Genomic DNA, 113,236 nt, shown 5'->3' with positions numbered 1-113,236 from the left:
AATGGTTTCACCGTGGTACATTCTCCATCCATCCTTGCCTGCAAAGTCTTGACCGATTTGTCTTCCTTGTAAGGAAGCGTCGGGCCCAAACTTTCCATTCCCTTTGGGATAAAAATCTTCATGGTGGACACAAAACAAAAACGGATCCGATGTAGGCCATTGGAAGTCGAGTTTTTGGGCATATAATATTGATTTGTGTTTCATCTAAAAACCTGTCTTTGCGATATGAGTCGCTATCTATAAGACAGGAAATTCGTATCAAAAGTTTTTCACAATAGAAACATTAGCACCGAATGAACCAAATTCTTTAGAACTTTAACGATTGAAAGGGTCCTTTGGATGATAACTCAGAATAAGAAAAACTAAATTCATTGGAACTTGTACTGGTTAAGTAGTTTAATGGGCCTACTCCAATTTTGAATCCTATTTCATTGACCCCTGAGCGAACCCGGTCATTTAGATAAAGACCATTCGTACTAAAACTGGTTCGTGTGTCGTTATAGTGTTCTCCTTTTGTATAAACTCACCAGCCACTTTTAATACCTTAAGCCTCGAACCCAATGAGGTAGGTGATTTTTTTGGTTTATCAGTATTTGTCTCTGTTTCGTTCTCTACCGTTTGCGCAGAAAGAGAGAAGGAAAACACGACTAGATAAATAAGTATTTTTTTATAGAAGCTTCGCATCTAAAAATAAATACGAATTATATAAAAATGATTTAGAAAAAAAATTACAAAGGAATTGCGTTTTGTCCTAATTGAAAAAAGAAAGTTGAACCTTTACGGGATGTGCTCTGCACCCAAATTTTACCGTTATGTTTTTCTAAAAATTCCTTACATAGAATGAGTCCAAGTCCCGTTCCAGATTCTTGTCCAGTTCCTAGGGTTGAATTTTTTTTATCCAATCGAAATAGGTTCTCAATTTGTCCCTTTTCCATTCCCACTCCCTCATCTTTAACAAAGAATACAGTGGAACTTGGATGAGTTTGGTTTTTTTGTGAAACTATACCGATCATAATTTCATGGTTGGGGTTACTATATTTGATTGCGTTGGAAATTAAATTTCGCATCACAGTTTCAATCATAAACAAATCAGCAAAAATCTGTAGGTCTTTCGGAATTTGATTTGAGATAGTCACTTTCTTTTTGTTAGCTGAAAGATTTAAAAGTCCGATAACCCTTTGGACAAGATCATAAAAAAGAATAGGGATTGGTTGGAAGGCGATATTTCCGCTTTGAGAACGGGCCCAGTCCAATAGGTTTTCCAATAAGGAATAAACCAAATCAGAGGATTCCTCTAACATCTTTAAATAATGTATCCTTTCGGATTCTGAAAAATGGGAATCTTTTTCACTCAAAATTTTGGTAAATTCGCGCTGGGTTCCTAAGGGGCCACGTAAGTCATGGGCGATGATAGAAAAAAATTTATCTTTAGTTGCATTGAGCTCTGCTAATCGGATCGCCGATTGTTTCAGTTTGTCCTCTGACAGTTTTTGTTCTGTGATGTCGCGAATGATCGCACAATTGTATTGTTTTCCGTCGTATTCTACTAAGTTTACGGTAACTTCTATTGGAATAGGAGTTCCATCTTTTGTTTTATTGATTGTTTCGATAGTGAAGGATTTACGATCTAATATTTCCTGCCAATGAGCGTTCCAACGATCCACACTAAATAGCGGATCTACTTGGAACATTTTCATTGAAAGTAATTCTTCTTTTGTATATCCATAATTTTTGCAAGCGGCATCATTTACAAAAACATAGTTTCCCTCTTCATCTAACCAAACAATAGCTTCTGAAATTGTATCAATGGAAAACTGTGTGAATTGGAGAGCATGGATGAGATTTGAATGTTTCGATGTAGTATCGTCGCAAGTCTGTTTCAAAATTTGGTTCTCTTCTTCCAAACGTTTTAGATCAGCCAAGAGGGCTTCGTATGTTTTGGGTTGTAGAGACATGGATTAATGGTAAAATCCAATGTTTGAAATAAATTGCCAAGAACTAAGTGAACGTATGCGTTTATTTCGTTCGGTTAGAATCGGACTTGACTTACGGAGTTTTCCTAGATAGATCTAGACTCCCTGAAACTATATGTCGTGTTTATTTTGTCAGAAAGGATCCTCCAGTTTTTCCCGATTAGAGCCGGTGCAGGACGAACGTCAAACCCACTCGTTTCCTATCGATGATATCGTAGGAAACTCCCTGAATCTGTTTCAGGAAATCTATGAATGTAAAGATTGCCATAGTCTTTGGTGGATCAAAACCCGAGGTACTGGTGATCCTAGATCCACCTATCCAGAGTTTTACGAACAAACTGCCGAGCGATTTGATGATCAGCGTTCAGAATTGATTCGGCATCCTTCTGTTCCGGGAATCATCACCCATAAAAATTCTCTATTTCCTTATACATTCTTTGAGGAAATTTTAGAAGTTTTATCCCAAACGGAAACAGAGGCATTAAAAACTCTATATTTCCAACGTGATCCTAGTTTGCCCTCTACAATCAAGAGATGGCTTCTCCAATCGTTTCAAAAACATTATCCAAACGAATTCCAAGAAATCCAAAAAAAAGGATTCCCCACTTCTGCGGGCCCACTCTTTTCTTTGGCAGAAAATGAAACCGCCATTGTTTCTGAATTTATTGCAAGGGACCAATTTGCTTTCATCACTTCTTTTGGGGAGAAATACTTTTTACAAACCTACGATTTAACCAAAAAGGGAATCCTTTGGAAAGTCCCAATAAGTAAGCCTTTTTTAGAAGGTTTAGAAATTCCGATTCTCTTTTACCAATCAGGTTATCTTTGTTCTTACCAAGGATTTCAAAAAGGATCGGAATACTTTTCAAAACTAAACAGACCCGATACGCTTTGTATTTATGATCTCTCCGGCAAACTCATTGTATCTATACCACTTGCATATAAGTGTTATGAAATCCTTTCGACAGAAGAACGTGATGTCTCAGAGAATCGAATTTCGCATAATTTTTGTTTTACGATACTAGGTGATACATTGTATCTTCCCCACAAATCCCAAATCCAAGTTTATGATTTGAAATCTGGAAAATTAATCCGAAGCATTTCATTACCAAAATTTGAAATTTTTTCGGGTAAGGTTTTTGAAACAGAATCAGGAAATCTCCTCTTCCATACACTCAAAGGAATTCTGGGAATCAATTCTTCTGATGAAATTATTTTTCAATACTTATCTCCTTACCATCCCGTGTTCATCGATTCGCAGTACCAATTTTACTATTATTATGCCATCGTAGAATCAGCAAATACAGGAGAGAAAAGGGAATTCAAACAAACTCACGATTCGGGGATCTCTTTGGTTCGAGAGTTGGCTTCCACACCAATCGAATTTCCTGGAGGAATTTATTTGCCATTTTCACTAGATGGATCCCTGCTTTTGGATTCCCAATTGGAAACCATTAAAAAATTTCCCTTCAGTGCAACGGATACTCTTGGGCCTCATTCCTTTGGAATGGCAAAAACACCTGTCATTGTAACCGAAGATCGAATCGTCATCACAAGTGATTTTTCCGGTATCTATATGATTGATTTTTCGGGAAATCTTTTGTTAGAGAAGCCAATCGAATCGGAGGTATTATCTGTCTTTACGTTTGATGGAAAACATACAATCGTCCTTCTTAGCTTCCATGATGACTATAGTGATGATAAAGAGACTTCGCTTCTTTTACTTTCCCCAAAAGGAGAGGTAATCACAGAGAAATTACTTCCTGGTCCCCAAGGGCTGTCGGTGAGTTTTGATGGAATTTGTATTTTTGCAAAAAACAACCAAATGTTTTCTCTCGATTTATTTGCTACGGAAAATTCCAGATGAAATGGATTCTAAACCATAGGTTTTATCTTTCGATTTATTTATTATTGAGTGTCTTTCCAATTTCTGCGGAGGTTCCAATCATTGATATTCGAGAAAGTGATAAATTCCCAATTTATCTTGCTAAATCAATGTTAGTTTTGGAAGATCCGACAAGTGATTTGGATTTTGAATCCATTCGCTCCCCAATCTATGAATCAAAATTTATAAACGTTCCTTCCTCAGATGAGGCTTTCAATTTTTCCTATTCAAAATCAACGTATTGGCTAAAAATCCAATTAAAAAATTCAAACCAAACCTCAAAAGAAATCACTATTGTCATTTCTTATCCGCGATTACAAACACTGGATTTGTACTTTCAAAACCCAAAAGAAATGAAAAAAATTCCATCTGGATACTCTGTTCCGATGGCAGAACGTCCCTACCAAAGTAGGTTTTTTGTATTTCCCATTTCATTTCCAGAAAATACGAATGCTACGGTTTTTTTGAAAGTAAAGTCACCTAACTCAATCAATCTTCCCATCCAATTGTGGAATCGAGATTTATATGATCGTCACGAGATCAATGACCATGTCATTCAAGCCATGTACTTTGGAATCGCATTCGCCATGGTTCTTTTCAATTTGTTTCTATTTTTTATCTTAAAGGATTCTAATTACTTTCTATATGTTTTAGTCGTTTCTAGTACAGCATTTACTATCGCTTCACATAATGGAATTGCTTCGGAATACCTATGGCCGCACTCACCGTGGATGGATCAATATTCGGTGAATCTATTTATCTCTATAGTTTTGATTCTCTTTTTAGTATTTATGAGAAGTTTATTAAATACGAAGCAGTTGATTCCTAAATTGGATCGAATGAGTATCGGTTTGATCGTCCTACAGATCCTCTTGCCAATTTTTTATATTTATTCTTTTGACTCGATGATTAAAATCATAGTTTTAAGCCATGCGTTCACAGCATTTTGGATTTTATTTGTTGGAACCATTTGTTCTTTGAAAAAAGAAAGAATTGCCTATTTCTTTCTATTAGCTTTTGCATTTTTATTTTTAGCTCTTATTGTTTCTACACTGAGGGCATTAGGACTCCTTCCAACTAATTCCTTTACCATCGATGGACCACAATATGGTTCCGCTGCTGAAATGATGTTACTTGCCTTTGCTCTGGCGGATCGTTACAACACCATCATCAAAGAAAAAGAAATGGCGGAAACACTTGTAAAATTTAATTTGGAAAAGTCCAATTCTGACTTAGAAGAAAAAGTCAGAGAACGCACGCAAACTTTAAATCGTACCCTCAGTGCCATGAAACGAGATCTCTTTGTGGCAAAAAAAATCCAAGAGAATTCTCTCGTCACCGATACACAATTGATTAAAGAATTAAATCTTGTGTATCGTTATCTTCCTGTATCGGAAGTGGGTGGAGATTTTTTTGATATTTGCCAATTAAACGAATCCAAATATAGAATTCTCATTGCTGATGCAACGGGCCATGGAGTGCATGCAGCGATGATTACAATGGCAATCAAAGGGTTGTATGACAATATCAAAAACTTCGAATTATCGCCATCGAAGGTGATGGAAATTTTTAATGAAGAGTTTATGGATAACTTTGTCTCACTCAATAGCCTCTTAACTGCTTTGATTTTAGATATAGACTTAATCGAAAAAAAGATTCAGTTTGCTTCCGCAGGCCATCCGGCAGCAGTGCTTTTACAAAATGACCAACTTTTGCTGTTAACAAAAACAGGTAGGATGATCGGGCTAAAAAAACAAATCCATTATGAACAATCGGAACTATCCTTTGGGCCGATGGATCGGCTCTTTGTATTTACCGATGGGGTGTTTGAGGCGTTTAATTCTAAAGATGAGGAGTTTGGAGAGGAGTCCCTCTACCATCTTTTCCAATCCACTCGTCACTTAACCCTTACGGATGTCGAAGACCACCTCCTAAAAACACTACAAATATTTCTCAATGGTCAGGACCGCCAGGACGACCTAACCATTCTCGGGATCGATTTTTGATTTTTTTTCGAAAATTAGTTTAATATTAAATAATTATAACATCAAATCACTTCATGTTATAGTCTATTTTTTAATAACAAATACAATTGGAGAACCTTGTGAAATCATTATTTTCAGAAGCGAAGTTAGGAAATCTTTCCTTAAAAAATAAAGTGGTGATGGCACCCATGACCCGTTCGCGTTCCCTCGGAAACGTACCTGGTGACCTCGTAGCCACGTATTATGAACAAAGAGCTGAGGCTGGACTCATCATCACAGAAGGAACCTCACCTTCCCCGAATGGTCTAGGTTATGCGAGAATTCCTGGAATTTTTTCAGAAGAACAAACCAAAGCATGGAAAAAAGTAACAGATAAAGTTCATGCCAAAGGGAGTAAAATTTTTGTCCAACTGATGCATACGGGTCGTATTGGACACGAATTGAATTTACCAAAAGGGGCAAAAGTTCTTGGACCTTCTGCGATTCTTGCCAAAGGACAAATGTGGACAGATGCGGACGGAATGAAAGACCATCCCACTCCACAAGAGATGAGCAAATCAGAATTAAAATCTACCTTAGAAGAATTTGTGAATGCATCGAAAAATGCAGTCCAAGCAGGATTTGATGGGGTGGAGTTACATGCAGCGAACGGATATTTACTAGAACAATTTTTACATCCTTCCTCAAACCAAAGAACAGACGAATACGGTGGTTCTATTGAAAACCGAATTCGATTTGTTGTAGAAGTTGCGAGCGCGGTGAGTGTCGCTATCGGAAAAGAAAAAACTGCAATTCGTTTGTCACCGTACGGCGCTTTTAATGATCTTTTTCCTTTTCCAGAAACTCATGACGAGTATTCGTTGTTAGCTGAAAAGTTGAATGAAATCGGAATTGTATACATCCATTTGGTAGACCATTCTTCCATGGGGGCACCAACTGTAGAACCAGAAACAGTTCAAAACATTCGTAAGGCTTTTAAGGGAACTCTCATCTTAAGTGGCGGGTATGACGTGGAACGTGCTGAAAAAGATCTCTCTTCTGGACTTGCTGACCTTGTCGCTTTTGGCAAACCATTCCTTGCCAATCCCGACCTAGTCACTCGGTTCCAAAAGAACATCCCTCTTGTTTCCTTTGACGAAACCACTCTTTATACACCTGGTGAAAAAGGGTATAGCGATTATGCTTTTGCAAGCTAACAACGATTAACAAAAAAGATCTTATATCTTTTTTAGTTTTTTTAGCGCCTCAAATTTCACTAAAATTAGGATTCTTTGGTAACCTTGACCGGGCTACTTCAGGGTCCGCTTTCGCTCCCGTCTCCTTCCATCTAACGATGGCAGGCGACCAAGCCTTCCGTATCCCTGGCGCAGAAATTTCATCCTAAGAAGAACCTCCAATCCCTTGAGCATTTGCCAAATCCACTGTGCAGATCTGATTAAAAAATCCTTCCCTAGAAAAATGTTTTCTTTTCTGTTCCGTTATTGCGAGCAATGATGCGATTCGTTCCCTTGTGATTTCTTATAAACTCCTAGGAACTAAAGAATTTTTTGTCATCCATCACTCCGATTGTGGGATGCAATTGTTTACGGACCCGATCATTCGTAACCTACTTTCAAAAAGTTTGAAAACGGCCACTATTGATTCCAACGGATGGCGCAATTTGGAAGAGTCTGGTGGTTCAGACGAAGCTAAGTTCATTCCTTTTTTAATCCCTTCTAACAAACGTTGGTTGGGATTTTTCGATTTCCTAGAATCCTCTAAAATTCTATTTTTCTGTTTCTATCTGAATGAATGCTTTCGGTTGATTTGCAGTAGGTAACAACATTTTAAAACATGAACTTATTCGAAATAATTTCCGAGTGTTTTGGATTTGGATTTCTGAAATCCGGGGATTATGATACAAGGAACGCATTGGGAGGCGGGTTCAGTTCCCCACCCTCAAATCGGGCGGGGATACTCATATTCAGCCAGTACACCTGAGTTCAGCCACAATCTAACGAAATCCCGTTGACAGAATTTGGTTACCCTTCCAATTTAGCCAAAAGGTTAATTAGCTAAATGGTTAAATTAAAAGAATCTGAAGAAGCACTGAATGCCACATTCCAGGCGTTGGCAGATCCAACACGCCGGCAGATTTTGATGCAATTAGTTTCTGGTGAAGCGACTGTCCTTCAATTGGCAGAACCTTTCGAAATGAGCCTACCCGGAATTTCCAAACACCTAAAAGTTTTGGAAAAGGCTGGGCTCATCGAAAAAGGCAAAGCGGCACAATTTAGACCCTGTCGTTTGAAGGTTGAAGCACTGCAAGAAGCCAATCAATGGTTGGAACAATACAAACGGTTATGGGAAGAACGATTGGATCGTTTGGATGTATACCTGCTAGAGTTACAAAAATCAAAAGGAAAAAATTAATATGTTTAAATCAGATGTAGTTCTCACATTAGAAGAAAAAATAGTTCGCATCGAACGATTGTTTGATGCACCCATCCAACTTGTTTGGGAAGTTTGGACAAACCCGGTACATATTGAAAAATGGTGGGGTCCAAAAGGATTTACAAACCCAACAGTGGAATTTGATTTTAAAGTCGGTGGATCATATCGAATCGTTATGCGATCTCCGGAAGGAGTGGATTATCCAGTCAAAGGAAAGTTTTTAGAAATCACTCCATTTCAAAGTTTTGTGATCAGTGATTTAGTTGATGAACATCCGGACGAATGGGTACAGGAAGTTCAAAAAATGGCAGGCGTCACTGGCGATCGAGACATTTTAAATTCAAAATTAAGAGTACTCTTCGAAGAGGCAGAGGGAAAAACAAAAGTGACTCTCTTTACCGAATTTGCGAGCAATCAAATTCGGGATGGATTTGCTAATTCAGGAATGAAAGAAGGTTGGTCAGATAGTTTCGAAAAATTAGAAACGAATGCATTACCTAACCCGAATCAAATCAGCTTAGAAAAGAAATTAAACCATCCCCAAGAGTTGGTTTTTAATGCACTTTCAAATCCACTGACAATTGATTCTTGGTGGGGTCCGAGTGGATTCAAAACTACGACCCAGTCTATGGACTTTAAAGTCGGTGGGAAATGGATTTTTACTATGCTTGGACCAGATGGAAAAGTTTGGCCAAACACCATCTTATATAAAGAGATTAGAAAATTCGACTACTTAGAATACCTACATGGATCTGGCGAAGAAAATAAAAATGATGATTTTTTAGTAAACGTATATCTAATTGCCCTCGATAAGAATCAAACATTAGTAAAGATGCAAATGACTTTTCCTGATACAAACGTTCGAAATGCGGTGATTGGCTTTGGAGCTATTGAAAGCGGGCAACAAACACTTTCGAAACTCAATCAATATTTGGAGAAATAAAATGAATCTTCATAAAGTTACGTCATTTCTAGGGTTCAAAAAAAAATCATTATAGCTCATCTAGAGAAAGCAGCCAAAGGAAATTAATACACATGTTAAAAAGCGTCATTGCCATCTTCGTTGGGTTAATATCCAACGTAATTCTTTCCATCTTATTTGATACAATCCTCAAAGTTATGAATATACTTCCTTATGATCATATGTTTGTAGCGACACCTATTGTACTATTTGTGTTAGGTTATAGAATCATATTCAGTATTTTCGGATGTTATTTGACCGCAAGATTAGCCCCTCAAAACCCCATGAAACATGCATATATTTTAGGTGGAATTGGTTTGGTGCTTGGAATTACAGGGGCCATCCTCGCAGGACATTTAGGTCCGTGGTGGTATTCTTGGTCTTTAGTGATACTTACCCCACCGATCGCCTATTTAGGTGGTAAACTCTATGTATCTACGGGAAAATCCAAATGACAGGCGCTAGTTTATGGGAAGATTTAAAAAAGGCTCTCGCGGGCTCCGAAGCAGATTATACCGAAGTTAGCATTCGAAAAGCAGTGTTTCTACTATCTGTTCCGATGGTTTTGGAACTCGTATTAGAATCAGTATTTGCGGTTGTAGATATTTATTTTGTTGGTGCCTTGGGAGCTTCTGCCATTGCAACAGTGGGTCTTACGGAAACCTATTTATTTCTTCTGTATTCTGTTGCCATGGGTCTATCTTTTTCTGTGACAGCCATTGTTGCTAGAAGGATTGGAGAAAAAGAAAAAGATAAGGCAGGTGTAGCAGCAATTCAATCCATTTGGATTGCGATCATCGCATCCATTCCTTTTGCTATCGCTGGAATATTTTTTTCAAAAGAACTTCTGCTCCTTATGGGCGGAGATGAGTGGGTCCTAACAGAAGGATACCATTATATGCAGTGGATGTTAGGTGGTAATATTGTCATCATCCTACTTTTTCTTATCAATGCAGTTTTTCGCGGTGCAGGAGATGCGGCAATATCCATGAAAGTTTTGTGGGTTTCCAATGGACTTAATATTATTTTGGATCCCATTTTTATTTTTGGTTTAGGACCGATTCCTGCCTTTGGAATTACGGGTGCAGCTATTGCAACAAACTTGGGTCGAGGAATTGGAGTTCTCTTTCAGTTATGGTTGTTATTTCAAGGTGGTAAACATATAAAAATCCTTCGAACACATCTGAAAATAGAATGGGAAACCATTTTAGGCATCTTAAAAACATCACTCGGTGGAATTGGCCAAATGATTGTGGGAATGACCTCTTGGATTTTTATTATGAGGATACTTTCCGAATTTGGAAGTCAAACGGTTGCCGGAGCCACCATTGCCCTCAGGACTATGATGTTTACCCTTATGCCTTCTTGGGGAATGTCCAATGCAGTGGCAACCTTAGTGGGTCAAAACCTGGGGGCTGGAAAACCAGAACGAGCAGAACAATCCGTATGGTATACTGGATTCTGTAACATGGGTTATTTGATTTTTGTTTCCATCATCTATTATTTTTGGAGCGAAAATTTAATTTCGATTTTTACGGAAGATCCAGAAGTCATTAAAATTGGTGGGAAATGGTTACAGATTGTATCCTATTCCTATTTCATTTATGCTTGGTGGATGGCCGCAGGACAGGCATTTAATGGTGCTGGGGATACTATCACACCAACAAAAATCAATGTAGTTTTCTTCTGGTTAATCCAAATCCCACTCGCCTATATTTTGGGAAAACATTTAGCTTATGGACCAACGGGAGTGTTTTGGGCTATTATGCTTTCGGAATCGTCTGTCGGTGTTTTTACTCTTTGGTTATTCACTAAAGGATATTGGAAACAAACAAAGGTATAAAAAATATTTAGCTATGAAGTCAAAGATTCCAAAATCAATCGATGAATATATAGAAAACTTTCCGAAAGAAGTACAACAAATCCTTCAAAAGATTCGAAGTACAATTCAAAAGGAAGTGCCAGAGGCAAGGGAAGCCATTAGTTATGCCATGCCAACATTTGTTTTAAACAAAACCTTAGTACATTTTGCGGCGTATGCAAAACATATTGGATTTTATGCGCTTCCCTCTGGAAACCTTGCCTTTCAGAAAGAGATTTCAAAATATAAATTTGGTAAAGGATCCATTCAATTTCCTTTGAATGAACCAATTCCCTATGGTTTGATCAAAAAAATTGTAAAGTTTCGAGTTACCGAAAATTTGGAAAAAACAAAGAAAAAGGTTCAAAAAAAAAATCAAAAGCCTCCCAAAAGAAATCTAAAACAAATCATGAGTGAAGAATTAATATTTTTTCGATGTTATTACTTTCTGTTTTAACTATGAACATTTTCTATATATTTGAGAAAGGATCATAGATGGAGTTTGAAAGCAAAAGTATACTTTATTTATGGAATAGTCGAGTGATGTTTGCAACTAACAGTATGCAAACCGATTTTCACTCGCATTATGCAGCAACTCTCGCCATCTCATTAGAAAAAAACATCACAATCGAAACTGATTTAGGCAAAGAAGAATACAGGGTAGCTTTGGTTGGTCCAAATACATACCATAGAACCATTTCACCTGGGGTGGAAATGGTTGCTTTACTCATTGATCCAGAAACCTATGAGTTTGGATCCATATCTGAATCAATCTCTTCTGGTGAAGTTAAAAAATTAGAGATTCAAAAATTTTTACCTTTAATCGATTCCCTTTGGTCATTGTATTACGGCGACTTAAGCGATGATGAAGCAACCCAATTGCAATTTAATTTACTTCGAACTGTATATCCATTTGATGCATTAAAGACTACTGTAGATCCAAGAATTCAAAAGATTGCAAAAAGAATCCGAATGGAGATTCCAAGTAGCATTCGAATGAAAGAAATTGGTAAAGATTTTTCTATTTCGGAAGATAGATTGATTCGCCTATTTAAAGAAAATCTTGGAATTCCCCTGCGAAGGTATTTGTTATGGGTACGAATTTTACGTGCGGTGAAAGAGCTGAAAGCTGGTAATAATCTTACAGACGCTGCGCACGCTGCTGGTTTTTCTGATTCGGCTCACTTTTCCCGAACGTTTAAAGAAAACTTTGGATTTATACCTTCATTATTTTTTGGTCATCTCAAAACCGCAGAAGTTAGATTCTGCGAACCTGATGAAAAACTGCGATAAATCTTAAAAATACCGGAATCATTCAAGCACAGATTTTTATAATTTGTTACTCTCTTTCTCTACCAAGGAAAAGAGAAGCCATGCCCTTAACAAAAGAAAGAGGATTATTATCTAAATTATCCTCGAAGTTTTCGAAATTTAAATCTGAATCGATCAAAATTCCTTCTCTAGAAGAGAAAGCAGGTTTTTTAAAAGCACAAAGACTGGCATATGATTGTGTTACAACGATTGAAAAAGAAATGAAACCTGGTTGGACAGAGAAACAAACTGCCAAACGTATGGATGAGTATCTACGTGATCATGGAGTGAAAGTTTTTTTACATAGACCCTTTGCTTGGTTCGGTGAACATGCAAGGTTTGATGGATACAAACGTTTCACTCAATTTCATCCTGGTAAAAAGAAATTAATCGAAGAGGAATCATTTATCTTGGATGTATCTCCCGTTGTAGAAGGTTACATTGGTGACATTGGTTATTCTTCTTCATTAATTAAAAATTCAGAACTCGATAAAGGAATGGATTACCTATTAAAACTTCGAGAAGAAATTCCAAAATACTTTAGTTCTGCGATGACATCATCCGAGATTTGGTGGAAAATCGATTCGGATGCAAAAAAATCCGGCTTCGACAATGTCCATGCATTGTATCCATTTGCTGTACTTGGTCATCGAGTGTATAAAGTAAATCTTCCAAATATTTCCTTTCCTTTATTACCGATTAGTTTTGCCAGTTGGTTTAGCTTACAAGGGTCGTATGAATTTTTATCACATAAAGTTTTGCCTGAACTATTAACACCAGATCACGAAGGCAACAAAGTTGGATTGTGGGCGATCGAACCACATTTAGGTAGAGGAAAAACTGGATTTAAATTCGAAGAGATATTGGTTGTGGAAGAAAACAAAGCCTATTGGTTAGACGATGATGTTCCTCAAGTAAGAAAATACCAAACAACGAAGGAATCAAAATGAAAATAAAAAAATATCAATATATCACTTTAATCTCTTTATTATCTATATTGTCCATTGGATGTAACACTGGTAATATTAAAATTGGAACCGCCTATAAACTGGGTAAAGTTCCGGATTCTATTTTAGAAGCAAGTAAACCAGATCCATTTTTAGGCAATTTAACTGTCAGCATACAGGAGTTACCTGGTCATGATGATCTCATTTTTGATAATCAAAATCAAATAGCGTTTGCTTCTGGAATGGATGGTTGGATTTGGAAATTGGATTTGAAATCGAATACGGCAACTGCTTGGGTCAAACCTCCGGTAAATCCTGCAGGTTTACAATTTGCAAATAAAAATAATGAATCCATATTAGTTTGCGCATCAAAACTTGGAGGTGTAACCTACGATGAAACACAACGAGTTGGATTGTATGAGGTAAACATAAAATCAAAATCTGTTGTACCTCTTGTATTAACATTACCTAAAATCGAAAATTCCGACTTTGAAATTGTATATCCAGAGTCCAAACGACCCACCTTTGCCTTAAAAAGCCTAAACGAAACAAATTCTAGATCCTTTTCCTTATGTAACGATCTCGCTGTATCTAACGATGGTAATAGAATTTATATTTCTGAACCATTTGAAAGGTCTGATGCCGCGATGGGAAGTGGTGCTGTACCGGAAGCCATCGGACTCTATCCTCATGGTAAACTTTGGATGTTTGACAGAAAACAAAATACAATCTCTCTTGTTATGAATGGATTTACTTTTGTAGATGGAATCATCATTGCAGACCATTCTGAGTCCAAAGAAGAATCTGTAATCATTACAGAGACAACAAAGTTTAGAATCATCAAAGCAAACATTAGCGGAAAAAAAGAAGGAACTTCAGAAGTTTTATTTGAAAACCTTCCGGGTCTTGCCGATGGATTGGAAAGAGATTCGAAAGGAAGAATTTGGGTTGGTATCATCAAACCACGCTCTGGTCTTGTGAACTTTATCCATAACAATCCATGGCTAAAACCATTTCTTTTATCGCTTCCGCAACGAATCTTACCGATTGCTAAAAAAACGGGAATCCTTGTTCTCGATTCATCCGGTAAAAAAGCACTCTACTACTCAATGCATGATGGATCAAAAATTAAAGATATATCTGTGGCAGTTCCTAATTTAGAGTCTATCTACTTTCCTTCCTTTAATACCTCATCTAGAGGTTTATATTCGATATCAATCGACAATTTAAAGTTAGGCGAATAATTCAATGAAAACAAATTTCAGCCAACAATCCGTACCGATTCATAGGAATTTCTTTTCACTTCCGGCCATCAGTTTAATTTTGATCTTAATTTCTTGTCGGACACCAGAAGAATACTTCAAAAACCAAATCAAAGGGCCAGTAGAACTCCCTTACCATCCAACGATAAATTCTATTAAGTCCGAAGGTGATCCAATCAAACAAACAGTAACGATTAGCGGATCAACTCTACCTGCCCAAGATGAAATTCTTTTGCAAGAAGATTTAGGTAGAGCTTTCGTTGCTTCGATTGATGGTTGGATTTGGAAAGTAGATTTAACCAATAATACTTCGGAACCTTTTGTCAAAACTCCATTATTGCCGGGAGGAATGGTATTCCATCCCAAAAACAATGATATCATCTATATGTGTTTATCTCGCGGAAAACAACATGATACAAATCTAACAGATGGACCTGGGATTTATGAATTAACAATATCAACTAAACAACTACGTAAAATTGGCACTCGTGTGCCCATAACAGATAAAACAAAAGAACCGTTAGGTGATCAAATTGGAATCTTTTTCACAGCAGAGAAAGAAACTAAAATTCCGATTTCACAACTAGATGATACCAACAGTCGCAATGTTGAAAAAGCAGATGATTTGACGATTAGTAAAGATGGGGAACGAATCTATTTTACGGAACCATATAATCATCCAAATTCCATCCTTGGAGTGAGTTCTCAATCCAAACACGAAGTCTTGACTTTAGGACGGAACGGACATCTTTGGAAATATGATTTGAAAGATAATACTGCAAGTTTAATCGCCCATCAATACACATATTTAGATGGAATCTTATTGGAATACGCACAAGGAGATATCGAATCTTCTATTCTTTTAAACGAATTATCTAAATCAAGGCTCATTCGTTTACACCTAACTGGCGATAAAAAAGGGAAAGATGAAATTGTCATCGAAGGGCTTCCTGGATTTCCGGATGGAATGGATAGAGATGCGAGTGGACGGATTTGGATCGCAATCCCAGTAGAAAGATCCAAACTAATTACTTGGTTGCATAAACATCCATCTTTGAAACGACTCGTACTTTACATACCGGAAATTTTACTTCCCGTTTCCAAAAAAACGGGTATCTTGGCACTTTCACCTAACGGAAGTAAACCTCTATATTTCAGTATGCATGATGGTAGTTTGTTTTCGCATATCATTGTCGTTGTACCAGGAAAAAATAAATTGTATTTGGCAGTATATCAAGACGGGTTCAAAGGATTTGTAACTATGCCATACCCAAACAATCTTTAGCTGGAAATGTGGGCGCCTCGCAATCGACCCAAAATTCAACTGACATACATAAGGCGATCCCGCTCTCCGTTCCAATCTTTCCCTTCGGGAAAGGATTTCCACTTCGATCGGTGGCGTGAAGAAAACCTATCCCGAAATCAGAATCCATTTGGAAGATGGAAGGAAATATGAACTTTCGGGAACTAATTTTTTTAAGATTTCGAAAAGGAATATTCTCATCGGGAGGATTATGATATTGAGAAGCCATTGGGAGGCGGGTTCAGTTCCCCACCCTCTGATCGGGCGGGGATACTAATATCCAATCCTGTACCGCGGGCGAAGGGCCTAAGCCCTCACCGCTGTTCGGACCTCCTGTCCGCACAATGCTCCGAGTCACGGCGCTGCTCTTGATTCGCCATCGTGGCTTTCTTACTGTAACAGTCGTTTCCTATGGGTCACTTCTGTTCCAGCTCGCATCACTGTTCGATCCCTTCGGATTGGTTCTTAAAGAATAATTGGATTTTGGGAAAAAATGAGTCTGTCTTTTGCGGGCGAAGGGGCTCGAACCCTCGCCAGAAGCTTGGAAGGCTGCTGTGCTACCGTTACACCACACCCGCGACAGTAAATACATAGTTTTGGCTGGGGGTAACGGGTCAACGATTTTTGGTTCCAGAAAGTGTGGGACAAAGAAAATGAGTCTATGGCTCTGCCCCAAGCACTCGAAAATTACCGAAAACAATATCGTAAAATCAAATTATTCCAAGATGTCGCATCCGTCCTCCATTGGGATTCCGAAGTGATGATGCCGGAAGAGGGTCGGGAATACCGATCTGCCCAGATTGCGGCCGTAGCAGAACTCACCCACGATTGGATGACAGACAAATCTTTCTTAAACCAAATCCAAACGGCAAAACAATCTATCAGTGAACTGCCAGAATCAGAGCGCTCTTTATGGAACCGAGAGTTGGAAGTCCTTATGGAAGAAAAGGAAAAAGCTGATAAATTACCTTCGGAATTTGTTTCTGAATTTGCAAAGGTAACAAACCTTGCCCATGCAGAATGGGCGGAGGCAAAAAAAGCAAAAGATTTCCAATCATTTTCGAAACGATTAGAGGAGCTCGTTCAGTTATCTAAAAAACAAGCAGATTACTTTGGTTATACGACAGAACCTTATGATGCATTGCTCGACAGTTATGAAAAAGGTGCCAAAGCAAACCAAATTCAAATTTTATTTTCTGATTTGAAAGAATCTTTGGTTCCCATTGTTGCCACCGCCCCAAAATTCAAAAATCCTTTTCCTAGGTCTATATCTGTAGAGAAACAAAAGAAATTTTGTAATCGTTTGCCTGCACTCCTGGGTCTCACAACAAAAGAATCTAGATTGGATACAAGTAACCATCCGTTTTCGACAAGTTTAGGAAAGGGAGATAAACGAATCACAACAAGATACTCTGAAACTGATCCCTTATCCTCCATCTTTGGTGTGTTACACGAAACTGGCCATTCCCTGTATGAATCTGGACTTTCGGCAATGCCCGATTGGCCGACTCCCATTACGGAATTCCTAAGTTTAGGAATTCATGAATCCCAAAGTCGATTGTGGGAAAACCAAGTAGGACGTTCGTTACCATTTTGGGAGTTTGTTTATCCCATTTTGTTATCTGATTTTGGTCTGATCGAAAAAGATCTTCCATTTAAGGAACTTTACCAATTTATCAATAGTACAGAAAAAACAAAAGTGAGAGTCGAAGCTGATCAAGTCACTTACAACCTTCATATCATATTACGATTTGAAATTGAAAGAGATCTGATCAATGGAAATATCCAAGTCAAAGATTTACCTGAGATTTGGAATACAAAAATGAAGGAAAGTTTTGGACTCAAAATTGAGAATGATGCAGAAGGTGTTTTACAAGACATCCATTGGTCGATGGGAGCTTTTGGTTACTTTCCGACTTATACTCTCGGAAATATTTTTAGTTCTCAGTTATTTAAAAAGTTTTCAGAAGAATTCCCAAATTCGCATAACAAGTTTTCTGCGAATGGTGATTTTTCCGATTTATTAAATTGGTTGCGTAAAAATATCCACTCCAAAGGAAAAATCTATGATGTGGATACTCTAATGCAACAAGCTACCGGCGAATCTCCGAATGCCAAACATTTGATTTCCTATTTGAATGGAAAAATCAAAGAAATCACAACGTAACCATTCTTCGGATTAGGATTATTAAATTACAAAAAAGGAATTATATGTCAGGATCAGAACCCGCACTCGAAAAACTAAGCCAATTGTCATACTTTGATAATCTCGCCTTATATTATTTATGTATAGAAACACCCCCACAAACACTTGCTTTGGCATTTATGCAAATGGATGAAAAAATTGCAGGTTCTATGCTCGGAGTTTTGGATGTACAAAAAAGAAAATATGTCCACGAGCTCATGGCTCTACAAAAAGACAGTCCGGATGAAGCAAAAAAAGCCGCCGCCGAAGGGTTGTTACTCATCGCCGACGGATTGATATCTAGAAATTTAATTAGTAAACAAGGCCATTATTTTTTTGGAACAAAGAAATAATAAGATCCAACACCCAAACTAATCCAGCCAATTAGAAAACTCACTCCGCCTATGGGAGTGATGGCTCCAAGAATTCGGTTTCCCGTAATGGCTAGAGCATACAAACTAAAAGAAAAAATCAGAATTCCCAAAAGGAACATCCAAATTGCCACTTTTAAATAAGTTTTACTTTTGTTTGGAGATTCTAGAATCAGCGATTGTTGTAACATTAGAAATGCTGCTAGTGCTACCAGTGTGTGATAAAAATGATATCGGTTTCCCGTTTCAAAAATTACCATAAGTTCGGGACTTACAATTTTTTTTAGTCCATGGGCACCGAAGGCTCCGATGGCAACAGCTAAAAAACCAGAAAGGCAAATCAATAGGACTAAAACCGAAGAGGATTGCTTCTTGACAAGATTCATAAACGATACTTCCTATTGCCTATGACTTCAGATACATCCGGAAAGAATACTAAATTTGTTAGAGTTTGGCGACAACTCAATGTGGAGGATGTAAAAAAACAATTACTCTATATCGATGATCTCTATGGCACATGTGGAAATTGTAAAAAATTGGGGCTTAACTATCTAAAAGATAAAAAATGCCCCGATTGCGGAGTTACATTCAAATATTTGGCAACTAAATTGAGTAAGGTGGCAGATATTGCAAAGATTCTAAGCCGAATTGATAAAGAAGGATTGGATTTAACCTTAATCGAAAGAGAAGATTTTGAAAGATCCAGTGCTTCGGATGCGGCAAGGGACCTATTCAAATCATAGACAAGGGCTTTCGATGTGGTTGGTAGCTTAGAATTTAAACGACCAACCGAATTGTGCCGTTTTGTTATGCGCTGACGTATCTTCCCAAGCATCAAAGGCGCGAATCGCACGAGAAACAGCTAACGCAGCAAATACGCCAACCGCATTGGGTGATTCCCAAACATTCCCTGGGCCTTTCACATTGGCCATATTATCCCATATATTCTTTTTCGGAAGATTTTCTTGGGCATACATATAGGCCCCACCTGCCAGAATCAAATCATATAACAGATAAATACTCATACTGACAAATGTGTCTCGATTGGTAAACAGAGGAGAATTCCACGAGTTGTAACCAACAGAGGCCATCGGAGTGATTAAATTCAAACCTTGCGAAATTAGATGGTATTTTTCAGATAAGGGAACTGCTGATTCATGGGGAGGTTTTTGAAGGAATTCCTGTTCCATGATTTGTTTCCACATTTTTTCTTGGCCTCTCCTGGGAGACTCAATACGAATAATGGAATCGGGTGAAGTTTTCCCAACTTTTCCCACATAGATATTAAAATCATAAGGATTTTTCCAACGATGTTTGTATCTGTAAACAAACCCTTGTGTTTTATCGTCCGCATAAAAATCAGGATCTAGTTTGTTTAAGAGTGCCACCAAGCGAAGGTTAACGTCTTCTGGCCCACCTAAAATTTCCACTGTTTCACCAGCAAAGAGAGAACCTGCCATACTCGTTGAAAATATTAGAACAAAACATAAATAAATTACGAATGATCGCAATCCCTTAATCAATTTCATGATTGGACTCCCGGAAGTTGAAGGTATGCATTAATTAAACCTAACGAATTGTATGTTGCATGACAGGCCATAGCGATCCAAATATTTCCAGTTTTAATATAGATATATCCAAAGAACATTCCCACTCCACAAATAATAAACGGAATGGCGATGGATGTTCCTTCACCATAGTGGAGCCAACCAAAAAGTAAGGAAACTATGAATAAACCTTCATGGGCAAGATTTTTATCAATAAATGCTTTTAGTAAAAAACCTCTAAAAAAGATTTCTTCTAGGATTCCTGTAATGATTCCCACAACATAAATTCCCCAGGCCAGTAAATATCCATTTCCATGAAGAGCTTCATAGAGTTTTTTTGCAAACACTCCTGATTCAACTGGAACGGATAATTTTTCTAGTAACAAACCAAAGAGAACAACTACAATGAAACAGATAAAACCATTGGCTATCCCGCGCAGTAAAATAGGAATAGATAGTTCATCCTGAAGGTTAGTTACGGGAATTTGTAATACTTTTTTATAAAGTAGATATCCTAATCCCACATAACATAAAAACCACGGTATAGAATGTCCCAAAAGATAGTGAGGTTTTTCAGAAAACACCTTATCGTAAAACTGAGACAAGAGTAAACTTGGATTCTCAGTTATTTCTTTCTGGAATTGTTCTTTGATTGGTGTCACAATTTTTTCGTATTCAGTAAGCATGGTTGCAAAGTCCATTTTACCATCCCAATATTCTTCATAGAGGGGGAGTAACTGGTCTTCAGGAATCCTGTCACCAAGTACCGAATTGTTTACGAACGCTAAAAATATAACGGAATAGAAGAAGGAACATACATAAACGAGACCCAACGAATAGGCGGTGAGCCGAAAGATCTCAAAAAAACGATTCTGCATCTGCCTTACAGTTCCTCAATTTCGGCAAGAATCGTCATCGTTTTTTTGGGAAATGGCCGATATTCAAATCAGAAGATTATGTCTAAAACCGTCGATTTTCTGAAATGGACCCTGTTTCTTTGCTGCAGCAGCGGATTCTCATCACTCCTTTCTGGGCCTATTAGTTTGGCGAATTTGGAATATTCCAATCCCTCCCTCAAAAATCTTCGTTCTGAAATCAAAGAAAACTTACGAATCTCTAAATCGGGAGCAAGAAGAGAAGAACTCATCCCCCTCAAATACTATCAATACAAAGTTCGCAAAGAGGATAATTTTTTCAAAATTATGGCTCGAACGGGAATGGATTTGGAGACTCTTTCCTCTGTCAATGAGCTCAGCTCTCCTCATGATTTATCACCAGGTATGATTTTAGAAATCCCCAATATGCGTGGAACCTTTCATCCTGAAGAAACTCCAGGGGATGAAAAGACCAAACTAACATTAGTTGAAAAATATAATATTGATCCCAATAAATTACAATACGACTCGGAACGAGAAAAATGGTTTTTACCAGGGATATCTATGGGGAAATCTGAAAAGTCTTTCTTCTATGGATTTGGATTTCAGTTTCCATTAACGGAAGCTAGGATCTCATCTGGTTTTGGTAAACGATTAGATCCATTCACTAAAAAGGATACCTTTCATGGCGGAATCGATTTGGCCGCCGAACAAGGATCAGACGTATTTGCTTCTATGGATGGTGAAGTTATATTTAAAGGCAAACAAGGTGGTTATGGAAATTTAATCATTATAAAACATAGTTTGGGTTATGAAACTCGTTATGGACATCTTTTTGATTTTAATACAAACATAGGTCAGAAAGTAAAAAAGGGACAAAAAATTGGAGAAGTAGGACAAACAGGTAGAGCGACCGGTCCACATTTGCATTTTGAAATTAGAAGAAATTCAAAACGAGAAAGACCTATTTTTCGATCTCATTAAAAAAAGATTTTACGACTCGTATTGATTCCTTTAATTCTGGGAATCAATGGACTTTGAAATTCCCCAAGAAGTGGAAACACTTCGCAAAAACATCCAAAACTTCATCACAAATGAAATCATTCCTCTGGAAAAACATTACGATTATGAAAAAGGTCGAATGCCAGAAGATATCAACCAACAAGCACGTACTAAAGTAAAGGCATTGGGTTATTGGACTCCGCACCTTCCTAAATCAGAGGGCGGACTGGGTTTAGATTTAATTGGAACTTGTATTATATTTAGTGAACTGGGTCGTTCACCCATTGCGCCTTATATATTTAATTGTGATGCGCCGGACGAAGGGAACATGCATTTGCTTTCCCTTGCTGCAACGGAAAAACAGAAAGAACTCATCTTACATCCGTTAATCAAAGGGGATTTACGAACTGGTTTTGCTATGACAGAACCTGCCCCAGGTGCTGGTTCTGATCCGACCTCCCTACACACCAATGCGGAAAAACAAGGAGACAAATACATTATCAACGGTCGCAAATGGTACTGCACTGGAGCCAATGGCGCAAAGTATTTGATTGTGATGGCAAAGGTAAACGGAAGTTTTCGAAAAACTACCATGTTTCTCGTACCAACAGATGCCAAAGGATATACTATGGTTCGAGAAATTGAACTCATGGGTTCTCATGGACCTGGGGGACACTGTGAACTTAATTTTGAAAATGTCGAAGTTCCGGAAGATATGATCCTCGGTCGTATTGGAGAGGGGTTTCGGCTTTCGCAAGAGAGACTTGGCCCTGCTCGATTGACTCATTGTATGCGTTGGACGGGGATGGCAAGGCGAGCACTATCGATTGCACGAAGTTATGCGAAAGAAAGGCAAGTCTTTAGCTCTCGTATTGCGGACCACCAAGGGATCCAATGGATGTTTGCGGAACGTGCGACCGAAATTGAAATGGCATTCCTTCTTACTTTAAAAGCGGCTTGGTTGTTAAAAACAGGGAAAGATGCGCGCCAAGAGACCTCAATGGCAAAATGGAAGGTGAGTGAATCTTTGTGTAACACCATAGATATGGCGATCCAAATCTGCGGCGGAAAAGGATATTCTCGTGACCTACCTCTTGAGTTATTTTATCGTGATGCTCGGGCTGCAAGGATTGCGGATGGACCATCAGAAGTACATAAAATGGTGATTGGTCGTAACTATGTATCCGAAAAATGGGATTTTTAAGGAGTATGGAGATTAAGGAATTACAGGAAAAAGTTGAACTCCACTTATCAGCCGTTTGGAAGGAGAACGTAAATGTCTCGCATATCCATCATTTAAGTGGAGGTGCTTGTCAAGACAACTATGCATTAGACTTGGCAACTAAATCCGGTAAACAATCGTTAGTTTTGCGTACGGACAAGGGAGGAAGTTTACTTTCTTCTTTATCCAAACGAGATGAGTTCAAAGTGGCCGAACTTGTTTATAAAGCAGGTGTCAAAACTCCTACACCTGTTTTTCTCGAAGAAACTCCAGAGGTGATTGGTTCTCCCTTCTATCTAATGGAAAAAATTGATGGTAAAGCGACTGGTCGTTACATCACAAAAGACAAGGAATTGGATTCCTATCGAAAGACTAAGATGGTTTCTGATTTGGCTGAGAACTTAGCCAAACTCCACACAGTAAAACCAAGTATAGTTTTGGATGAAGAACTAAAACAAAAATTAAAGTTAGTAACTACAGACAATTATATTGCGATAGCCATCGCTGATCTAAGACAATCGTTAGACGAGCTTCCAGAAGCACACCCTGCCATCGAACTCTGTCTCTCTTGGTTAGAAACCCATTCTCCCTCAATTGATGAGATTGTTCTTGTTCATGGGGATTTTCGAACCGGAAATTTTATGATGAATGCTGAGGGCCTCCAAGGAATTTTAGATTATGAATTTGCACACTTTGGAGATCGCCACGAAGACATAGCTTGGTTGTGTATGCGTGATTGGAGATTTGGGCGACTCAACAAAGAAGTCGGTGGTTTTGGAGATCGCAAAGATTTTTACGAGGCCTACCAAAAAACTTCTGGTATTCCTGTGGATCCATTTAAGGTAACTTATTGGGAGATTATGGGTAACGTTCGCTGGGCCATTGGAAGTGCACAACAAACGGAAAGACATTTATCAGGTAAAGACAAAGGGATTGAGCTTGCGGCCATTGGTCGGCGCACAGCAGAAATGGAATGGGAAGCCATGCGACTCATTGAGGAATTAGAACATGCAGTATAGACCAGAAACAAAAGAACTCATTTCAGCCATTCAGGATTTTTTAATGAAAGACCTACTTCCTAAACTAGAAGGTGATGATCTGTTATCCTATAAAACATTAGTATCCTGGAATATGTTAGGTGTGATTGCAAGAGAAACGGAATCATCTGAATTAGAATCTGATTGGAATCGTATCCTAAATTTAAATTTAAAAATCTCTAAATCAGAAGAGGATTACAATCGAGACCAGTTTTTAAATTTAAGCCGTAAGGAAAAATATAACCTTCTTCTTGATTGGAACAAAACCTTTGCCAAAAAAATTCGGAACGAAACAAAAGAAAACACTGGTTTAGATTTAAAACCAGGTGGAAAGGTTTGGAATTTTACAAAAAACCAACTGAAAGAAGCACTCGCTGTTTCCAATCCGAGGTTCCAAACCTAAATGTCTTTATTGTATTTGGTCCGTCATGGACAAGCAGATCGTCTTGGAAAAAATTACGACCAGTTGACAGAACATGGTTGGAAACAAGCTAAACTTCTTGGTGACTATTTCAAAAGCCAACGTATCGAATTTGATTCCGTTTATACAGGGACACTCAAAAGGCAAAAACAAACTGCTCAAGGAATCATCGAAAGTTTTGCTAATGATAGGTTCTGTATTCCAGAACCCATGGAAAATTCTGCTTGGGACGAATTTGATTCAAAAATGTGGCTCGGTCTTGCAGCTAAGATTCGTCATGCGAATGTTAATTTTGCAAAAATATATGAATCGTATAAAAAAGCTTGGGAAGAAGGAAAAGAGGAAACAAGGGATTACTTCCAAGAACTCATTCAAATTGTTTTAAATGATTGGGTCCATGGGGTTTGGGATCCTGTGGAACCGTACACATTCAAAGAATATGTGGATAAGGTTTCTTCTGGCCCTAAGGAAATTCCTGAAAATGTGAAAAGTACTCTTGTGATTTCTTCTAGCACTCCCATTGCTATCATGATGGGTCTTTCTTGTAAAATGGAACCTGTTGAATTTCCAGTTTTTATGAAGTCAATCACCAACTCTTCTCTCAGTATCTTTCGTAGAGAAAAAGACCATTGGGAACCTGTGAGTTGGAATAATACCCCTCATTTACAAGATCCGGATTTGGTGACTTTAGTTTAGAAATTTTACAAGGGCTCGTTACAAATCAATTCGAAGTTGAGTGTATCGACGTCAATTGGATTGTTCCCAGTTATATGGGAACAAACTAATTAGTTCTGTTATTGGGCAAAAGAGGAAAGAAGTTTGATTCTATTTTTTGCCTTTTGACCCCAACCGGTTCTTGGAAAATTTTTATATAAATGTTCCATAGCGGCTAGCTCTTCTTCGTTGGATTTACTATGACGGATTGTAATTTTTGGCTCTTCTTGGAATTTAAAATCAACGGCTACATGAAAACTCCCTAAAAAAACAACGGTTCCCGGTTGTAGGTCCACTCGTGATTTTTCAATGTCTTTTCGATCAAAGTCGATATCTATTTTATTCGGTTGTTTTGTACTTCCGAAAGCAAAATCAGAAGCTCCGCGGTTTAGTAAATGAACTGCATCATGAATTTCATACTGACCTTCCTTTAAATTTTGGAAGTAATAGTAGTGTTCGGAACTTTCGCTGTATTCAAAAGTTTTTTCACCTTTTTTAAGTGTTACCTTTTGGAACCTCGGATCAATCAATTCATCCAAAATCATTTCATCTTTAACTATTGTCATGTGAACAATGATAAGACTACTTTGTGCATTTTTAGGTCCAAAACTTGAACATTCTGGGAATAAATATGTGATTAAAAATAAAATCAAAAACTTTCGAAAGATTCCAGAAGTAACCTTTTCGAACTTCGATATTTTTTTCTCTGAAGGAGACGAATCCCCCTCAGGTTGTTTTTCTAAATAGTTGTCTTGTGGATTGGAACTCATTGGTTTGTATTACCTTAACCCATCGGGTATTGAATCTTTTTGGAAACAAAATTGATTTCAGTTAGAATTTCGTCTGACAAAATCACATCTGTTGCCTTTAAAGATTCTTCTAGTTGGGCGACTGTGTTGGCTCCAATGATGGTAGAAGCAACATAATCATGTTGTTTACTCCAAGCAACGGAAAGGACGGTGGAACTCATTCCGTATTTTTCGGCAATGGCCATTAGTTCTACCGTGGAAGCTAAAGTGTTTTCATTTAGGAAACGAATTGCCATTCGTTTTTGCCTTTCCCCTTCCGCCATATAACGAACAAACCGAGTCCCTTCTGGCGGAACAGGTCCGTTGTATTTTCCTGTGAGAACTCCTCCCGCGAGAGGAGAATAAGGAAGTAGGGAGACTCCTTCCTTTCGGCAAACTTGTGCTAACTCATCTTCAAAACGACGATTGAGAATCGAAAAATTATTTTGAATCGAATCATAACGAATGAGATTGTGTTTGTCTGAAGTCCAAAGACTTTTCATAAGACCGAAAGAGGTTTCATTAGAACAACCTGCGTATCTAATTTTCCCTTCGTCTTTTAATTCCGTAAGGGCTTCCATGGTTTCATCATAAGCTACATCATGATCTGGCCAATGGGTTTGGTATAAATCAATGGTTTCTACGCCTAATCTCTGTAAGGAGCCTTCAATCGCACGACGGATATGATATTTATCTAAAGCTGTTTTTCCTTCACGAAGGGGAGGACTAAACCAACCATGACCGGGGCCTGCAACTTTAGTTGCTATGATGATTCCGTCACGAGGCTTAGTTTTTAACCATTTACCAAAAATTTCTTCGGTTCTGTGAACCCAAGACTTTTGCGGAGGGACTGGGTAAATTTCGGCAGTGTCATAAAAATCGATTCCGGCATCAAAAGCACGATCCAAAATTCGAAACGCCTCATCTTCGTTACACGAGGAGCCAAAAGTCATGGTACCCATACAAATTTCGGATACCACCATTCCTGTTTTGCCAAGTCTTCGTTTTTTCATGTTATTTTTTAATTAAAAATGTTCTGAATTGGTTTTTCGGATCACTCCATTCGATGACATGATCTTTTACCTTTGCTTTGGTTGGGCCTCGTTGCATGGCTCTATACAAATCTTCGATAAAAAGTTTGTCACCTTCTGCAACGGCTTCTACTTCTCCATTGGGTAAGTTCTGTGTATAACCCTTAAGTCTCATCTCTTGGGCTTTCTGGAGGATGTAATAACGAAATCCGACCCCTTGCACCGTTCCCCGTATTACAATTCGCGCTCTTGCTTCTTCTGATTTTGCCAAAGATTGTCTCCTTTCTTGAACTTACTTGGATTTTGATTTCTCTGCAATGTAATTTTGGATGGCCGATTTAAAAAGAGGAACAAACTTTTTATAAACATCTCGTTTGAACTCGACAACCGATTGGATGGTTTCTTCAATTTCCATAAATTGTATGGTCAAAAACTCTTGTTCGTGATGGACCAAATCACATTCTTCCAAAGTCCCGTCCCAATGGAAAAGGATCCATCTTTGTAATTGGCCACGAAATTTTTGCAAATGTGAATTGAGGCCAAGCGAATTGGGAAAGTCGTAGGGAATCCAATCAGGATATTCCGTTATATAAGTTGCCTTTTTGATACCAAGTTCCTCATATAATTCTCGTTTAGCGGCATCCAAATAATCTTCGTCTTCATCGATGCCACCTTGAGGGAACTGCCAAGAACCTGGGAATTGTACTCGTTCCCCCACGATCACTTTTCCTAAAGAATTAAAAACCACCATGCCTACGTTTTTGCGGTAGGGTTTGTCTGTCATATTCCTTAGAATGTCTCTATCATTCATTTTCGCAAGAAATTCCTTAATTTTTTGTTTCTCCGTAAGTCCGTGGTTCCAATCTTGGGATTAGGAGAGACTATGAAGATCATTTTAGTTCGTCACGGTGAGGCTGAAAATGCAACTCCTACTATTTCCGATACCCAACGAGAACTAACAGACAAAGGCGTCAGTGATATTCATAAAATCGGAAGGTTCATTAAAAACTCCGCCTTAGCCGTAAAACAAGTTTATTACAGTCCTTATCTTAGAACCAAACACACTGCAGAAATTCTTTCTGATGAATTGAATTACAATGGAGAAATGTTAGCATCCGATGATCTGGCTGCTGGAAAAGGTTGTTCCGATATTATTTCTTGTTTAGTAAATTTTACCAATTCCGATACAGTATTGTTAGTTGGTCACAATCCAGACATTACCTATTTTGCGGCAAGACTCCTCGGAAATGCAACCGTAGCCGAAAATTTAATTTTCCAACCTGGTTCCACCATCGCCATCAATGTAGCACGGGAAAAGTTTGCGCATGGCCAAATTATCTGGGCGATTTCTCCAGACAATTTAGGTATTTGAATTCCTATTTCTAGTAAGGCTTGACCCGTTTTGGATCGTAAGGTTTTTGGATTTCAGAACACGGGGTGTAGCGCAGCGGTAGCGCACTTGTCTGGGGGGCAAGGGGTCGCCGGTTCAAATCCGGTCACTCCGAAGTTCAATTCCTAAAAAACCCAGCAGGCCTTGCGAACAAAACCTGCCGGAAGAAAATTCAGGATGATGATTTACAAAATAAAACTTAAGAAGATTTGCTTTCGTTTCCTTCTTTGACTTTGTCTAAATACTTAACTACGTTGTCTTTGAGTTCGTCAAAACGAACGATTCCCCAAGCAATACCCATTTTTACTTTTAAAGCATTGTCACTAGTATCACTTTCGCCTTGTTCTTTTAACTTTTGAAAGTTGGTTTCGAATTTGCTTTTTTTCTCGTTTAGGTCCACTACGAGTTTCTCCCAAACTTCTTTGGAAGTCTTTACGGCACCAATTCCAGCATTTACGATATCTTGAAGCTTGTTTTCCACATTGCTCATCGGATGTTACTCCTTATGGTTCCATTATTTTGCAGTGCACAATAATGTCCAGAAAGAATTTTCTGGAGGAATCTGAAATCCTGAACCAAAATGGTCGGATGCGCGTAAAAACCCTATGGACTCTCCTTTCCATTTCCACCCTCGTTTTCCTGATTTTGGATTGCGGTGGCCAAATCCAGGAAAAGCCGATCGCTGGCTGTGAACGAATTTCTGGAACTCCTGGCCCCGAAGATTTAGATCTCATCAGAGATACATCTACTGTCATTGTGTCTTCCCATGAACGTCGCAATGGTCTGAAAGACATTGGAGCTTTATTCGAAGTTTCGCTCCAAGATACCAATCAGAAATTAGAATCCAAAAAAATAGAAACCAATTATCCTGAAAACTTTCGTCCGCATGGAATTAGTTATGCGAAAGTGAATGGAGTGGATACTTTAGCTGTCATCTCACATACATTAGCAGATGAAAATCCACATACGATCGAAATTTTTGAACGTTCTAAAGTAGGCAAATGGTCCCATATAAAAACTTTGAGTGATCCAACGCTCACAAGTCCCAATGATATCTTTATGAATGATTCTGGTGAAATTTTTGCATCCAATGACAATGGAACAAGCAATGCCTTTCGTAAGTATTGGGATATGATCATTCGCAGTGCTCGTGCCGACATCGCTTATTATGATGGAAAATCTTTCCAAGCACTGGAAGTTCCCGTCCTCCTCGGAAATGGAATCTATATTCGTAAAAAAGGAAACGAGGAAGTATTGTATCGATCTGTGTTTGCAGAAAAAGCTATCCGCGTCTACCAAGTGGATCGCACTGCGGGTAAGATTAACTTAAAGTATTTGGAATCCATCGCCATCGGTGCGGGACCTGACAACATTATGGAAGATGAGAAGGGAATGCTTTGGCTTGCGGCCCATGATTCTACTTATAAATTCATTCGTCATGTTATGAACAAAACCAACTTAGCACCCACTCGCATTTTCAAAATCAATCCAGAAAACAAAGAAGTAACAGAAGTTTATGCCAATGAAGGTGCGGAAATTTCTGCCGGAAGTACAGGACTTGTATTTAAAAATAAACTTTTGATTTCCCAAGTGTTTGAAGATTTTCTTTTGGTCTGCCCAAGGCCATAAGGAAACGCTCTATTCAAATTTTTGGATCAGATGGTTTCGAGAGACGCCATCTGATTGATAGCAAATTAAGGACTACAATTTATTTATAATCAGTTTTAAAAAAATTGACATTTGCACAAATACTGTGCAAAATAGAAATCTATGAAAAATGTTACATTTAGAGTAGAGGATGACAGGCTTGTCGAAAAAGCAAAATTAAAAGCGATCTCCATTAATCGGTCATTAAATGATTTGTTTGTTGAGTGGTTAAAAAACTTTTCGAATGATAATAATGATGATTTTGATTATAAAAAATATCTCGCCAAGTTCAAACACATCAAAATTGAAAAAAAATTCTCACGTGACGAAATGAATGAAAGATAAAGTTTTTTTAGATACCAATATCATTCTTTACCAGTTTAGCAATGATACATCCAAAAAAAATAGAGCCATTGATATCCTAGACGAGGCCACAAAGTCTAGTAAATATACGATCAGTTATCAAGTGATTCAGGAATTTTCGAACGTTGCTCTTAACAAAAACAAAGGATATTTTTCAACCAACGAATTAAAAACCTATATCAAAGATATCCTTATGCCTTTGTGTAAATTTTATCCAGGACCTAGTTTCTATATTGATTCCCTTAAACTTAAAGAGAAATACAGGTATGCTTATTATGATACATTAATTATTGCTGCAGCTCTCGATTTAAAATGTACAATATTATTTTCTGACGACCTTCAAGGGAATCAGAAAATCGAAAGTTTAGAGATTATAAATCCTTTCAAAAAATAAATTTATCCGGCAATAGCCTACTTCGCATAACATTAACTTTTCGTTTGAAGACTGAATTCTCAGCATCTATTTAAAGGATAAAACTCAATATGAAATACATCGCATTGTTTAGAGGAATCAATGTAGGCGGGAACCGAAAAGTGGAGATGAAAAAACTAAAGGTTCTTTTTGAGTCTTTAGGGTTCACTGAGGTTTCCACTTATATCAATTCTGGGAATGTTATTTTTGAATCAAACCAAGATCCAAAAACGGTTTTTTTAGCAATAACAACCGGTTTAGAAAAGAATTTCGATTTTGAAATTCCAACTCTCGTTAAGACAGAAAAGGAAATGAAAAAAATTGCAGATGCTATCCCAAGTGATTGGCAAAATGATCCAACACAAAGAACGGACATTGCTTACTTATTTCCTGATGTAGATTCCAAAAAGACAATTGAGGAATTACCTTTCAAAAAAGATTTCGTAGATGTTCGTTATGTCAAAGGTGCCATCTTTTGGAATATTAAAAAAGAAGATGTGAACAAAAGCCAACTAGCTAAATTAATCAGTCATAAATTGTACAAGTCCATGACGATTCGAAATATAAACACAGCTAGGTTTTTAGCAGGAGAAAAAAAGTAGGAAAAAAATCGATGATACCGAGCCTAACGAGTCACCGTTTCATAATTACTTTGTAGAAGTGTTTCTATATTGATAATCCCCTCAAACCAATCCTTTCAATACCGCTTCTATCGTCTGCACTAACAATGGTTCGCGATTCTCTTCGCAGTATTGGGCCACAAGTTTTGGATGAGTGAAAGCCGTTCCTGCAGTAATCAAGATTTCTGTGACCATGTTAACTTCTTTCTTTTTTAACTTTTTTTGTTCCATGGCTTCTGTGACTAATTTCGACATCTGCTTACGCATGTTTAACAAATGAGTTTGGATGAATGGTTTTGACTCGGCTGCAGCCATATCAAAGGCCTTATACAATTCGGGATCCAGTTTTACTTTCTCCAACTTCAGCCGGTGTAAATTTAAAAACCAAGTGAGAATTTTCTGCAAAGGATCTCGTTTTTCCAGAACCAACAAATCTTGTTTCTTGTCCAGATTCACTAGCCATCGCTCTGATACCGCATCGAAAAGGGCCGTTTTGTCTTGAAAATGGGAGTAAAGTGCCGCATGACTAATTCCCATTTCTTTAGCCACATCCACCAGGCGAACCTTTTCAAATCCTTTGGCCCGCATTTGGTCGATGGCAATTTCTACCGCTTTATCTTGAATTTCCGAAGGGGTGAGACCAGTCCGAGGCATAGGGAAATTCTCGTATTTCCGACTTTCTGGTCAATTTAAAATTACAAAATGAAAAAAACGTTAGTTTTGAAACTTACGGACTTGACAATTTGTAACTTACATAATATTGTAAATGTAAGTTACAAATACGGAAGGTAATCAGATGTTATGGAATGGAAATACAATACTCATCACGGGCGGAACAAGTGGGATCGGGCTAACTTTAGCCAAACGACTCGCAGGTCTCGGAAACCGAATTTTAGTTTGCGGAACCAATGAAAAGAAACTGGAGGAGATTCGGAAATCATACCCTGATTGGGGAACGTATCTTTGTGATGTTTCTCGTCCCGAGGAAAGGGAACGATTGTTTTTGGAAACAACAAAGGATTATCCGGAGCTGAATGTGTTATTCAATAATGCTGGAATCCAACGGTATCCTAAATTAAACGAAGTGGAACCTTGGTCGGAGATGGGAAAAGAAATCGATATCAATTTGGGGGCTCCCATTCACCTCTCTACGTTATTCGCTAAACACCTGTTTGCAAAAGAGAATGCAGCGATTTTAAATACCACTTCTGGTTTGTCCCACATACCTTTGGCTTATGCCCCTGTTTATAGTGCCACCAAGGCAGCATTACACTCTTTCACAATGACACTTAGGTTTCAATTTCGCAATGAACCAATCCAAATCATCGAGGTTTCTCCTCCTATGGTGGATACAGATTTAGGTATCCCTAACACGCATACGGCGGGACTGAATTTAGATGAATATGCGGATACTGTGATCAGTGGATTAGAAAAGGGAGATCTGGAAATCACAACAGGTTTTTCGACAATCTCAGCCAATGCTAGTCGAGAGAAGAAGGATGAAATGTTTTTGTCTATGAACCAGGCTCGGAGTGGATCAAACTAAAGACCGACCCACAAAGGCACAAGCGATGGCATCCCAAGAGTCATCGTGGCCTCCCAGATCCTTAAATCCTAAAATCATTTGGATCGCTGCCCGAACTTCTTTTTTGGTAGCGTTTCCTTTTGTGGAGATTCCCTTTTTGATTTGGGTGGCTGTTAAAGATACTGCGGGAATTTGTTTTTCCCCCAGAGAAAGAAGGATGACCCCGCGGGATTCCGCGACCTTCATTCCTGTTGTGGTATTTTGAACAAAAAACAATTCTTCTACGGCCGCCGCATCCGGTTGGAATGCAGTCAGGATGTCCATAAGTTCCGACCGAATTTGGAGCAAATTGTCGGGAGATGGGGTTTTCGGAGCCACCTCAATCGTTCCGTAAGTTAAGAGAGTTGGATTGCGACGAAGGCCTTCGGGAAAGGACAAAATGGCATATCCGACGCGGTGGGACCCAGGATCAATTCCTATGACTTTCAATAATTTCTTTCCTAGCTTTCGTACTTTTGCCCAGTTTCGACCTCCCTGACCCAAAACCTAGTCTAAAAATGAAAATGACAGGGTACTTTCCTTCCGTATAGTGGAAGAAAACCACCCGCAGGAACGTTAAACACATGACCGCAACGGCAGTGAAACTCGAAAAATCCCAGGCGGAGAAGGCTCTTAGTGCTCAAGCCGCCCTCCTCAATGATATAACCAAACGACTCGCTCTGAAAAATTCCGACAACGGCAAAGTTTCTGTAAGCAAAATGGACAAAACGCAACATGTGTTTTACCAATTGGCTTGGATGACCGCTCAACAACGTGTTGCTGAGAACTTTATCGTTTATGCTTGGGATGCTTCCAAGGGAACGGGCGAAATGGAACAGAAAATGGCCCTTACGTTTGCGGCTGAAACTGTTTCTAACATTCGTTCTGAACTCGCAGCTCGCCCTGCAGAATATGAACTAACTTACCAAGAACTATTCTCCAAACTTTTTTCTGATGAGATCAACACTTTCGTTGAAGCAGCTTCCAAAATGGAAAACTACGAAGCCATCGTTGATAAAATCGTAGACCTGGGACACTTCGGTGCTTATGGCCTTTCGGAAGACCATGAAAACTTCCGCGGAATCTTCAAAGACTTTGCAGAAAACGTAGTTGTTCCTCATGCAGAACATGTCCACAGACATGACGACCTCATCCCACAAGAAATCATCAATGGATTAAAAGATATGGGTTGTTTTGGACTTTGTATTCCAGAACAGTTTGGTGGAATCCAACCAGATGACCGTCCAGACAACATTTCCATGTTAGTGGTAACTGAAGAACTTTCTCGTGGATCACTCGGTGCTGCGGGATCTCTCATCACAAGACCAGAAATTATGTCCAAGGCTCTCCTCAAAGGGGGAACCGAAGAACAAAAAAACAAATGGTTACCACTACTTGCTTCCGGTGAAAAATTTGCAGGAATCATGGTAACAGAACCTAACTACGGTTCGGACGTTGCAGGAGTTTCTGTTACGGCAAAAGAAGTGGACGGCGGATTTGTCATCAACGGTGTCAAAACTTGGTGTACATTTGCAGGTTATGCGAACCTTCTTCTCATCCTTTGTAGAACAGAATCGGATCCAAGTCTCAAACACAGAGGCCTTTCCATCCTACTTGCCGAGAAACCTTCATTTGACGGACACGAGTTCAACTACAAACAAGACGGTGGCGGAACCATCCAAGGAAAAGCAATCGGAACCATTGGTTACCGAGGAATGCACTCTTACGAAGTCTCTTTTGAAGATTACTTTGTTCCGAAAGAAAACCTTCTTGGGGGAGATGCGGGACGTGGCAAAGGATTCTATTTCCAAATGGAAGGATTTGCTGGTGGACGGATCCAAACTGCTGCTCGTGCCAATGGTGTGATGCAAGCGGCTCTTGAAGCAGCACTTCGTTATTCCCAAGAACGTAAAGTATTCGCAAAACCAATTTACGATTACACCTTGACAAAGTTTAAAATTGCGAAGATGGCAATGATTGTCCAAGCAACTCGCCAATACACAAACTATGTAGCAACTCTACTCGATAACCACAAAGGCCAAATGGAAGCAACACTTGTGAAATTGTATGCATCCAAAATTGCTGAGTGGGTGACACGTGAAGCAATGCAAATTCATGGTGGTATGGGTTATGCGGAAGAGTATCCGGTATCACGATATTTCGTTGATGCTCGTGTATTCTCTATCTTTGAAGGTGCAGAGGAAGTGATGGCTCTTCGCGTTGTTGCGAAGGACCTACTTGACCAAGCACTCGCTTCTTAAGTAGAAAGAAAATTTTATCTTTGTCGGAAGTGTTTAGGCGCAAGACGGCAAAGGAAGAATCGAAAAAGGCTCGGGAATCCCCGGGCTTTTTTTATATCGGAAAGGGAATTTCTTTCCGTTTGATGTTTTTACTTTGAAAACTTACGTTTGCATTGATTGGAATTTAATTTCTTCTAGAATTTGATGTATCTGGTGCAGGTTTACATTCTTCGGGAACTTCACAGAATGCCTGGATCATAAATAAATATCCATCAAAGTTTGTGCAGATACTAATCCCTAATCTTCGATATCGTTCCGCTTCGGGAGTTCTTTCGCAAGCCAAAACTGAGGAAAGAAAACATTGATTGGAATTTTTCTTTTCTTTGTCACATTTTCCCGTTACGTTTGCTATTTCCCGATCACAATTTGTGAATGAAATAAGTGTTAAGAAAAGAAAAACGAATTTAATTTTCTGCATGTTTTGACCTATTGACTTTATAAAATCTCAAGTAATATTGATTTGATTTTAGCGGATGACTTTTGTTTTACGATAGTTTCATGATCCATTGAATCTAGTCTACTTAAAATCACACTTTCAAAGGAAACCATTTGGATTCTGACTTTACATCTGAAAGATATTTTCTGAATCTAAATAGGCCTGACCTAGATCAATAAGTTGGAGATACCGACTTTAATAGGACTTGCGGGAAAAACAAAAAAATCGAATATTTATATGATCAAAAAATCAATCCCACAATTACCATCTTTGGATCTTTTTCGATCAAAGGATTTTTATGAAAACAATCTGGGATTTAAAACTCTAAAACAATATGATGATATTCTTCTATTGGAAAAGGATGGGATTGAACTTCATTTATGGTTATGCGATGATCCGTCCATTCCGCAAAACTCCAGTGTCTATTACCAAGTCGATAGTATTGATTCCATGTATTTGGATTACAAAAACAAAGGAATTGTCCATAAAAATGCTGAATTGATGGATAAACCTTGGGGGATGAGGGAATTCTATGTCTAGATTCGGATGGAAATTTATTGAAGTTTGGACAGGTTATAGAAAAATAACTAGATAGATTTTTAAAAATCGAATGTCTAATTCGAGTAATGGAAACTTATTTGTGTTAAATGTAAGTTTGTTTTTGTAATACAATGGATGCATCATTCAAACGGAATAGGATGATTTACTAAACAAGAGAATGAAACTTAAGTGAATATAAATCGAATCCTATTTTTCCATTCCATACGAGTGGCCGCCTTGGCTTTTTTTGTTTTCCATCTCTCTTGCAAAACTCCCATGCCTGAGTTAAGTTCAGAGGCAAAATTATCCAAAGGAAAAATGATTTCCATTCGATGGACAACAACTGACCCCGTTTTGGCAAAAGTATTTAATGAAGTTTTCCCCGTTCCGCCGGCAATTCTTTTAGATGAAAATGCAAATTTAGTCGACCTAACGACCGTTCCCCTGCCTGAACCAAATCCTGACCATGCACCGAAACCAAAAAAAGAAAAACCGATGAATCCTAACGAATTACCTAGATGGGACCGCGGCTTTGAATTATCGAATATAGATAATCTAACGCTAGTCATTCGGAAAGAAAGCCAAAGACCATTTTATAGTGTCGGTATGAGCCTTCTTGCATTGACCATGTTGTATTACGGAACAATGGAAACAGAAGCGGAACTTGTATGGACTTCGGGAGAAACCAATCTCCATAGAATTTCATTTTTATCGACGTATGAAACTATCTGGGCTCCTATGCCATTTTATATTGGAACTGGTTCTACGATTGTGGCGCCTGCTTTCAATTCGAATCGTTATCCATCCAGTTTACAAAAATACTGTACGTTAGAAAAACCAAGTAAACTACGTGAGTCCTTGGAACAATCTCACACAGAAAATTGCAAAGAATATGAAACATTCTTAAGGCGTTTGTTCTTACAAAATTATGATACCATCCATTCTCAACTGAAAGAATGGGAAAAACGAAACCAAGATTGGTTTCAACCGTAACAAAGGAACGATTCCATTTGATTCAAAATCAAAAACTAATACATCGATTTCCTCGTAAATTCGTTGTTATTGTTTCTTTTGTATTTTTTTCGGCGGTAATTCCACTAAAGGATCTAAACTCGATTTCTATCCCAAAAGAAAATTGGAATTTAGTGATGTATGGCGGAATTTTTACAACGACTGACCTCATACCTATCGTGTTTCGACAAAAAACGGATTATAAAGAATCTTATATTGGAAGTTTGGGACTGACAAGACCTCTTGATTATCGAATTCGCTGGTTTGATTTTTTATGGGAAGGAAATGTTACCAAACATTTTGGTGAAATGAATCATTGGGAAGTAAACGGTTTTTACATTGTCAAAATTGACAGAATGTATGGTTCCCCAATTAGTTTGTCGTTAGGTGAAGGATTGTCGCTGGCATCCGAAAACCCAAAGTTAGAAAATAAGGCCAAGGGATACTATTTAGATGGGTTACAAAAAGATGCCATAGAATCGCGGGCACTTCTTAACTATATGATGGTGGAGATTAGTTCTTATTTACCTTTCGAAAGAAAAACTGAACTTTTTTTACGAGTCCATCACAGGTCCGGAATTTTTGGACTGTATTGCCCGCCCGATCCCAATTGCGGATCCAATTTTGTGAGTTATGGATTTCGCACGTCTTTCTGATTCTACAGCACAATGGACAAACATTGGACCATAGAATCAATTCCTTAAACTTATGACGGATAGTTAATTTGAATTTGTTTTAGTTGGCTCTTTGATCCAATCAAATTTTGTATCTTTATGTTTTCCCTCTTCAACTAACTTGTGTATATTGAGAAGCGATTCATAAGGAGTATCTGTTAAAACCAAATTGATTACGGATTGTGGTACTGACCCACCTGGCTCAAAATGTGCTTGGTATTCAATTTTTAGTTTTCCATTTGCAAGTGGAATGATTCGCCAAACACCTTCGAAGTTTTCCATACGAGTGACACCGGAAGGAACTGGGCGAGCATTAGAATCTAAACGTTTAATTTTCATTACAGTAGCCAATGTTTTTTCATTTTGTTCAAAACCTCGGTCCATAATCAAATCACGATCATTCACAGGCCAAGGAGCACCATTTCTGAGATACATAACTGATTTTTTTTCTGTTCCTGAAAGGAGCGTTAGTTCCTTACATTGGTGGTAAAGATTTTTACAGGATGCAGAATCAGTGAGTAGAGCAACAATTTGAGAGATGGAGGCATCTACTTCCGTTCGGCCTAAAAATTCATCAAGGTTAGAACCGGCAAAAGGGCGTGTCAAAACTTGTATTCCTTTTTTTCGTTTGGATTCCGACCATTCAGGTGTTTGGGCAATGAGTGTAGATAGACTCGATAGAATGGAAACTCCTACCAAGGTTAGTGTGAGGATTTGTTTTTTTGTCATGGGTTACCTGCCTATTTGTAAATGAATGAGTGGTCTCACTGTCTCTGCAAAGAATAATGAGGTTGATGAAGCTGGTAACAAACTCAATCCATTTTTTCTTCCTATATTATTTACAGCAAGGATCGCCATGTAATTCCGATTTTTATCTAACCATGGAAAGAATCCATTGATTCCAATGCTATGAGAAATGAGGTCACGATCGCATTCAGCCGGTATATCTGTCGTAGTACAAAACCGCCAGTTGCCTAGTCCGTATTGCCATCGGTAACCAAAAGCAGAGAATTGTGAGTATCCAATCTTTGCTCCATTGTATTGGTCAGCTAAAATTTCCGTTACCGATGTTGTGGAGAGAAAATTAGCGATATTGGCGCCCGAGGAATTTTTCGCAGTTCCATTGGTCAAGAGGGCATTTAGCATTCGAGCATAATGTTCAGGTGAGATCGAAAGTCCAAAGGCACCTGACAAACTTCCATCCGTAACCTCAGCAGTTCTATAATTGCCTCGCCAAACAGCTTGGCTTGCGTCCCAACCTAAAGGATTTACAATCAGTTGAGTAAAGATTGTGTCCCAAGTTTTTCCACAGGAGACCTCTAACATACGTTGTGCGACTGCCATATGGTTGGAATTGTATTGGTATAGGGCACCAGGTGTTCCTGTCGATTGGTCTCGGATTTCATTGACACAACTGTCTTTTTGTGTGCCGGTGGCACCCACTGGTAATGTGGAAATACAACTCACTTGCCCCGATCCATTCCCACCACCTGCATTCAGACCCGAAGTGAAAGATAACAATTGACGAAGAGTGATCGTTCCTTTGGTACCTGTCCATCCGAGGATGTCTCCAGTCGTTCGGCTAAGTGAGAGAGCTCCACCGGTAACACAAGTGTTTGTCGTTACTGTTCCACAATTAGCAAAGGTAACACTACTGGTATTACAATCTATTGCCCGCATGGCAGTAATTGCAGTCACCCATTTGGATCCAGATGCAATCGGACGGTAAGTATTATAATCTAATACGGATTGTCTCGCATAAATTTTGTTACCCGATTGGTCATAAACTTGAAAACTGGCACCTTCATCGGTAGTTTTTACATATTGATCAAAACAGGAATCAATGGTAAAACAAGAACCTGCGATACCCGCCAAAAGTAATGATTGTGCATTCTTATCTTTTGAAACAGATTTGTTGCAATTGGAAAATACAACAAAGGAAGAAAGTGATATTAATAATATATAAAAAGCAGATTTCATAACATTCCTCATTTAAAAACGGATAGGTTCTATAGTAATGATCTTTCCTGTATTTTCTAAGTCGCAGGAGGCAAATTCGGGAAGTAACGATGCATCCCTGGCAACTCCCCCAACAGTTGTTAAACTGTCATAAACAGATCCTAAAACCAAAGCACCTTTGGTGCGTATATCTGACTCGCATTTTAAAACAGAAGTTTCCATATAAGAATCATTATCATTAACCTCAGAAACATAGGAATAAAGGATTTGGGTCAGAAATCCATTGATAATGAGGAGGGGTGAGATGGGACCTTGCCCGCCCTTCATTCCTGACTGGGAAAGCCAGAATGCGGAAGCTGTTGTTTCTGCCTCAAATATTGCTTCGGAAATTCTTTTTTTTGCCTCAGAGCCCCTGATAGCTCCATAAGTAGGAATTCCAATTCCTTCTGTAAGCATACAATTTGTCAAAAAGACAAAGAAAAGAATGGCTAGAAACACTTGTTTCATGAGATTTTTATCCTTAATAGAGAATGAAACGATCTGTAAACTTTTCCTTTCACCACATGATTCGGATTCCTGAGCCAGAACTTATGGAAGACCTTATCCAAGTAGAGTCTTATGCTAAAGCTGACTTTGAAACTGCACATTCCTTTCTCATTCGTAAATTTCAAGATAGACTTCCTCAAAGGTTTGCACCAGAATCCATTTTGGATTTAGGTTGTGGCCCTGGGGATATGTCTTCTCGGTTGTATTCACAATTTCCTATGGCGAATTTTACATTTCTGGATGGTTCCGAATTCATGATAGATCTTTGTAAGAAACGTATCGAGACAATGGTTCCTAAAAAAAGAAACAATAAAATTGATTTTAAAAAAGAACTCATTCAGGACTTTGTTCCCGAATCACCATACGATTTAGTATTTTCAAATTCTTTATTACATCATCTACAGGATCCATTTGAATTTTGGGCTGCTGTGCAAAGGTCTATCCATCAAGATAGTTTTATCTTTATCTCAGATTTAATGAGACCGGATTCTTTCTTTAGTGCAAACCAGCTAACCAAACATTATGCGAATGAAGAATTTGAAATTCTTAAAAAAGATTTTTACAATAGTTTACTCGCAGCTTATCGAATTGAAGAAGTGAAAGAAATGTTAGAGATTGTTCGATTGGATACAAAAATGAATTTAGAACCAATCTCTGACAGACATTGGATCTGTTATTCTAAGCAAAGAAATTGAATGTGAGTAAGGGTCGGTATTTTTAGGTTTACCAATAACCGATATCTTACATTAGATTTTGAGTTTCGAAACAGGAATTCAGAGGGACGAAATACCTTAAGTAAGGTATTTCTTTTCGACTCTGACTTTATCCATATGGCTGATTCTTAATTCTGTGGCTAGGTCTTCCAAAAATAGGATTTCTTCCTGGTTAAGAGAACCATCAGATGCAACAATACAAACGGCATCTTCAAAGAAATTCAGCGCATACTCGTCGTTATCCAAAACAACTTTAGTAATGGTTTTCATCGGGAGAGGATTTTCAAAAGTCTTTGAAAGAATTTCTAAAACTGGTTTTTTCTGGGCTTGGAATCCACTGAGAAGGCAATCGGGTTCAAATAGTACGTTGACTAGTTCCCCTACGATATCCCCTTCTTTCTTTCTAAATTGACCATCTGCATTACAAGCATACGACCACAAACTAAGAAGGACTTTGGCATATTCAATGTGAAGGTCACTTTCTATGTCCAGAGTCGACTGGATCGATTCTGGATGTTTGTTTTTGTTACCCTTGACTTGTTTCAAATTTTGAACGATTTTCTTTGCCATAACAAACAGGAATTTTATTGCCTTGGATTCTCTGTTCAACTTCATTTTTTTACTCTTTTCTTGATTTTTCCCAAAAATGGGCTGAATTGGAACTTCGAATCAGGAAACTGGAATTAATCTATGTCGAAAAACATACTAGTTACGAGTGCTCTTCCCTATGCCAACGGTTCCATCCACTTAGGACATGTTTTGGAAGCAGTCCAAACAGATATCTGGGTACGTTTCCAAAAGTTAGTAGGAAACAATTGTTATTTTTTCTGTGCCGATGACACACATGGAACTCCGATCATGATTGCCGCAAAAAAAGCTGGCAAAACTCCAGAGTCCATGATTGAAGAGGTACAGAAGGAACACTATAAAGATCTAACTGCTTTTGGAGTTTCGTATGATAACTATTATACGACAAATTCAGAAGAAAATAAAAAATTCTCAGAATCCATATATCTCATCTTAAAGAAAAAGGGTCATATCGTTGCACGCAACATTGAACAGTCATATTGCGAACATGATCAAATGTTTCTTCCTGATAGGTTTATCAAAGGGACTTGTCCAAAATGCGGTGCGAAAGACCAATACGGCGATTCTTGTGAAGTTTGCGGAACAAGTTACTCTCCCAAAGATTTAAAAGATTCCTATTGTTCTATCTGTGGAACAACACCAGTACTCAAAGAATCCAAACATTTATTTTTCAAACTCCAAGACTTCCAATCCCAATTGCAGACTTGGATTGAAGGAGAAAGTAGATTGAATGAAGGAGCCCAGAAAAAACTAAAGGAATGGTTTACCTCTGGCTTACAAGAATGGGACATCAGTCGGGATGGCCCTTATTTTGGATTTCCAATTCCCGAAGAAGAAAACAAATATTTTTATGTTTGGTTGGATGCACCTATCGGGTATATGGCTTCAGCTTTAAACTTCTTAAAAGATGAAAAGAAGTTCAACGAAATCTGGAAAGAAGGAAAGGGCGAAATAGTCCACTTCATAGGAAAAGACATTCTATACTTTCATGGCCTTTTTTGGCCTGCAATGCTTATGGGATCCGATTACCAAACCCCATCCCAACTAAACGTTCACGGATTTTTAACTGTCAACGGCGAGAAGATGTCCAAATCAAGAGGGACATTTATTAATGCCTCTACCTTCGCAAAGTATTTGGATGTTGAACATTTTCGGTTTTATCTTGCCTGTCGATTGGGTTCTGGAATGGAAGATGTCGATATTTCTTTTGATGATTTTGTATCCAGAGTCAATTCCGACCTGATTGGAAATCTAGTGAATTTAGTATCTCGAGTTTCCACGTCTATCTTGGACAAAATGGATCGAAAGTTAGGTGCTCTTTCTCTGGAAGGAAAATTGCTCGTCCAGGAACTTCTTTCGAAAGATTCAGAAATTCGAGAAGCTTTTAGTTCGCGTAACTATTCTAAGGTGATGCGAGAAATTACAGGACTCGGCGATAAAGTCAATAAATATGTAAATGATTATGCTCCTTGGAACCTAATCAAAACGGATGTCGAAAAAGCAAGAGAGGTGGTGACCACGTCTCTAAACTGTGCTAAAATTTTGTTTACGTATATGGCTCCGGTAACGCCAAACATCGTGAGTTCTTTGGCATCTCTATTTCAAGTTCCGACTTTGAGTTTTTTAAATCTTACCGAGACTTTGGAGAACAAAGTCCTTGGGCCATACCAAATGTTATCAAAACGCGTTGAGGAAAAAAATATTTCACTTATGATAGAAGAAACGAAAGAAGCTTTTGAAAAAGCAAATCCTGAAAAATCTAAACCTGAACAGAGTAAAACCTCTGGTTCCGATTCTAATACTGCAACTGTATCGGAAGACGGATATATCACTATTGATGAACTTTCCAAGGTCGAACTTCGAGTGGGTCACATTGTCGAAGCAAATCCCGTCGAAGGGGCCGACAAACTCTTGTTTGTGAGAGTAAACTTGGGAGAAAAGGGAATCAAAAATGTATTTGCTGGGATCAAAGCCAGTTATACAGCCGAAGAGTTGGTCGGAAAAAAAGTGGTGGTGGTTGCCAACTTAAAACCACGCCAAATGAAATTCGGCCTATCGGAAGCGATGTTACTGGCATCAGGAAAAGATAAAACATTGTCTTTATTTGTTCCTGATCGCGATGCAAATCCCGGTGATCTTTTAAAATAAATTTATGCCAACAAAGTCGGAACAAATCTTACGGGAAAAGGAGATTGAAGGGATTAAGTTTAGCCTATATGGAAAAATTATAATCTTTTCGCTCCTCACCATTGCCACCTTCTTTGTTGCTCAAACTTTATTTGAAATATTAACCATCACTTCTATTTCCTTAGCTTTAAATGTAGTTCTTTATATTCTGTCTAAGTTTTTGAAACAAGGGAAGTTTGTCTCTTTTGTTGGATTGTTTTGTGTTGTGATTGATTTATTCATCATCACTATCCTCCCATTCATTTGGTACAATGCTGTGGGAGGAGAGTCGCAAGTTCCTAGAACCTATTTAATCAAAACATACTTACATTTTATCATTGCTGGAACTTTGGTAATGAATGCGTTTAGCATCCAGCCCATTTACCCGATGATTTATGCATTGGGGGTGGTCATTAGCCAGGCAGGACTTCTAGTTTATGCGCAACAAGACCCTCGTTTCGTTAGCACAGAGAGTTTTAAAGAAGCTTTCCTTGGTCCTGCAGCCCATGTAAATAATTACATAATGTCTATGGGGATCATTGGGGTTCTCGGATTTTTTTTAGCCTACCTCACATACCGTGTTAGGCGAATTGTATTCACTGCAGTCACTAACGAAATAAAAATGACTCAACTTTCTAGGTACTTTTCGCCTAATGTTGCTAACCAAATGGGCCAAGCTGGGGATGATTTTTTTAAACCAGGGGGAAAAGAATCAACCGTCGCAGTATTATTCTGTGATATAGCAAATTTTACAAACATTTCTGAAACTCTGGGACCCGAAAAGACCATGTCTTTACTTTCTGAATACCATAGTTTTATGTTAGATGTGGTCTTCAATCATGGGGGGACACTTGATAAGTTTATCGGTGATGGAATGATGGTTACTTTTGGAACTCCCCTTCCTACCAAAGAAGATGCAACGAATGCGACCAAGGCAGGTGTTGCCATGTTACAAGCCTTATCTCTCTGGAACCAGAATCGTGAAAAAATTGGAGAAAAACCAATTTCCATTCGGATTGGAATTCATTATGGGCCAGTGATTGTCGGCAATGTCGGTGTGGAGAAACGACTAGAATACACAGTCATCGGAGATACAGTCAATGCTGCGAGTAGACTGGAATCTTTGGGAAAGGATTTAAAGAAAAACTTTCTTATATCAAAAGAACTGTATGATCAGATTTTTTTTGAATTTCGACAAAATCTAAAAATTAAATCCATGGGGACTTTATCCCTTCGTGGAAAAACTAAAACTACAGAAATTTTATCTGTGGAGACAAGTGTATGATCCAACTTCCGACAGGAAAAGAAATTACAATCATTTCCAAACCTTCTATGGATTCGAAAGAAGTCAATTTACGCGTTGTTGGTTCCAAACTAGCACAAGATTTTGTGGACGGTTTTGATTTTAGCAATAAACGACTGTTTGTTGATTGTGATGAAGATGCTTTATTAGAAATTGATCCTAGTTTCAATTCGGAAAACAAACTCTTGTTATGGGAATCTGGGAAATTGAGATTTTCGGATGAAGACTGGAAGTCCTTTTTAGAAACCATTCCGCCACTTTCTCCGTTTCTCGCCCAAGATTTATCTGGGAAGGATCTGATGTTGGCTTGGGGGAAAAAAGAAAGTCTTTTGTCAGCAGTGGAATCAGGTCTTGGTACTTACTATAGTCGGTCTCGGAATGGGAAGTGGGTGAAGGGGGAAGAGTCAGGTCACTTGCAGAATTTATCTGCGATCTATGTACATTCCAATCCATTTTTTATTCAATATGTTGCAGGCCAAATTGGAGCTGCTTGCCACACGGGGTATTATTCTTGTTTTTTTCGTGAGCTTGGGCCGAATGATTCCATTTCATTCGTCTATCTTAATAAAGTAGGAGTTTAGTTTTGAATCGAATCGTTCTAATCGTTTTAGTTCTCGTTTGTGTTGTCTTTATTGTTTATAAATTGAAAACTTCGTTAGGTGCAAACCAGTCCCAACTGAAAGAGAAAATTGATGCTGGGGCTCTCGTGGTGGACGTTCGAACTACCGCTGAATTTCAATCAGGGCATTTTCCTGGAGCCATAAATATCCCTGTAGACCAAGTTTCCAAACGTCTGGATGCATTTGGTGATAAAAACCGTTCCATCGTAGTCTATTGTGCTTCCGGTGGTCGCAGTGGAAGTGCCAAATCTTTTTTACAGTCCGTTGGTTACACTGATGTCATCAATGCGGGTGGACTCTCCAATATGCCGAACCCGTAAGTGAATCCTTTGTATTAGGAAGGTTTCGAAATATTTTATAGGGAAGAGATCTTCCCTATAAAAACAAACCTACATTCTTTTTCGTTTCATATATAGTTGTAATCCAGTCAATGCTTCTTTCTTTACTTTGTTTCCGAGAGCCGGCCACCAACCGAGTAGATAACCAACAGGGCCCATCGCCATTCCCAACCACTTCCACATAGAAAAGTGATCTTTATGTGAGAGGATCTTTCCTTCCTTAAAGGTAAATTTCGCCTGGATTTTATTTTGGACCGTTCTACCAGTTTTACTAAAACTATAGTCCGCTTCCCAATCAGCAGAACCTCTCGAGTCATCCGCTTTGATATTAGAAAAACGAATGGTTAGATTTTGGCTTCGTTCGATTAACATAAGCCACATAGCCCCCGCTTCCTTTCCTTTGAGGGAACCAAAAGCAGGATCTTGGAATTCAATATCTGGATGGTAACAACCCACCATGGTTTGTCCGTCTTTGTTTTGGAAGGCTGTGTAAAACTTTTGAATCAACTCTTCATTTGCATGCATTGTGGGAAAGATTATGATTGATTTATCCCGGTCTTAGCAAGAAAAAAAGTTATGAAACGGATTCTTCTCTTCTCCTTTGGAACTAGTTTTTTGCTGATTGGGCTCGTTGTTCTTTTTTTAGCGGTCGGTTACTTCCAAGAACCCAAATTCCACTCGGAAACCAGTGAATGGCTGAAGGCAGAACCAGAAGACATCTGGAACTATATTACCGATATCCAAGACCTTCCCAATCGACGAAAGGAAGTGGTATCTATCAAAGTTTTAGAAACCAAACCGGATGGAACACCGACGAAGTGGGAAGAAACACCCGATATGGGCGGGTATATGATCTTTGAACTTCGCGAGTCCATTCCCAACAAACGTTGGAAAATTGAACTAACAGATGCGAGTTTTAAAATGCGAGGGTCTTGGACGTACAGTTTGGAACCAAAGATTCCAGGAACTGTTGTGACTATCACGGAAGATTCCGAGATCACAAGCATTCCCGTCAGAGGAGCCTATTTCCTTGCCGGTCGTGATGCCACCCTCCAAAAAGAGATGGAACTCATTCACAACCGGTTTAGCGGGCGTTAGGGGAATAGCGAAACTATTTTAATCCTTGGATCCACTCATCGATCCCTTTACAAATTTTTCTAACCGTTTCTCCGTGAAAGATAATTCCAAGGTGGCCTTGTTCATAATAAGTGATCACCTTGTTTTCTGATTTGAGGTCTTTCAGTTCTGTAAGACTTTCTTCGGGTACAATTTTATCTACCGTTCCCACCACACTATAAATGGGCATATTAAAATTATTTAGAAAGTTTTCGGTATAATTGATGCGACCATCGTTTGACCAGAAACTCCTTTCATTGGAGATTTGGCTTTGGAAAAATTGCATAATCACTGATACCGATTCTTCGCAAAACACATCTTCCATGAGAAAATACCATTCTGGCGGTGTGATTTCTTTATAACCCACAAAGTCTTTGATCGTTAGAACTTTGGTTCCAATATTATAACTAAAACTTCGCAAACTAGAATGAAGGTTTAAAATCAATTTAAAGAACTTCTTTAGGTCAATGGTTTGGATTGTGGCTTGCATAGAAAAACTAGCCATACTCAAAATCATATCGGAAATCATTTTATGGGGAAGCAAACTGAAACCTCGTTTCAATGTATCAAGACCAATGAAGTTGGATTTTAAGCTGATGTAGTTTGGCGAAGTGATCGAAACAATTCCTGCAATGTATTCTTCTGGTTGCGGTAAATTGAATTCTTCTTTTAGTTCTTTGATTTTTTCATACGAAGATACATAAAAACGAGGAATCATTCCCCCCATACTGTGACCGAGTACAACGGTCCTTTCACTCGGATAGTGCCAACGAATCCAACGCAAAATTTCCGGAAAATCGTCTTGGATGTAATTATCAACAGTCCAGCCTTCTTTTCGACCATGTTTCGGCATGGTTTGTCTAGACCTACCACGCATATCCATAAGGAAAACGCGATATCCATATTTTAATGCGAGTTCTTTTGCCAGTTTGTCCATGACAGAACGCCGGCAGAAAAAACCAGGGATCAGCAAAAGATTTTTACCTGTATTGTTTAGTTTCTCTGGAGTAAAACTTTTAAGTGAAACCGCATAACCATCAGTAGTTGGTATGATAAAAGATGCATCCATTCTATATTCAATGTTATACTGATGGGATTTGAAGATAATAGATGTGACCGGTTCCTTTTGGTCTTTGGTTGTAGTATAAAATAAGTTTCTAGAATTAGAAACGGTATCGGCCTTTTCGATATTTTTTTGGGCAATGTAATGGTCGTTGCCCGATTCCATTTCTTTTGCGACAACGAACTCAATCACATCAAACAAAGAATAAAGTTGGAGAGTGAGTGGACGAATTTTATCTTCCGGAATTGGATCTTTAGTAATCCCCCACAAAATTCCAATGGGGTTTTCGTTCACAAAGAGAGGAATTCCAATCGCATGGTTCATTGTTTCTGAGAGTAAAACTTTTTTCTCAGGATGAACTTCTTCTTCTTTCAAATTCACAAAAATGACTTCAGGTCTTAGGCCTTTGTTAAAATCAATGATGGACTTACGAATGAATCCAGCAGACTCGTTCCGAGGATCTCCCAAGTGGATGGGGCGCGATTTTTTGATGTATTCTTCAATGCCAGGAATTCGGCGGCGTTCCGCAATTTCCTTTAATTTGAAGTGAGTGGCTGTAGCCACAATTTTCATTTCATCTTGGTCGATAACTTCAAAAATCGAAAAGTTGAAAATGGGATCATCGTTGAAGTCAACTAAAGAAACCATTTTATTTGTGAAGGATTGCCAAATATTTTCCAAAAATTGAAACGTTGTTTTTGGAACCGGAAAAATATAGATTTTGTCCGGACTCACCATGAGACTTTTATTACTGTCCCTGGTGGAAATTTTGATCAAACGATCTTCCAGCGAATTTTCTTCAAGAGCCATTTAGCATCCTTTCTATTTATGATGGCGATACGGTACGCCATAACTCTATTTTCGACTTTTCATATGCCTGTGAACTAAAAAATAAAGCTAATATGCAACAATCTGATTTCGAATCCATTTCAAGAGTATCCGTTCCCGAATTAGACTCCATTCTGGGAAAACCATTCCCGATTTTGGACGATGGATTTGTCAGACTCGTTGATTACATGGGATCTGATGAATCGATCGTTCAGGCTGCACGCGTTTCGTACGGAAAAGGAACAAAAAAGGTAAATGAAGACCGAGGCCTCATTCGTTATTTAATGCGCCACCGTCATAGCACTCCTTTCGAAATGTGCGAACTAAAGCTACATGTTCGCGTTCCTATGGACACATGGCGTCAGTGGATTCGCCACCGTATGGCAAATGTCAACGAATACTCTACGCGTTACTCCGTAGCCATTGATTCTGCTCAAACCACTCTCCCGGGCGAATGGCGAGTCCAATCCGTTGGAAACAAACAAGGCAGTGACGGATATTTAGAATTATCCAAAGGTGACCACCTAACAAAAAAAGAAACAGAGTTTCAAAAGTTTGCTACTGATATTTATAATGAAAGATTAGAGATGGGTGTGGCCAGGGAACAAGCAAGGAAGGATTTACCTCTGGCTACCTATACAGAAGCATATTGGAAAGTCGACCTTCACAATTTACTTCATTTTTTGGCACTCCGAATGGATGACCATGCACAATTAGAAATACGACTTTTTGCAAAAACCATCGGAGAACAAATTGTACAAAAATGGGTTCCCAATGCTTGGGAGGCATTTGTCGACTACCGTTTGAATGCCGTAAACTTAACCAAATATGATACCGAAATCATTCATGCACTCAATACCTCAGGAAAAGATGGGGCAAAGAAAAAAGCCATAGAACTAGGGTTACTGGATGAGCAAGGATCAACCGCTAAAAAAAGTCGAGAACGTGAGGAATTGGAATCTAAATTAAAAGATATGGGATTTTCTATTCCTTGGTAATTTAAGCTACAACCGAATTTATAAATTCGGTTGATAATTTTTTTCCTTATGTTTGTTAGAGGGATTATGAGCCTCAGAATCCTTCTAACCCTTTCTTCCTTAATCCTGATCAGTGTTTCCCTTTCTGCGGAAGAATTTGCCGTAGCAACTTTTACTCGCGGAAAGGTGAGTTTTCTCTCCGTTTCCGATTCTTCCAAACTCTGGAAGACACTCAAAGTAAACGACATCCTAAAACCTGGAGACAGAATCAAAACAGGAAACGGATCCAAAGTAGATTTTCTTTACCAAGAAACTGAAATCCGAATCCAACCTAACACGGATTTTACTTTGAAAGAATGGAATTCTGACAAAAAGGTTGCAAAGGCCTATGTGGAAAAAGGTGCAGCCTGGTTTCGAGTCAGTAACTTTAAAAAAGGAAGTTTTGAAGTATCCACTCCTACGACAACTGCCGGTGTCCGCGGGACAGCCTTTGGTGTGTTCTTCGAAGAGAAGGAAAAAAAAGGTTACACTTGCGTTTGTGAAGGTCTTGTGAATATCAATGGTTCCGATTTTGCTAAAGGAAGTGGTGGAGCTTTGAAAATGGGAGCCACAGATTTAGAAAAAAATGATTACAAAGATATAATCACCAAAGAAGGTGCTACCATCAAGTTTAGAGAAAAACGAAAAGAGATGCCGATGTTATCTCGATGCCTTCCTTGCCACAAACCAGTAGGTTGGGAAGATACAAGTTTTACTCCGGATGAAACTTACGGTAAAAAGTGAAAATAAATTTCCGATTCATTATACTTTTCTGCTTCTTCACCTATCCAATCTTTGGTGAAGAAGTTGTTACAACTAAAAAAGACGAACCTGATGGTTATTATGGACTCAAACTAGGTGCCATCTTAACACCCACTGCATCCTACCGCATTCGAGACAAAGCCTCCGGAACCACAGATTTATCCCCCTCTGACAAAGCTGGATTTTCACTTCCCTGGACGATGGTTTCTATTTCTAAAGAATGGGAAAACACAGGCATAAAAGCAGAATTTTGGGGTGAAATTCTTCGTAACGATGCTCTTACCAACGACACGTTGGCCGGTACTGGCAATAAATCCAATCCATATGTATTTCTAGTTAGGCGAGCAAATCTTGCAAAGACCTTTGAACTAGGAAATACAAAACACCAAATTCAATTTGGGATGTTTGAACTACCTCATATGTTTTCCGTTTGGTCAGGAAACTATGATTGGCGTTACTTTGATAAATCGCCATTAGAGTCCATGGGTTTTGCAAAAGATCCGGTGGATCTCGGAATTAATTATATACTTCGTTGGAATTCCTTCTCTGTCCAAACAGCAGTTGTGAACGGAGAAGGTTATCGTAATACCCAGAACACTACCAACACAGGATACGATGTCATTGGAAAACTAGGATGGGAACCTACTTGGTCAGAAAATCTAAAAACAGGAATCCATCTTTTAGGTAGAGCGTCGAATGCATTTGGTTATGCGAGTGACGAATGTAGGGAAGGAAAAACAAGTTGCCTACGAAGTGATGGAAATCCAACCACCAGAAAACAGGGGAGTGTTTCTCTCAACCAGGAACAAGTCATTGCAGTCGAATCCCATTTGGTTTGGAAAGAAACTCTCAATTTAGGATTGGGAGGAATGGTAAAAAAACAACTCGGCGGTCGGATTGTGGATCGTCTAGCGCCTTACCAACCAGCCGCTATGGTGCCCGAATCGGTTGGGCGAGGGGCTTATGTTTGGGCTGGTCTCGGTAATGGAACCCTTCGCCTTGTCGTTCGTGGAGAAATTGCCACAGGAGGACCGGCACCGGGTCTAAGAGCCACAGAAACAGTGGAAAGGGAACCTTGGCTCCGATTCAAACCAGGCACTACAGATCCTCTCTATTCCAATCAATCCTATTATATTACCCGCCAAATCTTTGGAGAATGGTTCTTTACTCCATCAGCTCGGCTGGCTTTGGGATACACTGAAGTGCGCTCTTTTGATTCGAGAGGAGAGCCAAATAAATGGTATGTAGACAGTACCGGAGAGGCATCAAATCGTGTCGAATATATAGAACAGTTTTCAAAACCGGTTTCGCATCCGATCTCCGAATATGGAAGACTGGACCGAAGTATTGTTTTGAAAGCCACAGCTACGTTCTAAGACAGAGTATATGGTATCAGAAATCCAAGCCTTTATTGAGTCCCAGTTGTCTTCTGGTTCTTTTTCTATCGTAAGTTTTTTCTTTTTAGCCTTAGGGGGACTTCTGGCGGGGCTTTTGCCCTGTGTTTATCCGTTGTATCCTATCACCGCAGGAATTTTAAAATCTCGTGTTTCTAAACACAAATGGTCTCATCCACTAGTTTATTATATTGGTCTTGCATCCATGTATGCAGTATTTGGGCTGATCGCAGGTCTTAGCGGAGGGGCATTCAATTCCTTTTTACGTTACCCAGAAACCCAAGTGGTCCTTTCTATTTTACTTTTTATTTTGGGACTCAGTGTAGCGGAGTTTTTATACTTTCCTTTTTTCTCTGGAGATTTGAGAAACCCGGCAAATGTTAGTTATGCGAATACTTTCTTTCTTGGTGTTGGTGCTGGACTTCTTTCCTCACCTTGTGTCGGGCCTGTGGTTGTTTCTATTCTTGTTCAACTCATTACCTATCAAACCGAAGGGATTCGTATCGTGCCGATCCTTTTCACCGCATTAAAAATGTTTGTTTTTGGTTTGGGACTAGGAATTCCTTTTTTGCTGATTGGAGTTTTTGGATTTGCCCTACCTAAGTCCGGTAAGTGGATGAAATCGGTCCAGTGGGTTCTTTCTCTACTCATTTTATATTTTTCCTATACTTATCTAGAAAAGGCATTTGCCCTTTGGGGTTTGGATTCGGGTTTGTCAGCCAAAGTATTTCTTATTTGGACTTTGGCGCTGACCTTTCTCTACTTACAAAAAAAAGAGGGTCTTCCTTGCGAAAGAATGAAACTCTCACTACTCCAATTGGGTGCCTATACCTCGCTTCTTGTTCTCGTTCTACTTTTACAATCTGCGATTTTTAAATTTCAGCCATCACAAGGGGAATCGGGTGCAGGATTGAACTCGGTTCCAGCAGAAATTCATGGGAATCTGGAATGGCACCGATCGAAAGAGGAAGTGTATCGGATTGCTAAAGAAATAGGAAAACCGATATTTATCGATTTTTATGCAGACTGGTGTACGAACTGTAAAGAGTTTCAAAAACTAACATTAAGCCACAAAGATTGGAATGAAACATTCAAAAATAAAGCTGTTCTTTGGAAGGTTTATGATACGGATCCTATCTTTGAAGAATTTGCAAATAATCCGAACTATCCTGAACTCAAAATCGGCTTACCTTTTTTTCTGATCCTCAACACAGAGGGAAAGATGGTTTATAAATCGAATGATTATTTAGATACGAAAGGAATGATCGGAGCGATTTCCAAATTTTAAGTATTTTTGTTGGAAATCGGAATAGATTTAGAAGGATACGCTGATAATAATCTCTGCTTTTATATAACACGAATCGGTCGAAATAACCGATTCGCATTATCTTTGTTTAGCGAGGGAGGTTGTTGACTGTTGCGAGGTATTCGCTTGCGATTTCTTTTACGATCTCACCGGCCGGTTTTACTTCATGGATTTGAGCCACACCTTGTCCGGCAGACCATATATCTCGCCATCTTTTGTATTCTTGTTCGATGGCTTTTTCTCCACCAGCATGACCAGCGGCAATTTTTTTAGGGCCGTCTTCTAAAATCTCTGGAGAACGTTCTACAGATTTTGCTAACCAGTTGGCTGGAATTCCTGAAATTTTTTCTGTATAAACAATCTCATCTGGACTTGAATCGATTAACATTTGTTTGTATTCGTTTTGCGCCCTTGACTCTGGTGTGGCGATAAAACGAGTTCCTATGTAAACCGCATCTGCCCCTAAAGACAAAGCTGCTGCCATTTGGGATCCAGTAGAAATGGCTCCTGCCGCAATGACTGGCAAACCAACTTCTTTTTTTAGATAAGGAATTAAGGCAAAAGGAGTGATGGCTCCCGCATGTCCACCGGCCCCTTGGGAAACGGCAATGAGTGCATCCGCCCCTGACTTTGCCACAATGTTTGCATGTTTTAAGGTGGTCACATCACAAAACAAAATTGAGCCGTTGGCTTTGATTTCTTTTGCAATCGTTCGAGGTGTCCCCAAACTTGTAATGATAAGTTCTACTTTTAAATCCATAACCACTTCAAACTGCTTTGCCCAATTGGGGTTATGTTCTTTGTGTAGGATTAAATTGACACCGATTGGTTTTTTTGTTTTGGAACGAATTTCTAGGATTCCTTCGCGTAACTGTTCTGGCGTTCTATAATTTAATGAGGGAAAACATCCAATTCCCCCTGCTTCCGAAACCGCCACCACTAACTCGGGATAGGAGACGAGGAACATCGGGGCTGCGATGATCGGAAGGTCAATTTTCAACATTTCACTGATTTTTGTTTTGATTTTCATAAATCTCCTGTTATACGATTATGGTTGAGTGGGTTTTGGAATTAGATTAGGTAATTCAGCGGAATATTTTCCCGATCGAGGAATACAACTCATCGCAAAACCTTGGATAATGTAACAGATGGAATCTTGAGAGATGCACTTTAGTGATTTCTGGTATTCTTGTCCGTCAATTTCCGTGGCGATGGAATAACATTCCATTTTGTCTTCCACGAATCGTTCTTGGGCGGTTTTCTCTTCTTGGGCCATAAGCGCAGTAAGAGACAATAATAGGAGGGGGAGTAGGTAAAAAAATGATAGGAATCGATTGCGATTCATTGAACTTAATCCTGCTTATCCTATAGGAATAAAAATTTGAAAGAAGTCAAATCATATAAATCGATCCATACTCTCTTACCGTTTGTTCTTTATTTAGGGTTTGTGATTTTATTCTGCGGGTGTTTGGACTTACATTCTGAAGTAACACCTGACCGGCAATTCCAACAGTCCGTTTACCTTTTGGATCGACATTACTATTGGTCGAGTGAGGAAATAAAAGACCCCCATTCGATTCCAGACAATATTTGGAAACAAATGGAACCCAATCGGTTGGGATTTGAATCATTAGAAAGCCAGTATTTATATGTTAAATTTAGTGATCAATTTGTAAGGCAACTCAAAAGTCCTGTTCTCTATGCAGAAATCGCATTGGAACAATTTAAAATCTTTCAAGGAAAAGATATGGTTTTCGAATCAAAACTGCAAGATCATATTTTTCCCTATATCATTCCATTAAACCAAAACCCTTCAGGTTCACTCATCATCCAATTTCAATCTAGGTATCGCGGTTATATCGGAATGGATCGCAACGTATATTTGAAAGATCATTCGATGGCGTTAGTTGATTTGTTTTTAGATAATTTTTCCGAAACCTTCTTTGCTCCGATTTTACTTGTGCTTTCCACCATTTTCCTTGGTTTCTATTTTCTTAGGAAAAGGGAAAGTATATTTTTAAATTTCTCTATTCTTTTGTTTTCTGCTTCGCTCATTGAAGCTTTAAATGGTTTTGTTGGTTTTTCCCTGACTCAGTTTTCTTATCTTGTTGTTCCTCTTACTTATCTAAATTTTGCTTTTTTCCCCTTTGCCCTTTTGCTTTTTTTGATCGGGATTTTTCCTCCTTTTTTTCGCAATTTATTTAAGATACTCGCAAGTATTCATCTCATTGTTTTTTTCATATCTATTGTAAGTAATTATGAAGATGGAATTTCTTTTCTCAATAGTGAAGACGATTACAATTGGGTGATTGTATTAGAAGCGATTGGAGCTATTTTTTCTTCTGTTTATGTTCTGATCAAAGGTAATAAGAATCTACGAACAATCACCTTGGGACTCCTCATCATTGTTTTTGCTGGATTACATGATATTTTGGTGGACCTTGAATTGTTTCGGTATGGACACCGAATCATTCATTATGGATTTTTTATAATGTTAGTTTTGTTTGGATTTTATGTTTTCAGACATTATTGGCAGTTATTACATTCAATCAACAGAATGAATGCTGAATTGCGTACGAAAAATAAAGAGTTACAAAGGTTAATCCAAATTGATAAGGATTTAGCATTGGCCCACGCATTACAAAAATCATTGTTATCACCGAAGTACAATGAAGATGAAAAAATTCGCATCATTGGATTTTCGCAAAACCTTGAGTCGGTGGGTGGTGATTATTTTGACCATACCAAAGACAGTATGGGAAATTGGGCCATACTCATGGCAGATGTTTCTGGACACGGGATCTCTTCTGCGATGGTGGCTGCAATGTCCAAGATGGCTTTTGTAGGAGCTGGTCCTTATTTACAATTTCCTTCTAGAGTGTTTCATTTGATGAACAGGCATTTGGTTGGGAAAACAAAAAATCTTTTTATTACTGCCTCTTATGTGTTTATTGATATAGAATCTTATACCGCTACATTCAGTAATGCAGGCCACCCAGGGTTTTTTCTGATTCGAAATTCCGAATCAGATGCCATTCATTTGAATGTTAAAGGGAAACCTTTGGGTTTATTTTCTCATTTACCTTTTGCAGAGGAAATGGTGAAACTAAAACCTGGAGATAGAATTTTACTCTACACCGATGGGATTTTTGACCTACTCAATGAGGATGGTGAAAGTTTCGGGGAAGACAAACTCAAATCACTGTTATGGGACAATCGATACCAAAAATTTCAAGAACTGGCAACAATAGTTCAAGATTCTCTCTTTCGGTTTTCTTCAGGATGGAAATACCAAATGGACGATTTGAGTTTTCTATTAGTAGAGATTAAATAAATGAATTTTATTTTCAAAACTCGATATCATGGTCATTGAATCCAAAACTTTGAGCCATAAACCATCAAATTGAAATCCAGAAGTTATAATTCTGGATTGATAATAAATCGAATAGGGTTTCCTTTTTTCTCTTCCAAAGCATGTAAAAATTCATTGGTTTCTTCTAACTTATGAATACCACTGATCGACTTTTTTAGGTTTAATTTTTTATCTTTATAAAGTTGGATGAGCTCAGGGATTGCCCTTCTGTCTGAACCATAGGAACCAGTGATTCTGATTTGCCGTTCGATGAGAAAAAATGGCATTGGTATTTCTAATTTGTTTCTACCAATTCCAACAAGAACAATTCGTCCGCCGCGACTCATGGCTCGCACAGAATTTTCTATATTAGGCATATAACCAGAAAAGTCGCATAACAGATCGATCCCACCCGATTTTTCTTTTAAAACTTTGCCTACTTGCATGTTTTTTTCAACTAATATGAGTTCGTCGGCCCCGTAAGCTTTTGCATTTTCTAAGGAACCACTGTCAATGTCGACAGCAAAGATCCGTCCGGCTCCTAAAGCTTTTGCAATGGCAACCGCATGGATTCCCAGGCCCCCGCAACCGATGATGGCTACTGTATCTCCTGGTTTGATTTCGCCTTGGTATTTGACCGCGTGGTAAGGAGTAGAGACGGCATCGGCAAGAATGGCACCTTCAGCAAAAGGAATTTCGCCAGGTAATAGATGTAAATACCGTTCTTCGATTTGTAAGTATTCGGCAAACCCACCCCGTTGGTTGAATCCAAGGACCCCAATCTCTTCACAAAGGTTTTCCCGATTCGCCAAACAGTGTTTACATTTTCCACAGGAAGTGCCGGCACTGACTACCACTCGGTCTCCTTTTTTGAAATTGGTGACCTGGTCCCCAATTTCAGCCACAACACCAGACGTTTCATGTCCGGGGACACAGGGGCTATAAGTGGCTTTCATTTTTCCATGGAGAACTAAGTGGATGTCTGAACCACAAATTCCGCAGGCTTTGACTTTGATTTTTACTTGGTTGGGAAGGAGAGTCGGAAGATCCAAATCTTGAATTTCAAGGGACCTCGATCCTGCGGGTAGAACTGCTGCTTTCATTGAAAGATTCCATCTAACTCCGTCAACATGTCGCTTGCATCCGTTTCATTCAGTTGTTCTAACGTTACTTCGATTGTATCAGTGAGGTAGTATTTATAATTTTTATATGTGGATAAAAAAGTTTTTAGCTTCTCTTTTTCATCATCGGAAAGTCGGTTTTCCATATTAAGTTTGCATAAGGCAAGAACAGCGAAAGCAGATTTTAATTCATCGGAATTAGAAGCAATGGTAAATAACTCGCGAATGTCTAACTCAGCAAATGTAGGTAACAAATCGGAAATGAGTTCCATGGCACCAATAGGAATGGCTCGGTCGAGGGATTTGACATAATTCAGTAAAACTCGGTAACTTTTAGAATCACCCACATAGGAAAGAAGATAAACCATACCAGACAATAATGACTTATGGTATCCCCAACTCAGGCGACCGGAATCGGCTTCTCTAATGATTTGGTAGATCATTGCCCAGGTGTTTTTATCACCATCTGCAGCTAATTTCATCAAATCCAAAAGACGTGATTCCCAGACTGGTTGGTCCATCTCGGATTTAAGAAGGTCAATGGCTTCCAAAGGGGAAGTTGGTAGTGATCCTAACTTTTGCACAGGTTCCTCTCTCGACATAATACTAGAATATGAGACGTATAAGTCTTTTCTTTTTTATCATGCTAATGTTTTCTGCGTACGACCGAAACTAGTTCCATAGATGAAACGTTTTTCGGTAATCATACTGCTCTTTCTGACTGCAATCGGAGAGATGACACCGGACCAGTCCAGCTCCAAAGCTACCCAGTTAATCCGTGTTAGCTATGGACTTAAGGACAACTACGAGTTTCTACGCATATTAAATTCGACAATTAGCAATCGAGGAACAGAAGACCAAAAAAAATACTTCAAACGTTGCGTACAACACCATATTGAGTCGGAAATTCTTCATTTACAAATGGATTTGGGGCGTTCCTATGCAGAACTTAGAAGAACACAAGGTTTACTCATCCAACTTTACATTTATGTTTTAGAAGATGAAATTGAAGAATTGGAAATTGAATTAGGTCGTCTAGCAAGACTTGCCAATGGTAAAGAAAAAACAGAAACCAAATCTTACCTTCGTTTAGGATATCGTGAAATCGCCGTTGCCAAACAGAAATTACTTGTAGGAAAGAACATTCGACCATATTTGTATTTGATGAAACTTCAAGAGTTGGCCTATTCTTTGAAGTCTCTCAAACAAGCGGAAAAGTACATTGTACTTCTTGGACTTTTACATGATTCTATAGACGAATTAGATAAGGAAAGTCGCAGTTTCGAAGATCTGGTTCATGAAGTGAACCGAATCATCGTTACTGACCGTGAAAAGTATTTACGTTTGCTCTACGATAGCCATTTTGATTCTTATGGGACTCTTGATTATTATGAACTTATTTGGAAACAACCTGATTTACATGAATTGGCTGCAGGGATTCCCGGTTTTGATCCCTCTTATGTAAGAAACCCTGAAGAAGCCGTTCCACCCATATTTCAATAGTTATGCGATCATTTATTTGGGAATTCCCACTCACTGCTGGTTTTTCTTTATTTCTTTTTTCGTTGTACCCGATTGTCTCTATTTTTTTCCCAGATTTGATCGGGCCATATTTTATCGCAACACCAGGAGAACTGGAGCCAATCAACTGGATTTTATCGACCTTCTTCCATGGATCGGGGGCACACCTTCTCTCTAATTTATTTTTTCTCCTACTTCTTGGAAGAGTCGTCGAAAATCGAGTTGGTAAAGGTAAGTGGCTTCTTTTTTATTTTATGGCAGGTATACTATCTGTGTTAGGTGATGGGATTGTTAGGGGACTAATATTGGGAGATAGAACGCCCATTGTGGGAGCGAGTGGGGCCATTTCTGGTTTGGCATCTGCGGCCACATTACTTTCTCCTTTTCGTTTTCCCATATCAAAAACAAAGTCCATTCCCTTTCCTGTTTTTCTATTTGGTTGGATGATGGTTTATTCTGATGTTACTAATTTGTTTGCACGAGACCAAGTGGCTCACTGGGCTCATCTTGGAGGTTTTTTCTCCGTCTTTGTTACCAGTTATTTACTCGGCGAAAAAGAGAGGCGAGAAATCAGACAGGGCTTTCTTTTGAACTTTACCTTTTTTACATTGACTATCATTCTTCTTTTTTTTATCAACAATAGGTAATGAACTTAAAATTCCGAGCGAAGGATTACACATCCGATGACTCGTTTGAATCAGCAGAATACGAGTATTTTGGCAATGAAAAGGAAGGTTGGGAGATCAAACGAAACGGTCAACCCTACCTTCATTTAGGTCCAGGTTATATTCCTTTAAAAACAATATCCTGCGGTGTTTGTTCCACCGATATTGACAGACGTTTTTTACCTTTCCCTCTCCCTCAAATTATTGGGCATGAAGTCCTTGCAGAAGGTCTTGGTGAGAACCAAGGCAAACAGTTTGTTGTCGAAATCAACGATACCTTTGAAGCTCGCGGAGATAAAGACATTGATTCCTTTTGTAAAGAAGGAATCCCTACCCATTCCCCGGAAAGAAGGGTGCTTGGGATTGACCGACTTCCTGGAGGTTTTGGTCCTTATATTTTAGCACCGATTCACGCAGCTATATCCTTGGAAGGAGTTTCTCCGAAAGCTGCTGTTCTTATGGAACCTTTTGCGGCCGCCTTACAGGCAATCCTTGCTTCCCCTCCCAAACCTGGGGACCATGTGGCAGTTCTTGGGCCACGCCGATTGGGAAGTCTCATTTTAGCGGCCCTTGCATCCTATAGAAAAACAAATAAAGCTAATTTTCGCATAACAGCAATCACTCGCCATGACCATTTGGTGTCTTTGTCTAAAGCCATGGGGGCCGACGAAGTAGTGGATCTTCGAAACACTGAGATCAGTAACTTGAAAGATCAATTTGATATAGTATATGACACAACCTCCACAGCTTCCGGTTTTGAATCTGCATTACAAATCGCCAAACGGGAAGTCCATCTCAAAACAACCAATGGGCAAGTGATGGCAGGTATCGCCCACTTAACAGAACTTGTGGTAGATGAACTTTCCATACTTCCCTATTCAGAATCCAACACAATGTTTCATTGGCAAAAGGAAACTCGCAAAAACCAGAATGTATTTGTGTTTAGTGGTGTATCGGGAACCATTAAAGAAAATCTAAAAAAACAATTCACGGTCTTCGAAGGAAATTCTTCGGATGCAGAATCCATTTTAAACTCAGAACCATTTTCAAAACGGCTTCCACGGTTTGATCTGGTCGTTGTATCGAATCCTGAAGAGTTGAGTTTTGCCATCCGCCCCAATCCAAATCACGAAAATTCTTTGGTTCGTCCGAGAGGAGCCATTCTTGTAGACTTAAATAATTCTAGAAATTGGCCAGATAACGCTAGTTTGGTGGCAAATTTCTTTGCTGATGGAAAAGAAATTCATAGTTCGCGCTGCGGAGATTTTCATATCGCAATCTCTTTACTCCGTGACAATCCGGAGATCACTCATGCCCTAGAGACAAATTTAATTTCCCATCGCTTTTCATCGGAGCAATTGGAACTCGCTTATGCGACTGCAAAAGATCCCTCTAGTGTAAAGGTAGTGGTTGATTTTCAATAACCTTATGACCAAACAGAATCAAATACATACATCTCTTGGGCCCGCATTGGTTCCTGTTGAAGACGAACTTTGGGAGATAGACCTTACAAATTTAAGAATTTTTTTCGGGCTTTCGATTCTCTCTCGGACTATCGGGGAAGAAATTGGGAACCAATTACATTCCCTTCCTGGGGATTTATCTTTCACTTATAAAATAAATCCGAATATCAATCATGAGTTGGTGGATATGCATATCCAACATGTTCAGGTTTTTGCAAGAGCAGGAGTTTTAAAAGATTGGGTTTTGTTTAGGGAACAATTTGAAGAGAATTTGCGTTTTGTATTTGGATCTTTCCAACAACAATCGGTAGCAAAAAAAATCCATCCAGAATTTTACGGGGAAGATCCCAACCGAAATTCTTCTATAGCATTATTATTTCCCTTTGAAGCAGATTTTGTCCATCCTTCAGGTTATTACATACTGATGGAAAGAGTCGCAAGCCAATACAGGATTGGTGATTTTTTTCTTCGCATAACAATTGACACACAGGAAGATGGATGTTTGAATTTGGCAAATATCAAACATGAAATCATTAGTGATGCTCATACAAGAACTTATATTGCGGGAGCTTCCAAAATCAGTGAATCGCTCAGTAATGGAATGATTAATGCGGCACAAAAAGGGGAAACATTTTACGAAGAAGAAAATAGCCATTTCAGTAAGGTGTTTTCTCAAATTGAAAAAACCCCACTCGGTAAACTCACAAACATAAATTTTTATTGGGAAGAACAATACCGAAATTTGATTTTGAGTTCTGATCCGAGTGTTTCATTAGCGATTCTAAAAAAACTCTTTCTTTTGTTGGAAGATTCTTCTGCGTCAAAAAAAATCAAAGAGGGAAATACCATCCGTGCCTTGATTGGAAAAGTTTCGGTTTATGTTGATCTTTCCCGCTTAGATCGTGTTTTGAATTTTAGCATCAATCGGAAGAGAACTTTACTCGATTCTTCCTTTTATTTGAAACGGATGCCTCTATTGGAACAAATTGCAAATTCCGATGGCCATAATTTTAGTTTTGAAGGAATCAATGTTTTTTTAATCCATCACATAACCTCTGAAATCATTTCACTCATCGAAGCTTTTAGAAGACTAAAAGCAAATTCTCTAGATGTTGCTTTTGTTAAATATGGCGGAAACATCCCTTCCGTGTATTTAGATATTCTGTTGGATATCCCGACAGAAATGTTCTTTATGGCGGGTCTTGAATTTAAACTTACGAAAAACAATACTCCCTATTATGGTGTATCACCACTGTATAGTGATTTTGAAGTCCATTCTACATTTCGCCATAAATTAGAAGATGCTAAATTAGGTTTTTTTGATGCAATGAGAAGATTGGCAGTATTTTTGTTCCTAAACAAATTATTATCAATCATTCCTAAAAATGAAAAATTACTTTTGATTGAAGACGGTGGTTATGTTGCTCCTATTTTGAACGAACGTGCATTAGATGGAGTTTCGTTTGGAGATGTTTTAGATGAGTTTTGGGTAGAAACAAAAGATAGTTCCATTAAAGAAAAACCATTCAGTGAAATTTTAAAGACCTATGTCATTGGAACGATCGAACACACTCGAAACGGTTACGATCGTTTGGTTAAAGTGAAAGAAGAGAAAAAATCATTATTTCTGCCCGCCTTTTCGATTGCCATCTCTAATGAAAAAACACAAGAAGAATCTAAGGAAGTCGCTCGTTCTATTTTGAATGCCTTGGACAATACTTTGCATGGAGTTGGTAAGGTTATTTCGAAAAGAAAAGTTCTATTGCTCGGTTCGAAAGGAAACATTGGTGGTTTTTTAAAACAATATCTAATTGGTGGTTTCCTTCATGAAAATAATTTAGATATCTTAGAAGTGGATCGAAAATTAGAATCAGAGTCGCGATACTTAAAATCAGATTTCTCTCAGGTATCTGATACGGAGTTTGCTGAAATTGATCTCATTATTGGCGTTACTGGTGAATCTATTATTTCGCCCAAAACTTGGGAATCCTGGATACTGAATAGTAAACACAAACAACTGTTTATTGGGTCAGGTTCCACAAAAACACTAGAATTTGCTGATTTTATTGAATGGACCAATGAATTAAATCTTTCCGAAACCTCCAGGTTAGGTGGAGAGCGTTTGATTGTATCTTTTCATAGAATTCTAGATCCACAAACCCAAATGGATTTAGGTTCTAAGATTCTTTTTAAGATAGAAAATAAACAAATCGAAAAAGAAGTGTTTCTTATTAGTGACGGAAGTCCAGTGAACTTTTTGTTTTATGGAGTTCCAACAGAATCAATGGATCCTATCATTTCCCAACTTGCGAGTGTATCCTTAGGTATGGTTCATTACTATAAATCCCAAAAACTTCCAAATCCAGAGTTATATGCAGTAGACCACCAAATTGATGTTTGGGGAAAGTTTTTGTGAGTAACCACGGTTTTTTTCAAATTACACAAAAGTTGTTTCTCCGCAACGGGAATCAATTGTTGGTTTTACGAGATAGAAAGTCTGGCCATGGTGACCTTCCTGGTGGTCGAATGAACGAAGATGAATTTTTTTCTGACTGGTCTGAGAGTATTTTTCGGGAAGTTTCAGAAGAATTGGGAAATCAAATTAAAATTGATGTAAATCCGGAACCAATTTTTATTCATAAACATAGGGTGAATGAAGGAAATTTCCCTTGTGTCATCATTGCTTATTCGGCCAAACTTGTGGACGGACTCATTCAGTTATCTGATGAACACGACTATATGGACTGGGTTGATATTACAACTTTTGATCCATCCAATCTTTTTTCGGAGTATATGTTGGACGCAGTCCAACTCTATTTAAAAAAATATGCATAATTTATATGTTCCTCCTTATAAAATTCTTCTCTTTATCATTCTGTTTGGCTTTGGTTTTTTTTCTGCCTCATTTCTAAAAGATGATCAAACCACATTGCCAAAGTTTGATATTCCAAAACCAGAAATAAGTTTTAATTTCAAGTTTGATTTTAATCTCAGCAAACCGGAAGTGGATGAAGATATTTCGAAACCTACAAAATCCTGGAATGATGTGACCATTCAAACAAATGGAACAGATCGAAAGTATGGAAATTTAGTAGGAATTCAACTAGTTCTGCAACCGAAGGACTTTGTCAAAGAAGAGTGGTGGCGAGAAAGAATCGAAGAAACTTTTAAAAAAGGAAAAGCCGCCGGAATTTTTGATCGTAAAACGATTGTTATTCTTCCTGAACATACTGGAACAGGCTTATTATTCTTGGATGAAAAATCCAAATTTTTAAATGCAGATTCTTTGGAATTAGCTTTGAAATCCAAGGGAGAAACCTTTACCGTTTCCGATTTATTTTATTTGAAAGCAGAAAAAATGGCGGAGATTTATGTTCGAACATTTTCTGAGTTAGCAAAAGAATATAATGTACCGATATTAGCCGGTACAATTATTCTACCAAACCCAAAGATTGTTAAAGGAAGTCTTGTGCTCGATCCCAAAGGTCCATTATTTAATGTTGCCGTTCCATTTTCAGCAGATGGAAAGTTGATGGATCCGCTTGTTAAAAAATCTATCTTAACAGAAGATGAATTGAAAGTTCTTTCTGCTGGTGAAGTGACTCAGGACCGTGTTTGGGTTGTGCCGGGTTGGAAGGTCGCCATCCTCATTGGACAAGAAGTCTTTGATATTAATATTTATAACCGTCTTGTAGGAAAACCGATCGATGGTTTAATTTCACCATCAGCATCGTATCCGAATATGAAATGGCAAACCGTTGATTTAGAAGATCCTAATGTTTGGAAACAAGAAGGGATGGCAAAATATATCAAATCAACCAAAGCACAAGACCTTGTCCAAGTGTTCTTAGCCGGGCATTTATATGGTAAAAACTGGAATGGAAAAACTTTTAATCTTCGTGACTTTTCCAACGAGGATCAGGTTGGATCGGTAGAAAGTCCTACGATCTTAAACTTGTACTTTTAATTTTCTGGGGATAATACAGTTTTTTGAATCGTTAATTTTAAGATCGGACAGAAAATCGATTTGACAGCGCATACCTTTCCACAAAAAATTTTCAGAGTCATGGCACAGAAGTCCCTTCCTAAAAATGAGTTTTATGTAAAATGCCCTTTGTATTCTAAAGGACTATCTGTTTGTCCTAGTTCCAAAGATCGTTTACAGGCTGAGGATATAGACAGGCTTACTTCTCATTGTATTACTGACACTTATAAAGCATGTGATATCTTTTCCGCTAAAAAAGAAAAAGAACAGGCAGCTTAACCGTCACTCAACTTCCTTACTTTTTTGAAATATTCATAAATCATCCAGTCTTCCGCTGAAAAATTAAGATCATCTAACACCAGTTCACCTCTTTTGCTTTCGTAAACTATTCGGTCTCCTGCGACACCCCATAATCTGTCCATAAAAAATGGAAAGTGTTCTTTTTTACCAGATACCTTCCATTTCATGGGTTGGTTGGGTTCGTTTTGGTTGGTAGCAATGAATTCGTCTTTTCCCGTCATTCTCCAAGAGAATGCTTCGCGAGTTACAATGGGGATTCCCCGATTGATGGAGGGAGTTTTGCCTTGGTGATATACAACTTCTTTTAAATAGAGGTCTCCAATCTTTCCACCAACTATATATCCCGAAAGGCCATTGTTATAATAAAATCTTGGTAAAACAATATCTTTCGAAAGGAGTGTCACACGTTTTGATTCCAAATTCAAAAAGAATAAGTTGTAAGATCCTCCAATTCCGGACCAAACTAAAAACTCGTTTCCAATGGATGTTATGTGATAGTGCGTTTTTAATTTTGGAAATGGAGTAGGGAAAAGATCTCCAGCAATGTATTTTTCTGGCTTTGAGTTTTCACCTGTTTTTTCTACAAAGAGCTGGTTTTCAAAAAAATATAATAACAGATCTCCTGAATTGGTGATTGCCATTCCCGTTTTGCAAGGTATGTGAACAATGGACTCATGTTCCAAAGAGGAGTCAGAAGTAGAATATCCAAATAAAGCACAACCCCCATATTGTTTTAATGGATATTGAACTGCCACATAATTTCCGTTTGCTGAAATTTGTATCGAGTCTGGCCGAAGTTTTAATTCAATAGAATTTCTATTGTCATTCACTAAATCTTTAAAATATAGAGTTTTGTTTTCTGTCCAAACAATCTTTGTTCGGTCTTCAGAAAGTACAAACAAACGCGGTTGGTTCGGTTTATTTTTAGATAATATCTCTGATGTCGAACGATTTGCAGAAAGTCTGTCTTGTAATAGAACTAAAGCTTTTTCATATTTTTCTTTTGAAATTAAATCTTCAATTTCGGAAACTAAAGATTCATGTTTTGATTGGCAAGATAAAAGAAATAAAGTAACAATTGGGAATATAAAAGAAACTAATTTCACTGAGACTCCAATAATTCTCGGATTTCTCCGGCATGGATTTCTTTAGAAAAAAGATCCTTTGCTGTCTGGCCAACACGCTTTGTATCATAATAGGCAAAGGTTCCAGTCACTACGGCCCCTCCAATCGGAATCCAACGTGCAAATTGTTTTCGGATAATTGATTTTGAAATTAGTAATCCTAATTTCTCTAACATAGTTTGGAATACTTTAACGGTAGTTGGGCGAATTAAAATTTTCAGAGATGATTCTTCGATAATTTTTCGAAATACATGTGCCCCACCATGTTTGAAAAGACAATAAAGTAACAATTCTTTTGTGACTTGTACTTCTTTTCCATAGAGGGCAGCTATATCCAAAATCAAATGCCCTTGGATTCGGTACATAAAAAGTAACTCTGGCAGAATGCTGAGAATCCCCAAAGGACCCGGGGGAAGCGAGCAGGTGGCACTGACGAGCCCCGACTTAAAGGAGGCATTTTGGACCAATTCTTGGATGAGATGGTCTGGGGGTTGGATTGTGGGTGCATAGGGACTTCTGTAGTCCTCTAAGCCGGCAAATAATTCGACTAGGCCTTCTAAAAAACCTTCGGATTTGGCCTGAGATGGTATTTCGCTCACGGGTTTCTTAAATCCTCGTTAGATTTTGGTTTATCAAAAACAGGCATTCTATATCCTTTCCATAGACATGATAGATAGATTGAAAAAAATTCAAGAAAAATACCTGCGTATTGAGGATGAGCTCGCTCGGGCCACTGCATCCGATACATTGAAGAATCTATCGAAAGAAAGATCTCGCCTAACGCCAGTATATACAAAAGCTGATGAATATTTAAAAATAACGAAAGATTGCCAAGATGCAAAATCACTTCTTGAATCTGATAATGATCCAGACATGCATGCCATGTTGAAATCGGAAATAGAAGAAGGTGAAAAAAAACTAGAAGAATTAGCAAAAGAACTCGAAATCATGTTGTTACCTCCAGATCCAAATTCTGGAAAAAGTATCCTTGTGGAAATTCGTGCCGGAACTGGTGGGGAAGAATCAGGACTGTTTTGTGCGGATTTATTCCGTATGTATAACAAGTATGCTGATAAACAAGGTCTGAGAGCTGAAATTATTGATGCAAGTCCTACCGGTATCGGTGGTTTTAAAGAAATTGTATTTTCGTTAGATGATGATAGAGCTTACGATTTATTTAAATTTGAATCTGGAACACATCGCGTTCAAAGAATTCCGGAAACAGAATCTGGTGGAAGAATTCATACATCTGCTGTAACAGTTGCTATACTTCCGGAAGCTGAAGAAAAGGAAGTAGAAATCAGGGAAAGTGATCTACGTATAGACGTATATCGTTCGTCAGGTGCTGGTGGACAACACGTTAACACAACTGACTCTGCGGTTCGGATCACTCATATTCCTACCGGCATTGTTGTCGCATCTCAGGAAGAACGTTCGCAAATTAAAAACCGTGATAAAGCGATGCGAGTGCTACGTGCAAGGATCGTTGATCAAATGGCCGATGCCGCAAAACAAAGTGCAGATGCGTTAAAAAAAGCACAAGTTGGGTCTGGAGACAGGTCAGAACGAATTCGAACCTACAACTTTCCACAAGGACGTTGTACTGACCACCGAATCGGTTTTACGAGTCATAATTTACCAGCCATAATGGAAGGTGATTTGGATGAATTGATCGATGCATTGGTTCAAGAAGACAGGTCCAAAAGATTAGCGGAAGCGAAAGCATAAAAAAGATTCTAAATTTGAAAGGAATTCGGTTGATTCGAACCGTCTGAATGTTATAAGGAATAGAGCAGGAATTTCCATCAGATGAATCGATTGAAAACTATATTTTCTCTTCTTGCTTTCGCAAGTCTTTCGTTTGGGAATTGTAAACCTATCAATGGCGACGAACAGATAAGTGACCTATTTTTATACTATCTTCTTTTCCAGGCGTTAGCGAACGCAACCGAAGAAAACTGTACATTCTCTCCTAATTCCAGCGATGCACTTTTCAATGACGAATGGCATCTACATAATATTGGCCAATTTGGTGGTACTGTTGGAGAAGATGCAAATGTCAGTCCAGTTTGGAATCAAAGTATTTCTGGAAACAGAGTGATTGTAAGTGTAGTTGATGACGGCCTGGATATTAGACACGAAGATCTATCGCAGAATATTTCAGTTACCGCGCGGGGATTGAATCTCCTAAATGGAACCATTTACCCAACTCATTCCTACTCTAACAGTTTCCATGGTTCCGCAGTGGGAGGGGTGATTGCTGCGAGAGGTGGGAATAATTTGGGCGTTCGAGGTGCAGCACCTTGTTCGAAGTTAGTTGGTGTCAACATTCTTGAAAAATCTACCATCTATACTTCCGATGAATACAGAGCAATGGTAAATGAATCTTCTCGAGTTTCCATTTCCAATAATAGCTGGGGTTCTCCTGATGGATATGGATGGCTTTGGCCTTCTAGTTCCCTTTGGCAGCAGGGTGTTAATGAAGGCATTCGCCAAGGAAAATCAGGAAAAGGGACTGTCTATGTTTGGGCAGCTGGCAATGGAGCCAATGGAGGGACGATTGTAGCTCCCGTTCTTGTAGATAACACCAATTATGATGGTCAGGCCAATTTTTATGGAGTGATGGCAATTGGCGGGATTGGTCAAAATGGAAAAAAGGCAGCCTATTCAGAATCAGGTGCTAATTTATGGGTCGTTGCGCACACACAAGGTAATAGTGCAACAGCATATACGACTGCTATCTCAACAACAGATGCTTCTGGATCTAATGGTTTGAACGTGGGCGGTAGTTCGGGAGATTATTCACTTGGGAACTATACCAAAAAATTCAACGGGACATCTTCTGCAACACCATTGGCGGCAGGTGTCATCGCTCTTCTGATTGGTAAATTTCCCGAATTGACTTGGCGCGACGTACGCGAGTTAGTTGCCTATAGTGCAAGGAAAAATGATTCAATAGATTCTGATTGGGCCATAAATTCCGCAGGACTAAACATAAATCATAAGTATGGATTTGGCACTATGGATGCTGTAAATTTACTCACAAGAGCAAATACATGGACTCCGATTACCGCAACACTAATCACTCAAACCGAAATATCCTTATCTCCAAATACTCCTATCCCCGATAATGATATAGTGACTGGCGCCACTGTCAATTATACCGTTGGGAGTGCTATTAACTATATTGAATATGTGGATGTGGAGTTTACTTCCAACCATACTTACTTTCCTGAACTTCGTATTGAAATTACTTCTCCCGGTGGAACAAAAAGTGTTCTCTCCGAACCACATGCCTGTGTAAATCCATATAACAATAGTTTGTGTTCTTCGGGAAATACTTCAATAGCTTCCATGACAGGTTCTTCAACCTATCGTTTTGGTTTGGCTCGTCATTTAGGAGAAAATCCAAATGGGACTTGGGTTCTCAGAGTTTTTGATTCAAGTGCAACTGACACCGGACAAATCAACTCAGTTCAGTTACGGATTTATGGCAGGTAATTTTATGGCTCATCAACTAAGATTGAATTCATTTTTCAGATTATTCCTTGTGACCTTTGTTTCATTAGGTTTTTTTGCTTTCTTGAACGCTGAGCCCAATGAACCACCAAGTTCCATCTCCTTCGTTGAAGGTGGAGTCAAAAAAACCTTTTATCGAAATCCAAATGTTGTAGCTGAATATGTAGAATTAAAACAAATTTCAAACAACCAACAAATTGATCCAGGTAAACAAGGAATCAAATCTGGATGGAACATTCGACCACCTGGTAAAATATTATTTCCGAAATCCTCAAAATCGACACCTACTAAAGTAACGGAAGTATATTCAACAGCAGTGGGAATGGGTCCAAACATTGTTTTGCCCGGTATTTTGATTATTACTTTTTCTAGTGATCAGTCGCAGACTTCTCTGGAACGTATTTCAAACAAATACGGAATCCAACTTCTAAATCAGTTTTCTCCTCGTTTAGTCAGTTTCCAAACAGAACCAGGATACATATCTATTGAAAAAGCGAATGAAATCCGTTCGGAACCTAATGTATTAGAAGCCTATCCAGATATCGCCGTTGAAAAAAGTCTGAAGTAACATTCGCATAACTAAAATAAGATGGTTACATCGCCAGATAAAAATACATTAATTTTAGAATCTCTTGTTTTCTTACTGGTTTTGGAAGATAGGATGTGATTCCCGCTAAAAAACTTTTACTAATATCTTCCTTTTGAACATTGGCGGAAATGGCAATGATGGGAACTGAGTCACTTGCTCTAATTTGATTTGCTACTTCAATTTTTCTTATTTCTCTTGTAGCCTCTAACCCATCCATTTCCGGCATTTGCATATCCATCAAAATGATATCAAACTTTTGGGTTTTGAATTTAGCTAAAGCTTCTTTTCCGTTATAGGCAATACTGATATGGATTGGGTATTTGCGAAAAAAAGTTTTTATGATAAATATATTTTCTTCGGAATCTTCTGCTAAAAGTATATTACAGCTTGGAAAATTCTCTGGGTTTGGAAGTTCTAAATTAAGCCAGTGTTGGTGAATTCCTGAATTTCGTTTGATAAAACCCTCATACGGAATTTCGAAAGAAAACTTAGATCCGGTTCCAACATGACTATCAACAGAAATTTCCCCACCCATTAATTGGATTAATTTTTTTGTTATAGTTAACCCAAGTCCAGTTCCCCCATACTTTCTGGTAGTTGAACTATCTACTTGCGTAAAACTTTCAAAAATGGAATTCAATTTTTCTGATGGAATGCCTATTCCCGTATCTTCCACCGAGATTTTTATGTTTTTCTTATTTTCGCATAACAATGTACTAACGAATATTTCTCCCTTTTCTGTAAATTTCATCGCATTACTTAATAGATTAATTAAAACTTGTTGTAATCTTGTTGAATCACCGGCAATACTCTCAGAAATCTCATCATCTATATGAAAATGTAAATTGATTCCTTTTGCTTTCGCTTTCATATAAAATAAGGAAACAGTTTCACTCATTAGGTCTCGAATCGAAAAATGGATATGTTCCATTTCTAGTTTTCCAGATTCGATCCGAGATAAATCTAGAATATCATTAATAATATTAAAAAGTGCCTTTCCTGAATTTCGAAGAACTGTTAAATACTCTTGTTGTTCTTCCGTTAAATCTGTTTCATTTAAGGTATCTGTCATTCCAAGGATTGCATTTAATGGAGTTCGAATTTCATGGCTCATCGACGCTAAAAAATCTGTTTTTGCTTGTGATGCTTTTTGTGCTTCAACTTCTCTTTGATTGGCTAGAGTCATTTTTTCGCGTAGAAGTTTTTCGCGAACAACTTGTTGCGAAACATCTGAAATTTGAATCATACAAAATGGGTCAGTTTCGCCTTCGATGGAGATAGGTATGATGTGTAAGTATTGGTATATACGATTTCCAATTTCTCTGTTTTTTTTATTATCATAAAGGGGGAATGGAAATGGGTTTAGTGTATGTGTCAATATTGAATACTGTGAATACTCTAAACAAAGTTCAACGGATTTGAATGTTCTTGTATTTTTTAGCTCGGGAAAAACGGACGAAAAAGAAGCACCAACCAAATCTTTTTCTTTGAAGCCTGAGCTTTTAATAAACCAACTATTTACTAAAACTATATTGAGATTTTTATCTAGAATTAGGATTCCTATTCCGGATTTCTTAACAATCGTTAATAGGTGCTTTTCACTAAGAGAATTCACTACTTCAGCTTTTTAATTAGTACTCTAGAAAGATTTTTGATGCTATCGAAATTAAGAATGAAAAATATATAACCTTTAATATCTTTCCCACTTAGTTTATAATCAATAAAAACTAAAAGAATAGAATTGTCTTTTTTTGGACTTCGCCTGAGGAGTAGTTCTTCATATTTTCCAGCAAAGAACTCTGGAATATGGGTTTCGATTTTGTAATCAGACATTTTTGCCAAATTCGATAAGATAGCATTTAAGATAATGTTTCCTATTTCGCTTAACGCATCTTTCTCGAATTGTGAAACTTCATTTAAGGCAACATAGTCTTTCATCATCATTTTGACGATTTCCAAACTTGCACTTTTATGAAATAATAGAAACGCAGATCCCTCACCAATTCCACCAACAAACTTTTGTTCAATTGTACAAACATCTTGGTCTGCAAGATATTCGATATTTTTTGCTTCTTCTGTTGTGATCAGTTTTAGACTAGGTACGGTGAGTAAAATTTCGTCAGAAATCATTTCACTCATTAATTTTGCCGCACCACCCAAACTAATGTTGAATAGTTCGCATAAAGAATCTCGTTCTATTTCAGTTAGAAAATTCATTTTCAATCCAAGTGCGAAATTATTTTTTCTGCCGTAACTGGTTTTTCTACAAAATCGATTCCAATCAATTTGGCTCTATTTTTGATTGCATCTTGAATATTAGCTGTAATCAAAATCACTTTTGTATTTTTATAATTCTTCTTGAGGTCTTCTGCCAAATCCAAACCGGATAGATTACCTGGCATATTTTGGTCCAATGTGAAAAAATCTATATCTTGATGGTCGGTTAAAAGTGTCTTGGCATCGTCAGCGGAACTTGCCTCCAAAATCTCCCAATCTGGGTATTTATCTAAAATAATCTTTCGGATCATTAAACGAGTAACTGTGCTATCGTCTACGATTAGCGCTTTTTTTTGTGACATATGTATTGCCTTAATTCCGAACTAGTTTATATATGAGATTGCACCTAATAATTGACGGAAAAAAAACCATCTCCCCAGCAATACATGCGATCCAAATACTTATTATTATTATTTTTATACCTTTTCTGCCTTTGTAAGTCGAATCAAAAAATTTGTGACGGTGAAAATTGCAGGAATGGAAAATTCCAGGTTATCTATGATAATGGAGATCGGTTTGATGGAGAATTCTTCGAAGATATCAAACATGGTTATGGGATTTACTATTATTCTAATGGTGATGTTTTTGAAGGTGAATACCAATTCGGATATAAAGAAGGTCCAGGAGTCTACCGTTATGCGAATGGAGACAAATATATTGGTTTGTATTCTAAAGGAAAACGCCAGGGTTTAGGGAAGTATCTTTATTGTGATGGATTGATTTTAAATGGTTACTGGGAAAATAATCACTTGCAGGGTAATGCAAAAATAGTAAATGCAAAAGGGAGTTTGGTGTTGGAAGGAACTTGGAAAGATAGCCGGTGGATAGGGATCTCACCGACATCGTCATCAACCAATACTGTCGAAATTCCGAATCCCCAGTGACTCATAAATTTTCCGAGTCGCCTTAGATTTGTTAAGCGTATACATGTGGATACCGGCAACTTTGTGATCGAGTAGATCTCTTACTTGTTCTGTTGCCCAATGGATGCCAACATTCTCTGCATAAACATCATCCTCTGCTCGAGAAAGGGACTTTAATAGTTTTGCCGGAAAATTAGTTCCGAGTGACAATTCTGCCATTCGCGCCATTCCCTTTCTGGAAGTGACCGGCATTATTCCGGCGATGATAGGAACTTTGATCCCAGCAATTTCACATCGTTCCACCAAATCATAAAAGTAGTTATTGTTAAAAAACATTTGGGTGCAAATGTAATCAGCTCCTTGGTCAACCTTCCATTTTAAAAATTCAATTTCCTTTAAGCGGTTGGGAGTAGAAGGGTGTCCTTCGGGAAAACCAGCAACACCAATTCCCATTTGCGGAAATTCCTTTTTGATAAAACCAACTAATTCACCAGCAAAGGCAAACCCGTTTTCCGTTTTTTGAAATTCGGTTTGTCCTTTAGGTGGATCCCCGCGCAAAGCCATGATATTGTGAATTCCACTTTTTTCGTAACGTTTGAGGATGTCTCGGATTTCATCTTTGGTAGAGCCGACACACGTAAGGTGACTAATGATTGTTAAACCAGTTTGTTCTTGGAGTTTTACAACCAAATCATGTGTGAGGTCTCTTGTCGACCCTCCAGCCCCATAAGTAACACTTACATAGGCTGGGTTCATCTGAGACAATTCTTGGATGTTTCGAAACAAATCCTCAGATGCTTCTTCATTTTTTGGAGGAAAAAATTCGAAGCTGATAGTTGTTTGTTTTTTACCGAGAACCTGAGAAATGTGCATAAAACCTATCCTCTAAACAGGAATATTTTTCTCAAGCCCCTTGTTAGCCAAGAGCCAACCTTTTGATGCTTTTGTTTTCACCGCCAACCAGAGTGCAAATTTTGGAAACAAAGCCGGGAGGATGACAATGGACGCTCGCAAATAAGAAGGAACCAAAACTTCACCAGGATTTTTTCTGATAGCATAAACAATTGCATCGGCTACCTGCGAGGGTTCGATGATCGGGGTAAATAGGGAAGGTTTGACTCCATCGATCATTCTGGTATTGACCATTGTTGGGCAAACCCAGCTAACACCAATTTGTGTTTCGTAAAGTTCCATTTTCAGGGCTTGGGAAAAACCAACCATAGCATGTTTTGTTGCAGAATAAGTCACAGTTCCTTCGGTTCCAAATTTCCCAGCAATGCTTGCTAGATTGATGATGGCAGCTTCTTTTTGTTCTTTTAAGATGGGGAGAGAGAGATATACCAATTTCATAGGGCCAGCGACATTGATTTGGATGGCTTTATTCCAAACGGAAAAATCTTTTCCATCGTAAGGTCCACTCGGAGCAATTCCGGCATTATTGATTAGAATCTGGTACACAAGGTGTTTCTTTTTGATTTGTTTGATAAGAGATTCTATGTCCGATTCTTTAGAAAGGTCACAGGCAAAACCGTAGAATTTTCTTCCTAACGATTCCACTTTGGTTTGAATTTCTTTTAATAATGGCAACTTGATATCAACGCCGATGATATCATTTCCTTCTTTTGCTAACCGTTCTGCTGTTAAAGCACCGATTCCCATTCCACATCCAGTGATAAGTACTGTATTTCCCGATAGTTTCATATCCGAAATCTAGCGCTTTTTTTACTTTCGTCAATCCGAATCGAATGAGAAATAGACGCATGGAATATAGATTGTTAAAATCAGAACTTGGTCACAGGCTTTCTACTGTCACATCTACAAATGAGTGGATTCACGATGCCAAAATTCCCTTTGGTTCGTGGGTGATTGCCGATGAACAAACTGCCGGAAAAGGACGTGGGCAAAATGTTTGGCAATCGTTAGGCGAAGATCCACTGATTTTTTCTGGTAAAATCAGATTGTCGGCTGCAGAAATTTCCCTTCCCTTGTTATCGATTTTTGTATCTTCTGCAGTTTTAAAAACGATTTTTCATTTTTTTCCAGAACGGGAAGAGGACACTACAGTTAAGTGGCCTAATGATATCTATCGTAGAGATAAGAAAGTCGGAGGAATTTTAGTTCAATCAGAATTCACGAACGGAATTTTTGATGTGGTGATCGGAATTGGGCTTAATTTTTTCGGAAACGCCATCCCGGATGCATTGAAAGAAAAAGCCTCCTTTTTATCTGACGCAGCACTCGAGGAAGGAGTTTTAGAACGATTTGTTAACCAATTGGTTGTTGATCTAAACCAATCTGTGATTTCGTTGTTAGACCAAGGGCAAGTCCTTAAAGATTTAGTTTGGATTGAGGACCATTCCTTATTAAAACACAAAGTGATTGAAACCGAATGGCAATCCAGAATCGTTCGTGGTCGCGTTTTGGGAATTGATGAATTAGGATTCCTTCTCATCATGACCGAAACCGGCGAAAAGATTGAACTTATGGACACTTCACCAAAATTTCGGATTATATAAATGTCAGAATCACCATTATTATTAGTTATCGATGTGGGAAATACAAACACCGTATTTGGGGTGTTTCGTGAAGGAGAGGACACTCCTGACTTTCACAAAAGAACAGTAACAAGAAGAGACAGAACCTCTGATGAACTTGGGCTTTTTTTGAAAGGGTTTTTAACTCAGGAAAACGTAAAGGCCGATCGAGTAAAAACAGCCATCTATTCAAGTGTAGTTCCTTCATTGAATCCAATTGTAGAACGTATGTTGGAAGATTGGTTTAATGTAAATCCACTTCGTGTTCATTACCAAATGAAACTCAATTTTGGAATTAGTTATCCTCGTCCGTTCGAAATTGGTGCAGACCGGTTGGTCAATGCAGCCTACTGTGCCAAAACTTATCCAGGAAAGAAGGCCATCCTTGTTGACTTGGGAACTGCGACCACCTTTTGTGTGATCAATGAAAAACCAGAATATGTGGGTGGTGTGATTGCTCCAGGCCTTAAAATTTCCATGGATGCCTTAACTCGTAATACAGCCCAACTCCCCCCCATTGTATTCGGTTCACCCAAACGAGTCTTAGGCGAATCCACAGTGGAATCTATTCAGGCTGGGTTTTTCTTTGGTTGGATAGGTTTGTTAAAAGAAATTGTAAGGGCAATCAAGGAAGAACATCCAGGAGATTATGTAGTAGTCGGAACGGGGGGACTTGTCACCACCATCCATGCTTCGCATAACCAAGTGTTTGATGAAATTGATCCGATGATGACTTTGAAAGGTTTAAAAATATTAGCTGATTTAAATTCCTAATATTTTTTTACGATAGGCCTCACCCATAATTTCGTAGCCAATTTGATTGGGATGGATGGGGTCGGAAGTGGGATATAGTGGAACTTCATCTTTATACGATTCAAATAAAGATTCAATTTCAACATAATCTAGGTTAACTCTACTTTCTTTGAGTTGGCGAATGATTTGGTTATTAGTTCGAATGGTTTCCCGGATTGAAGCCATATTGGTTAAGGGAATTGTAGTGATCATCACCTTTGAGGATTGGGAAGATTCCAAAAAACTAATGAGTTCTATGGTCCTCGATTCAAATCCACTCGTTCCATAAACCATAGCATCATTGGTTCCTAGTTCCAATATCCAAAGATCGGTAGGAATCTCATTCAGACGATTTTTATTTTGTAACCAATCTTCCGTCGAATAACCAGCAATCGAAATATCTGTTACTTTAAATCCTGGGGTGAGTTTTGTTTTTAGCCCAAACCCATCCGACCATTGTCCTAAAGAATCTCCAACAATTGTGATTCGGCGATCCATTGACACTCCAGTTAGAAGAGATAGATATTGATTTGTTGGTTTATCTGAATGGTAACAACCAATTAACAAAAAGATAGAGAATACTAAGATGATGAAGGTTTTATCGGGAACCTTGATGTTCATTTTTTTGTATAAACAATGGTTTTATAGTGTAACCAATGATTGTTGGGAACAGGAATTTCCCATTCCTCTCTTTCCCAAGAAGATTTTTTTAAATAATCTTTTATGACATGATTGATTAATTGGTCATCGTAAAATACAAAACTGTCGCGTGACTTAATGGTTTGGATGTATGCTTCGGAAGGAATGTCCAACTCACCTGGGATAAATTCTAAAATATTCAAATCGGGACGGTTTTTTCGTAAGGTGAAATAAGGATCGGGAAGAGCTTGTAAATACACTGACTTAGAATTTGCCAAACTCATTTCTAAGTGTTGGAAATGTGATTCTAAAATTTGTTTTGAATCTGTTTTGTACCAGTGAATGTGATTTGTATAGAGTAAGGCAAAAAGAGATAATAAAATACCCACAAAAGTTAATTTCGAACTGAATGTTTTAGAATCGCATAACAAAGCCATTCCGAAAGCTAGCGGGAAAAGGATATGGAAAACATACCATCCTTCTGAAGAGGTATATAAAGAAATTAGAATGGATAAAATCCAAATCCAAAACAAAATCCATTTTTGATCTAGTTTTCGAGACTGTTTGAAGAGTTGATAGGAAATCAAAGTCAAAGCAGTGAGCTCTGTTAGGATGATAACCAATCGGAATTTTGGAAATCCGAAACCGAAGGAAAAAACTTTTACTTTGTCAATAAGAGTGAAAGTCTCGAGTAGGTTTCGTTTTCGTGTGAGTTGTGCACCAAATTGGATTTCAAACCAATCCCAATTCGGATGGATGTAATACAACCAACACAAAATCGGGAGAATCCCTCCAACGAAAAACCAAGGAAGGGATTTTAAGCCGAAATTTCTCCAAACCAAAAAAAGCGTTACGAGTCCAAAGGAAGCACCAATGGGATGAGATAAAAAAGAAAGTGAGAGTGTTACACCTGCTAAAAAAACATACCATTGTTTCGATTTGTCTTTGTTAGTTGCAAAAAGTAAACTTGCGATAAAGAAAAATGCAGTGAGCCCTTCCATCCTGGCAGCAGTTCCAAAACGAAAAAGAAGTGGTTCCCATAAGATGCTAGCTAATGCAATTTGGCTGGCAAATTCAGATAGAGATTCTCTTCTCAATAACCAATAAAAACCTACAGCAGTTGTATAAACAATGACTACATTTGCAATACGAACTGTTGTTAGTGTGTCGGGAAAAATAGATAAAGAAAGGCCGGAGAAAAGTAAATACAGTGGCGGCATCCAGAGGGTTTTGGATTCCATACCGGGGATGAGGCCATTCAAAACATCGGTTTGTAGATGGCCATTGGTAACAAAAGACAACGCAGGGGAAAAAAACAAAACTTCATCAGGCCAAACGACCGGGAAGATACCCAAGTTGATCCAGACCTGGAAGAAAAATAGTGCAGAGATAATGAAAAACGAGGCGTAAGCCACGCGCTTATTATTTGGAGAGGGAATTAACGGCTTCTTGTTCCGTCTCAAAGACTTCAAACAAGTCCAAAAGTTCCACCACATCGAACACCTTTTTGACTGGAGGTGTGATACAGCAAAGTTTTAGCTTTCTACCTTGTTTGTCTAACTCCCGAACCATCCCAACAAAGATGCGGATTCCAGAGGAGGAGATGTAAGAGATAAGCTCTAGGTTGATGATGATGTCGCCCTCGCCGTTTTGCACGTCATCGGCCAATTTGGCCTCCACTTCATCCGAATGGGTGATGTCCAAACGACCGTTAAGGTGAACGAGTGTGTGCTTTCCAATTTTTTTGGTCTTAATTTCCAAAGCGAGCCTACTTGGTGACTAGAATCTCCGAAAACACCAAAGGTTCAAGAAATTTCTAAGCTGCTTGGTTTTTGTTTCGATTAAAAAGTCGCGGATCTGTTCGTTCTTCGACCGGAATGTGCAATAATATTCTCTGTTTAGTAGAACGAGTGGATCTATGTCCCAAAAACTCTTGGATTTCCCAAACAGGAAAACCTTTTTTGAAAAGATCCAATGCAATCACATCACGAAGGAAGGGGATATGGATTTCTCTTGAGATAAGGTTACTTGCATTCTTCAGAATTTTTTGAATGGTTCTCGTCCGTAATTTTCCATAACGACCGGGAAATAGATAGTCGGTGGGTGAGAACTCGGATGAGTAACGATAAAGTTCCAATGCTAAGTTAGGTTCAATAAAGATTTTTCGTCTACGCAAACGACCACCGTTCTTTAATTTGAAAAGACTCCGTTCTGGATTGAAGTCTGATATTTTGAGATGGATAATTTCTGGGAGTGATAGACCTGTGCACACCAAAAACTTGATGATTAAGTAATGGAGGTAGTTTCGATCACGGAGTTTGAACAAAAGAGTTCGTACTTCGGATTGGTCAATCAAACGGTTGTCAAGTGTCATGACATCAACAGTCAGAACTTGTGGGAGGAGGGCTGGTAATTTCAAATTATTATTTAGCATATATTTTTCTCGCAGGAATGTAACAGTTATAACAATCTATGCAATCAAATTGTCACCAAACCGCAGTTTTGGATCTAAATTCGTAAGAAATAAATTTACTTGTTCATGTTTTTGCACCTTCCCATTTTCTGCTTGATTCATATTCTAAAAACGATCCTATCTTTGGGAGAAACGATAAAGGACAGAAACGAATGGACTCTTTGGAACTGAAAACGAATGACCCGGAACTGCAACTCACAAAGGAAGATTTACAAAAAGTTGAGGAACTAACAGGACAGATTAAACTCAATAATCCGAACGATGTTGTCTCTTACGGAGCCTCTGCACAAGCCAAGGTTTCTGAATTTGCTGACAAAGTTCTTTCCGAAATCAAAACAAAAGATTCGGGATATGCTGGTGAACTTTTAAATAACCTTTTGTTCAAAATCAAAGATTTGAATTTGGATAGTTTTGCGGGTGAAGGGAACACTTTGTCCAAAATTCCACTGATTGGAGGCCTTTTTGACGCATCCAGGAAATTCCTGGCCAAATTTGAAGACCTTCAATCCCAAATCGAAAAGATTGTGGAAGAATTACATACAGCGCGAACCAATCTTACAAAAGACATAACATTATTACAGGCGTTATATGAGAAGAACTTGGAATACTTTAAAGAAATCCAAGTGTACATTGCTGCTGGGGATCAAAAAGTTAAGGAGTTAAGAGACAAAATCCTACCTGAGATGTTGGCAAAAGCAAAAGCCCAAGGTGACACCTTGGCCTCTCAACAATACCAAGATATGATACAAATGGTGGATCGATTTGAGAAAAAAATCCACGATCTAAAACTCACTCGAATCCTCTCATTACAGACAGGACCGCAGATCCGCCTCATTCAAAATGGTAACCAAGTTCTTGTCGAAAAAATCCAAAGTTCCATACTAAACACAATTCCTCTTTGGAAAAATCAAATTGTAATCGCATTAGGTTTGTTACGCCAAAGAAAGGCACTGGAAGCACAAAAACAAGTTTCCAAAACAACTAATGACCTAATTCAGAAAAATGCTGAGATGTTGAAAACGGGAACTGTGGAAATTGCGAGAGAATCCGAAAAAGGAATCATTGAAATCGAAACATTAAAAAATGTAAATCAACAGTTGATTGAAACCATTACGGAAACTTTAAAAATCCAAGAAGATGGTCGTCAAAAACGAAAATCTGCAGAACAAGAAATGATTAAAATCGAATCAGAAATCAAACAAAAACTATTGGAATCAAAATAGCATGACCGAATTGCAATTGGAACAAAACCAAGAAGAAAAGAAATGGGCAAGGCGTGCCCATCTCTCTACAATCCTAACCTATCCAATGGCTTTATTGCCTTTCCCCTTTTTTATCTCTTCGCTTGGTGTTATGGTTTATCCATTTGTTATCTGGCTTTCGAGAAATAAATCTTCTTATTCCGCCAAACAATCGCTAGAGGCAATATATTTACAGGCTTTGTTATCTCTGGGGTTTTTTGGGTTTGGAGCTAAGTTTGGTGATGATCGGGTTTTACTTGTTTTCTCTTACGTACTTATGGCATTCCTTCATGTTATTTTTTTGGGAATTGCGATATACAGAACTACCATTGGAAAAGCCCACCATTATCCGTTTAGTTTTTTCCCTCTTCTTTTTTCATCCAGCCAAACCAAAGAGAACTGGAACGAACTAAAGAAAAAATTTGAAGATAAAGTCGAGTTTACGGAATACAAATCACAAATGGAACGTTTGGATGGATTTCGAGTATTGACAGAAAAAGAATCCAAATCGCTCACTGATCCAACACTCCAAGGATTGAGTACTGAATACTTACATTCCCTTTCTGATTTGCGTGTTCGACTGGCAGAAGACCCTTTGTCTTACCGAAAGGCAAAACAATTTTTGAATTACTTTCCTGAAACTGTATCTAAGATTTTGAGCCAATACAATAAGGTGAGTGCCGATGCGGGTTCTGCAGAGACCGAAAAAAGAAAAACTGAACTTAACTCTTTACTCAGTGAAGTGATCAAAACTACCGAACAAGTAAGAAATAAACTGAAAGCAGATGAAACCCTAAATTTAGATGTTGAGATCACCGCTATGAAGAAAAACATCGAATTTGGTGGTTATTGATGCAATCTGAGTTACTAGATAGGTCTTATCATTTTCTAAATTTCCTTCCAACAGTTTCCGACTTCTTAGTGCAAAAACACAAAGAATCGGGACTAAAGGTAGATGAAAAAGGTTTGTACAACCTAGTGACAGAAGCTGATCTAAAAGCCGAGTCCATGATTTTGGATGAGATCCAAAAAAATTATCCTGCTGACGGGATTCTTTCGGAAGAACGAGGAAAGATAGAAGGTAAGTCAGGTTACACTTGGGTAGTAGATCCTTTGGATGGAACTACAAACTACACTCATGGATTACCGTTATACGGCATTTCAGTGGGCGTTGTGGAAACTGATACTATGATCCCTCTTGTTGGAATGGTTTTTTTTCCAGAGTTGAATACCTATTATCATACAATCAAAGGTCAAGGTGCTTTTCGAGAAAAAACTCCCATCCAAGTTTCTAATACGAGCTCTCTTAAGGATTCTCTTTTTGTTACAGGATTTCCTTATGATCGGAATCTATCATTAGATACTCTTATGCAGTATTACAAATCCATTTTGCAAAAATCTCGTGGCATCCGTAGAACAGGAGCAGCAACTCTCGATTTATGTTGGTTAGCCGAAGGAAAGTTTGAAGGATACTACGAACTTGGGTTAAAACCTTGGGATATGGCAGCGGCTGGCCTCATTGTTCTAGAAGCCAAAGGAAAAATTACATCCATGGATGGTAATGACTTTTCTATTATGATTCCGAGTTTACTCGCAACCAATGGCCTTGTACATGAATACTTGTTAGCTGAATTTGAAGGGCAAATCAATCGAGTAGCATATTAACCATCTGGTTTAGTTTTTTTCGAATCACCTCTTTACTAAAATTTGCCAATACATATTCTCTGCCATTCTGACCCAACCGAGTGGCAATTTTTCGATTTTCCAATAAAAAATCCAAAGTTCTTTGGAAAGAAAGAGAATCTGAATAAAAGAGTCCACCTTGACTTCGTAAACAATGCCCTCGCATTACAGTGGATTTTGCATTCACGAGCACAGCTTTTTCTTGAATCCAGGCTTCCATTATTGAAATGGAAAAACTTTCAAAGGCAGATGGATTGAGTAAAAGGAAGGACTTTTGGATTTCAGAATTTTTTTCTTCTTCACTGACAAAACCAGTAAATGCAATCAAAGGATCCTTCGGCGTTTCCATGGAAGCGATCGAACCTAAACATTTGATGGTAACATCTGTTCTATGAGAAAATAATTTCCAAATCTGAAAAAATTCAAAAAGTTCCGGATAACCTTTTGCTGGTTCTATTCGGCCAATTGTAATTAGTTGATTTGAATGAGAGGGCACTGGTTTTGGATTTTTTAAAGTATCATTGACATAGGTTCCAATTAAAAAATAGAACTGGGCCTTTTGTTTTGTATAAGCCTCATAGACAGACATTTCTTCGGGCGCATTAAAACTGTATATATATCGGTTTGAATAAGTCTTTCGATACATAGGAAGCCGAAAAGGAGGTTCATCATGAAACGTTGGTACGATGACAAAGGGAATTTTTAATTTAGGAATGCTTGCTACAACAGGGTAATAAAGATATCCGATAAGGATGGTTATGTCGAAAGAATTTTGTTCATTAGCGACGTAATCTACCAAGTCAGGACAATAGGGTCCCTGTTCTTTCAAAAATTCAAATTGTTCTTTGTCTGAAACGGAATCACCCTTTTCTAAACACCGATTTAAGATGTGATTCATCTTACCTATATTTCTAGTTTGTTTAACCAGAAATCTAATGATACGAATTTGATTTTCTACACTATCACCTTTTGGAAATTCATTTTTCCAACTTACATAATCTTTAGCACAAGAAGTACAGACTGTAACATCATTGGATTCTGATAGAATCGATGCATAATCGTATGCTAATTTTTCGGCTCCGCCAGAAGCATGTTCCAGGAAACGTGCGGTGATAATAAGAATCTTTGCCATAATTACGGTTTGGCTACTTCAAGAAGTGGTAGGATACTTGTAGATTCTAAATATTCGTTTAATCTTAAATTTTGTGAATGAATTATGGAATTTCTCAGATCAGAATCTTTAAAAATAGAATCAACTAGGGGAACAAGAGATTCAAAATCTTTCGATTCAAAAAGGATTCCAGAGTGGTCCAATGTTTCTGGAACTGCCCCTGCTGCGAAGGCAATCACAGGAAGATGAAAATAAATGGCTTCCATAAGGGGAACGCAAAAACCTTCATGTTCACTCATGGAGAGGAATATGTTACTTTCCGAATAGATTTTTTTTAACATTCTTTCATCTACATAAGAAATGATTTTTACTTCTTCTGTTAAATCTAAATGATGAATCATAAAATTGAGTTCATCCATATAGGATTGTTGGTTTGGATTACAGAAACCCAACATTCGCATGGAAAATTGATTGCCCATTTTTGATTTCCATGTTCTTGCAAAACGAATCAAATCGTCCTGTCGTTTATTCGGCGCTATACGACCTACAAATAAAAAGGATGGCTGTGTAAGTGATTTTGATTTAGGATCTCTTGGAACATCTTTCCATTTTTGGAAGTTCAGGTGAAGCGGAAGTAATCGAACGTGTTTAAATCCTATTTCCTTTAACTCGGCTAAATTAAAATTGGAAACGGCAAAAGAATGATGAAAGTGATCCTTGATAATTTCTAAATCTTCCCGACCTTTTCGTAATAAATAAGAAAATTTTAGATCATACCCAGAAAAAAAATCTTCAGGCGTAACATTATGATAAATAAGAATTTTTCTATTTGGAAACTTTAAAACAAAATTTAGAACTTCACTGTGGATAGAATGATGATATACCAACACATCATTTGGTTTGATATTTGCTTTGGTAAGTTTTTCTGCATATTTTCGATCATAGGAGAAAATATTCTCCGCAAATATTTTTCCAGGGTATCCCTCTTTGGAAAGTAATCGCTTAATCTCCAACATTTCTTGAGAAATGGCATCACCTAATTGGAATCCTGCGGAAAACTGATGTATATTCATTGAATACCGGAATTGAGAATGTTTGAAACTACTTCTTGAAATGGGAATTGGTTATAGGATTCCAATACTTTGTATTGTCCGGAAATCAAGGAAGTTCGTTTTTCTATCTGAAATAAATTATCTTTCATTTGTTTTACAACGGAAGGATAATCTTTTGTTTTGAAAAGGAATCCTGCCCCTTTCATAGTTCCAGGAATGGCTCCGGCAGCATAAGCAAAAACTGGAATCCCCGAACCAAAAGCCTCCAAAATGGGCAGACAAAATCCTTCGTGTTCGCTCATGGAAACAAATGCACCCGTTTCCTTTAAAATAGAGAGTACTTCTGGATCCGTTTTTCCTGTAAGAAATTCAACTTTTCCATCCAATTTGAATTTCCGTACTGTTTCTGTTAGCTTATCAAAGTAACCATCGAAAGCACCAATGACAGATCCAATACATAAACATTTAGCATCTGGAAATTCTTGAATCCAGTATGAGAATAATTCAATTAAATCTTCCCATTTTTTTTGAGGAGAATAACGTCCGACAAATACCAAAGAATGATTTCGATATACTGGTTCCGTTTTAGAAACAATATCATAAGATTTACAAATCGGAATGATATATGGGTTTCTGAATTGATATTCTGAGATGGTTTGTAAATTAAACTCTGAGTCACACCAAATGGAATCAGAAATGATTGCTAAAGTAGCAATCTCCAGATAGGAAAGAGATTCAAACTTTTCCATTGCAGAGTAAATATCGGGAGTGGTTGTATCTTTATAAAAGATAGCGGGTGTTATATTATGAAACCTTACTATCTTTTTCCCTGGTAAATTTAGAAACAAACTATAAGGATAACCTGCTCCACCATAGTGTAGAATATGAATGTCATCAGCTGTAGTTGGATACTGGAAATTATTTGTGAGATGGAACTGGCTATTTAAAGATTTACCTTTTCTTGGCAATCTAGTGATGAAATGTGATTTGTAACCTAGCGAATTAAAAACTTCAGCAAGTCCAATGGCATCGTTACCTACACCATCCGAATCTTTTAGCTCATCTAAATGTTGAAAAACATTCATGTATCAATTTTTTGTATATCTGAATACTTTTGTGTCTTCTGTTGCAGAAAGATCTCGAACTTGTTTAAAACCCAGAGTTTCTAAATAGTTTGGTAACTTGTCTAAGTTAATCTCTGAAGCTTGTAGATCGCTGAATGGACGATTAGAATCGTTGGGTTTGACCAATACGGAAAAATAGAAATGATTTCCGTTGGGGAGCGAATTTGAAATTTCAGCGAATATTTTTTCGATCCAAAATGAAGGAAATCGGTTTAGTGGTAAGTAAACTAAAATATCTGGAGAATTTTTAAGGATTCGTTTTAACGGAAATAATTTAGTTTCTAATTGGATAGTAGCTGTAATTTTATTTTGGATGAATCGGAATTCGTTTTCATCCGAAGTAATACATTGAAATGGAATTTTCATTATAGAAAGTTGTTTTAGGATGTCCCCCCACTCAGGAAACAATACTGCAATTTCCTTTGTTATAGATATATCTTCTAAAGCAACTTTCCAGGCCGGATTAGAACCTGCATCGATAAAGTAAGAATTTGCCGCCCAACCAAAGTTAGGCAATGCATTTGAAGAAGTTTGTAATAAGTGATCTCGATAAAAACCATCAAATCTGTTTTCAATTTGTTCTATTCTTTTTCCCAGACGGACGAGTTCATGTAATACAGAAAAAAAGGCACGAATTCTATTTTCAGAAAGTTTTTTATCGATTAGTCCGTAAACGGATATTAGGCGAGTGAGGATATATTTGATCGGGCCTTTGATAAACCAAAACTTGGGATTTGAAAACTTGGGACTGGAAATCCCTTTTTCGAAGAGATGTGCTGTTCCTGCAGGATCAAATTTTCTAAATCCTTGTGGGGATTCTGGTTTGTAACTTAACTTTGTGAGTTCCAACCAATTTGCAACCTGGGAAGGATCCAGAGGAATCTTCGATTCGATTTCCTGCATTAGTTCCGATACGTTTAACTGCGGGTCGCGGACTTCGACAAAGGGGGATGGATTGAATTTCTTTTTGTCTTCCACAGTTTTCTTTCTTTTCTTGAGAGGATTTGGAAAATTGGAAGAATGGCAACTAAATCTTAGGGCCGAATCGGAATTTTCCCTTTTCTATGAAAAAAAAACAAACTTTAGTCACCGGGGCCAGCGGATTTGTAGGAAGTTATCTACTTCCAGCTCTTGAATTGCAAGGCGAGTCCAAAATCCATTGTTTTGAAGGTGACATTCGCGACCGAAACACGGTGGTGAATCAGTTAAAAGAAATTCAGCCGGATATCCTGATCCATTTGGCAGCTCAAGCCTTTGTTCCTATTGCCATAGAAAATCCATGGGAAACAGAAGAAATCAATGTGGGTGGGACCTTAAATTTATTGGAGTCTTTACATCGGTTACAAAGGCCGTGCAAAATGTTGTACATTTCTTCAGCAGATGTGTATGGAAAACAAAACCTCTCATTCCTTCCTTTAAAAGAATCCTTTTTACCAAATCCAGTAAATCCTTATGCCGGTAGTAAGTTAGCAGCAGAGTCCTATTGCCGACAGTATGCTCATTATAGCCCATTTGTATCTGTTGTGATTGCTCGGCCCTTCAATCATATTGGGATTGGACAACGTAAAGAGTTTGTCATTCCTAATTTCTGTTCCCAAATCATCGAAGCCAAACATTCCGGAAAGTCAACCATTGCAGTTGGGGACTTAGAACCGACGAGAGATTTTTCACATGTAGAGGATATCATTAGCGGTTATCTAACTTTAATTGAAAAGGGTGAGTCTGGTGAAATTTATAATATCTGTTCCGGGGAAGAGCGAAGTATTCGTTATATGGTAGAAGAGTTAGTCAAATTTTCTGGTCATGATATAAAATTTGAAGTGGATGTTGGACGCGTTAGAGCATCCGAAACATCCAAGGTGTATGGAGATAATTCTAAATTAAAAGCGCTAGGTTGGAAAAACAAACATAGCTTAAGCGAAACACTTTTTCAGATTTATAATCACTTAGAGTCAGAATTTTTAAAATCTAAACAAACAGATTGAACTTCTTTCCATGTTTTATCAGATACAATTTTTCTGATAGAGCCTTTTTTGTCCGACTGAATCAAAGTTTTAAGTGCCCTCATTCGTTCCTCTGTAGCAGGATGTGTACTTAAAAAATCAGTGAGTGATTTTGTTACCACTTCTTCGTCTTTGGCATTGGCGTTCGCTGGTTTGTCTTCGGATTCCAAAGTTTCTTTTTCTAATTCTTGCATCCGTTGAAAGAAGGTGAGAAGTCCAGAAGTCGAAAGATTTTGGTTCTTTAAATATTCGATGGATGTGATGTCAGCTTCCGTTTCAAAATCTCTAGAAAATTTTAGAACAAGAATTGTGGATCCAAGTTCGGTAAACGTCTCCAGAAATTCCATATTTCCTAGGCCTGGACCAACTAACAAACTGATAGCAAGTGATGTTCCTCCTGCCTTTACTAAATTTCTCATGTGGTGTCTTTTTTCCACGTGGGCAATTTCGTGTGCTAAAACTCCTATAACTTCCTCTTGCGATTTGGCATCGTTTAGCAATCCGGAAAAAAAATAAATCTTTCCGTTCGAGAGTGCAAAGGCATTCGGAATAGTGGATCCAATCACAGAGACTTTGAATTGGTGTGGGCTACCTTGGGGCACAATTTTTTTTAGTGCTTCCGCAAAGAATCTATCTGTTGCTTTGGTATTACATTCTTCAAATTGTGCATCCATTTTGAGTTGAACAGATTCACCGAGTGATTTGTCCATAGAAACCGGGATTAAATTGGTAACCAATTCCAATCCTTTAAAATAAAAAAAACCAATTACGGAAACGATCAAAATGGAAAGAATTCCCAACACAAGGGGGTTCATTTCTCGAATAGAATAAAAAAAAGCATGTGCATGGCTTTGAGATTTTTTTGTCTGTATCCAAAGGGATTCTAATTGTTTTGCGTCCTCTTTGGAACAAATAATTTCCAAAACAGGGCTTTCTTTCACTTCGTCAGGTCTTAATACCAGCTTACAACCTTTATGCGTCAAAGTAAATTCAGCAAATTGAGATACACTGAGTTTATGTGCAGTATCTGCGGAAGAAAAATCGATGACTTGCCCGTGGATCAGTACGGTCCCTTCTTCGGGGACCGCTGATACTCCGTCAAAATATCGGGATGTAAATGTTTGGTTTTGAAACAATGTTTATGATAGGAAGGCTTCTAAAGTTTCCGCAAGTGCTTCCAAACCTTCCGCGGTAGCATTCGCTGTTGCATCTGGTTGCGCTGAAATGGTAGAGAAATCAACCTCTGCCTCCAAACTAACTGACTCAATAAAAAGTTTGGTCAATCGGACAACAGCCCAAGCAAATCCAATTCCTAAAGTAAATAGGATGATCAAATAAGCGATGAGAAAATTAACAAAAATCTTCCCACCAGTGATATCAGATCGGAATTTTTTGCCTTGGAAACTGGTTCTGTTCCAAATGTAATTTTGGATATCTGCCAAAAACCAAGAATAGTAGATTCCGAGAGTTACGATGCTCAGAAGAAATCCTTTTAAATAGAGGAAAAAGATTTCCTTACCTTCCGCAGAGAATCCAAAATTTGTATTTCCGTATCTTGTTTTACTCTGTATATATGCTTCTTTTTCTGCAAAAAACCAAGGGTAATAAATTCCTAGTGTAATGATTGTTAGTAGGATGCCTTTTCCATAAATTTTTGCTACCTCTAAAATCTTTCCATCGAAACCAAAACGAAGGTTGCGGTAACCTGTACGTGAAGTAAGATATTTTCTGCCACCAACCACGATGATAGGAACCAATGCCAGAACCACTCCTAATGTCAGGAGATACCCTACAATCATTCCGAAGTAAGGGATAGGAATGTAAGCAAGGATGGTTTGAATGATATAGATACCAATATATAATACTATGAAAATACCTAAAGCCTTGAGGAAGCCGATGAAGCGCTCTTTTCCTGTTCCGTGGAAGGAGAAACGTTCTCCTGCCCATTCTAAATTTTCTGCCATAAACTTTTGCACATTGGTTCTGGCCCAAAAGCTATAGATCCCCAAAGTTACTACGGTAAGAAACATGTTCTTCAATAAAAGGATGAAGAGCTGCCCTCCCGTGGCATGGTATTGTAGTCTTGTATTGTTCATTGATGTCCCCAAAGGATGATTAGTGGGGAGATTATAAAAGGTTTTATAAATGGGTAAAGAAAAATATTTCCTATCCATAAGAAATACAAATCGTACAATTGAATCTGATTTATAACTTTTTTAGGAATTGCCGAACTTGCTTGCCTTTAACCATGTCTACCTGTACAGAATGCGGACTATTTTGTTTACTTTCTTGTTCTTTCTGGTCTTTGCATCAGAAAGGATGGCTGACTCTAGACAAGAACTACCTCCGACTCTCGGAGATTTAAAGGGTCAAGATAAGTCAGTGCGCCAACCTCCGGATCGTAAGGACAAAAAGGGATGTTGTAAAATTAAATATCCGGCCGGTGGATATGATTTCTTTCTTGCGACCGAAGAAGATTGTCGCGCTAGTTTATACTTTGACAGATTTTTAGGAGAGAATAATACTCTATGCTTTCGGTGGGAAGGGGAATAGAATTTGTTGATTTTATGGGCGTTCGAGAACAAGTTTTACAAACACTAGTCAAAATTTTTCCCTCCTATGATGCTTCTCTTGCCATTGCGGGTGGTGGCTGTAAGGCCTTTTATGCCTTAGGTGTTGGGAAAACCCTTCGCGAATGGGGAGTCCGTTTTACAGAAGTTTCTGGCGTATCCGCAGGCGCCGCTATGGCACTTTGTATCCTTTCCCAAACAGAAGAAGAATCCGTAGAATACTTTGAAGAAATCACAAAACGCAATTCGCGTAACTTTCATTTTTCGAATTTTCTTCGGGGAGAATCCACCTTTCCTCACGAAGATATGTACCGCAGAACCATCCGTTTTGGAATGAAGTTCGATAAGGTTTTGGAATCTGGTGCCAAAATTTGGATTCACTCGGTGAAGGCTCATCCTAAGGAAGATTCCCTAAAGAACAAGTTTCGTTTGGCCAGACTAATCTCCGAAACGGGTCGGGCATTTATTATGGACGATAGAGACCGGTCGGATGGGATCCCTGCGAACCGGACTGCTGAGATGATCAAAAAATGGAATATGGTAGATGTGGATTTTACAGAGAAAGACTTTGTGAATTCAGAAACGATAGAACAATTCATCATGAACTCATCATCCATTCCTCCGATCGTAGACTTTCAATCTGTAGGGAATGAATATTATTTGGATGGTGGGTTGACCAATAATATGATGATTGAAACTTTTTCGCCTAACGCAAAAATCATTGGAATCCACTATGAACCAAATACGATAGTGGGAAAAGACCCAGAATTATTGGCAAAATCTTATTTGATCACTCCATCTAAACCTTTACCAATTACTTCTTTTGATTATACTAATCCCAAAGGAGTCAGGGAAACTTTTGAATTAGGAAAAGCGGATGCTTTGGCACAAAAAACGGCAATCCTCGATTATTTAAGATAGGACTGCAGGACCTCTAAACCTTTCCGCAAAGTTTCTTCCTCGGAAATTAGGCTTACTATTAATATACAGCGGTTATGCGAAAATCCATACCAAGACCCCGGATGTACAAACACATTTGTTTTTGATAAAATTTCCAAAACTAGATCTTCATCTTTTCTTTCCAAATCTATTTCAAATAAAAAATACCATCCTGCTTCTACTGCGGATTTGTTTTTGATTTTTGGGTTTCCCTCTGAAAAGAAATGACACTCCGCTAGGTTTCGCATAATTCTTGTTCGAATACGGTTTTGAATCATTGTTTTCCAAGGGATAAGTTCAGGAGTCGCAAGTTGGACTGGAGAGTTGACAGAAAGGTAAGTGTCGGCAATGAATCCTAAATTTTTCTGGATTTCTGATCGGTAGAGTTCTGGGCTTTGGTTCAGGATCCAACCTAGTTTGAGCTGGGGAAGGGCTAACATTTTAGAAAATCCATTGCAGACCAATAATGGGAAGTTAGGCGAATCAGGAATCTCGTGGGGATCCCCGGAAAATTCATACCCTACAAAAACTTCATCTAATAGGATTGGAATTTGGATTCCCAGTGTCTCCCATTCCTTCCAAAATCTACCGGTGGTTCTAGAACCAGTTGGATTTGCGGGACTGACCAACACAATTAGTTTGGTTTTTGTACTTACACAATTGGCAATGGTTTCCGCAGAATAAATCCACTTCCCAGTTTTTGGATCTTCCTTTAATGGGTAGTGGACTTCTTTTAGATTTTCAAGGCCAATTAAGAAACTAAATAACGGATAACCAGGGTTTGGTGTTAATATCTCATCACCTGGATTTGTGAATAGTTTAAAAATATAAGAATAGGCTTCTGAAGTACTGGCTGTTAGAACCAAATCCGATATTTTGGTTTGGATTCCCCTGTTTGTATATTCGGAAACAATCACTGATCTCGTGGATTCTAATCCTTCGGCAATTGGATCATACTGACAGAGGTCCAAACTGGAAAGTATATGGGACAGAGCTCCCGGGGGGAATTCCAATCCTAGTTTTGTAGGATTGGAAATGGTGAGATCCAAAATTGTTTTTCCTGACTTTTCCAGGTTTTGTTTTGTTTGGTAGTTTTTATTTTCTGAATTCAAATCACCTAACAACTGAAAACGATTGGAAAAAGAAAAAGGGAAATCGGCCAAATCATCCTGCTTGGTGTAAATATTTAGCAATCAAACGAACGAGAAACCTGGGAGAAAATCGAACCGACTGTGCTAAAAGGAAATTAAAGAATCCCGTAATTTTTACGACCTTTTTTCCAAACAGTGCATCGAGTCCAATATCCACCACATCTTGCGATTTCATAATCAGAAAAGATGACTTTACTAGATTGATTTTAGTCATATTGGCTCTTTCAAAAAATTCCGTTTGTGTTGGCCCTGGGCAAACGCATGTGACAGTAACGCCGTAATCTCGAACTTCTTCGGCAAGTCCTTCACTTAAGGAAAGAACATAAGCTTTTGAGGCATAGTAACTTGACATCAGCGGTCCCGGTTGGAAGGCAGCAGTGGAGGCAACGTTTAAGATATAACCGTCTTTAGCTGCCACCATATCTTGCAAAAAGAAATGGCAAAGTTCTGAAAGAGTAGTGACATTCAGTTGGATCAATTCTGCTTCTTTCTCAAAGGAATTTTTATGAAATTCACCGTTAATACCAAAACCTGCATTGTTCACCAAACAGTGGATGTTTAGTTTTAGTTTTTTCACCGCTTTGTATAAAACTTCTGCCGATTTGGGTTTGGCCAAGTCTTGGGCGATAACGACACTTTGTAATCCGTATTTGGTTTTGATTTCTGTGGCAAGAGACTTCAATCGATCGGCACTTCTTGCAACCAAAACGGGAGTATAACCCTTTTTAGCCAAAGTCAGAGCAAAATCTTTTCCGAGTCCTGTGGAAGCACCAGTAATTAGAGCATATTTCATTAGGGAAATTTATTACTGAATGCAAAAGTTGGCAATTCGAAACTAAATAGTTTTGGAAATTTTGAACGCTTGGTCAATATTAGTTTTATGAGCCAACCTCTTAGCCATCCGCTTCATACCATCCAAAAAGAAAGAGCCATCATCTTCATCCTTGCGGCCCTCCAATTTTTACACATCCTGGACTTTGTCATCATGATGCCACTTGGACCTGTATTTATGGACAGTTTCAAAATCAATTCTGCTGCCTTTGGACTTCTCGTTTCTTCCTATTCCATCAGTGCTGGTGTTTTTGGACTGATCGGCGCTTTGTTTTTAGATTCTTATGACCGTAAAATGAGTCTTCTTGTATTGTTTTTTGGATTTTCTTTCGGGACATTGTTATGTGCTTTTGCTCCCAACTATGGATTTTTACTTTTTGCAAGGGTCGTTGCCGGTGGATTCGGGGGAATGATTGGGGCAACGGTTTTATCCATCATTGGAGATATCATTCCAGTATTTAGAAGGGGAACTGCGACAGGTGTTGTGATGAGTTCTTTCTCGGTCGCATCAGTTTTTGGAGTTCCTATTGGGCTTTCTTTAGCAAATAAATATGGATGGCACTTCCCATTTTTGTCTTTGGCAATTGCAGGTTTTTTAATTCTGCCGATTGGTTACAAAGTATTACCATCAATTCGTTACCATTTGGATTCGGATGTTCATCCAAAGCAGTCCCAACTCAAATCATTAAAACAAGTGCTTTCCAAAAAAGATCATATGGCCCCATTCCTTTTTATGGTTTTTTTGATGTTTGGCGGATTTACCGTCATTCCCTTTTTAAGTCCATTTTTAGTATCTAACGTTGGTTTAGCGATAAGCGATCTGCCTTATATTTATTTATTCGGGGGTTTGTTTACATTTTTTACCAGTTGGATCATCGGAAAACTTTCCGACAGGTATGGAAAACTAAAAATTTACCAAATCATTTCCATTCTGGCAGTGATTCCTATTGTAGTGGTTGTGACTTTGACAAAAACTTCATTACCCGTCGTTCTTATCGTCACTACCTGTTTTATGATTTTGGTTTCGGGGCGAATGGTTCCTGCCTTTGCTATGATCACATCTGCTGTAGAGCCAAGAATTCGGGGAAGTTTTATGTCTGTGAATTCGGCTATCCAACAGATTTCTTCGGGAGCGGCGTCTTACGTTGCTGGACTCATTTTGGTCCAAAACGCAGATAACCAACTGGTAAATTATGAATTGGTTGGAATGATTTCTGTATTTTGTATGTTGTTTAGTGTTTATCTTGCTAAAAAAATAAAAATCGCAGGATAGTTTTAAAAATATGTAGAATAAACTAGCGAAGGTTAGTTTATTCTACAATTCTAATTTTCCAGTTTCAAGAAAATCGAGAATCATAGTTTTTTGAGATATAGTGATCATCTTTTTTTCGAGCAGTTGGTTGAGAATTTCAGAGGCAATTCCAATTTCCATTCCAGCCATCTCAGAAAAAATAAATTGAAAGTTTTTATCAATTCTATGTTCTCCAATGTAGTTTGTGAGTTTTTCACTCATTTCTAGAATCAGTTGTTGCCTTTCAATGAGTCCTTCCATTGTGGAAAGAATGATCGAAACTTCTGGATCATCCACAAACAATTGCATTATATGTTCGTAGATTTTTGGGGACTGTAATGGTAATTCGTAGATGGAATCACCTAAAGCATTGTATAATGACTTTTCTTCTTCAAAATCCAGACCAGTGTATTTGTTAAGGTTTGATACAATTTCTGATGGCAATATCACTATAAACTGACATGCATACTCTGGTTCTTTCAAGTAACGAACAAAATACTGAATTAGATCGCAAATGCGTAAATAACTAACAAATGTCCAATACTTGAAACTTCGTATATCAAACATGTGTTTAATGGATTTTTCTCTTTTGATAGAGTCTCTGATATTCATGTAATTTTCAAAATCACATTTGAAAAGATAACTCAAAGTATGGTTGGAAAAAGACTCAATAATTTCTCGAACGAGTGTAGGTTCCCCAATATAAAGAAAATAGGAGATTAATTCTAAATTGTCTTTAGAAGTCCAAAGGAACTTTTCCAAAGTTTTTGCTGGAATTTGGGAAAATGCAGAGAACCCAATTCTAAATGTAACCTTATCCTGTAAAAATGCCTCTAGTTTGTTTTTCGCAATACAATCTTCATCTATGTCTTGTTTAGCGAATGAATGCCTGCAGCTAGGAGGGCAGGCTTCATATAAGGATGTACCGAGGAAACATTTTGGCATGGATTATTGTACTAATTCTCCACAGTCTCTCATTTCTGGAGCGTAAGGATTTTTTACTTCTCTACCTGTCATTAACCAAAATTTATCAACCATAGGACAGTAAAATCGATTGTACTTAGTTTGGTTTGGCACTTCTGTTTTGATTTGGATCAATATTGCCTGGATTTTAGAAATTTTTTCATAACTAGTTTCTAAATCAGTTCCAGTTTTTGGAATGAGCGGGCGCAAAGAATCAGCCCAAGCCTTTAATTTAGGATGCCCACTCGCTCCTAATGCATCAAGAGATTCCGAAAAAACTTTCCAATTTGGTTTGGGATTGTCTTTTAGATACTCTTCGAGAAGGATTTGGTTCTCTGATAGGAGTTTTGCCGCTAGGTTTTCATGGGCAGTTTCAAAAGGAACGACCTCTTCCTTGCAAGAAAGGGCGAAAATGGCTAAAACGATGAGTGAAATCCGAAATACATTCATATTTTGATTCTTTTTTCCTGAGTTGGAATTGGAATTCAAATTTTAGTTTCGAGTTTGTTAGAGGGAAATTGCTTTTTTCTCGACAAAGCCGGTTTTTCAAGCATGATGACAGAAAAGTTCACGAAGGTGTAATTCCATTATGATTATTGTAGAAGGCATTGGCCACGTCAGTATCCCCGTCTCCCAACTCGACACCTCTATCGATTTTTACCGGGACATTTTTGACTTCGAAGTGGAGACAAAGAAGGCTACTGAGGCAATTCTTTCTCTGGATTCCTTCCGGATACGATTGGTTGTCGCAGAAGTTTCAGACAGATCTCTGCCAACCTTAAGTTTTGTGATGGATGTGGATGATTTCACAGAAGCCATCAGCGAACTGGAAGAAAAGAACGTTAAGATCATCAAAGGGCCAGAAGGAACTGATTCTGGAGAGTGTCTTACGTTTGCAGATCCAAGCCAAAATTTAATAGAGATCTTTTACTCAAATTAAAACCCGCTAATATCTTTAGAAACCTATTTAATTTCCTCTTGGTGTCGTCCGTTTGGACAATCCAGGAGGATGGAAAGGGTTCTCTCCTCCTCCTATTTCACAAAAAGTCATCCTACACTTTAGTTGTGTATGCGAAGAAATTAAGTCTTTCTAAAGTACTAAACTACAAGTCGCAGAGTTGGCAGTAATATAGAATTGCGTTGCAACTCCGGCGGGAAAGGGAATGGTTGGGTCGTTCTGTAACACATAGTCAGTCGCCTGACAGGACCGATTGAAAACTCTCACGGTAACGGCACTTTGACATCCTATGATTAGATTCCTAGATGCTATTAAGGTATCTGTGTGGAATGCTTTAGTTTCAATAGCACCAAATTCAACTGACAAACTCTGGCCTTGTTTTAATTCAATCTCTGATCCATACTGTTTGTTTGTGATCGCATAGCAGTCGATAAAGTATTCTGTACCAGCACAGTTAACACCTTCTTTCGAGTTAGGCAAACAAACGCCACCTGCTTTTGATACAGTAATAAATCCAGAAAAAGCACCATCGGGAACTCGCGTATGTAATTCCGTTCCCAGATTTGCATTGATGGTCGCGACAATATCATTAAATCGAACCACTGGATCGACTCCGAAATTTTCGCCTTTGATCACAACCTCAGTTGCAGAGTAAATTGCATTTAGGTTGTTTTGGGTTGGAGTTCCAATTTGCGGAGTTACAGAAGACACAACTGGAGGAGAACTTAAGAGTGCTACAAGAGGGTCTTCCTGTGACGAGGACTTGCAGGAAAAACTGTTTCCAAGTACTAGTGAGAATCCGATTGTGTATAAAATCCTTCTCATGACGGCTGCTTCCATTATCGGAAAATCAAAACAGTTTTCATTTCTATTTTTTCATCTGGAGGAAATTCTATGAACACTGTCACACTCCAAACCCACCACACTTATGTAGCATTAATTGAACTAAACCGTCCCGAGGCAAAAAATGCCATTTCCATCCAACTCCTTGCGGAACTGCGAGAAAAGATTCAGGAAGTGAAAAAGAGTAAGGCACGAACCTTAGTTATCATCGGTACCGGTGACGCCTTTTGTTCGGGTGCCGACCTAAAAGAAAGAAAATCCATGTCGGACTTGCAGGTAAAACAATTCCTGAAAGATATCAACCTTTGTTTTTCGGAGTTGGCAAATCTTTCCATCCCAACCATTGCAGCTATCAACGGGTTTGCCTTTGGTGGGGGCTTAGAGATGGCACTGGCATGTGATATTCGTTATGCGAGTGAATCTGCACAAATGGGGCTTACGGAAACCAAATTAGGAATCATTCCTGGAGCTGGGGGAACCCAAAGACTGTCCCGAATTGTGGGAGAATCCACGGCTATGGAGTGGATATTTTCAGGAAAAAAACTTACCGGAAAGGAAACAATGGTCCGAGGTTTGGTATCTCAAGTATTTGATCCAGACCATTTACGGGAATCTTCTCTTGCCTTAGCACGGGAGATATCGGAATCTGCACCTATTGCTGTTTCTGCTGCGAAAAAGGCAGTGCGCCGCGGAATGGAGTTGCCATTGGAATCGGCCCTAGAGTGGGAAAGGCTTTGTTATTTTGAAACAATAGGCACAAAAGATCGAGTGGAAGCCTTACAGGCATTTGCTGAAAAAAGAAAACCTAATTTTAAGGGAGAATGATCCGTGATATTAACCGGAAAAGAAATTTTAAAAAGACTAGGAAACGATATTAAAATCGAACCCTATGATGCGAATCTATTAAATCCAAATTCATATAATTTACGATTGCATGAAGATCTTTTAGTATATTCTGAATTTCCTTTGGACATGAAAAAACCAAATCCTGTGCAAACTTTGAAGATACCAGAAGACGGTTTGTTATTGGAACCGGGTACATTGTATTTAGGAAGGACTATCGAATTTACCGAGACTCACAATTTAGTTCCCATGTTAGAAGGTCGTTCTTCTATTGGGCGACTCGGGATGTTTGTCCATATTACTGCTGGTTTTGGGGATGTTGGTTTTAAAGGTTTTTGGACTTTAGAAATTCAGGTTACTCATCCGCTACGTGTTTATGCGGGAGTTCAAATCTGCCAAATTTTCTACCATACAGTGGAAGGGGAAATCAGTGAATACAAATCGGGGAAATACCAAGCCAACCAAGGTATCCAACCTTCTCTGTTGTATAAAGACTTTGAAAAGAAGTAGGTTCTAATTTTTTTTTAGAATCAATATAAAGGGAACCTGCCTCCCGAACGGATGGCAGGTATTTCATAATTACAATTATTTTTTAGCTTTGAAGGTACAATCCCAACGAGCATCATCTATACTCATATTACCAAGTTTTACCCAATTGTTCGTTTTTCCAATGAAGGTAATAGAACAAAGAGTTCCTTTTAGATCTAAACGATTCCCACCCTCAAGAGAAGTGAATTTTCCACAGTAAGTTTTACCATCGCGTGGGTTGTAGATCTTTCCATTTTTATAAAGACCTTCGCCAACATAGTCAAATCCAGTGATAAAAACCATACCGAGGTTCGGACGGTTACGTAGTTTTGGATCTTCGTTGTTGTGGTCTAGATAGGGAGTTCCAGGAACACCTTTGTCTTTTTCTTTCTCAGGGTAAGCATTGTCTTTGATACAAACCGTTTTACCGCAGTATTTATCACCACATTTGAAAATTTCGATGACTGAGTCTTTTTCCGGTGGCAGGTATCGTCCTAACGCAACGTCAGCCTCTTGGGCAAGTAGAGAACTTCCGGCAAAAAGAATGGCCGTCCATACACTTAAAACAAGTTTTTGATTCATAAGGATCCTTATTCTATAAAATTGGTTCGCTTATTCTGACAGAATTTTGAATCTCTTGCAAGCTGGTTTTTCCAAATTCAGCACTACAATTTAAGAAAATAGTATATAGAAACAATGCAGTTAAAAAAATAAAAATATTATGTTTCCTTTTAAATCAAATGACTCCACTAGGGAGTTTTTAATAAAGAACCGTAAGTCGATCCGAGAACACATCATTCGGAATACTTCGATAGAAAAAACGAATCATGGGGAAGTCGAAGAACTTTTTGAACTACAAAAAAGACTACGAAGTTTAATTACTAGTTCTGCAGACGAAATAGCAGTTTCGATTCTTGGTTCTTCAACCAACTTAAAAAATATTGAACACTTACAATCCGAGTTTGTATCCGGTCTCTCCCATTTCAGTGATATTTCAGCAAATTTGGCGAGTAGCGCAGAAGAACTGGACGCAGTCATTCATTCCGTATCTTTCCAAATTACTGAAACTCTAAAAACCTTTGATGCAACTGGTCAAAGAAATATTGAATTAGTTAAAAGTTTAGAAAATACTGCAAAAGAAATTGAAACAATCGCAAAACAGTCGCTATGGGTTAAGGTTGAAAATCAAAAAAATGAAGTTGAAATTCAACTTTTGTATAACGACCTACAAAAAATTAATGAAAATATTCAATTGGTGAAGGATATTTCTGATCGGACCAACTTACTAGCACTAAATGCATCCATTGAAGCGGCAAGGGCAGGTGAGGAAGGTAGAGGTTTTTCTGTTGTTGCTGACGGAGTTTCTAAACTTGCTGAAAATACAAAAGTAGCGGTGAAAACAATTCAAGATTCTGCCCAACATATCAAATCTCGATTTCTAGAATTTCAAGAAAACTCAAAAACTAGAACTTCAGTCCTGATTGAAATCATTGAAAAAATTCAAGCAATTGAATCTTCGGTAGTGTCCAATCGTAAAGAATCGAACACGAATTTAAGCGAAATTCAAATTTTGATTTCACAATTTCATGATTTAGAATTTAAACTTCGGGAAGTTGGAATTGCTTCCCAGAACATTGCAAATGATTCAACCAGTATCTCCAATCAAGTTCATGTGCTTTCAGATCATAGTGTACAAACAAAATCGGATTTTGAGGCCATATTTAGTAAAATTGAAAATACAGTGAAACTGATTACAAACCAAAACTCTGTTTGGTTATTAGAGTTCATTTTTCAAAGAAGATTAGATCACATTCATTGGGTCCAGGCAGTCGATCAAGCAATTGCAAGTGGAAATGTAAATTTGTTTCCTCAACTAAATCATACACTTTGCAAAATGGGATTATGGTATTATCAAAGTTCGGTATTGGATTCAAAACAAAAAACAATACACGATCAACTAGAGATACCACATCGTGAGTTGCACGGATGTGCAATCCGAATCAAAGAAGCAATCATTCAGAATGACAAAACAAAGATTTCATTGGAAAGATCTAAGTTACAAGAATCGTTCCTTGAACTCGGAAAAACATTTGATACTTATATCCAATATTTAGAATCTAAAACGATGGAAGAATCACAACTAACCTCAATTAATTGAGGCTAGTTGCTTTTTCTAATAACTTTGAAAGTTTAAGAACGTTTTTGTTTGTTGGATCTATAGATTGTGCACGTGTAACATAAGTAACGGCTCGGTCAACATTCCCAAGTAAACGGCTAACATCCGCAAGGTTTATCAGGTTTTGAAAATTTTCCGAGTCATATTTCAGGGCTTCTTGAGCTGCTTTTAGTGCACTTTCGTAGTTCCCAAGTTTTTTTTCGGACATGGCTAAGTAATACCAATACTCTCCAGATCCTTCGTTTTCTTTCAAAAATTCAGTGAGTACTTTCGCCGCAATGTCGTATTCTTTTCCTTTGTAACTTACAAGACCAAGAAACTTATTTAGTTTTTGGTTGGTTGGATCTCCCAGGAAGGCTTTTTTCATTACCGTAATGGCTCTTTCAATTTCTCCATTTTGGTAAAGGACCTTTCCTTCTTCGAAAGCACCAGAAGTTGTAAGAGCTTCATCCCAATCATCACCTGGTGTGTCGAAAAAATCGTCCATGGGTTGTTGTGAGAAATCGTCTTTTTTTGGAGTGTGGAGGATTGGAGATTTGTCGCTTTTGAAAACAACACTCATCATAGAGATATCATCAGTAATATCTCCAGTTTTTTTAACGAGTTTTTCTACTTCATAGATATCGCCATCTGATTGTTCAACAAATCGAAGAACCATAGTCTCATCTTCATTGATGGTACGAACATCTTCATCTGGAGTAAGATCGATATCATCCCGACCATCCGAACCAAGGATCAATTGGTCTCCAGGTAGGAGTTGGAAGGTTTGTACTTCGAAAGGATATTCGGAATCCAACCCCAATTTACGCAGTTTTAATTCATCTTCAATGAAACTTGCTTTTCCATCTCGGTAAAGAATACTGTAGGGGTGTTCTGCATTGAAATACCAAATTTTTCCGCTGTCATCATCGATCAACATTACTGTTGCCGAGATAACCATAGTTCCACTAAAAGATTTGAATACAGCATTAACTTCTTCGTATACGTCTGTTAGCCATTCTTCGGGAGTGCGATTTAGAATTCTTTTGTTACCCGCAGAACGTGCCATAATGGAATTCATAACCACACCCATTACTAAAGAGCCGCCGGCCCCTTGCATGGATTTTCCCATGGCGTCACCATTCATAACCATGGTATAACGATGAAAATCTTCAGGTTTTCCTAACTTTAGGTTTCCTGTGATACAAATATCACCACCTAAATCTCCCGTTTTATTACGGAATTCGAAGGTTTTCTTTTGATGAACAAAAAAATCACAACGAATGTTATCTGATTTGTTTGCATTAAAAAATAAAGGTTTTGCAAGGAGTGAAGTGAGGAAGTAGTCACCATCTTGTTGTACTTTCAAACGATGGATTTCATCCATTTTTTCTTGAAGTTCTTTGGTTCGTTCCTTAACTTTTTCTTCCAAGTTTTCTGCGTAGTCTTGGAGTTCACGTCTAGCGTCACGGATAGAAGAAACCATTCCATTGAATGATTCTGCTAAATAACCGATTTCATCATTTACTTTGATGGGAACTTCTACTTCCAAATTTCCTTGGTTTACTTTTTCCACCCCAGCAAGCAGTGCATAGAGTGGATTAACGAGTGCTGAACGGAAAAAAAGTGGGAAAACAACAAGTAAAACGAACATCACGATCGCAAGGATCACTAGTTCAAGTTTGGCAGACTTGTGCATATAGGCACGGTAGTCTCGATAATTAAAACCAACTTCTCTATTGATTTTATTTTTCGAATCATAAGTCATATAAGCAACGTAATGCGAAACACCGTCTAAGTCTTTTCTGTAATGCCTTGTTAAGTCTGGTTTGAAATAGCGAAAGAACTTCAACATTTCAACGCGAAGGTCACTTCCTGATATTTCTTTTCCATCCCATTTACAATCGCTGACGTGTTTGAGAATGGCATCACGGAAGCTATCTACGTTTTTAACTTTTTCAACGTATTTAACACCCTCTTCACAAAACTGATCTGGTAGAATGTCCCCGAGTTTGTTAGTGTTGATAAAGGTTCTTCGATTTAATTTTTCGATCAGCTTAGAAACTTCAGTTTTTAATTCCGCACCTTCTGAATCTGGATTTTCATCCAAAAACTGGAGGATCGCGTTTTTATAACCTTCAAAGTAGTATGGTGTTTTTGTTAGGCTAGATTTAAGAGAATTTCGGTAATCTGATTCTCCAATTGTTACTACTTCATCATATAGAGCCGTATTATAAAGATCTGCTTGAACAAGTGGTAGATCCAAATTTACAGAAGATGGCAAAAAGGCTTTTTTAAGATTTTGACCGGAAGAATCGTATTCAATGACAAATAAAATGTCCTTGGAACGTTCCCCTCCTTCCGCAACCCTTAGGGCCTTTTGAATGGCAGTATTGTCGAAAGATGTTTCCTTTTCCTGGTCTACAAGGTAACTAAAGGCTTGCATGATTAGGAGGATGGTTACAAACGAAATACCTACAATCTTAACCATGAACGTGGTTCGTTCACTACTGTTATTGATAAACGTAATTGTGATAATAAAGAAAGTAAAAGTGAAAAGTAATACCAGAGCTGTGAGGTAAGTGGATCGTTCCATAGCACCATCACGACTCATAACATTCGTGATGTTTGGTACAACAGCTGCAATGAGAGCTGCCACTAACATGATAATGAGGGTTCCCCGTTTGTCTTTGTTTACGTGGAAGATCCGATAACCCGGCATGACAAGGAAGTTGATAAAGGAGTATGCTGCGATGAATAGACTAAGAATTCGACTCGGACCTTCTGAATTAAAATCCCAGTGGTGGGCAGTGAAGTGATACTTTCTTTCCCCTTGAGAAACGGTAACCAAAAACCAAAGTACAACAACAATAGCTACAGCATAGAGGGTAAATTGGATGATGTTTGCTGCTTTTGGGTCTTCGTTATCGGGGAAACGAAAAAAGAACTGTCCGAAATGGATGATCCCGAAGAGAATAAAGCCGCCAGTGATCCAACGGTGGTAAGAAGCGATGGGATGGTAATAAAAGGCTCCCAGCAGATACCCGAACTGAAATAAACACAAAAATAAACAAGCCAACCCCATGTGTTTTGAGGCGACAGTTCTGTCTTTCAGTGAGAAAAAGAATGTAGTCAAGACCGCAAGGAGGACAGTGACAATTAAACTACCGAATGTGTAATAATTTGTTAGTATGTGGTCAACGGATAATATGCTTTCACTCATAGGGTCTTCTAGTTGCTAATTTAATACGAAATCGTAACAGGCGGAAATGCGAAATCAATTCATTTTCCTACCTTTCCGAGCAAATCGGTACGACTACCGATTGCCCGAAGGGAAGGGCGAAAATTATCGAGTTGCGATAAAACAATCAATCCCATCGTATTTCAATTTTGATTTGAGAGATTCTGCTTTTGTGCGGTCTGCAAAATCCCCAACTTGAACTACGAACTTTCCATCTCTGGGAGTTACGAACACAGATTGGTTGTATTCAGATTTCATGTTTTCTTGGTATTTTAATGCTCTTTCTTTTTCCTGAAAGACCCCAACTTGCACAGTAAATCCTTTCCCAGCTGCTACTGGTTTCACCGCACCCGGTTTTACCGGTGTCAGTTTTTCTGGTTTTGTTGGGGCATCATCCAAAAGATCTGCATCATCTAAATCATCACCAAGATCATCTTCTCCTTTTTTGAGAACTTTGATCCCCACTTTGGTAGTCCCTTTGTCTTTAAACTCAAGGATCTCCGCAGTTTTTTCAGATACATCAACAATTCGTTCATCCACGAAAGGCCCACGATCATTGATACGAACTACGGCTTCCTTGTTGTTTTCTAGGTTTTGGATTTTGATCACACTTCCGATGGGCAGTGTTCTGTGAGCACCAGTCATCTTCATTCGATCAAAAGGTTCACCACTCGCAGTAGGACGACCTTGGAACTTTTGTCCATACCAAGATGACAAACCAACTTCATCAAACTGATCTGTTGGTTTTTTTGTTGGGATTGCTGCGGCAGCAACAGGTGTTGCTGTTTTTGCATTAGAATCTAGATCGTCAATGATCGAACGAGCAACTGGGTCTTCAGACTTTGTGTTACTCGCAGGTTTTGACTTCCCAGACCGTTCGAAAAAAATATCTTCCGGATCGCCGGAAGCACTATAATCTCTTCGGGTGGCATCTGCAGAACTGCAGGAAACCAACCACAATACTATGGATATAAGTATGAGTCTTTGCATAACTTTCCCCTTCCTCTGGACTCTTGTGTGTACCTTTCGGAAGGTTTTTCCAATCTCGTGATAAATTTTCTCGAGGGAGATTCGTTTCTGAAACGATAATGGTCAGTATGGCACAAGAAATCCAAACTCTATTCAACGAGGCAGTCCGTTTGGAGCAAAACGGCGAGTGGGATCGTGCCGAAATCCAATACAAAATTTTGCTCGGTAAGGACCCGAATTATCATCTGGCCTTACAAAACTTGGGTGTGATTTACGCCAAACAAGGAAAACATGCAGAAGCAATTCCTCTGTTTTCTAAAGCATACAAACTCCATGCAAATGTCAAAAACTGTTATAATTTAGCTGTTTCCCTTTACAAACACGAGGAAACAGAAAAAGCCATTAGTTTTTTAAAACAAACCTTAACCTTTGAAAAGAAGTTTATTTCTGCACACCTATTGCTCGCACAGGCCTATCAGAAGTTAGGCAACGATGAAAAAACCGAAGTTTATCTCAATAATGTAATTAAAATCGAACCAAATCATAAATCAGCTTTAGGAGGGCTTGCGATGTTTTACTACGAAAGGAATCGTTTTCCAGAAAGTTTAAAAATGATCGAACGTTACTTGATTCTATATCCCGGAAATGCTCAATTAAAAATCATCCAATCTGAGATCCTTGCCAAACAAGGAAATTATAAAGCATCAGCCACTTTACTTTCCACTATGGTAAAAGAGGATGTTGGATTTACAAACTTCAACGAAAGTTTGCATGCCGCTTGGTTAGAAGAAGATGGGGTCGCTCATGAAAGTCTGGTTCGGATTCAATCCAAAGCCAAAAAAAAACTGAAAGAGTTTCAAACCAAATTAGAACTTTCCAAAGAGAATCCAGAAGAGTTTTCTCCACCCGATGCACAAGAAGCTTTGGATTTAAGTTTGTTATATCTTTTCAACGGCAACCCCGAAAAAGCGATGCAATATTTGGTATTTGCTCAGAAGATGAAGGAAAAGACAGATCCAGACAGGCAATCCTAGATTGAAATTTCGTATTTTATACATTCTATTTTTTTGTTTTATATTCATTCTAGTGGGATGTAGGTATCCCATCGCAAAACAAGAGGATTTGGAATCCGATTCCTTGTTTTTAGAAGTGACCGGTTCCAGTGCAACTGAATGCAATGCAGAAGGTATACGCCTTGCCAAAACCATTCAGTTAGACCAAGCAGAACAAGTTTGGGACAAATGCATTCAAACCAATCCGAACGAAGTTGTTGTTCATTTGAACCGACTTCGTTTTTACTTTCTATTGGATGAATATGAACTCCTTAAACAAAAAATTGCAAAGGAGGCTCCTTCTAGGTCCTCCGTTACTTATACAAATATTTTAAAAGAATTGGAAGTCCGTTTGCGAAATGATGAAAGGGTTGTGTTACTGGATGCATTATCACGCGTGAAGGGATGGGAATTATATTCTTACGAAGAGTTGGCAAATTATTATCTTCAAACAGGTAACTTTGCTTATGCGGAAGGATATTTTAACCAGATCTTAGAAGTTGTTCCGTTTCATGAAAATGCGCTGTATGGGATGGCAGACATCCAAGTCCAAAAAGGTAACTGGTATAGTTTGTTGGACTATGCAAAATCTCTAGAAGTTGCCTCTAAAAAGAATAAGGAATTCCATTTTTACTTTGTAAAGGCCAATTATGAATTGGGACGATATGAAGAAGCCTTAAAGTGGGCGGAATCAGCTACTCCTAGCGAAAAAACACAAATCAGTTTTTTAGAAGTTTGGCGAGATACTTTGCTTGTTTTAAAAGATTTTCCTAGATGGGACGGACTTTTGCCTTACTATCGTAAGGCGGTTGAAAAGGGATTTGGGATTCCTGAGTCGACCTTTTTTCCCACATTTTCCAAAGAAGGAAAGGATGTTCGGAAAGCTTCTCGTTCTGGAAGAAGTTAAACAAATAATCTAAAAGGCCAAATCCTAACGATAGGGATTATTCCATCTCCTGACATAAGTTCCAAATTTTTTCTGCTTGTCGGAGCTTAAGAACGTTATGCGTCCGTATGAAAGGGATTTTGTATCGCAATAGATGAAGTTCACAGGCCAAAGTGACAAATTCTCTTTCTGTGATCGGCAAATTCCCAAGAACATTTCCGAGAAAGGACTTTCTTGAAACTCCTACCATTAGTTGAGGGAATTCTAATTTTAGAATTTCTAATTCTTGTAAAACTCGAAAGGAAACCATCGGATCTTCACTCAAAAAAAAACCCATTCCGGGATCATAATGGAGGGCTGGCTCAGGAATCCCCATTGATATAAGTTCGGAGCGACGGTCTCTAAAAAAAGCCTGGATTTTTCTTACTACTTTTTCTGGTGTGAGGTCTGATTTGTATTTCGCAATATTTTTGTTATGCGAATGCATGATGATGAGTTTTAGTCCTGGGTGTTTTTCGAAAGCAGGTTTGAAAAAACTACGGTCACCTTCATAGGTAAAACCAGAGATATCATTGATGCAGCGAACACCCGCCTCAATTGCTTTTTTCTGTACTGCTGGGCGAAAACTATCCAAACTAATTCGGACTCCTTGCGGAACAAAATATCGAATGACAGGTTCCACTCTTCGCCATTCCTCTTCCTCTGAAACTAGAGTGGCATTAATGTTAGAAGATTGGCCGGACACATCCAACCAATCAGCCCCTTCTTGTAAGAGTTTAGTTCCTTGTTGAATCGCATCATCTGGGTTTAGGAATTTTCCCCCGTCACTAAACGAGTCGGTGGTAATGTTTAAGATTCCGAAGATTTCGGCCATGAATGAGAAGGATTATCGGTAAAGCTGCCCCTAAAAGCCTTATTTTTCCCTTGGCAGAAAATTCCGAATAGCCGATACATAGGAGAGACGGCAGATGAAAAAACTCCTTATTTCCTTAATCATTTTGGCATTCCCACTTCTGGCTCAGCCTTTACCGAAAGTGAAGGATGTAAGGTTTTACCAGCCACTCAACACTCAAAATGTGGAATATAGCCCCATCATTTCCCCGACAGGAAGGTATTTAGTATTCCAGTCCAACCGTCCTGGCGGTGAGGGGGGAATGGATATTTGGATTTCGGAAAACTTAAGTTTTCCTGATCGAATGAAATTGCCGGTATGGTCTCCTCCAAAGAACTTTCGAGAACTCAATACATCCAATTTTGAAGGGATGTTTTCCATCCTCTTTGATGAAGAGGAAAAACCATACGAACTCTATTTTACTTCTGTTCGCGACAAAACACAAGCCGACCCCAAAAAGAATCGTGAAGGGTATGACGGTCTTAATATCTATTATACAAAGATCAATCAAAGAACAGGTCTTTGGTCTTTACCCGTCCATCTGAATGAAGTCAATTCCCATTTTGAAGATAAAATGCCGGCAGTTTCGCCTGATGGTTGTTCTATGGTTTTTTCCTCCAACCGCCCAGGGGGACTCGGAGGTTTTGACCTTTGGATTTCTAAACGAGAACCCACAACTGAAACGAAAGAAATAATTCCAGATAAACCCAAAATTAAATGTAGAGACGGAGTTTGGCAAAAACCCATTTCCATGGGCACAATCATCAATACAAAAGATGATGAAATTAGTCCTCATTACCACTGGGATGGTTTACGTCTTTATTTCAGTTCAAATCGTGGGGATAAGAATCGTAAATTTAGTTTTTATTATAGTGAATATAACGAGTTACAAAATAATTTTGAAGCTCCTGTTTTATTAGGTTCTCCCTTTAATACCAAGCAACAGTTGTCAGGTGAATCTACAGGATTCCCCTTTGATACACCTGCTGATTATTCGACTTATAGCCTTTGGGAAGAAAGTGATAATGAAGGTATATCCGTAACATTCGATGATTTGTGGTTTTATTTTTCATCCAACAGGCCCGGTGGGGAAGGTCAGTTTGATATCTATAGATCTATGGTTCCAGAAGATCTACGTCGTAGTTATGAATTTATATTTCGTGGACTTGTACTCGATGGATCAGAAGCCATCATGATTGGACTTGATTCTACATTGAAAATTTATGATGATACAAGACCTATCCAAGTCATTACATCCAAAAGGATTGGTGGAGACTTATCTCTTACAGATGCGGAGAATTTTCGTACAACCATCAAAACGGGAAAATTATACCGGGTGGAAGTTTCTTCACCTGGGTTCCACCCGACCGAAGTCCTTTTGGATTTGAGAGGGAACGTCGGAAAGGATAAGGAACAATACTCTCAGATCATTTTACAACCCATTCGTCCCACGAAAGACGAACGACCGGATAAAGCCATCCAAGGGATTCGATTCATCGTTAAAGACAGGAAAACAGATCTTGTCATTCCGAATGCTACTTGTTATTACTTTGACGATCTAACTAGAAAGGGAAAATCTTTAGAATCAAAAGATTCACATTTTGATTTAGATAAATCTCCTACGATGGATTTCGAAATTTTGGTGAGAGCTAAAGGATTCAAAGAAGAAACTTTCCTCTTTTCCAAAGATAAAATTTCCGGAATGGAAGGGAAGGAGACCGTACTTTATCTAAGAAATCTAAATGATTTTGATAATCTCTACAATGCAATTATTTATTTCCCGTTCAATGAACGAACATTGAGCGATGAAGATAAGAAAAAATTGGATCTTTTTGCGGACTTCCTCATCCAACATAAGAATGAAAAAGTTGAAATTGGTGGACATACTGATAATATAGGGAATAAGGAATACAACATCAGTTTGAGCGAAGATAGAGCTCTTTCTGTTTATCAATACATGCGACTCAAAGGTGTTCCCAAGGAACGAATGAAGGTACAAGCTTACCATTATTCTCAACCGATTGCAGAAAATGAAACAGAAGAAGGAAGATCTCGAAATAGACGTGTGAATTTCAAAAAGATAGACTAATTATGATCAATCGCGTTAAAATTCATTTCGACCAAGAGAGAGAGTATCTTCCGCTAGAGGCGGTACGTACTTTACCTGAATTTTTCAAACAAATGATGGGTGGGAATGGATTGTTTCTAAAAGGGTATGATACTCCCATCCGTGTTAAGTTCAAAGGGGAAAGACCAGATGGTGCCCATATTTGGGAATTGGAAACTATTCCTGAGTTAATTGAAACCATTTTTACAGTACAAGCAACTCCTGGATTCCATGTTGAAGTGGATTACGAACTGATTAACCAAAAGGACAATCTCCTTCTTGGGAAAATTATAGATCGCAGACAAACTTATGCTACTAGACAAGATCCGAGAAATGAAAAGGTTCGAGGTAATGTTGTAGCATCAAATTTTTTAGTCGCTAAAACAAATATTGATTTTTCTAAACTAACGGGAATTAGTTCTCAGGTAATCCTTTCTGATATCCAACGCACAGTTTTAAAAAATTATCCACAATCAAAAGTTATCTTTCTTTCTGTATCAATTCACAGCGATGAAATTGATTTGATGAAAGAACACAAAAAACCTCTTTTTATTTTGGACACAGAAACATTTGAATCCTTTCCTTCTGAGGATGTTTACGACCCCAAAAAAATCTTTGAAGATGAGTTTTTATTGGAGATAGATTCTAAAGTTTAACGCAACACTTCCTTTATTTTTTCCGCGGGAGTTTTCCAGCCAAGCGTTTTTCTTGGACGCTCATTTAAAAGCTTTTGGACTCTTTTCAGTTCTTTTCTTGATATATCATTAAAGTCAGTTTTTTTAGGAAAGAAATCTCTTATTAGCATATTCGTATTTTCACAAGTCCCCCTTTCCCAAGGACTTCCCGGATGACAAAAATATACTTTCATTTGAGTATCTTTTGTAAATAGCTTATGGTTACTCATTTCTTTACCTTGATCATAAGTTATCGAAAGTCTAAGCTCTGTTGGCATTTTTTTTAGTTCCTTGGCAAAACTTTTTCTGACGGTCTCAGCATCTGTGCTTGTTAAAGGAACCAGTATAACATTTCTAGTAGTTCTCTCTACAATTGTACCAATTGCACTTTTGTGATTCTTTCCAATTATCAAATCACCTTCCCAATGTCCTGGAATTGATCTTTTTTCAACTGATTTTGGTCGTTCTTCAATGCTTATCATGTCTGGTATTTTACCTCTATTATCAGTATTTTTCGACTTTTTGTAGGGTTTCTATCTTTCGGCGTAGATAGCTTTGCAATTCCTTTTTAGTTCGCCTCTCGGTAAAAGATAGATATAAGTATAAATAGTTTGATGGGAAACTGATTCTGTAATTCCGCTTGGCAGATTTTCTTTTAAAGACATCTCTATTTGCTCTGGTGACCATTTAAGTTCTAATTTAGATTTTATAAATTTTCGTAAATTTGGATGTTTTTGCAACTTTATTTTACCAGAATTTCTGGAACTTTCATTCTTCTGTGAAATGATTTGAGCATTTGATACTGAATAATTAATGAAAGAATTTCTTGAATAACCTTTAGATAATTCTCTGGAAATGCTTGAAGGACTTCGATTCAGTATCTTAGCTATACTTCTAATACTTTCCTCTTTAAATCGCATCTCAGCAATTACTTCCCTTTCTTTCAAATTAATTCTTGTATAATGATTCATTTATTAACACCTTATTCATTAGATTATCGGTGTTGCGTTAAAAATTTGATTCTACCTTTGTATTTATGAACTGTATTCCGGAAAAGGCATCTGACGACGGTTCTGCGGCTGCAATGTTGATTTTGGTGACAGAGGCAGTTTCTGCTTCCGAA

The 113,236-nt window shown here is 38.3% G+C and carries 119 protein-coding genes, 2 tRNA genes and 1 pseudogene (1 of these 122 cut by a window edge); 71 read left to right on the top strand and 51 right to left on the bottom strand.

The features are described 5' to 3' along the window. A protein-coding gene (locus tag LEP1GSC199_RS01145; RefSeq protein WP_002976133.1) for a pirin family protein crosses the window boundary here: on the bottom strand, positions 1–204 show its 5' portion. 813 nt of this gene lie to the left of the window's left edge; 204 of the gene's 1,017 nt are visible here — the first part of the coding sequence; its start codon is at positions 202–204; the stop codon falls past the left edge of the window. A gap of 524 nt (positions 205–728) precedes the next feature. Next, positions 729–1,955 carry a PAS domain-containing sensor histidine kinase gene (locus LEP1GSC199_RS01140; RefSeq protein WP_002976035.1) on the bottom strand — a complete coding sequence of 409 codons (1,227 nt, stop codon included), beginning with the start codon at positions 1,953–1,955 and terminating at the stop codon, positions 729–731. Between the two features lie 133 nt (positions 1,956–2,088). On the opposite strand from LEP1GSC199_RS01140, the gene LEP1GSC199_RS01135 reads away from it, so the two are divergent. The 13 genes from LEP1GSC199_RS01135 to LEP1GSC199_RS01075 all read left to right on the top strand — a co-directional run bounded on the left by LEP1GSC199_RS01135 (position 2,089) and on the right by LEP1GSC199_RS01075 (position 15,903). Then, a complete protein-coding gene (locus LEP1GSC199_RS01135) occupies positions 2,089–3,840 on the top strand; it encodes a hypothetical protein (protein ID WP_039925699.1) in 1,752 nt (583 codons plus the stop codon). Next, positions 3,837–5,864: a 7TM diverse intracellular signaling domain-containing protein gene (locus LEP1GSC199_RS01130; protein WP_002976113.1), complete on the top strand. Its 2,028-nt coding sequence runs from the start codon at positions 3,837–3,839 to the stop codon at positions 5,862–5,864. The genes LEP1GSC199_RS01135 and LEP1GSC199_RS01130 overlap by 4 nt, the downstream gene beginning before the upstream one ends. A 98-nt stretch (positions 5,865–5,962) precedes the next feature. Then, positions 5,963–7,039: an alkene reductase gene (locus LEP1GSC199_RS01125; protein ID WP_002976052.1), complete on the top strand. Its 1,077-nt coding sequence runs from the start codon at positions 5,963–5,965 to the stop codon at positions 7,037–7,039. Positions 7,040–7,353: 314 nt separating this feature from the next. After that, on the top strand, positions 7,354–7,662 hold the full coding sequence (locus tag LEP1GSC199_RS21550; RefSeq protein WP_002976076.1) for a carbonic anhydrase: 309 nt from the start codon (positions 7,354–7,356) through the stop codon (positions 7,660–7,662). 239 nt (positions 7,663–7,901) lie between these two features. Beyond that, positions 7,902–8,255 carry an ArsR/SmtB family transcription factor gene (locus tag LEP1GSC199_RS01115; RefSeq protein ID WP_002976009.1) on the top strand — a complete coding sequence of 118 codons (354 nt, stop codon included), beginning with the start codon at positions 7,902–7,904 and terminating at the stop codon, positions 8,253–8,255. Position 8,256: 1 nt separating this feature from the next. Next, a complete protein-coding gene (locus LEP1GSC199_RS01110) occupies positions 8,257–9,219 on the top strand; it encodes an SRPBCC family protein (RefSeq protein WP_002976018.1) in 963 nt (320 codons plus the stop codon). A 92-nt stretch (positions 9,220–9,311) separates the two neighbouring features. Continuing rightward, complete coding sequence (locus tag LEP1GSC199_RS01105; protein ID WP_002976097.1) at positions 9,312–9,692, top strand: hypothetical protein; 381 nt, start codon at positions 9,312–9,314, stop codon at positions 9,690–9,692. Next, positions 9,689–11,080: an MATE family efflux transporter gene (locus LEP1GSC199_RS01100; RefSeq protein WP_002976085.1), complete on the top strand. Its 1,392-nt coding sequence runs from the start codon at positions 9,689–9,691 to the stop codon at positions 11,078–11,080. Before LEP1GSC199_RS01105 ends, LEP1GSC199_RS01100 begins: the two co-directional genes overlap by 4 nt. Positions 11,081–11,093: 13 nt before the next feature. Continuing rightward, positions 11,094–11,555, top strand: a complete 462-nt coding sequence (locus tag LEP1GSC199_RS01095) for an iron chaperone (RefSeq protein WP_002975981.1) — start codon at positions 11,094–11,096, stop codon at positions 11,553–11,555. A gap of 86 nt (positions 11,556–11,641) precedes the next feature. Continuing rightward, positions 11,642–12,391, top strand: coding sequence for a helix-turn-helix transcriptional regulator (locus LEP1GSC199_RS01090; protein WP_002976058.1), 750 nt, complete (start codon positions 11,642–11,644; stop codon positions 12,389–12,391). An 80-nt stretch (positions 12,392–12,471) separates the two neighbouring features. After that, positions 12,472–13,359 carry a M24 family metallopeptidase gene (locus LEP1GSC199_RS01085; protein WP_002976127.1) on the top strand — a complete coding sequence of 296 codons (888 nt, stop codon included), beginning with the start codon at positions 12,472–12,474 and terminating at the stop codon, positions 13,357–13,359. Beyond that, a complete protein-coding gene (locus tag LEP1GSC199_RS01080) occupies positions 13,356–14,600 on the top strand; it encodes an SMP-30/gluconolactonase/LRE family protein (protein ID WP_002976046.1) in 1,245 nt (414 codons plus the stop codon). Before LEP1GSC199_RS01085 ends, LEP1GSC199_RS01080 begins: the two co-directional genes overlap by 4 nt. Before the next feature lie 4 nt (positions 14,601–14,604). Further along, the gene (locus LEP1GSC199_RS01075) at positions 14,605–15,903 is read left to right on the top strand and encodes an SMP-30/gluconolactonase/LRE family protein (RefSeq protein WP_002976139.1); all 1,299 of its coding nucleotides are present in this window, start codon (positions 14,605–14,607) and stop codon (positions 15,901–15,903) included. A 525-nt stretch (positions 15,904–16,428) separates the two neighbouring features. On the opposite strand, the gene LEP1GSC199_RS01065 is transcribed toward LEP1GSC199_RS01075, so the two are convergent. Next, positions 16,429–16,499, bottom strand: a tRNA-Gly gene (locus LEP1GSC199_RS01065). A gap of 83 nt (positions 16,500–16,582) precedes the next feature. Between LEP1GSC199_RS01065 and LEP1GSC199_RS01060 the strand changes: the two genes are divergently transcribed. Both LEP1GSC199_RS01060 and LEP1GSC199_RS01055 read left to right on the top strand, forming a co-directional pair. After that, the gene (locus LEP1GSC199_RS01060) at positions 16,583–18,088 is read left to right on the top strand and encodes a carboxypeptidase M32 (protein WP_002976104.1); all 1,506 of its coding nucleotides are present in this window, start codon (positions 16,583–16,585) and stop codon (positions 18,086–18,088) included. A gap of 44 nt (positions 18,089–18,132) precedes the next feature. After that, the gene (locus LEP1GSC199_RS01055; RefSeq protein WP_002976001.1) at positions 18,133–18,459 is read left to right on the top strand and encodes a hypothetical protein; all 327 of its coding nucleotides are present in this window, start codon (positions 18,133–18,135) and stop codon (positions 18,457–18,459) included. On the opposite strand, the gene LEP1GSC199_RS01050 is transcribed toward LEP1GSC199_RS01055, so the two are convergent. After that, positions 18,435–18,863, bottom strand: a complete 429-nt coding sequence (locus LEP1GSC199_RS01050) for a DUF423 domain-containing protein (RefSeq protein WP_002976078.1) — start codon at positions 18,861–18,863, stop codon at positions 18,435–18,437. The genes LEP1GSC199_RS01055 and LEP1GSC199_RS01050 overlap by 25 nt on opposite strands. 21 nt (positions 18,864–18,884) lie before the next feature. Between LEP1GSC199_RS01050 and LEP1GSC199_RS01045 the strand changes: the two genes are divergently transcribed. After that, positions 18,885–19,220 (top strand): hypothetical protein, encoded by a 336-nt coding sequence (locus LEP1GSC199_RS01045; RefSeq protein WP_015682807.1) that lies wholly within the window; start codon positions 18,885–18,887, stop codon positions 19,218–19,220. 27 nt (positions 19,221–19,247) lie between these two features. Here the strand turns inward: LEP1GSC199_RS01045 and LEP1GSC199_RS01040 are convergent, their stop codons facing one another. Beyond that, a complete protein-coding gene (locus tag LEP1GSC199_RS01040; protein ID WP_002976072.1) occupies positions 19,248–20,006 on the bottom strand; it encodes a hypothetical protein in 759 nt (252 codons plus the stop codon). Beyond that, positions 20,003–20,902, bottom strand: coding sequence for a CPBP family intramembrane glutamic endopeptidase (locus tag LEP1GSC199_RS01035; RefSeq protein WP_002976116.1), 900 nt, complete (start codon positions 20,900–20,902; stop codon positions 20,003–20,005). Before LEP1GSC199_RS01035 ends, LEP1GSC199_RS01040 begins: the two co-directional genes overlap by 4 nt. A gap of 78 nt (positions 20,903–20,980) precedes the next feature. Between LEP1GSC199_RS01035 and LEP1GSC199_RS01030 the strand changes: the two genes are divergently transcribed. From LEP1GSC199_RS01030 to LEP1GSC199_RS01010, 5 genes are read left to right on the top strand one after another with little or no spacing between them, the layout of a single operon-like run. Then, a complete protein-coding gene (locus tag LEP1GSC199_RS01030; protein ID WP_002976041.1) occupies positions 20,981–21,883 on the top strand; it encodes a LysM peptidoglycan-binding domain-containing M23 family metallopeptidase in 903 nt (300 codons plus the stop codon). 46 nt (positions 21,884–21,929) lie between these two features. Further along, a complete protein-coding gene (locus LEP1GSC199_RS01025; RefSeq protein WP_002976028.1) occupies positions 21,930–23,105 on the top strand; it encodes an acyl-CoA dehydrogenase family protein in 1,176 nt (391 codons plus the stop codon). A 5-nt stretch (positions 23,106–23,110) separates the two neighbouring features. Further along, positions 23,111–24,142, top strand: coding sequence for a phosphotransferase family protein (locus LEP1GSC199_RS01020; RefSeq protein ID WP_002976111.1), 1,032 nt, complete (start codon positions 23,111–23,113; stop codon positions 24,140–24,142). Then, positions 24,132–24,563 carry a hypothetical protein gene (locus tag LEP1GSC199_RS01015; RefSeq protein ID WP_002976064.1) on the top strand — a complete coding sequence of 144 codons (432 nt, stop codon included), beginning with the start codon at positions 24,132–24,134 and terminating at the stop codon, positions 24,561–24,563. The genes LEP1GSC199_RS01020 and LEP1GSC199_RS01015 overlap by 11 nt, the downstream gene beginning before the upstream one ends. Next, positions 24,564–25,277, top strand: coding sequence for a histidine phosphatase family protein (locus LEP1GSC199_RS01010; protein WP_002975982.1), 714 nt, complete (start codon positions 24,564–24,566; stop codon positions 25,275–25,277). Between the two features lie 98 nt (positions 25,278–25,375). Here the strand turns inward: LEP1GSC199_RS01010 and LEP1GSC199_RS01005 are convergent, their stop codons facing one another. Genes LEP1GSC199_RS01005 through LEP1GSC199_RS00990 form a run of 4 tightly spaced genes read right to left on the bottom strand, consistent with a single transcriptional unit; the run spans position 25,376 to position 27,925 of the window. Further along, positions 25,376–26,065 (bottom strand): hypothetical protein, encoded by a 690-nt coding sequence (locus tag LEP1GSC199_RS01005; RefSeq protein ID WP_002975988.1) that lies wholly within the window; start codon positions 26,063–26,065, stop codon positions 25,376–25,378. A gap of 14 nt (positions 26,066–26,079) precedes the next feature. Further along, positions 26,080–27,096 carry an aldo/keto reductase gene (locus LEP1GSC199_RS01000; RefSeq protein ID WP_002976118.1) on the bottom strand — a complete coding sequence of 339 codons (1,017 nt, stop codon included), beginning with the start codon at positions 27,094–27,096 and terminating at the stop codon, positions 26,080–26,082. A gap of 1 nt (position 27,097) precedes the next feature. Next, positions 27,098–27,385, bottom strand: a complete 288-nt coding sequence (locus tag LEP1GSC199_RS00995; protein ID WP_002975990.1) for an acylphosphatase — start codon at positions 27,383–27,385, stop codon at positions 27,098–27,100. Between the two features lie 21 nt (positions 27,386–27,406). Then, positions 27,407–27,925, bottom strand: coding sequence for an RNA pyrophosphohydrolase (locus LEP1GSC199_RS00990; RefSeq protein WP_002976100.1), 519 nt, complete (start codon positions 27,923–27,925; stop codon positions 27,407–27,409). A gap of 72 nt (positions 27,926–27,997) precedes the next feature. Here LEP1GSC199_RS00990 and sixA point away from each other — a divergent pair, with 72 nt between their 5' ends. Together sixA and LEP1GSC199_RS00980 are read left to right on the top strand one after the other, a co-directional pair. Beyond that, positions 27,998–28,486, top strand: a complete 489-nt coding sequence (sixA, locus tag LEP1GSC199_RS00985; RefSeq protein ID WP_002975983.1) for a phosphohistidine phosphatase SixA — start codon at positions 27,998–28,000, stop codon at positions 28,484–28,486. A 61-nt stretch (positions 28,487–28,547) separates the two neighbouring features. Beyond that, positions 28,548–28,619, top strand: a tRNA-Pro gene (locus LEP1GSC199_RS00980). Between the two features lie 84 nt (positions 28,620–28,703). Here the strand turns inward: LEP1GSC199_RS00980 and LEP1GSC199_RS00975 are convergent. Continuing rightward, positions 28,704–28,994, bottom strand: coding sequence for an LIMLP_16025 family protein (locus LEP1GSC199_RS00975; RefSeq protein WP_002976077.1), 291 nt, complete (start codon positions 28,992–28,994; stop codon positions 28,704–28,706). Between the two features lie 44 nt (positions 28,995–29,038). On the opposite strand from LEP1GSC199_RS00975, the gene LEP1GSC199_RS00970 reads away from it, so the two are divergent. The 4 genes from LEP1GSC199_RS00970 (at position 29,039) to LEP1GSC199_RS00955 (ending at position 31,528) form a co-directional block, all read left to right on the top strand. Then, the gene (locus LEP1GSC199_RS00970) at positions 29,039–30,133 is read left to right on the top strand and encodes a hypothetical protein (RefSeq protein ID WP_002975992.1); all 1,095 of its coding nucleotides are present in this window, start codon (positions 29,039–29,041) and stop codon (positions 30,131–30,133) included. A 141-nt stretch (positions 30,134–30,274) separates the two neighbouring features. Then, positions 30,275–30,496 carry a hypothetical protein gene (locus LEP1GSC199_RS00965; protein ID WP_002976101.1) on the top strand — a complete coding sequence of 74 codons (222 nt, stop codon included), beginning with the start codon at positions 30,275–30,277 and terminating at the stop codon, positions 30,494–30,496. Further along, entirely contained in the window at positions 30,486–30,908 is a 423-nt protein-coding gene (locus LEP1GSC199_RS00960) for a PIN domain-containing protein (RefSeq protein WP_002976047.1), read from the top strand. The genes LEP1GSC199_RS00965 and LEP1GSC199_RS00960 overlap by 11 nt, the downstream gene beginning before the upstream one ends. Positions 30,909–30,997: 89 nt before the next feature. Beyond that, positions 30,998–31,528, top strand: a complete 531-nt coding sequence (locus LEP1GSC199_RS00955) for a DUF1697 domain-containing protein (RefSeq protein WP_002976074.1) — start codon at positions 30,998–31,000, stop codon at positions 31,526–31,528. 81 nt (positions 31,529–31,609) lie between these two features. Here the strand turns inward: LEP1GSC199_RS00955 and LEP1GSC199_RS00950 are convergent, their stop codons facing one another. Then, entirely contained in the window at positions 31,610–32,200 is a 591-nt protein-coding gene (locus LEP1GSC199_RS00950; protein ID WP_002976053.1) for a TetR/AcrR family transcriptional regulator, read from the bottom strand. A 142-nt stretch (positions 32,201–32,342) separates the two neighbouring features. On the opposite strand from LEP1GSC199_RS00950, the gene LEP1GSC199_RS00945 reads away from it, so the two are divergent. Continuing rightward, the gene (locus LEP1GSC199_RS00945) at positions 32,343–33,092 is read left to right on the top strand and encodes an SDR family oxidoreductase (protein ID WP_002976026.1); all 750 of its coding nucleotides are present in this window, start codon (positions 32,343–32,345) and stop codon (positions 33,090–33,092) included. Here LEP1GSC199_RS00945 and LEP1GSC199_RS00940 read toward each other — a convergent pair. Next, entirely contained in the window at positions 33,084–33,560 is a 477-nt protein-coding gene (locus LEP1GSC199_RS00940; RefSeq protein WP_002975993.1) for a crossover junction endodeoxyribonuclease RuvC, read from the bottom strand. The genes LEP1GSC199_RS00945 and LEP1GSC199_RS00940 overlap by 9 nt on opposite strands. A 134-nt stretch (positions 33,561–33,694) precedes the next feature. Here LEP1GSC199_RS00940 and LEP1GSC199_RS00935 point away from each other — a divergent pair, with 134 nt between their 5' ends. Next, on the top strand, positions 33,695–35,371 hold the full coding sequence (locus LEP1GSC199_RS00935) for an acyl-CoA dehydrogenase family protein (protein ID WP_002976153.1): 1,677 nt from the start codon (positions 33,695–33,697) through the stop codon (positions 35,369–35,371). Positions 35,372–35,534: 163 nt separating this feature from the next. Here the strand turns inward: LEP1GSC199_RS00935 and LEP1GSC199_RS00930 are convergent, their stop codons facing one another. Then, a complete protein-coding gene (locus tag LEP1GSC199_RS00930) occupies positions 35,535–35,828 on the bottom strand; it encodes a hypothetical protein (RefSeq protein WP_039925687.1) in 294 nt (97 codons plus the stop codon). Positions 35,829–36,083: 255 nt separating this feature from the next. Between LEP1GSC199_RS00930 and LEP1GSC199_RS00925 the strand changes: the two genes are divergently transcribed. The 3 genes from LEP1GSC199_RS00925 to LEP1GSC199_RS00915 all read left to right on the top strand — a co-directional run bounded on the left by LEP1GSC199_RS00925 (position 36,084) and on the right by LEP1GSC199_RS00915 (position 38,053). Beyond that, entirely contained in the window at positions 36,084–36,386 is a 303-nt protein-coding gene (locus LEP1GSC199_RS00925; protein ID WP_157356583.1) for a VOC family protein, read from the top strand. Positions 36,387–36,575: 189 nt separating this feature from the next. Next, positions 36,576–37,379, top strand: a complete 804-nt coding sequence (locus tag LEP1GSC199_RS00920; protein WP_002975996.1) for a hypothetical protein — start codon at positions 36,576–36,578, stop codon at positions 37,377–37,379. Continuing rightward, a complete protein-coding gene (locus tag LEP1GSC199_RS00915; RefSeq protein ID WP_051999714.1) occupies positions 37,343–38,053 on the top strand; it encodes a hypothetical protein in 711 nt (236 codons plus the stop codon). The genes LEP1GSC199_RS00920 and LEP1GSC199_RS00915 overlap by 37 nt, the downstream gene beginning before the upstream one ends. A gap of 63 nt (positions 38,054–38,116) precedes the next feature. On the opposite strand, the gene LEP1GSC199_RS00910 is transcribed toward LEP1GSC199_RS00915, so the two are convergent. From LEP1GSC199_RS00910 to LEP1GSC199_RS00900, 3 genes are read right to left on the bottom strand one after another with little or no spacing between them, the layout of a single operon-like run. Further along, positions 38,117–38,800 (bottom strand): START domain-containing protein, encoded by a 684-nt coding sequence (locus LEP1GSC199_RS00910; RefSeq protein ID WP_002976155.1) that lies wholly within the window; start codon positions 38,798–38,800, stop codon positions 38,117–38,119. Positions 38,801–38,803: 3 nt separating this feature from the next. Next, the gene (locus tag LEP1GSC199_RS00905) at positions 38,804–40,051 is read right to left on the bottom strand and encodes a serine hydrolase domain-containing protein (RefSeq protein WP_002976156.1); all 1,248 of its coding nucleotides are present in this window, start codon (positions 40,049–40,051) and stop codon (positions 38,804–38,806) included. A 12-nt stretch (positions 40,052–40,063) separates the two neighbouring features. Next, a complete protein-coding gene (locus tag LEP1GSC199_RS00900) occupies positions 40,064–40,537 on the bottom strand; it encodes a TIGR04452 family lipoprotein (protein ID WP_002976050.1) in 474 nt (157 codons plus the stop codon). Between the two features lie 23 nt (positions 40,538–40,560). Here LEP1GSC199_RS00900 and LEP1GSC199_RS00895 point away from each other — a divergent pair, with 23 nt between their 5' ends. After that, positions 40,561–41,271 (top strand): class I SAM-dependent methyltransferase, encoded by a 711-nt coding sequence (locus LEP1GSC199_RS00895; RefSeq protein ID WP_002976007.1) that lies wholly within the window; start codon positions 40,561–40,563, stop codon positions 41,269–41,271. Positions 41,272–41,367: 96 nt separating this feature from the next. Here LEP1GSC199_RS00895 and LEP1GSC199_RS00890 read toward each other — a convergent pair whose 3' ends face one another. Continuing rightward, complete coding sequence (locus tag LEP1GSC199_RS00890) at positions 41,368–41,859, bottom strand: TerB family tellurite resistance protein (RefSeq protein ID WP_415857898.1); 492 nt, start codon at positions 41,857–41,859, stop codon at positions 41,368–41,370. Between the two features lie 120 nt (positions 41,860–41,979). Between LEP1GSC199_RS00890 and metG the strand changes: the two genes are divergently transcribed. From metG to LEP1GSC199_RS00870, 4 genes are read left to right on the top strand one after another with little or no spacing between them, the layout of a single operon-like run. Beyond that, positions 41,980–44,025 (top strand): methionine--tRNA ligase, encoded by a 2,046-nt coding sequence (metG, locus tag LEP1GSC199_RS00885; protein WP_002975997.1) that lies wholly within the window; start codon positions 41,980–41,982, stop codon positions 44,023–44,025. Positions 44,026–44,029: 4 nt separating this feature from the next. Next, positions 44,030–45,328: an adenylate/guanylate cyclase domain-containing protein gene (locus LEP1GSC199_RS00880; RefSeq protein WP_002976103.1), complete on the top strand. Its 1,299-nt coding sequence runs from the start codon at positions 44,030–44,032 to the stop codon at positions 45,326–45,328. Further along, on the top strand, positions 45,325–45,927 hold the full coding sequence (locus tag LEP1GSC199_RS00875; RefSeq protein ID WP_002976022.1) for a phosphoribosyl-AMP cyclohydrolase: 603 nt from the start codon (positions 45,325–45,327) through the stop codon (positions 45,925–45,927). The genes LEP1GSC199_RS00880 and LEP1GSC199_RS00875 overlap by 4 nt, the downstream gene beginning before the upstream one ends. Positions 45,928–45,929: 2 nt before the next feature. Further along, the gene (locus tag LEP1GSC199_RS00870) at positions 45,930–46,286 is read left to right on the top strand and encodes a rhodanese-like domain-containing protein (protein WP_002976129.1); all 357 of its coding nucleotides are present in this window, start codon (positions 45,930–45,932) and stop codon (positions 46,284–46,286) included. Between the two features lie 69 nt (positions 46,287–46,355). Here the strand turns inward: LEP1GSC199_RS00870 and LEP1GSC199_RS00865 are convergent, their stop codons facing one another. Further along, positions 46,356–46,829: a nuclear transport factor 2 family protein gene (locus tag LEP1GSC199_RS00865; protein ID WP_002976034.1), complete on the bottom strand. Its 474-nt coding sequence runs from the start codon at positions 46,827–46,829 to the stop codon at positions 46,356–46,358. A 51-nt stretch (positions 46,830–46,880) separates the two neighbouring features. On the opposite strand from LEP1GSC199_RS00865, the gene LEP1GSC199_RS00860 reads away from it, so the two are divergent. Then, complete coding sequence (locus LEP1GSC199_RS00860; RefSeq protein WP_002976003.1) at positions 46,881–47,402, top strand: SRPBCC family protein; 522 nt, start codon at positions 46,881–46,883, stop codon at positions 47,400–47,402. Positions 47,403–47,415: 13 nt separating this feature from the next. On the opposite strand, the gene LEP1GSC199_RS00855 is transcribed toward LEP1GSC199_RS00860, so the two are convergent. After that, on the bottom strand, positions 47,416–49,293 hold the full coding sequence (locus LEP1GSC199_RS00855) for an alpha/beta fold hydrolase (RefSeq protein WP_002976092.1): 1,878 nt from the start codon (positions 49,291–49,293) through the stop codon (positions 47,416–47,418). 92 nt (positions 49,294–49,385) lie between these two features. Between LEP1GSC199_RS00855 and thyX the strand changes: the two genes are divergently transcribed. From thyX to LEP1GSC199_RS00835, 4 genes are read left to right on the top strand one after another with little or no spacing between them, the layout of a single operon-like run. Further along, positions 49,386–50,309: an FAD-dependent thymidylate synthase gene (gene thyX / locus LEP1GSC199_RS00850; protein ID WP_002976031.1), complete on the top strand. Its 924-nt coding sequence runs from the start codon at positions 49,386–49,388 to the stop codon at positions 50,307–50,309. A 48-nt stretch (positions 50,310–50,357) separates the two neighbouring features. Beyond that, positions 50,358–51,071 (top strand): FecR family protein, encoded by a 714-nt coding sequence (locus LEP1GSC199_RS00845; RefSeq protein WP_002975998.1) that lies wholly within the window; start codon positions 50,358–50,360, stop codon positions 51,069–51,071. After that, complete coding sequence (locus tag LEP1GSC199_RS00840; RefSeq protein WP_002976062.1) at positions 51,068–52,465, top strand: hypothetical protein; 1,398 nt, start codon at positions 51,068–51,070, stop codon at positions 52,463–52,465. The genes LEP1GSC199_RS00845 and LEP1GSC199_RS00840 overlap by 4 nt, the downstream gene beginning before the upstream one ends. 10 nt (positions 52,466–52,475) lie before the next feature. Further along, positions 52,476–53,771 (top strand): protein-disulfide reductase DsbD family protein, encoded by a 1,296-nt coding sequence (locus tag LEP1GSC199_RS00835; protein ID WP_002976158.1) that lies wholly within the window; start codon positions 52,476–52,478, stop codon positions 53,769–53,771. Between the two features lie 106 nt (positions 53,772–53,877). Here the strand turns inward: LEP1GSC199_RS00835 and LEP1GSC199_RS00830 are convergent, their stop codons facing one another. Both LEP1GSC199_RS00830 and LEP1GSC199_RS00825 read right to left on the bottom strand, forming a co-directional pair. Then, on the bottom strand, positions 53,878–54,819 hold the full coding sequence (locus LEP1GSC199_RS00830; RefSeq protein WP_002976042.1) for an NAD(P)H-dependent flavin oxidoreductase: 942 nt from the start codon (positions 54,817–54,819) through the stop codon (positions 53,878–53,880). Between the two features lie 18 nt (positions 54,820–54,837). After that, positions 54,838–55,134: a hypothetical protein gene (locus LEP1GSC199_RS00825; RefSeq protein ID WP_002976080.1), complete on the bottom strand. Its 297-nt coding sequence runs from the start codon at positions 55,132–55,134 to the stop codon at positions 54,838–54,840. A 36-nt stretch (positions 55,135–55,170) separates the two neighbouring features. On the opposite strand from LEP1GSC199_RS00825, the gene LEP1GSC199_RS00820 reads away from it, so the two are divergent. Continuing rightward, positions 55,171–57,123, top strand: coding sequence for a PP2C family protein-serine/threonine phosphatase (locus LEP1GSC199_RS00820; RefSeq protein WP_002975975.1), 1,953 nt, complete (start codon positions 55,171–55,173; stop codon positions 57,121–57,123). 83 nt (positions 57,124–57,206) lie between these two features. On the opposite strand, the gene LEP1GSC199_RS00815 is transcribed toward LEP1GSC199_RS00820, so the two are convergent. Together LEP1GSC199_RS00815 and LEP1GSC199_RS00810 are read right to left on the bottom strand one after the other, a co-directional pair. Further along, a complete protein-coding gene (locus LEP1GSC199_RS00815; RefSeq protein WP_002976071.1) occupies positions 57,207–58,244 on the bottom strand; it encodes a zinc-binding dehydrogenase in 1,038 nt (345 codons plus the stop codon). Further along, the gene (locus LEP1GSC199_RS00810; protein ID WP_002976141.1) at positions 58,241–58,864 is read right to left on the bottom strand and encodes a hypothetical protein; all 624 of its coding nucleotides are present in this window, start codon (positions 58,862–58,864) and stop codon (positions 58,241–58,243) included. Before LEP1GSC199_RS00810 ends, LEP1GSC199_RS00815 begins: the two co-directional genes overlap by 4 nt. An 82-nt stretch (positions 58,865–58,946) precedes the next feature. Here LEP1GSC199_RS00810 and LEP1GSC199_RS00805 point away from each other — a divergent pair, with 82 nt between their 5' ends. The 7 genes from LEP1GSC199_RS00805 (at position 58,947) to LEP1GSC199_RS00775 (ending at position 66,175) form a co-directional block, all read left to right on the top strand. Then, entirely contained in the window at positions 58,947–59,765 is an 819-nt protein-coding gene (locus LEP1GSC199_RS00805; RefSeq protein WP_002975972.1) for an adhesin OmpL37 family surface protein, read from the top strand. Between the two features lie 2 nt (positions 59,766–59,767). Next, on the top strand, positions 59,768–60,430 hold the full coding sequence (locus tag LEP1GSC199_RS00800) for a rhomboid family intramembrane serine protease (RefSeq protein ID WP_002976123.1): 663 nt from the start codon (positions 59,768–59,770) through the stop codon (positions 60,428–60,430). Continuing rightward, entirely contained in the window at positions 60,430–61,872 is a 1,443-nt protein-coding gene (locus LEP1GSC199_RS00795; protein WP_002976025.1) for an MDR/zinc-dependent alcohol dehydrogenase-like family protein, read from the top strand. Before LEP1GSC199_RS00800 ends, LEP1GSC199_RS00795 begins: the two co-directional genes overlap by 1 nt. 4 nt (positions 61,873–61,876) lie before the next feature. After that, entirely contained in the window at positions 61,877–64,327 is a 2,451-nt protein-coding gene (locus LEP1GSC199_RS00790) for a hypothetical protein (RefSeq protein ID WP_002976117.1), read from the top strand. Continuing rightward, on the top strand, positions 64,324–64,746 hold the full coding sequence (locus LEP1GSC199_RS00785; protein ID WP_039925724.1) for an NUDIX domain-containing protein: 423 nt from the start codon (positions 64,324–64,326) through the stop codon (positions 64,744–64,746). Before LEP1GSC199_RS00790 ends, LEP1GSC199_RS00785 begins: the two co-directional genes overlap by 4 nt. Then, a complete protein-coding gene (locus LEP1GSC199_RS00780; RefSeq protein WP_002976037.1) occupies positions 64,739–65,878 on the top strand; it encodes a carbon-nitrogen hydrolase family protein in 1,140 nt (379 codons plus the stop codon). Before LEP1GSC199_RS00785 ends, LEP1GSC199_RS00780 begins: the two co-directional genes overlap by 8 nt. 99 nt (positions 65,879–65,977) lie before the next feature. Further along, complete coding sequence (locus LEP1GSC199_RS00775; protein WP_002976060.1) at positions 65,978–66,175, top strand: hypothetical protein; 198 nt, start codon at positions 65,978–65,980, stop codon at positions 66,173–66,175. Here the strand turns inward: LEP1GSC199_RS00775 and LEP1GSC199_RS00770 are convergent. Both LEP1GSC199_RS00770 and LEP1GSC199_RS00765 read right to left on the bottom strand, forming a co-directional pair. Beyond that, a complete protein-coding gene (locus LEP1GSC199_RS00770) occupies positions 66,172–67,302 on the bottom strand; it encodes a hypothetical protein (RefSeq protein ID WP_002976154.1) in 1,131 nt (376 codons plus the stop codon). The genes LEP1GSC199_RS00775 and LEP1GSC199_RS00770 overlap by 4 nt on opposite strands. Then, on the bottom strand, positions 67,299–67,919 hold the full coding sequence (locus LEP1GSC199_RS00765) for a hypothetical protein (RefSeq protein ID WP_002976091.1): 621 nt from the start codon (positions 67,917–67,919) through the stop codon (positions 67,299–67,301). Before LEP1GSC199_RS00765 ends, LEP1GSC199_RS00770 begins: the two co-directional genes overlap by 4 nt. Positions 67,920–67,986: 67 nt before the next feature. On the opposite strand from LEP1GSC199_RS00765, the gene prfA reads away from it, so the two are divergent. From prfA to LEP1GSC199_RS00750, 3 genes are all read left to right on the top strand, one after another. Next, on the top strand, positions 67,987–69,048 hold the full coding sequence (prfA, locus tag LEP1GSC199_RS00760; protein ID WP_039925679.1) for a peptide chain release factor 1: 1,062 nt from the start codon (positions 67,987–67,989) through the stop codon (positions 69,046–69,048). Positions 69,049–69,129: 81 nt separating this feature from the next. Then, positions 69,130–70,821, top strand: coding sequence for a S8 family serine peptidase (locus tag LEP1GSC199_RS00755; RefSeq protein ID WP_002975984.1), 1,692 nt, complete (start codon positions 69,130–69,132; stop codon positions 70,819–70,821). Then, positions 70,733–71,407 (top strand): hypothetical protein, encoded by a 675-nt coding sequence (locus LEP1GSC199_RS00750; protein ID WP_232420528.1) that lies wholly within the window; start codon positions 70,733–70,735, stop codon positions 71,405–71,407. Before LEP1GSC199_RS00755 ends, LEP1GSC199_RS00750 begins: the two co-directional genes overlap by 89 nt. Positions 71,408–71,432: 25 nt before the next feature. Here the strand turns inward: LEP1GSC199_RS00750 and LEP1GSC199_RS00745 are convergent, their stop codons facing one another. The 3 genes from LEP1GSC199_RS00745 to LEP1GSC199_RS00735 are packed head-to-tail and all read right to left on the bottom strand — an operon-like array spanning position 71,433 to position 74,007. Further along, positions 71,433–73,043, bottom strand: coding sequence for an ATP-binding protein (locus LEP1GSC199_RS00745; RefSeq protein ID WP_039925677.1), 1,611 nt, complete (start codon positions 73,041–73,043; stop codon positions 71,433–71,435). Next, positions 73,043–73,645: a chemotaxis protein CheX gene (locus LEP1GSC199_RS00740; protein WP_002976143.1), complete on the bottom strand. Its 603-nt coding sequence runs from the start codon at positions 73,643–73,645 to the stop codon at positions 73,043–73,045. Before LEP1GSC199_RS00740 ends, LEP1GSC199_RS00745 begins: the two co-directional genes overlap by 1 nt. 2 nt (positions 73,646–73,647) lie before the next feature. After that, positions 73,648–74,007 carry a response regulator gene (locus LEP1GSC199_RS00735; protein WP_083901897.1) on the bottom strand — a complete coding sequence of 120 codons (360 nt, stop codon included), beginning with the start codon at positions 74,005–74,007 and terminating at the stop codon, positions 73,648–73,650. An 84-nt stretch (positions 74,008–74,091) separates the two neighbouring features. Here LEP1GSC199_RS00735 and LEP1GSC199_RS00730 point away from each other — a divergent pair, with 84 nt between their 5' ends. Further along, positions 74,092–74,589 (top strand): MORN repeat-containing protein, encoded by a 498-nt coding sequence (locus LEP1GSC199_RS00730; protein ID WP_002976124.1) that lies wholly within the window; start codon positions 74,092–74,094, stop codon positions 74,587–74,589. Here LEP1GSC199_RS00730 and metF read toward each other — a convergent pair. Beyond that, on the bottom strand, positions 74,554–75,441 hold the full coding sequence (metF, locus tag LEP1GSC199_RS00725; RefSeq protein ID WP_002976002.1) for a methylenetetrahydrofolate reductase [NAD(P)H]: 888 nt from the start codon (positions 75,439–75,441) through the stop codon (positions 74,554–74,556). The genes LEP1GSC199_RS00730 and metF overlap by 36 nt on opposite strands. A 12-nt stretch (positions 75,442–75,453) precedes the next feature. After that, complete coding sequence (locus LEP1GSC199_RS00720) at positions 75,454–76,269, bottom strand: SDR family NAD(P)-dependent oxidoreductase (protein WP_002976030.1); 816 nt, start codon at positions 76,267–76,269, stop codon at positions 75,454–75,456. A gap of 59 nt (positions 76,270–76,328) precedes the next feature. Between LEP1GSC199_RS00720 and LEP1GSC199_RS00715 the strand changes: the two genes are divergently transcribed. Continuing rightward, positions 76,329–77,084: a biotin--[acetyl-CoA-carboxylase] ligase gene (locus LEP1GSC199_RS00715; RefSeq protein ID WP_002976006.1), complete on the top strand. Its 756-nt coding sequence runs from the start codon at positions 76,329–76,331 to the stop codon at positions 77,082–77,084. Further along, the gene (locus tag LEP1GSC199_RS00710; protein WP_002972444.1) at positions 77,085–77,876 is read left to right on the top strand and encodes a type III pantothenate kinase; all 792 of its coding nucleotides are present in this window, start codon (positions 77,085–77,087) and stop codon (positions 77,874–77,876) included. Here the strand turns inward: LEP1GSC199_RS00710 and LEP1GSC199_RS00705 are convergent. From LEP1GSC199_RS00705 to LEP1GSC199_RS00690, 4 genes are read right to left on the bottom strand one after another with little or no spacing between them, the layout of a single operon-like run. Next, on the bottom strand, positions 77,865–78,515 hold the full coding sequence (locus LEP1GSC199_RS00705; protein WP_002976082.1) for an SGNH/GDSL hydrolase family protein: 651 nt from the start codon (positions 78,513–78,515) through the stop codon (positions 77,865–77,867). The genes LEP1GSC199_RS00710 and LEP1GSC199_RS00705 overlap by 12 nt on opposite strands. After that, positions 78,512–79,948 (bottom strand): ArnT family glycosyltransferase, encoded by a 1,437-nt coding sequence (locus LEP1GSC199_RS00700; protein WP_039925675.1) that lies wholly within the window; start codon positions 79,946–79,948, stop codon positions 78,512–78,514. Before LEP1GSC199_RS00700 ends, LEP1GSC199_RS00705 begins: the two co-directional genes overlap by 4 nt. Before the next feature lie 7 nt (positions 79,949–79,955). Continuing rightward, positions 79,956–80,294 carry an STAS domain-containing protein gene (locus LEP1GSC199_RS00695; RefSeq protein ID WP_002975971.1) on the bottom strand — a complete coding sequence of 113 codons (339 nt, stop codon included), beginning with the start codon at positions 80,292–80,294 and terminating at the stop codon, positions 79,956–79,958. Positions 80,295–80,349: 55 nt separating this feature from the next. Next, a complete protein-coding gene (locus tag LEP1GSC199_RS00690; protein ID WP_002976024.1) occupies positions 80,350–80,967 on the bottom strand; it encodes a tyrosine-type recombinase/integrase in 618 nt (205 codons plus the stop codon). A gap of 191 nt (positions 80,968–81,158) precedes the next feature. On the opposite strand from LEP1GSC199_RS00690, the gene LEP1GSC199_RS00685 reads away from it, so the two are divergent. Genes LEP1GSC199_RS00685 through LEP1GSC199_RS00675 form a run of 3 tightly spaced genes read left to right on the top strand, consistent with a single transcriptional unit; the run spans position 81,159 to position 83,912 of the window. Further along, complete coding sequence (locus tag LEP1GSC199_RS00685; protein ID WP_002976016.1) at positions 81,159–82,229, top strand: toxic anion resistance protein; 1,071 nt, start codon at positions 81,159–81,161, stop codon at positions 82,227–82,229. Between the two features lies 1 nt (position 82,230). Next, positions 82,231–83,100 (top strand): DUF4870 domain-containing protein, encoded by an 870-nt coding sequence (locus LEP1GSC199_RS00680; protein WP_002976102.1) that lies wholly within the window; start codon positions 82,231–82,233, stop codon positions 83,098–83,100. Next, positions 83,100–83,912: an inositol monophosphatase family protein gene (locus tag LEP1GSC199_RS00675; RefSeq protein WP_002976014.1), complete on the top strand. Its 813-nt coding sequence runs from the start codon at positions 83,100–83,102 to the stop codon at positions 83,910–83,912. Before LEP1GSC199_RS00680 ends, LEP1GSC199_RS00675 begins: the two co-directional genes overlap by 1 nt. On the opposite strand, the gene LEP1GSC199_RS00670 is transcribed toward LEP1GSC199_RS00675, so the two are convergent. The 4 genes from LEP1GSC199_RS00670 to LEP1GSC199_RS00655 are packed head-to-tail and all read right to left on the bottom strand — an operon-like array spanning position 83,893 to position 88,195. Next, positions 83,893–85,062 carry a glycosyltransferase family 4 protein gene (locus tag LEP1GSC199_RS00670; protein ID WP_002976039.1) on the bottom strand — a complete coding sequence of 390 codons (1,170 nt, stop codon included), beginning with the start codon at positions 85,060–85,062 and terminating at the stop codon, positions 83,893–83,895. The two genes, LEP1GSC199_RS00675 and LEP1GSC199_RS00670, sit on opposite strands and share 20 nt — an antisense overlap. Before the next feature lie 2 nt (positions 85,063–85,064). Then, positions 85,065–86,114, bottom strand: a complete 1,050-nt coding sequence (locus tag LEP1GSC199_RS00665) for a glycosyltransferase family 4 protein (protein ID WP_002975976.1) — start codon at positions 86,112–86,114, stop codon at positions 85,065–85,067. Then, on the bottom strand, positions 86,111–87,178 hold the full coding sequence (locus LEP1GSC199_RS00660; protein WP_002976157.1) for a glycosyltransferase family 4 protein: 1,068 nt from the start codon (positions 87,176–87,178) through the stop codon (positions 86,111–86,113). The genes LEP1GSC199_RS00665 and LEP1GSC199_RS00660 overlap by 4 nt, the downstream gene beginning before the upstream one ends. Before the next feature lie 3 nt (positions 87,179–87,181). After that, positions 87,182–88,195: an LIC_10202 family protein gene (locus LEP1GSC199_RS00655; RefSeq protein WP_002976055.1), complete on the bottom strand. Its 1,014-nt coding sequence runs from the start codon at positions 88,193–88,195 to the stop codon at positions 87,182–87,184. A gap of 86 nt (positions 88,196–88,281) precedes the next feature. Here LEP1GSC199_RS00655 and LEP1GSC199_RS00650 point away from each other — a divergent pair, with 86 nt between their 5' ends. Beyond that, positions 88,282–89,202 (top strand): GDP-mannose 4,6-dehydratase, encoded by a 921-nt coding sequence (locus LEP1GSC199_RS00650; protein WP_002976093.1) that lies wholly within the window; start codon positions 88,282–88,284, stop codon positions 89,200–89,202. On the opposite strand, the gene LEP1GSC199_RS00645 is transcribed toward LEP1GSC199_RS00650, so the two are convergent. Together LEP1GSC199_RS00645 and LEP1GSC199_RS00640 are read right to left on the bottom strand one after the other, a co-directional pair. Beyond that, positions 89,160–90,356, bottom strand: coding sequence for a M48 family metallopeptidase (locus LEP1GSC199_RS00645; RefSeq protein WP_002976160.1), 1,197 nt, complete (start codon positions 90,354–90,356; stop codon positions 89,160–89,162). The genes LEP1GSC199_RS00650 and LEP1GSC199_RS00645 overlap by 43 nt on opposite strands. Positions 90,357–90,359: 3 nt before the next feature. Beyond that, on the bottom strand, positions 90,360–91,316 hold the full coding sequence (locus LEP1GSC199_RS00640) for a YjgN family protein (RefSeq protein WP_085988077.1): 957 nt from the start codon (positions 91,314–91,316) through the stop codon (positions 90,360–90,362). Between the two features lie 223 nt (positions 91,317–91,539). On the opposite strand from LEP1GSC199_RS00640, the gene LEP1GSC199_RS00635 reads away from it, so the two are divergent. Further along, positions 91,540–91,773 (top strand): LIC_11321 family protein, encoded by a 234-nt coding sequence (locus tag LEP1GSC199_RS00635; RefSeq protein ID WP_002976149.1) that lies wholly within the window; start codon positions 91,540–91,542, stop codon positions 91,771–91,773. Beyond that, positions 91,749–92,711: a patatin-like phospholipase family protein gene (locus LEP1GSC199_RS00630; RefSeq protein WP_002976036.1), complete on the top strand. Its 963-nt coding sequence runs from the start codon at positions 91,749–91,751 to the stop codon at positions 92,709–92,711. Before LEP1GSC199_RS00635 ends, LEP1GSC199_RS00630 begins: the two co-directional genes overlap by 25 nt. Here LEP1GSC199_RS00630 and LEP1GSC199_RS00625 read toward each other — a convergent pair. Together LEP1GSC199_RS00625 and LEP1GSC199_RS00620 are read right to left on the bottom strand one after the other, a co-directional pair. Further along, complete coding sequence (locus LEP1GSC199_RS00625) at positions 92,699–93,892, bottom strand: pyridoxal phosphate-dependent aminotransferase (RefSeq protein WP_002976048.1); 1,194 nt, start codon at positions 93,890–93,892, stop codon at positions 92,699–92,701. The genes LEP1GSC199_RS00630 and LEP1GSC199_RS00625 overlap by 13 nt on opposite strands. A 1-nt stretch (position 93,893) precedes the next feature. Next, positions 93,894–94,673, bottom strand: a complete 780-nt coding sequence (locus LEP1GSC199_RS00620; RefSeq protein WP_002976095.1) for an SDR family NAD(P)-dependent oxidoreductase — start codon at positions 94,671–94,673, stop codon at positions 93,894–93,896. Between the two features lie 87 nt (positions 94,674–94,760). On the opposite strand from LEP1GSC199_RS00620, the gene LEP1GSC199_RS00615 reads away from it, so the two are divergent. Beyond that, entirely contained in the window at positions 94,761–95,984 is a 1,224-nt protein-coding gene (locus LEP1GSC199_RS00615; RefSeq protein WP_039925672.1) for an MFS transporter, read from the top strand. A gap of 42 nt (positions 95,985–96,026) precedes the next feature. Here LEP1GSC199_RS00615 and LEP1GSC199_RS00610 read toward each other — a convergent pair whose 3' ends face one another. After that, positions 96,027–96,947, bottom strand: a complete 921-nt coding sequence (locus tag LEP1GSC199_RS00610) for a hypothetical protein (protein ID WP_002976120.1) — start codon at positions 96,945–96,947, stop codon at positions 96,027–96,029. A gap of 3 nt (positions 96,948–96,950) precedes the next feature. Then, the gene (locus LEP1GSC199_RS00605) at positions 96,951–97,454 is read right to left on the bottom strand and encodes a DUF3347 domain-containing protein (RefSeq protein WP_002976090.1); all 504 of its coding nucleotides are present in this window, start codon (positions 97,452–97,454) and stop codon (positions 96,951–96,953) included. Between the two features lie 100 nt (positions 97,455–97,554). Here LEP1GSC199_RS00605 and LEP1GSC199_RS00600 point away from each other — a divergent pair, with 100 nt between their 5' ends. Next, positions 97,555–97,905 (top strand): VOC family protein, encoded by a 351-nt coding sequence (locus tag LEP1GSC199_RS00600; protein WP_002976138.1) that lies wholly within the window; start codon positions 97,555–97,557, stop codon positions 97,903–97,905. Positions 97,906–98,055: 150 nt separating this feature from the next. Here the strand turns inward: LEP1GSC199_RS00600 and LEP1GSC199_RS00595 are convergent, their stop codons facing one another. Next, positions 98,056–98,748, bottom strand: coding sequence for an LIC10067 family putative lipoprotein (locus tag LEP1GSC199_RS00595; protein WP_039925719.1), 693 nt, complete (start codon positions 98,746–98,748; stop codon positions 98,056–98,058). A 69-nt stretch (positions 98,749–98,817) separates the two neighbouring features. Between LEP1GSC199_RS00595 and LEP1GSC199_RS00590 the strand changes: the two genes are divergently transcribed. Then, complete coding sequence (locus LEP1GSC199_RS00590) at positions 98,818–99,591, top strand: enoyl-CoA hydratase-related protein (RefSeq protein ID WP_002976152.1); 774 nt, start codon at positions 98,818–98,820, stop codon at positions 99,589–99,591. Between the two features lie 3 nt (positions 99,592–99,594). Next, entirely contained in the window at positions 99,595–100,119 is a 525-nt protein-coding gene (gene dcd, locus LEP1GSC199_RS00585) for a dCTP deaminase (RefSeq protein WP_002976105.1), read from the top strand. Between the two features lie 75 nt (positions 100,120–100,194). On the opposite strand, the gene LEP1GSC199_RS00580 is transcribed toward dcd, so the two are convergent. Beyond that, positions 100,195–100,719 (bottom strand): DUF2147 domain-containing protein, encoded by a 525-nt coding sequence (locus LEP1GSC199_RS00580; RefSeq protein WP_002976114.1) that lies wholly within the window; start codon positions 100,717–100,719, stop codon positions 100,195–100,197. 139 nt (positions 100,720–100,858) lie between these two features. Here LEP1GSC199_RS00580 and LEP1GSC199_RS00575 point away from each other — a divergent pair, with 139 nt between their 5' ends. Beyond that, positions 100,859–102,295: a methyl-accepting chemotaxis protein gene (locus tag LEP1GSC199_RS00575; RefSeq protein WP_002976140.1), complete on the top strand. Its 1,437-nt coding sequence runs from the start codon at positions 100,859–100,861 to the stop codon at positions 102,293–102,295. Here the strand turns inward: LEP1GSC199_RS00575 and LEP1GSC199_RS00570 are convergent. Next, the gene (locus tag LEP1GSC199_RS00570) at positions 102,288–105,515 is read right to left on the bottom strand and encodes a SpoIIE family protein phosphatase (RefSeq protein WP_039925671.1); all 3,228 of its coding nucleotides are present in this window, start codon (positions 105,513–105,515) and stop codon (positions 102,288–102,290) included. The two genes, LEP1GSC199_RS00575 and LEP1GSC199_RS00570, sit on opposite strands and share 8 nt — an antisense overlap. A 123-nt stretch (positions 105,516–105,638) precedes the next feature. Further along, positions 105,639–106,523 carry an RlpA family plasminogen-binding lipoprotein MPL36 gene (mpl36, locus tag LEP1GSC199_RS00565; protein WP_002976115.1) on the bottom strand — a complete coding sequence of 295 codons (885 nt, stop codon included), beginning with the start codon at positions 106,521–106,523 and terminating at the stop codon, positions 105,639–105,641. 107 nt (positions 106,524–106,630) lie between these two features. Here mpl36 and LEP1GSC199_RS00560 point away from each other — a divergent pair, with 107 nt between their 5' ends. Beyond that, a complete protein-coding gene (locus tag LEP1GSC199_RS00560) occupies positions 106,631–107,536 on the top strand; it encodes a tetratricopeptide repeat protein (RefSeq protein ID WP_002976000.1) in 906 nt (301 codons plus the stop codon). A gap of 1 nt (position 107,537) precedes the next feature. Continuing rightward, on the top strand, positions 107,538–108,461 hold the full coding sequence (locus tag LEP1GSC199_RS00555) for a tetratricopeptide repeat protein (protein ID WP_002976067.1): 924 nt from the start codon (positions 107,538–107,540) through the stop codon (positions 108,459–108,461). Between the two features lie 37 nt (positions 108,462–108,498). Here LEP1GSC199_RS00555 and folP read toward each other — a convergent pair whose 3' ends face one another. Next, positions 108,499–109,314: a dihydropteroate synthase gene (gene folP / locus LEP1GSC199_RS00550; RefSeq protein WP_002976108.1), complete on the bottom strand. Its 816-nt coding sequence runs from the start codon at positions 109,312–109,314 to the stop codon at positions 108,499–108,501. 94 nt (positions 109,315–109,408) lie between these two features. Between folP and LEP1GSC199_RS00545 the strand changes: the two genes are divergently transcribed. Both LEP1GSC199_RS00545 and LEP1GSC199_RS00540 read left to right on the top strand, forming a co-directional pair. Next, on the top strand, positions 109,409–111,421 hold the full coding sequence (locus LEP1GSC199_RS00545) for an OmpA family protein (RefSeq protein ID WP_002976010.1): 2,013 nt from the start codon (positions 109,409–109,411) through the stop codon (positions 111,419–111,421). A 2-nt stretch (positions 111,422–111,423) separates the two neighbouring features. Next, entirely contained in the window at positions 111,424–112,095 is a 672-nt protein-coding gene (locus tag LEP1GSC199_RS00540) for a DUF1577 domain-containing protein (protein WP_002976147.1), read from the top strand. On the opposite strand, the pseudogene LEP1GSC199_RS21175 reads toward LEP1GSC199_RS00540, so the two are convergent. Beyond that, positions 112,092–113,084: pseudogene (locus tag LEP1GSC199_RS21175) on the bottom strand (IS30 family transposase). The gene LEP1GSC199_RS00540 and the pseudogene LEP1GSC199_RS21175 overlap by 4 nt on opposite strands. Positions 113,085–113,236 lie beyond the last annotated feature (152 nt).

The sequence above is a fragment of the Leptospira vanthielii serovar Holland str. Waz Holland = ATCC 700522 genome, from assembly GCF_000332455.1.
Lineage (GTDB): Bacteria > Spirochaetota > Leptospiria > Leptospirales > Leptospiraceae > Leptospira_A > Leptospira_A vanthielii.
This window is presented reverse-complemented; position numbering and strand designations above follow the sequence as displayed.

Coding starts and splice junctions, on each gene's coding strand:
- LEP1GSC199_RS01140 (WP_002976035.1), bottom strand. CDS start 1,955: ATGTCTCTACAACCCAAAACATACGAAGCCCTCTTGGCTGATCTAAAA.
- LEP1GSC199_RS01135 (WP_039925699.1), top strand. CDS start 2,089: ATGTCGTGTTTATTTTGTCAGAAAGGATCCTCCAGTTTTTCCCGATTA.
- LEP1GSC199_RS01130 (WP_002976113.1), top strand. CDS start 3,837: ATGAAATGGATTCTAAACCATAGGTTTTATCTTTCGATTTATTTATTA.
- LEP1GSC199_RS01115 (WP_002976009.1), top strand. CDS start 7,902: ATGGTTAAATTAAAAGAATCTGAAGAAGCACTGAATGCCACATTCCAG.
- LEP1GSC199_RS01110 (WP_002976018.1), top strand. CDS start 8,257: ATGTTTAAATCAGATGTAGTTCTCACATTAGAAGAAAAAATAGTTCGC.
- LEP1GSC199_RS01105 (WP_002976097.1), top strand. CDS start 9,312: ATGTTAAAAAGCGTCATTGCCATCTTCGTTGGGTTAATATCCAACGTA.
- LEP1GSC199_RS01100 (WP_002976085.1), top strand. CDS start 9,689: ATGACAGGCGCTAGTTTATGGGAAGATTTAAAAAAGGCTCTCGCGGGC.
- LEP1GSC199_RS01095 (WP_002975981.1), top strand. CDS start 11,094: ATGAAGTCAAAGATTCCAAAATCAATCGATGAATATATAGAAAACTTT.
- LEP1GSC199_RS01090 (WP_002976058.1), top strand. CDS start 11,642: ATGTTTGCAACTAACAGTATGCAAACCGATTTTCACTCGCATTATGCA.
- LEP1GSC199_RS01085 (WP_002976127.1), top strand. CDS start 12,472: ATGCCCTTAACAAAAGAAAGAGGATTATTATCTAAATTATCCTCGAAG.
- LEP1GSC199_RS01080 (WP_002976046.1), top strand. CDS start 13,356: ATGAAAATAAAAAAATATCAATATATCACTTTAATCTCTTTATTATCT.
- LEP1GSC199_RS01075 (WP_002976139.1), top strand. CDS start 14,605: ATGAAAACAAATTTCAGCCAACAATCCGTACCGATTCATAGGAATTTC.
- LEP1GSC199_RS01060 (WP_002976104.1), top strand. CDS start 16,583: ATGGCTCTGCCCCAAGCACTCGAAAATTACCGAAAACAATATCGTAAA.
- LEP1GSC199_RS01055 (WP_002976001.1), top strand. CDS start 18,133: ATGTCAGGATCAGAACCCGCACTCGAAAAACTAAGCCAATTGTCATAC.
- LEP1GSC199_RS01050 (WP_002976078.1), bottom strand. CDS start 18,863: ATGAATCTTGTCAAGAAGCAATCCTCTTCGGTTTTAGTCCTATTGATT.
- LEP1GSC199_RS01045 (WP_015682807.1), top strand. CDS start 18,885: ATGACTTCAGATACATCCGGAAAGAATACTAAATTTGTTAGAGTTTGG.
- LEP1GSC199_RS01040 (WP_002976072.1), bottom strand. CDS start 20,006: ATGAAATTGATTAAGGGATTGCGATCATTCGTAATTTATTTATGTTTT.
- LEP1GSC199_RS01035 (WP_002976116.1), bottom strand. CDS start 20,902: ATGCAGAATCGTTTTTTTGAGATCTTTCGGCTCACCGCCTATTCGTTG.
- LEP1GSC199_RS01030 (WP_002976041.1), top strand. CDS start 20,981: ATGTCTAAAACCGTCGATTTTCTGAAATGGACCCTGTTTCTTTGCTGC.
- LEP1GSC199_RS01025 (WP_002976028.1), top strand. CDS start 21,930: ATGGACTTTGAAATTCCCCAAGAAGTGGAAACACTTCGCAAAAACATC.
- LEP1GSC199_RS01020 (WP_002976111.1), top strand. CDS start 23,111: ATGGAGATTAAGGAATTACAGGAAAAAGTTGAACTCCACTTATCAGCC.
- LEP1GSC199_RS01015 (WP_002976064.1), top strand. CDS start 24,132: ATGCAGTATAGACCAGAAACAAAAGAACTCATTTCAGCCATTCAGGAT.
- LEP1GSC199_RS01010 (WP_002975982.1), top strand. CDS start 24,564: ATGTCTTTATTGTATTTGGTCCGTCATGGACAAGCAGATCGTCTTGGA.
- LEP1GSC199_RS01005 (WP_002975988.1), bottom strand. CDS start 26,065: ATGAGTTCCAATCCACAAGACAACTATTTAGAAAAACAACCTGAGGGG.
- LEP1GSC199_RS01000 (WP_002976118.1), bottom strand. CDS start 27,096: ATGAAAAAACGAAGACTTGGCAAAACAGGAATGGTGGTATCCGAAATT.
- LEP1GSC199_RS00990 (WP_002976100.1), bottom strand. CDS start 27,925: ATGAATGATAGAGACATTCTAAGGAATATGACAGACAAACCCTACCGC.
- sixA (WP_002975983.1), top strand. CDS start 27,998: ATGAAGATCATTTTAGTTCGTCACGGTGAGGCTGAAAATGCAACTCCT.
- LEP1GSC199_RS00975 (WP_002976077.1), bottom strand. CDS start 28,994: ATGAGCAATGTGGAAAACAAGCTTCAAGATATCGTAAATGCTGGAATT.
- LEP1GSC199_RS00970 (WP_002975992.1), top strand. CDS start 29,039: ATGTCCAGAAAGAATTTTCTGGAGGAATCTGAAATCCTGAACCAAAAT.
- LEP1GSC199_RS00965 (WP_002976101.1), top strand. CDS start 30,275: ATGAAAAATGTTACATTTAGAGTAGAGGATGACAGGCTTGTCGAAAAA.
- LEP1GSC199_RS00960 (WP_002976047.1), top strand. CDS start 30,486: ATGAAAGATAAAGTTTTTTTAGATACCAATATCATTCTTTACCAGTTT.
- LEP1GSC199_RS00955 (WP_002976074.1), top strand. CDS start 30,998: ATGAAATACATCGCATTGTTTAGAGGAATCAATGTAGGCGGGAACCGA.
- LEP1GSC199_RS00950 (WP_002976053.1), bottom strand. CDS start 32,200: ATGCCTCGGACTGGTCTCACCCCTTCGGAAATTCAAGATAAAGCGGTA.
- LEP1GSC199_RS00945 (WP_002976026.1), top strand. CDS start 32,343: ATGTTATGGAATGGAAATACAATACTCATCACGGGCGGAACAAGTGGG.
- LEP1GSC199_RS00935 (WP_002976153.1), top strand. CDS start 33,695: ATGACCGCAACGGCAGTGAAACTCGAAAAATCCCAGGCGGAGAAGGCT.
- LEP1GSC199_RS00930 (WP_039925687.1), bottom strand. CDS start 35,828: ATGCAGAAAATTAAATTCGTTTTTCTTTTCTTAACACTTATTTCATTC.
- LEP1GSC199_RS00925 (WP_157356583.1), top strand. CDS start 36,084: ATGATCAAAAAATCAATCCCACAATTACCATCTTTGGATCTTTTTCGA.
- LEP1GSC199_RS00915 (WP_051999714.1), top strand. CDS start 37,343: ATGGGAAAAACGAAACCAAGATTGGTTTCAACCGTAACAAAGGAACGA.
- LEP1GSC199_RS00910 (WP_002976155.1), bottom strand. CDS start 38,800: ATGACAAAAAAACAAATCCTCACACTAACCTTGGTAGGAGTTTCCATT.
- LEP1GSC199_RS00905 (WP_002976156.1), bottom strand. CDS start 40,051: ATGAAATCTGCTTTTTATATATTATTAATATCACTTTCTTCCTTTGTT.
- LEP1GSC199_RS00900 (WP_002976050.1), bottom strand. CDS start 40,537: ATGAAACAAGTGTTTCTAGCCATTCTTTTCTTTGTCTTTTTGACAAAT.
- LEP1GSC199_RS00895 (WP_002976007.1), top strand. CDS start 40,561: ATGAAACGATCTGTAAACTTTTCCTTTCACCACATGATTCGGATTCCT.
- LEP1GSC199_RS00890 (WP_415857898.1), bottom strand. CDS start 41,859: ATGGCAAAGAAAATCGTTCAAAATTTGAAACAAGTCAAGGGTAACAAA.
- metG (WP_002975997.1), top strand. CDS start 41,980: ATGTCGAAAAACATACTAGTTACGAGTGCTCTTCCCTATGCCAACGGT.
- LEP1GSC199_RS00880 (WP_002976103.1), top strand. CDS start 44,030: ATGCCAACAAAGTCGGAACAAATCTTACGGGAAAAGGAGATTGAAGGG.
- LEP1GSC199_RS00875 (WP_002976022.1), top strand. CDS start 45,325: ATGATCCAACTTCCGACAGGAAAAGAAATTACAATCATTTCCAAACCT.
- LEP1GSC199_RS00865 (WP_002976034.1), bottom strand. CDS start 46,829: ATGCATGCAAATGAAGAGTTGATTCAAAAGTTTTACACAGCCTTCCAA.
- LEP1GSC199_RS00860 (WP_002976003.1), top strand. CDS start 46,881: ATGAAACGGATTCTTCTCTTCTCCTTTGGAACTAGTTTTTTGCTGATT.
- LEP1GSC199_RS00855 (WP_002976092.1), bottom strand. CDS start 49,293: ATGGCTCTTGAAGAAAATTCGCTGGAAGATCGTTTGATCAAAATTTCC.
- thyX (WP_002976031.1), top strand. CDS start 49,386: ATGCAACAATCTGATTTCGAATCCATTTCAAGAGTATCCGTTCCCGAA.
- LEP1GSC199_RS00845 (WP_002975998.1), top strand. CDS start 50,358: ATGTTTGTTAGAGGGATTATGAGCCTCAGAATCCTTCTAACCCTTTCT.
- LEP1GSC199_RS00835 (WP_002976158.1), top strand. CDS start 52,476: ATGGTATCAGAAATCCAAGCCTTTATTGAGTCCCAGTTGTCTTCTGGT.
- LEP1GSC199_RS00830 (WP_002976042.1), bottom strand. CDS start 54,819: ATGAAAATCAAAACAAAAATCAGTGAAATGTTGAAAATTGACCTTCCG.
- LEP1GSC199_RS00825 (WP_002976080.1), bottom strand. CDS start 55,134: ATGAATCGCAATCGATTCCTATCATTTTTTTACCTACTCCCCCTCCTA.
- LEP1GSC199_RS00815 (WP_002976071.1), bottom strand. CDS start 58,244: ATGAAAGCAGCAGTTCTACCCGCAGGATCGAGGTCCCTTGAAATTCAA.
- LEP1GSC199_RS00810 (WP_002976141.1), bottom strand. CDS start 58,864: ATGTCGAGAGAGGAACCTGTGCAAAAGTTAGGATCACTACCAACTTCC.
- LEP1GSC199_RS00805 (WP_002975972.1), top strand. CDS start 58,947: ATGAAACGTTTTTCGGTAATCATACTGCTCTTTCTGACTGCAATCGGA.
- LEP1GSC199_RS00800 (WP_002976123.1), top strand. CDS start 59,768: ATGCGATCATTTATTTGGGAATTCCCACTCACTGCTGGTTTTTCTTTA.
- LEP1GSC199_RS00795 (WP_002976025.1), top strand. CDS start 60,430: ATGAACTTAAAATTCCGAGCGAAGGATTACACATCCGATGACTCGTTT.
- LEP1GSC199_RS00790 (WP_002976117.1), top strand. CDS start 61,877: ATGACCAAACAGAATCAAATACATACATCTCTTGGGCCCGCATTGGTT.
- LEP1GSC199_RS00780 (WP_002976037.1), top strand. CDS start 64,739: ATGCATAATTTATATGTTCCTCCTTATAAAATTCTTCTCTTTATCATT.
- LEP1GSC199_RS00775 (WP_002976060.1), top strand. CDS start 65,978: ATGGCACAGAAGTCCCTTCCTAAAAATGAGTTTTATGTAAAATGCCCT.
- prfA (WP_039925679.1), top strand. CDS start 67,987: ATGATAGATAGATTGAAAAAAATTCAAGAAAAATACCTGCGTATTGAG.
- LEP1GSC199_RS00755 (WP_002975984.1), top strand. CDS start 69,130: ATGAATCGATTGAAAACTATATTTTCTCTTCTTGCTTTCGCAAGTCTT.
- LEP1GSC199_RS00750 (WP_232420528.1), top strand. CDS start 70,733: ATGGGACTTGGGTTCTCAGAGTTTTTGATTCAAGTGCAACTGACACCG.
- LEP1GSC199_RS00740 (WP_002976143.1), bottom strand. CDS start 73,645: ATGAATTTTCTAACTGAAATAGAACGAGATTCTTTATGCGAACTATTC.
- LEP1GSC199_RS00735 (WP_083901897.1), bottom strand. CDS start 74,007: ATGTCACAAAAAAAAGCGCTAATCGTAGACGATAGCACAGTTACTCGT.
- LEP1GSC199_RS00730 (WP_002976124.1), top strand. CDS start 74,092: ATGCGATCCAAATACTTATTATTATTATTTTTATACCTTTTCTGCCTT.
- metF (WP_002976002.1), bottom strand. CDS start 75,441: ATGCACATTTCTCAGGTTCTCGGTAAAAAACAAACAACTATCAGCTTC.
- LEP1GSC199_RS00720 (WP_002976030.1), bottom strand. CDS start 76,269: ATGAAACTATCGGGAAATACAGTACTTATCACTGGATGTGGAATGGGA.
- LEP1GSC199_RS00715 (WP_002976006.1), top strand. CDS start 76,329: ATGGAATATAGATTGTTAAAATCAGAACTTGGTCACAGGCTTTCTACT.
- LEP1GSC199_RS00710 (WP_002972444.1), top strand. CDS start 77,085: ATGTCAGAATCACCATTATTATTAGTTATCGATGTGGGAAATACAAAC.
- LEP1GSC199_RS00705 (WP_002976082.1), bottom strand. CDS start 78,515: ATGAACATCAAGGTTCCCGATAAAACCTTCATCATCTTAGTATTCTCT.
- LEP1GSC199_RS00690 (WP_002976024.1), bottom strand. CDS start 80,967: ATGCTAAATAATAATTTGAAATTACCAGCCCTCCTCCCACAAGTTCTG.
- LEP1GSC199_RS00685 (WP_002976016.1), top strand. CDS start 81,159: ATGGACTCTTTGGAACTGAAAACGAATGACCCGGAACTGCAACTCACA.
- LEP1GSC199_RS00680 (WP_002976102.1), top strand. CDS start 82,231: ATGACCGAATTGCAATTGGAACAAAACCAAGAAGAAAAGAAATGGGCA.
- LEP1GSC199_RS00675 (WP_002976014.1), top strand. CDS start 83,100: ATGCAATCTGAGTTACTAGATAGGTCTTATCATTTTCTAAATTTCCTT.
- LEP1GSC199_RS00670 (WP_002976039.1), bottom strand. CDS start 85,062: ATGGCAAAGATTCTTATTATCACCGCACGTTTCCTGGAACATGCTTCT.
- LEP1GSC199_RS00665 (WP_002975976.1), bottom strand. CDS start 86,114: ATGAATATACATCAGTTTTCCGCAGGATTCCAATTAGGTGATGCCATT.
- LEP1GSC199_RS00660 (WP_002976157.1), bottom strand. CDS start 87,178: ATGAATGTTTTTCAACATTTAGATGAGCTAAAAGATTCGGATGGTGTA.
- LEP1GSC199_RS00650 (WP_002976093.1), top strand. CDS start 88,282: ATGAAAAAAAAACAAACTTTAGTCACCGGGGCCAGCGGATTTGTAGGA.
- LEP1GSC199_RS00640 (WP_085988077.1), bottom strand. CDS start 91,316: ATGAACAATACAAGACTACAATACCATGCCACGGGAGGGCAGCTCTTC.
- LEP1GSC199_RS00635 (WP_002976149.1), top strand. CDS start 91,540: ATGGCTGACTCTAGACAAGAACTACCTCCGACTCTCGGAGATTTAAAG.
- LEP1GSC199_RS00630 (WP_002976036.1), top strand. CDS start 91,749: ATGCTTTCGGTGGGAAGGGGAATAGAATTTGTTGATTTTATGGGCGTT.
- LEP1GSC199_RS00620 (WP_002976095.1), bottom strand. CDS start 94,673: ATGAAATATGCTCTAATTACTGGTGCTTCCACAGGACTCGGAAAAGAT.
- LEP1GSC199_RS00615 (WP_039925672.1), top strand. CDS start 94,761: ATGAGCCAACCTCTTAGCCATCCGCTTCATACCATCCAAAAAGAAAGA.
- LEP1GSC199_RS00610 (WP_002976120.1), bottom strand. CDS start 96,947: ATGCCAAAATGTTTCCTCGGTACATCCTTATATGAAGCCTGCCCTCCT.
- LEP1GSC199_RS00600 (WP_002976138.1), top strand. CDS start 97,555: ATGATTATTGTAGAAGGCATTGGCCACGTCAGTATCCCCGTCTCCCAA.
- LEP1GSC199_RS00595 (WP_039925719.1), bottom strand. CDS start 98,748: ATGAGAAGGATTTTATACACAATCGGATTCTCACTAGTACTTGGAAAC.
- LEP1GSC199_RS00590 (WP_002976152.1), top strand. CDS start 98,818: ATGAACACTGTCACACTCCAAACCCACCACACTTATGTAGCATTAATT.
- LEP1GSC199_RS00580 (WP_002976114.1), bottom strand. CDS start 100,719: ATGAATCAAAAACTTGTTTTAAGTGTATGGACGGCCATTCTTTTTGCC.
- LEP1GSC199_RS00575 (WP_002976140.1), top strand. CDS start 100,859: ATGTTTCCTTTTAAATCAAATGACTCCACTAGGGAGTTTTTAATAAAG.
- LEP1GSC199_RS00570 (WP_039925671.1), bottom strand. CDS start 105,515: ATGAGTGAAAGCATATTATCCGTTGACCACATACTAACAAATTATTAC.
- mpl36 (WP_002976115.1), bottom strand. CDS start 106,523: ATGCAAAGACTCATACTTATATCCATAGTATTGTGGTTGGTTTCCTGC.
- LEP1GSC199_RS00560 (WP_002976000.1), top strand. CDS start 106,631: ATGGCACAAGAAATCCAAACTCTATTCAACGAGGCAGTCCGTTTGGAG.
- folP (WP_002976108.1), bottom strand. CDS start 109,314: ATGGCCGAAATCTTCGGAATCTTAAACATTACCACCGACTCGTTTAGT.
- LEP1GSC199_RS00545 (WP_002976010.1), top strand. CDS start 109,409: ATGAAAAAACTCCTTATTTCCTTAATCATTTTGGCATTCCCACTTCTG.
- LEP1GSC199_RS00540 (WP_002976147.1), top strand. CDS start 111,424: ATGATCAATCGCGTTAAAATTCATTTCGACCAAGAGAGAGAGTATCTT.